The organism is Stenotrophomonas sp. YJH_SMC_69 (assembly GCF_059370495.1).
On record NZ_JCAFTS010000005.1, the window covers coordinates 1 to 115,343 of the forward strand.

A 115,343-nucleotide genomic window follows, 5' to 3' on the forward strand; every position below is an offset into this window, starting at 1 on the left:
CATCACCCTGGCCGCCGGCGAGATCGCCTCCGGCAACAGCGACCTGTCGCGCCGCACCGAGCAGCAGGCCGCCAACCTGGAAGAAACCGCCGCCTCGATGGAGGAACTGACCTCCACCGTGCGCCAGAACGCCGAGCACGCACGCCAGGCCAACCAGCTCGCCATCGGCGCGCACGGTGTCGCCTCGCAGGGCGGTGAAGTGGTCGGCCAGGTGGTCACCACCATGTCGGCCATCGAAGCCTCGTCGAAGAAGATCGCCGAGATCATCTCGGTCATCGACGGAATTGCCTTCCAGACCAACATCCTGGCACTGAATGCCGCGGTGGAAGCCGCGCGTGCCGGCGAACAGGGCCGCGGCTTCGCCGTGGTCGCCAGCGAAGTGCGCACCCTTGCCCAGCGCTCGGCCGCCGCCGCCAAGGAGATCAAGGGCCTGATCGACGACTCGGTCGGCAAGGTCAACGACGGCTCGGCGCTGGTGCACAAGGCCGGCGCGACCATGGGCGAGATCGTCGCCTCGGTGCAGCGCGTGACCGACATCATGGCCGAGATCTCTGCGGCCTCGCAGGAACAGTCGGCGGGCATCGAGCAGGTCAACCAGACCGTGGTGCAGATGGACGAAACCACCCAGCAGAATGCTGCGTTGGTGGAAGAAGCCACTGCTGCGGCACGCGCAATGGAGGACCAGGCCGGCCAGCTGGCTGACGCCGTGGCGATCTTCCGCCTCGACAACCAGGTGTCCGCCGCAGTGAAGGCCGTGGCCGCGCGCGCGGAGCCGGCCCGTATCACCACCGTGGCACGCCCGCAGCCGACCAGCACGCCCGCTCCGGTCCGCCGCAGCAGCAACGCCAGCACCTTCGCCGCCAGCGACAGCGACTGGCAGGAATTCTGAGACCCACCCGCGGCGGCTGCGGCCGCCGCCTCTGCCGATGGACACGTCCCCCGTGCAAAGTCCTACCCCCATCGTCACCGGCCCGCGCGAATTCGAGTTCGCCGACCGCGATTTCCGCCGCGTCTGCGACCTGATCTACCAGCGCGTGGGCATCGCCCTCGCGCCGGCAAAGCGCGACATGGTCTATGGCCGCCTGTCGCGCCGCCTGCGCACGCTGGGCATGCGCAGCTTCCAGCAGTACCTGGACCATCTGGAGCAGGAAGATGGTGACGAATGGCAGGCGTTCACCAACGCGCTGACCACCAACCTGACCTCGTTCTTCCGCGAACCGCATCACTTCGACAAGCTGCGCGAGGAACTCCAACAGCGCTCCAGCCGCGCCCCACTGCTGCTGTGGTCGTGCGCGGCGTCCACCGGCGAAGAGCCCTACTCGATGGCGATCACCGCCTGCGAGGCCTTCGGCACGTTGAAGCCGCCGGTACGCATCATTGCCACCGACGTCGATACCCAGGTGCTGGCCACCGCCGGCCGCGGCGTCTACAACATCGATCGCGTCGCCAGCCTCGATCCGGACCTGCGCCGCCGCTACTTCCAGCGCGGCAGCGGCCCCAACGAGGGCCAGTGCCGCGTGCTGCCGGCGCTGCGCGAACTGATCGAGTTCCGCCCATTGAACCTGCTCGCCCCGCGCTACGACGTCGGCGGCCCGTTCGACGCGCTGTTCTGCCGCAACGTGATGATCTACTTCGACAAGCCGACCCAGCGCGCCATCCTCGGTCGCCTGGTCCAGCACCTGGCCGATGACGGCCTGCTCTACACCGGCCACTCGGAGAACTACCTGCACGCCGCCGACCTGATCCAGCCCTGCGGCCGCACCCTGTACCGCCGTGCGGCAAAGGCCGGCGCATGAATGCCTCGCTGCGTACCGACGATGTGATGCGCTACCAGGATGCGCGCTTCCAGACCATCGCCGCCAAGCTGCTGCCGACCCAATACCTGGTGGTCGATGACACCACTGCGCTGACCACCACGCTGGGCTCCTGCGTGGCGGCGTGCCTGCGCGACCCGGTGCTGAAGATCGGCGGCATGAACCACTTCCTGCTGCCGGAGGGCAACGCCGGTGACGGCGCACCCGCACGCTACGGCAGCTATGCGATGGAACTGCTGATCAACGACATGCTCAAGCGGGGCGCCCACCGCAAGCGCATCGAAGCCAAGGTGTTCGGCGGCGCCAACGTGCTCAAGGGCTTCACCAGCAATCCAGTGGGCACCCGCAACGCCGAGTTCGTGCGCCAGTACCTGCAGGCCGAGCACATCCCGATCATCGCCGAGGACCTGTGCGGCATCCATCCGCGCAAGATCTGGTTCTTCGCCGACACCGGCCGCGTGGTGGTGCAGCGCCTGCCGCATGCGCATGAGGCCGAAGTGGCCGCCACCGAATCGGCGGTGCGTGCGCGCCTGTCCAAGGCGCCGGTCACCGGTGGCGTGGAGCTGTTCGAATGACCTTTACCGGCAACGCCCCCTGCCGGGTGCTGATCGTCGACGACTCTGCCGTCGTGCGCCAGATGCTCACCGAGATCCTGTCCAGCGATCCCGCCATCGACGTGGTCGGCACCGCCGCCGACCCGCTGCTGGCCCGTGAAAAGATCAAGCGACTGGCCCCGGACGTGATCACCCTGGACGTGGAAATGCCGCGCATGGACGGGCTGGCGTTCCTGGAAAACCTGATGCGCCTGCACCCGTTGCCGGTGGTGATGATCTCCTCGCTGACCGAGCGCGGCGCCGACACCACCCTGCAGGCACTGGCGCTGGGCGCCGTGGATTTCGTGTCCAAGCCGAAGTTGGACGTGGCCCGCGGCCTGCAGGGCTACGCCGACGAGATCATCGCCAAGGTCAAGATGGCGGCGCGCTCGCGGGTACGTCCGCTGGTGCGCGCTGCCGCGCCGAAGCTCATGCTGGACGCCGCGCCCGCGATACGCCCGGCCGCGCCGCAGTTCCGCACCACCGACCGGCTGATCGCGATCGGTTCCTCGGCGGGCGGCACCGAAGCGCTGCGCGTGGTGCTGGAAGGCATGCCTGCCGACGCGCCCGCCGTGGTGATGACCCAGCACCTGCCGGCCAGCTTCAGCAGTGCCTTCGCCGAACGCCTGGACCGCCACTCGGCGATGGCGGTACGTGAGGCCAGCGACGGCGAAGCGGTGCTGCCCGGCCACGCCTACCTGCCGCCGGGCGGCAAGCACCTGCGGATCATCCGCGACGGTGCGCGCTGGCGCTGCCGCGTCGACGATGGCCCGGCAGTGAACCGCCACAAGCCGGCAGTGGACGTGCTGTTCCGTTCGGTCGCGCAGAACGCCGGTGGCAACGCCATCGGCGCCATCCTCACCGGCATGGGCGATGACGGTGCACGCGGCCTGCTGGAAATGCGCCAGGCCGGCGCGCCGACGTTGGTGCAGGACGAAGCCACCAGCGTGGTCTGGGGCATGCCCGGGGCAGCGTTCAAACTCGGTGCCGCTGAGGAACAGGTACCACTGGAACGCATCGCCGAACGCCTGCTCGCCCTCGCCCGCGGCTGACAGGCCCCTGTAGAGCCGAGCCCACGCTCGGCTGCTTTTCAGGCCCGCACCGGCAAGCCGCGCGTAGGCTCGGCTCTATTGAACTCCAGCGTTGCGCCGCGAGCGTCACATGCAACCCGTTCGACACGCCCGTAACATCACCACAGCTTGAACGACACCGGCACGCGGATCTCTCCGGGCACCGGCACACCGCCTTCGCTCGCCGGCAGGTACTGCCACTTGCGAGTCGCCGCCTGCGCGGCCTCGTCCAGCTCCGGCCAGCCAGTGCTCTGCAGTACGGTGGCACTGACCTACTGCCCGTCGGCAGCCACCTGCACCATCAGGATCGCTTCGCCCTCTTTCTCATCGCGAAAGGCCTGTGATGGATAGCGCGGCGGGTTGTTGTGCTTGGTCTCCATCACGATTGATGCCGGCACGTGCGCGGGGGCGAACGTTCTCGACAACCGCTTGCTGCGTCTCCTGCTGCGCCATGGCGCTGTGGGCCATCATCACCGTGGCCAGCACCACCGCACTGCCAACGCAGCGCCAGCAGCGGGAGCGGCTCCCTCTCAATCGATCCTGCGACACCCGTGTACTCCAAGAAACGAAGCGGCAAGTCTAGCCCGGTGCATAACGAAGAGCCCCCGGCTTTCACCGGGGGTTCTTCGTTTACATCATCAACCGATCAGCAGGATCAGGCAGCGACCGTCTTGGCCGCGTCCTGGTATTCCTCGATCTGGTCGAAGTCCATGTAGCGGTAGGTCTCCGCGCCGCTGGCGGCGATCACGCCCACATCGGCCATGTACTCTTCCTTGGTCGGGATGCGGCCCAGACAGCTCGGGAAGTCGCCCGGCGAAGCCCGAAACCCCAGTGGAAAACGTGCATTCATGAGCACCATGGCTCATGGAAGATCTCCACTTTCACTGCTGTATCAGCCTTTCCCGCTTGACGGCCCTCTTCCGCTCCCTGAGCAGCATAACCACACCGGGATAGACGTACTCCTTGATCGATCTGAGGTCACGGGTACAACCGGGAAAGTGATAAGCGATGGCGTCCGCCTTCAGGCCCGACATTTCCTGTTCAAGCCAACCTTCGATGATGCTGGTTACATCCCCTACCCGATCGGCAATACCCGGTGCAATATAAGGAACAACAAACGTGCATGCCAAACGGTGATCACCTTCGTCAAGCAGCAGGTGGCCTGCGTCCTTCCACGCTGCAGCCATCGCGCGGCGCATATGCACACGGCAATCGACCGCCTCTCGACCAATGGGCTGCCACGCTTGCTTGGCCTCTATCGCAAACTGGTTCCTGCCATTTGTCAAAAGCAGATCGACTCTGCCCGGACTGATTGAACCACTCTCCACCCGGCCATGTGGCGCGCTGTCCTCCATCAAGTTGGCGCGGACACGTGCCCGCTTACTACTGCTGAACTCCTCAATGGCCATCCAACGGCCGGAACTCACCCTCCACGCAGCGCCCGCAAGGCTGCTCAACGTCGCACGTTCGTTGTACCACCAGAGCGCATCGTTCGAGTTGCGCCGGCTATACGTGGTAAGAATTTCCATCCATGACTCGACGACTGGCTTCAGCTTGGTAGCTGACCTTCCCGCTCCATGGAATCCAGCCAAACCACTTATGTCCTTCATTGTCCGCTTCCCTGTTCCGGTGATGCATCTCAGTTCAACGGGACATGATCGCCAATCGCCTTGAAAAAATCGAGAAGAGCACAGCTATCCGGGGCAGTTATCCGGAACCTTTGTATCGACGAGTTGACGACAAAGCGCAGGAAATACCGCGCCAGGCTTCAATCAAGGTATCGGCGATGAACCTACCCTTGGTCGTAATGCGATGTAGGAACGTCCTGTCAGCCATTTGAATCGCGCCAGGCTTCAGCGACTCCAATCAGTCATGGTCCGACTATCAGCTGGCGTGGATGCAGGCTCGCCAGAACGGTCCCGTCAAGCTTGATCAGCTCCAAGGTCTGATCTGTCTTCAACGTCTCAAACAGACCATCCGCTTGATGATGAATCGATAGAAATCCCTGTTCGAACAGCGTCGTTCCTGTGTCTGGGTCAAGAAAATTAACCGTAACATCACCGGCACTGTTTCGGTCACGCACGAAAACCAAGCCCTTCGAAACACTCACGTAGCCGTAGCGGGGTGCCAGCCTCCACCGCCCCGACTCATCCAGCAGACCCCAGCGACCCCGCAGTGAGAGGGCATAGACCCTTGTTCCATCCGCCAAAAACTCCGGTGAGGGATCATGCGGCGTGAAATCAGCCACCGCATTACCGCGCAGATCGAGTATGTGATACCCGGGGTCATATCCCAGTCGTTCGAATGCCGCGACCAGATTCGGACCCAATGTTTGTATCCGACGGTAGCGAGGAGGAATCAGCCAAGCACCCGTAGGATCTATTACACCCCATCCTCCATCGGCTTGGGCCAACAGCAGTTGGTCATCCAGTCCTGCCGCGGTTTGAAAAGGCGCAAGTCGGTAGTACAGGGAAGACGAGATGCTGCCGTCTTCCAGCATCATGAAACGCACCCCCGCTTCGCCGGGCCTTTGATACTCGACGATCCTGCGGTTCAACGGATGCAGGCCTGCAGCGCGTTGCAGGGAGCGCAGCGCCCCATCCAGACCTACAACGTATTCATCATCTTCCGAACTGAAAATTACATAGCCTACTCGTTCAGCGAACTTATCTGTTTTCATACAGTGGCCTGCAGGCGTGGGAAACATCCTGCCCGCGCGCGTTACAATTTCTCCGAAAGTGCCCTGTCCACAAAAAACCCCCGGCTTTCACCGGGGGTTCTTCATTTCAACGAGATGCCGGCCAGCGGCCGGCACTACCGCATCAGGCAGCGACCGTCTTGGCCACGTCCTGGTATTCCTCGATCTGGTCGAAGTTCATGTAGCGGTAGATCTCCGCGCCATTGGCGTTGATCACGCCGATGTCCGCCATGTACTCCTCCTTGGTCGGGATGCGGCCCAGGCGCGAGCAGATCGCCGCCAGTTCCGCCGAACCCAGGTACACGTTGGTGTTGCGGCCCAGGCGGTTCGGGAAGTTGCGGGTCGAGGTCGACATCGCGGTGGAGCCTTCACGGATCTGCGCCTGGTTGCCCATGCACAGCGAGCAGCCCGGCATTTCCATGCGCGCGCCGGTAGCGCCGAAGGTGCCGTACACGCCTTCCTTGGTCAGCTCCGAAGCATCCATCTTGGTCGGCGGGGCCACCCACAGGCGGGTCGGCAGGTCACGCTTGCCTTCCAGCAGCTTCGCAGCGGCGCGGAAGTGACCGATGTTGGTCATGCACGAACCGATGAACACTTCGTCGATCTTGGCGCCGGCCACTTCGGACAGGGTCTTCACGTCGTCCGGGTCGTTCGGGCAGGCCACGATCGGCTCATGGATGTCGGCCAGGTCGATCTCGATGACGGCGGCGTATTCGGCGTCGGCATCCGGCTCCAGCAGCTGCGGGTTGGCCAGCCACGCTTCCATCTTCTCGATGCGACGCTGCAGCGAACGCGGGTCCTGGTAACCCTCGGCAATCATCCACTTCAGCAGGGTGATGTTGCTGGTCAGGTACTCGATGATCGGTTCCTTGTTCAGGCGCACCGAGCAACCGGCCGCCGAACGCTCGGCCGAGGCATCGGACAGTTCGAACGCCTGCTCGACCTTCAGCTCCGGCAGGCCTTCGATTTCCAGGATGCGACCGGAGAAGATGTTCTTCTTGCCAGCCTTGGCCACGGTCAGCAGGCCCGACTTGATCGCGTACAGCGGGATCGCGTTGACCAGGTCACGCAGGGTCACGCCCGGCTGCATCTTGCCCTTGAAGCGCACCAGCACCGACTCCGGCATGTCCAGCGGCATCACGCCGGTGGCCGCGGCGAAGGCGACCAGGCCCGAACCGGCCGGGAACGAAATACCCACCGGGAAACGGGTGTGCGAGTCACCACCGGTGCCGACGGTGTCCGGCAGCAGCATGCGGTTGAGCCAGCTGTGGATCACGCCGTCGCCCGGGCGCAGCGAAACGCCGCCACGGGTGGAGATGAACTCCGGCAGGGTGTGGTGGGTCTTCACGTCCACCGGCTTCGGGTACGCGGCGGTATGGCAGAACGACTGCATCACCAGGTCGGCCGAGAAGCCCAGGCACGCCAGGTCCTTCAGCTCGTCGCGGGTCATCGGGCCGGTGGTGTCCTGCGAGCCCACCGAGGTCATCTTCGGTTCGCAGTAGGTGCCCGGGCGCATGCCCTGGCCTTCCGGCAGGCCACAGGCGCGGCCGACCATCTTCTGCGCCAGCGAGAAGCCCTTGCCGGTGTCGACCGGCTGCACCGGCAGGCGGAACAGATCGGTCGGGGCCAGGCCCAGCGCTTCGCGCGCCTTGCCGGTCAAGCCACGGCCGATGATCAGCGGAATGCGGCCACCGGCACGCACTTCGTCGAACAGCACGTCGGACTTGACCTGGAACTCGGCGATCACTTCACCGTTCTTCAGCGCCTTGCCTTCATACGGACGCAGCTCGATCACATCGCCGTGTTCCATCTTCGACACGTCCAGCTCGATCGGCAGCGCGCCGGCATCTTCCATGGTGTTGTAGAAGATCGGGGCGATCTTCGAACCCAGGCAGACGCCACCGGCGCGCTTGTTCGGGATGAACGGAATGTCGTCGCCGGTCCACCACAGCACGCTGTTGGTGGCCGACTTGCGCGAGGAACCGGTGCCAACCACATCGCCGACGTAGGCGACCAGATGGCCCTTGTCCTTCAGGTCAAGGATCTGCTGGATCGGGCCGCGCTTGCCGTCTTCTTCCGGGGTGAACGGCGCGTCGTCGCGCTTGTTCTTCAGCATCGCCAGGGCGTGCATCGGAATGTCCGGGCGGGTGGTCGCGTCCGGTGCCGGCGACAGGTCGTCGGTGTTGGTCTCGCCCGGCACCTTGAACACGGTGACGGTCAGGCTCTGCGGCACTTCCGGATTGCTGGTGAACCACTCGGCATCGGCCCAGCTCTGCAGCACGGCCTGGGCGTTGGCGTTGCCGGCCTTGGCCTTTTCCTGCACGTCATGGAACGCATCGAACACCAGCAGGGTCTTCTTCAGGCCGTTGGCGGCGATGGTGCCGACGCTGGCGTCGTCCAGCAGCTGCACGAGCGGGGCCACGTTGTAACCGCCGAGCATGGTGCCCAGCAGTTCGGTGGCGCGCTCGCGGCTGATCAGCGGGTTCTGCTCGCTGCCCAGGGCGATCGCCGCCAGGTACGAGGCCTTGACCTTGGCCGCGTCATCGACACCGGCCGGCACGCGATGGGTCAGCAGGTCGAGCAGGAACTCGGCCTCGCCCTGCGGCGGGTTCTTCAGCAGTTCGATGACATCGGCCGTCTGCTGCGCGCTCAGCGGCAGCGGCGGGATGCCAAGCGCAGCGCGCTCGGCGACGTGGTGGCGGTAGGCTTCCAACATGACAACTCCCGGGTAATGCGTAGGTTGAAATAACAAAGTGGGCTCAGGCGTGCGGCACGATCAGCTTCAGGCCCTTGAAGTAGTCGCGGTAAAACGTGTCGTTCCAGGTGATCAGGCCGTCACACTGCAGCAGTGCGTGGGCGCCGACCATGAATTCGTCCAGGCTGCGGCGGCTGCCGCCGCGCTGGCGATGACGGCGGTGCATCTCGCCGGCGCGCAGCGCCGACTTGGCTTCCATCGGGTTGAAGTGCACGCCCATTTCTTCCAGCGCTTCGAGCACCTCGGCGCCGCCGCGCAGCGATGCGCAGACCTCGGCCAGGGTCGCGCCACAGACCACCACGCGGCCACCGACCAGGCTCTGCCGGAGGATGGCTTCCACGGCATCGGCCTGCGGACCATTGCTGAGCAGCTCGACCAGCACCGGTGAATCGACGGCGATCATCACGGCTTATTCCTCGTCACGCACCGCACGTACCGCTGCGTCGGACGATTCGAAGCCGTCCAGCGCAAACTTGCCGCGCGCCCGTGAAATCGCATCGTCAACACTCTTGCGCAGGATGATGCGGCTGCCGTCCAGCTCGACCTTCAGCAGCGTGCCCTTGGTCAGGCCGAGGGCATCACGCACCGCCTTGGGCAGGGTGATCTGTCCGCGTTCTGCAACAGTGGCTTCCATCGGTAGGCCCTCCAGAGTATGCACAAATTATACATACTTCCCCGGGCATACTTCCACCCTGAACAGGACCGGCGCCCCGCCAGCCCTTGCCTCGCAAAGGATCGGCCACAAACGTGACATACGCCATACACCTTCCCCTGTAGTCTGGAACCGATGCCGCAGGCCGGAACCCGGCCCGGATGAATCCATTCAGTCTGAGGTTCATACTGGGACGACCGGGGCCGTCAGGCCCGCGGCGACCGCAAGCAGGCCCGCCCATGCGCGGGCCACTGCAAGCCATCCGCAAGAAGGAGTTACCCCGCATGAGCGATTCGTTCTCCACCCGCAGCCAGCTGAACGTCGGCGGCAAGACCTACGACTACTTCAGCCTGCCCACGCTGGGCCAGCGCTTCGATATCTCCCACCTGCCCTACTCGATGAAGATCCTGCTGGAGAACCTGCTCCGGCACGAGGACGGCGGTATCACCGTCGGCAAGGACCACATCGAAGCCGTGGCCCGCTGGAACCCGGCGGCCGAGCCGGACACCGAGATCGCCTTCATGCCGGCGCGCGTGGTCCTGCAGGACTTCACCGGCGTGCCCTGCGTGGTCGACCTGGCCGCGATGCGCGACGCGGTCGTCAAGCTGGGCGGCTCGCCGGAGCAGATCAACCCGCAGATCCCCTCCGAACTGGTCATCGACCACTCGGTGCAGGTCGATGTGTTCGGCAAGCCGGACGCGCTGGACCTCAACGGCAAGATCGAATTCCAGCGCAACCAGGAACGCTACGGCTTCCTGCGCTGGGGCCAGAAGGCCTTCGACAACTTCAAGGTGGTGCCGCCGAACACCGGCATCGTCCACCAGGTGAACCTGGAGAACCTGGCCCGCGTAGTGATGACCGCCGACAAGGACGGCAAGGCGGTCGCCTACCCCGATACCGTGTTCGGTACCGACAGCCACACCACCATGATCAACGGCATCGGCGTGCTTGGCTGGGGCGTGGGCGGCATCGAAGCCGAGGCCGCCATGCTCGGCCAACCGTCGTCGATGCTGATTCCGCAGGTGGTCGGCTTCAAGCTGACCGGCAAGCTGCCCGAGGGTGCCACCGCTACGGACCTGGTGCTGACCGTCACCCAGATGCTGCGCAAGCTGGGCGTCGTCGGCAAGTTCGTCGAGTTCTACGGTGACGGCCTGCAGCACCTGCCGCTGGCCGACCGAGCCACCATCGGCAACATGGCCCCGGAGTACGGCGCCACCTGCGGCATCTTCCCGATCGACGCCGAATCGCTGAACTACCTGCGCCTGTCCGGCCGCAGCGAAGAGCAGATCGACCTGGTCGAAGCCTATGCCAAGGCACAGGGCCTGTGGCACGAACCGGGCAGCCCGCATGCCCAGTACAGCACCACGCTGGAACTGGACATGGGCACGGTGAAGCCGTCGCTGGCCGGCCCGAAACGTCCGCAGGACCGCGTGCTGCTGGAGGACGTGCAGAAGAACTACCGCGAAGCACTGGTTGGCATGACCAGCAACCGCGACAAGCGCAGTGATGATGTTTCCTCGTTCGTCAATGAAGGCGGCGGCGCGGCGGTCGGCAACGAGCAGCTGGCCAAGGGCTTCGCCGACATCGAGATCGAAGGCCGCAAGGTGCGGCTGAAGGATGGCGCGGTGGTCATCGCCGCCATCACCTCCTGCACCAACACCTCCAACCCGGCGGTGATGATCGGTGCCGGCCTGCTGGCCCGCAATGCGGCCGCCAAGGGCCTGAACCGCCAGCCGTGGGTGAAGACCTCGCTCGGGCCGGGCTCGCGCGTGGTCACGGACTACCTGGAAAAGGCCGGCGTGCTGAAGGAGCTGGAGAAGATCGGCTTCTACGTGGTCGGCTACGGCTGCACCACCTGCATCGGCAACTCCGGCCCGCTGCCGACCGAAGTCAGCGCCGGCATCGCCACCGGCGACCTGGTGGTCACCTCGGTGCTGTCGGGCAACCGCAACTTCGAGGGTCGCGTGCACCCCGAAGTGAAGATGAACTACCTGGCCAGCCCGCCGCTGGTGGTGGCCTATGCCATCGCCGGCACCACCGACATCGACCTGACCACCCAGCCGCTGGGCACCGGCAGCGATGGCCAGCCGGTGTTCCTGCGCGACATCTGGCCGAGCAACAAGGAAATCGGCGATGTCATCGCCGCCACCATCGGCCCGGAGATGTTCAAGCAGAACTACGCCGACGTGTTCAAGGGCGACACCCGCTGGAACACCATCGCCTCGCCGGACGGCAACCTGTACGCGTGGAGCGATGCCTCCACCTACATCAAGAACCCGCCGTACTTCGATGGCATGACCATGCAGACCGGCAGCATCGATGACGTGCATGGTGCACGCGTGATGGGCCTGTTCGGCGATTCGATCACCACCGACCACATCTCCCCGGCCGGCAACATCAAGAAGGACTCACCGGCAGGCCGCTTCCTGCAGGAACGCGGCGTGCAGCCGGCCGACTTCAACAGCTACGGCAGCCGCCGCGGCAACGATGACGTGATGGTCCGCGGCACCTTCGCCAACATCCGCATCAAGAACCTGATGTTCGGTGGCGAGGAAGGCGGCAACACCCTGTACTACCCGGCCGGCGGCGGTCAGCCGGAGAAGCTGGCGATCTACGATGCGGCCATGAAGTACAAGGCCGACAAGGTGCCGCTGGTGGTGCTGGCCGGCAAGGAATACGGCACCGGTTCGTCGCGCGACTGGGCGGCCAAGGGCACCCTGCTGCTGGGGGTGAAAGCGGTCATCGCCGAAAGCTTCGAGCGCATCCACCGCTCCAACCTGGTCGGCATGGGCGTGCTGCCGCTGCAGTTCCGCAACGGCGAGAACGCGCAGAGCCTGGGCCTGGACGGCTCGGAAGTGATCGACATCACCGGCCTGCAGGACGGTGCCAGCAAGCGCGCCACGGTCACCGCGACCAAGGCCGATGGCACGAAGAAGACCTTCGAGGTCTCGGTGATGCTGCTGACCCCGAAGGAAGTCGAGTACTTCCGTCATGGCGGCCTGCTGCAGTACGTGCTGCGCCAGCTGGCAGCCAAGTAACGGAAAAGGGCCGGATCCTTGCGGGTCCGGCCCTTTCCGTCTGCGATGCCACCCCTGTAGAGCCGAGCCTGCGCTCGTCTGCTTCTGCGCCAACAGCAGCCGAGCGTGGGCTCGGCTCTACAGAGGCGCTCAGCGGCGGGGTGCGTCCGGGTCGGTGCGCAGCGCCTTCAGCAGGCCCCACATGTAGAACGCCAGGGTGAACGAGAACGGCAAGCCACACAGCACCACCGCCGTCTGCATCGCACTGAAATTGCCGGCCAGCAGCAGGCCGACGCTGGCCACGGTGATGCCGGCCGCCCAGAACACGCGCAGCCAGATCGGCGCGTCATGGCCGTCTTCCACACCATCGTCAACGCGACGGGTGCACAGGTTGGCGATCATCAGCGTGCCCGAGTCGACCGGGGTCAGGAACAGCACGAAGCCGATCACCACCGCAGCACCTGCCACGTACGGCGCGCCGGGCAGGTATTCCAGCAGCTTGAACAGCGTCATCGCCGCATCGTGCTGGGCCACCTCACCCAGGATCGCCTGGCCGTGGTTGAGCACCAGGTCGATGGCGGTGTTGCCGAAGATCGACAGCCAGGCCAGGGTGAAGCCGAGCGGGATCAGCAGCACGCCCATGATCACTTCGCGGATGGTGCGGCCGCGCGAGATGCGTGCCACGAAAAGGCCGACGAACGGCGCCCAGGCGATCCACCAGGCCCAGTAGAACAGCGTCCACGAGCCCATCCACTCACGGCCCTTCGGGTCGTTGAGGTACATGTCGAAGCTCTTGCGCACGAACGCGCCGAGATAATCACCAGTATTCTGGATCAGGCCATCGAACAGGTGCAGGGTCGGGCCGGTGACCAGCACGAACAGCAGCAGGCCACACAGCAGGCGCACGTTGAGGTTGGACAGCCAGGCAATGCCCTTTTCCACACCGGCGACCACGCCGATGGTGGCCACCACCATCATCACCAGCACGATGGCCACCAGCACCTGCGGCGTATCCGGGATGTGGAACAGGTAGACCAGGCCGGACTGCACCACCAGCGCGCCGATGCCGAGGTTGGTCACCATCGAGATCAGCGTGGCCAGGATGCCGAAACCATCGACCATGTCGCCGATGCGACCGTGGATGCGCTCACCGAAGATCGGGTACAGCGCCGAGCGCAGCGCCAGCGGCAGGTCGCGGCGGTACGCGAAGTAGCCCAGCGCCACGCCGACCAGCGCGTACAGCGCCCAGCCGTGCAGGCCCCAGTGCAGGAAGGTCAGCACCATCGCTTCGCGGCCGGCGGCCACGGTCCCGCCGGGTTGCCCGGGCGGATGCAGGAAATGGTCCAGCGGCTCGTAGGCGCCGTAGTACAGCAGCGCGATGCCGATGCCGGCCGAGAACAGCATCGAGACCCACGCAACGTAGCCGAAGGCCGGTGACTCCTCGTTGTGGCCCAGGCGGATGCGGCCATACGGCGAGAACGCCAGCCACAGCACGAAGCCCAGGCACAGCACGATCAGCAGCATGTACCACCAGCCGAACGCGGCCGACACCTCGGCCTGCGCCCATTGCAGCCAGTGCTCGCTGCCTTCGGGATAGAGAACGGTGAGCAGCCCGAGGATGCCGATCGACACCGAGGAGCTGAGAAAGACAAAACGGTTCAAGCGCAAGGGCGAACGCTTGGGATGAGCCAGGGAAGACATGGGATCGTCTCATCAGTCCGGGGGAGCACATGGGCGGGGCCGGACCGGTAAACCGGGCCCATGGCGTGGGGCGCGAGCGCATCCTAGGGTTTATTGATTGAACGTTCAATCAATAAAAAGCATAATGGCGGGCAGCCGATCCTTCGGGTCGCAATCCGTGGAGAGACAATGCCGAAGAAAGGCGTGGAACCGGTACGGCGCGAACAGCTTATCCGGGCCACTTTCCAGACCATCGACGAGATCGGCATGGCCGACGCGACCGTCGCCACCATCGCGAAGAAGGCAGGGCTGTCCAGCGGCATCGTCGCCCACTACTTCGGCGACAAGGACGGCCTGCTCAATGCTGCAATGCGGCAGATCCTGCGCGAACTGAAGGACGCCGTCGCCCGCTACCGCGCCGAGGCCAGCGATGACCCCCGCGAGCAGTTGCGTGCCATCGTCGATGGCAACTTCGACGACAGCCAGATCAACGGTACCGCAATGCGCGTCTGGCTCACGTTCTGGGCCGCCAGCATGCACCAGCCGGAACTGGCCCGGCTGCAGCGCGCCAACGACCAGCGCCTGTTCTCCAACCTGTGCCACCAGTTCAACCGCCTGCTGCCCCACCCGCAGGCCCGCCTGGCCGCCCGTGGCCTGGCCGCGATGATCGACGGCCTGTGGCTGCGTGGCAGCCTGGTCGGCGGCCAGTTCAACGCCGACAAGTCGCGGCGCATCGCCTACGGCTACATCGACTTCCAGTTGCAGGCTGCCGCGCTATAAGCGCTTCAGCACCCGCCCCCTTCCAAGGAGTACGCCCCATGACCACCCTGCCCGTCCAACAGCTCTACATCCACGGCCAGCGCGTCGATGCCACCAGCGGCAAGACCTTCAAGACCGTCAACCCGGCCACCGGTGAGGTGATCGCCGAAGTGCAGGTTGCCAGCCAGGCCGACGTCGAGCGCGCCGTGCAGAGCGCGGCCGAAGGCCAGAAGGTGTGGGCCGCGATGACGGCCATGGAGCGCTCGCGCATCCTGCGCCGCGCCGTCGAGCTCCTGCGCGAGCGCAACGACGAACTGGCCCACCTGGAAACCCTGGACACCGGCAAGGCGCTGGCCGAGACCACCACCGTGGACATCGTCACCGGCGCCGACGTGGTCGAGTACTACGCTGGCCTGGCCACCGCCATCGAAGGCATCCAGCTGCCGCTGCGCGAATCGAGCTTCTTCTACACCCGCCGCGAACCGCTGGGCGTGGTGGCCGGCATCGGCGCCTGGAACTACCCGATCCAGATCGCCATGTGGAAGTCGGCCCCGGCCCTCGCCGCCGGCAATGCGATGGTGTTCAAGCCGTCCGAAGTGACCCCGTTGACCGCGATCCGGCTGGCCGAGATCTACACCGAAGCCGGCGTGCCGGCCGGCGTGTTCAACGTCGTGCAGGGCCCGGGCCGCGAGATCGGGCAGTGGCTGACCGAGCACCCGGTGATCGAGAAGATTTCCTTCACCGGCGGCGTCGCCACCGGCAAGAAGGTCATGGCCAGCGCGGCGTCCTCGTCGCTGAAGGAAGTGACCATGGAGCTGGGCGGCAAGTCGCCGCTGGTGATCTGCGATGACGCCGACCTGGACCGCGCCGCCGACATCGCGGTGATGGCCAACTTCTTCAGCTCCGGCCAGGTCTGCACCAACGGCACCCGCGTGTTCGTGCCGCGCAGCATGCTGGCCGCGTTCGAGGCCGCCGTTGTCGAGCGCGTCAAGCGCATCCGCATCGGCGACCCGATGGCCGCCGAGACCAACTTCGGCCCGCTGACCAGCTTCCCGCACATGGAAAACGTGCTGCGCTACATCGAAAGCGGCAAGGCCGAAGGCGCCCGCCTGCTGACCGGCGGCGGCCGTGCCACCGAAGGCGCGCTGGCCAATGGCGCGTACGTGCTGCCGACCGTGTTCTCCGACTGCCGCGATGACATGACGATTGTCCGGGAAGAGATCTTCGGGCCGGTGATGAGCATCCTCGCCTACGACGACGAAGACGAAGTGGTGCGTCGTGCCAACGACACCACCTTCGGCCTCGCCGCCGGCGTGGTCAGCAAGGACGTCAGCCGCGCCCACCGCATCATCCACCGCCTGGAAGCCGGCATCTGCTGGATCAACACCTGGGGCGAATCGCCGGCCGAAATGCCGGTCGGTGGCTACAAGGAATCCGGCGTCGGCCGCGAGAACGGCATCTCGACCCTCGGCCACTACACCCGCATCAAGTCGGTGCAGGTCGAGCTGGGCGACTACGCCAGCGTGTTCTGACCGGCGCGCCGCCAGCACGCCCCATCGTCCGGCCACCGCGCCGATCCGACATCCCGCCGGGACGCCTGCATGCAGCGCGCCCCGGCCTGCAGGAGACACCCATGAGCACCCACAACGAGTACGACTACATCATCATCGGCGCCGGTTCGGCCGGCAACGTGCTGGCTACCCGCCTCACCGAAGATGCCGATGTCAGCGTGCTGCTGCTGGAAGCCGGTGGCCCGGACTACCGGCTCGACTTCCGTACCCAGATGCCGGCGGCACTGGCCTTCCCACTGCAGGGCAAGCGCTACAACTGGGCGTACAAGACCGATCCGGAGCCCTTCATGAACAACCGCCGCATGGACTGCGGCCGCGGCAAGGGCCTGGGCGGCTCGTCGCTGATCAACGGCATGTGCTACATCCGCGGCAACGCGATGGACTATGACAACTGGGCCAGCATGCCGGGCCTGGAAGACTGGACCTACCTGGACTGCCTGCCCTACTTCCGCAAGGCCGAAACCCGTGATATCGGCCCCAATGACTACCACGGTGGCGACGGCCCGCTGCGCGTTACCACGCCCAAGGCCGGCAACAACGAGCTGTTCGCTGCGATGGTCGAAGCCGGCGTGCAGGCCGGCTACCCGCGCACCGACGACCTCAACGGCTACCAGCAGGAAGGTTTCGGCCCGATGGACCGCACGGTGACCCCGAAGGGCCGTCGTTCCAGCACCGCCCGCGGCTACCTGGACCTGGCCAAGCCGCGCCCGAACCTGACCATCGTCACCCACGCGCTGACCGACCGCATCCTGTTCTCGGGCAAGCGCGCCGTGGGCGTGCAGTGGCTGCACAGCGACCAGCCGCAGCGCGCCACCGCCCGCCGCGAAGTGCTGCTGTGCGGCGGCGCCATCGCCTCGCCGCAGATCCTGCAGCGCTCGGGCGTCGGCCCGGCCGACCTGCTGCGCAGCCTGGACATCGACCTGGTGCACCACCTGCCGGGCGTCGGCGCCAACCTGCAGGACCACCTTGAGATGTACCTGCAGTACGAGTGCAAGAAGCCGGTGTCGCTGGCGCCGGCACTGAAGCTGTACAACCAGCCGGCGATCGGTGCCGAGTGGCTGTTCCTGGGCACCGGCATCGGCGCCAGCAACCAGTTCGAGGCCGGTGGCTTCATCCGCAGCGACGCCGAATTCGACTGGCCGAACCTGCAGTACCACTTCCTGCCGGTGGCGATCAATTACAACGGCTCCAACCCGATCAAGGCGCACAGCTTCCAGATGCACGTCGGTTCGATGCGCTCACCCAGCCGCGGCCGCATCCACGTGCGCTCGAAGGACCCGCGCGAACATCCGAGCATCCTGTTCAACTACATGTCGCACGACCAGGACTGGCGCGAGTTCCGTGCGGCGATCCGCATCACCCGCGAGATCTTCGCGCAGCCGGCGCTGGCCCCGTACAGCGGCCGCGAGATTTCGCCGGGAAGCGCGCTGCAGACCGACGCGCAGATCGATGCGTTCGTGCGCGAGCACGCCGAGACTGCCTATCACCCGTCGTGCTCGAACAAGATGGGCCATGCCGACGATCCGATGGCGGTGGTCGATGGCCAGGGCCGCGTACACGGGCTGGAAGGCCTGCGCATCGTCGATGCCTCGATCATGCCGCAGGTGGTGACCGGCAACCTCAACGCGCCGACCATCATGATGGCCGAGAAGCTGGCCGACGTGATCCGCGGCCGCACCCCGCTCGCCCGTAGCACCGCGCCGTACTACAAGGCCAACGGCGCACCCGTTCGCAAGCAGGGTTGACGCAGCCGGCCCGCTTGGGGCCACGGTAGTGCCGGCCGCTGGCCGGCATCCATCGTATGGTCCGTCCAGCGCAGATGCCGGCCAGCGCCCGGCACTACCCAGCAAGGAGGCTCTTCGGGGCCTCTTCGCGTTTTCCCTACGGCGGGGTATGCTGCAATGACCGGCCGTTGTCGATACGCTCAGGGCCGGACCTAATACATCACGATTCCTGGAGGGGGAATATGAGTCTGGATCGTCCCTGGCTGCAGAGCTATCCGAAAGGCGTTCCCGCCGAGATCGACGTCAACGAGTTCCATTCGGTAGCTTCGGTCTTCGACGCTTCCGTCGCGAAATTCCGCGACCGTCCCGCCTACTCCAGCTTCGGCAAGGTCCTCACCTACGGCGAGACCGACGCGCTGGTCGAACAGTTCGCGGCCTACCTGCTCGGTGAGCTCAAGCTCAAGAAGGGTGACCGCGTCGCCCTGATGATGCCCAACTGCCTGCAGTACCCGGTGGCCACCTTCGGCGTGCTGCGCGCCGGCCTGACCGTGGTCAACGTCAACCCGCTGTACACCGCCCGCGAGCTCAAGCACCAGCTGGTCGATGCCGGCGTGACCGCGCTGGTGGTGGTCGACAACTTCGGCGACACCGTCGAGCAGGTCATCGCCGATACGCCGGTCAAGCATGTGGTCACCACCGGCCTGGGCGACCTGCTCGGCGCCAAGGGCGTGATCGTCAACTTCGTGCTGAAGTACATCAAGAAGATGGTGCCCAACTACCATCTCAAGGGCGCGGTGCGCTTCCGCCAGGCGCTCAAGCTCGGCAGCCGCCACAGCCTGCCCAAGGTCGAGATCGACCACGACGACATCGCGTTCCTGCAGTACACCGGCGGCACCACCGGCGTGGCCAAGGGCGCGATGCTGACCAACCGCAACCTGATCGCCAACATGCAGCAGGCCTCGGCCTGGATCAGTGCGTCCGGCATCGAGATGGGCAAGGAGTGGATCATCACCGCCCTGCCGCTGTACCACATCTTCGCGCTGACCGCGAACGGGCTGGTCTTCATGAAGTTCGGTGGCTGCAATCACCTGATCACCAACCCGCGCGACATGAAGGGCTTCGTCAAGGAGCTCAAGTCGGTGCGTTTCACCGCCATCACCGGCGTCAACACGCTGTTCAACGGCCTGCTCAACACCCCCGGTTTCGACACGGTCGACTTCTCCTCGCTGAAGGTCACCCTGGGCGGCGGCATGGCGGTGCAGCGCGCCGTCGCCGAGCGCTGGAAGAAGGTCACCGGCGTGACCCTGGTCGAGGCCTATGGCCTGACTGAGACCTCGCCGGCAGCCTGCATCAACCCGCTTACCCTGACCGAGTACAACGGCTCGATCGGCCTGCCGATCCCCTCCACCGATGCCTGCATCAAGGATGACAACAGTGCCATCCTGCCGCTGGGCGAGGTCGGCGAGCTCTGCATCAAGGGCCCGCAGGTGATGAAGGGCTACTGGCAGCGCCCGGAGGAAACGGCCAAGGCCATCGACGCGGACGGCTGGCTGCATACCGGCGACATGGCCAAGATGGACGAACACGGCTTCTTCTACATCGTCGACCGCAAGAAGGACATGATCCTGGTGTCCGGCTTCAACGTGTACCCGAACGAAGTCGAGGACGTGATCGCGATGATGCCGGGCGTGCTGGAAGTGGCCGCGGTCGGCGTCCCGGACGACAAGTCCGGCGAGGTGGTGAAGGTGGTCATCGTGAAGAAGGACCCGAACCTGACCGCCGAAATGGTCAAGGAGCATGCCCGGGCCAACCTGACCGGCTACAAGCACCCCAAAATCGTTGAATTCCGAAAGGAGCTGCCGAAGACCAACGTCGGCAAGATCCTCCGTCGCGAACTCCGCGATACGCCCGCCCAGTAAGGGTTTGCGGCAATCTGGACAGTGCAGGGCCCGGGGCGGAAACGTCCCGGGCCCTTTCGCATGCGACGCCGCTGAGGCGGTGTAGCATCGCCGCGTGTGTGGACCGTTCGGCCCGCCGGCCACCCACCTGACACTGCGGGCCGCATGCCGAGGACCCTTCCATGAGTACCATCGAAAAGCTGCCTTCAAGCGGCTCACCGTTCGCCACCATCCGTACCGAAGACAGCGCCGACGGCGCTGCCCACTGGCTGTTCATGCACGCCGATGCCGCCACCGGGATCCGTCCCTGCTGCCGCAAGGACATGCTCGACGAAATGTGGAGCTACATGGCGGCCATCACCCGCAGCCCTGCCGAACGCCACAACGGGACATTGCGGCATTTCGTGCTGGCCTCCGATGCCGTCGCCTACAATCTGGGCGGCGACCTGGACCTGTTCACCCGCCTGATCCGCGAAGGCAACCGCGACCTCCTGCTGAATTACGCCCAGCGCTGCGTGGAGGGCGTGCACCACCTGCATACCGGGTTCGGTGGCGATGTCCGTTCGATCGCGCTGATCCAGGGTGACGCCCTCGGCGGCGGCCTGGAAATGGCCCTGGCCTGCCACACCATCGTCGCCGAGGAAGGCAGCGGACTGGGCCTGCCGGAGGTGCTGTTCGGCCTGTTCCCGGGCATGGGTGCGTACTCCTTCCTGTGCCGGCGCGTGTCCCCCCACCTGGCCGAGAAGATCATCCTCGACGGCCGGGTCTACAGTGCCGAGGAGATGCATGCCATGGGCGTGGTCGACGTGCTGGTGAAGAAGGGCGAAGGCCGGGCGGCGGTCGAGGAACTGATCCGCCAGCAGCAGCGCACGCCGCAGTCCTATCTGGCGATGAATGCCGCACGCGCCATCGCCCAGCCGGTCAGCTACGACGAACTGCTGGAGATCACCAAGGTATGGGTCGATTCCGCCCTTGCACTCGGCGACCGCTCGCTGCGCACCATGGATCGCCTGATCAAGGCCCAGACCCGTCGCGCCAGTCTCGACGCGGCCTGATTCCTCCCCTCCCCCAGGATGGGTTCAAGCCCGGCTGGCCACCGGGCTTTTTTTGGGTCCACGCCACGCCTCAGCGCGCTTCACCATCATCGGCGGCGCCGCGCATGCGGCGTTCGGCCCGCGCGTCCAGCGCGCGCCGGCCTTCCTTGATCGCCTCCTGCAGGATGCCCAGGCGCTGACGCCATTCGGTCTTGAGCTGCCAGTCGGCCATCCGCATCAGCTCGCCGGCACGGTTGGACGCGCGCATCAGGCCGAGGTTGCTGGCCACGCCCTTGATCGCGTGGGATTGTTCGCGGAACACATCCCACTGCGTAGCCTCGCCGGCCTGCTCGGCCTTGCCCATGCAGCTCGCCACGTCCTCCAGGCACTGGCGGATGAACTCACGTTCGAAGCCCTCGCCCATGCCCAGCGAAGCCAGTTCGTCCAGCACGCTGCTGTCGAGCACGCCATCCTGCAGCGGCGCCGCCGGTCGCACCACCGGTGCGGCCATGGTCTTCAGCTGGGCATTGCTGGCGATCTCGGCCAGCGTATCGAGCAGGCGCACCGCAACGACGGGCTTGGCCAGGAAGGCATGTGCGCCGGCCTGGGTACAGCGCTGGATCGCCTCGGGCGTTACATCCGCACTGAGTACCAGTACCGGCGTGCGCGGACCGCCGCCGGCCTGCATCACCCGCAGTTCCTTGAGCATGTCCAGCCCGCTCATGCCCGGCATGTGCAGATCGACGATGACCGCGTCGAACTCGCTGTCGGCCAACGCATCCAGCACCGCCTCACCGCCGTCCACGCACAGCACGCGATGGCCGGCCTTCTGCAGCAGGCGCTGCAGGACCATGCGGTTGGCCTCGTGGTCGTCGGCCACCAGGATCTGCATGCTGCGCACGCGGGCGCGATGGCGCAGGAACGGATCGGCAAAAGCGATCACGTTGCCGCCCGGGCCCGCGTCTTCGTCGCCGCTCAGGCTCGGCACCGCGCCCGGCACCTGCGGCTGCGGCGGCGCGAACGGCAGCTCGACCCAGAAGTGGCTGCCGCGCGGCGGGTATTCCAGATAGCCGATGTCACCGTCCATCGCCTCGACCAGGCCTTTGGCGATGGTCGTGCCCAGCCCCGTCCCCTCGTGGCGGCGCGCCATGCTGACATCGGCCTGCTCGAACGCGTCGAACAGCCGTGCACGCATGGCAGGTGGCACGCCGATGCCGGTGTCGAGGATGTCGAAGCGCAACCGCACCGCCCCGCTGGCATCGGCCTGCACCACGCCGACACGTATCTCGACCCGGCCATGGTCGGTGAACTTGACCGCGTTGCCGGCCAGGTTCAGCAGGATCTGCCGCAGGTGCCCGACATCGCCGCGCACGCGTGGCGGCACACCATCGGCCACCTTCACCCGGTAATCCAGCCGTTTGGCCTTGGCCTGTGGCAACAGGATCAGACCGATCGCCTGGATCACGTCGGCCACGGCGAAGTCCTCGGCCACCACGCGCAGCTTGCCGGCCTCGATGGCCGAGATGTCCAGCACTTCCTCCACCAGTGCCAGCAGGCTGCGCGAGGACGCCTGGATGGTGTTGAGGCACTCGCGCTGCTCGTCATCCAGGCGCGTGGTGGCCAGCACTTCGGTCATGCCGTTGAGACCGTTCAACGGCGTGCGGAACTCATGGCTCATGTTGGCCAGGAACCGGCTCTTGGCCTCGCTGGCGCGGCGCGCCTCGGCCATCGCTTCGGTCAGCTGCCGCAGCAATGTCGAGAAGTACAGCGGCACCGCTGCCAGGCCCAGCCAGAGGCCAATGGCCAGGCGGAAATTCTGTTGCCAGTAAGGCGTCAGCATCACGGTGCAGCCGAAGCTCACCATCGCCATGGCCACCGCCACGTACAGATAGTGGTTGCCAAAGCGCATGCCATTGCCGACCGTCACCCACATCACCACGATGTAGACCCAGGCCAGCGGCTCACCCATCTGCACCATGCCGGCAGCAATGAGGCCGTAGTCAGCCAGCATGCCCAGCACGCGGCGGGGATCGGAACGCGCCGGCCGCCACAGCAGCCAGCCGAACAGCAACAGTGACAGGCTCAGGCCGGTCAGCACGATCGCCAGCACACCGACGTACTGGGTGTGCGGCAGATCGTGGCGCGGTGCCGGCAACAGTACGTAGGCCAGGATCAGGCTGATCAGCACGATGCGGACGATCTGCTGGCCGTGCTCGCTGTCCTGGCGCTGGGACAGGCGCAGCCGCAGCTGCGACAACAGGCGTTTCACGCGCCCAGCCCCGGGCGCGCGGACGCCATCGAATGCTCGGCGCAGATCTGGTCGAGCTGTTCGCGGCCGCGCAGCAGCGCGTCCACGCATCGGGGATCGAATAGGCGGCCACGCTGGGCGTAGAGATAAGCCAGAGTGGCTTCCATGGTCCATGCTTCCTTGTACGGACGGGGCGAAATCAGGGCGTCGAAGACATCGGCGACGGCCACGATGCGCGCTTCCAGCGGAATCGCGTCGCCGACCAGCCCATCGGGATAGCCACTGCCGTCGTAGCGCTCATGATGACGCAGTGCGATCAACGCGCCAACCTGGATGAAGCGATTCTGGCTGCCGCTCAGCAGTTCATGGCCAATCCGCGGGTGCCGGCGCATGATCGCCAGTTCTTCCTCGTTGAGCTTGCCCTGCTTGAGCAGCACCGCATCGGGAATGGCGATCTTGCCCATGTCATGCAGCGGCGCAGCCATTTCGATCAGGCGCACCTCCTCTTCGGGCAGCCCGAGCTGTTCGGCGATCAGTCCGGCCACGCGCGCCATGCGCTCCAGGTAGGCGCTGGTGCCGGCATCACGGAACTCGATCGCGCGTGCCAGCCGCGACAGCGTCTCGCGCTCGCGCTCTTCGACCTCATGCATGCTCGCCAGCAGGCGCTGCTCCAGCGACAGCGCCCGCTGCTTCACGTTCTCGGTCTGCTGGCGCAGCTGCAGCAGGTTGTAGCAGCGCGCCCGCAGCTCGCGCGGGCGGATCGGCTTGACCAGAAAGTCGATGACGCCTGCTTCCAGTGCCGCTTGCCGGATCGGCTCGTCACCGACCACGGTGATCAGGATCACCGGAATGTCACGGTGCTTGGGCAGGCGACGGAAACGACGGGCGAATTCCAGCCCATCCATCTCCGGCATGCGGTAATCGAGCAGCAGCAGGTCGACCGGATGGGCTTCGCACCAGGCCAATGCGGTCAGCGGGTCTCCGAAGTCATACACGCTCAGTTCCGGCGCGATGTCTTCGATGACGTGACGCAGCATCGTCCGGGCCGAAGTCTGGTCGTCAACGATGACGATGTTCAACGCGTACTCTGCCTGGTTTCTCGACCACGCTGGATCATCAGCAGGCGAGGATACTCTGCCGCTGCGAACGCTCGCACCCTGCATCGGCCTGACTCCCGTGTCATGCGTCCCGATTCATGATCGTCATCACAATGTGAAGCGGACTCCCCACACCGTGCCCTCCCCCTGGCGCCGATCAAGCCATAACAGGCGTCAAGGTAGTGCAATTACGATACGCCGAGTGCGGGACGCGTCAATCGCGCCGTCTCGTTTCGGGACGGCGCGCACAATCGGGAGTCAAAAAGACGACTTACTGCTCCGGACGCATGTACGGGAACAGCAGTACATCGCGGATCGAGCTGCTGCCGGTCAGCAGCATCACCAGGCGATCCACGCCGATGCCGAGGCCGCCGGTCGGTGCCATGCCGTACTCCAGCGCACGGATGTAGTCGGCGTCGTAGTGCATGGCCTCGTCATCGCCACCTTCCTTCGCCGCCACCTGGGCCTGGAAGCGCTGGGCCTGGTCTTCCGGATCGTTCAGCTCGGAGAAGCCGTTGGCCAGCTCCTTGCCGTTGACGAACAGCTCGAAGCGGTCGGTGTAGCCCGGGTCATTGTCGTTGGCACGGGCCAGCGGCGAGACCTCCACCGGATGGTCAGTGATGAAGGTCGGCTGGATCAGGGTGTGCTCAACGGTGGCCTCGAAGATCTCCAGCAGCAGCTTGCCCCAGCCGTAGGACGGCTTGACGCGGATCTTCAGGCGCTCGCAATGACGCAGCAGCGCATCGCGGTCGGTGCAATCGGCGACGGAGATTTCCGGGTTGTGGTGGCGGACTGCCTCGTCCATGCGCCAGCGGCGGAATGCCGGGCCCAGGTCGATCTTCGCGCCGTCCCATTCGACCTCGGTGCCACCGTTGACCGCCTTGGCCACGTCACGGATCACGCCTTCGGTCAGGTCCATGATCTCGTTGTACGTGGCATAGGCCTCGTACAGCTCCATCATGGTGAATTCCGGGTTGTGGCGGGTGCTGACGCCTTCATTGCGGAAGTTGCGGTTGATCTCGTACACGCGCTCAAGGCCACCCACGGTCAGGCGCTTGAGGTACAGCTCCGGCGCCACGCGCAGGTACAGGTCCAGGTCCAGCGCATTGTGGTGGGTGGTGAACGGCTTGGCCGCCGCGCCGCCGGGGATGTAGTGCATCATCGGCGTCTCGACTTCCAGGAAGTCGCGGTTGTCCAGCCACGCGCGCATGGCGCGGATGATCTTCGAGCGCTTGATGAACACCGCGCGCGACTCCGGGGTCACGATCAGGTCGACGTAACGCTGGCGGTAACGCTGCTCGACGTCGGCCAGGCCATGCCACTTGTCCGGCAGCGGGCGCAGCGACTTGGTCAGCAGGCGGATCGATTCGGCCTTGACCGACAGCTCGCCGGTCTTGGTACGGGTCAGGCCGCCTTCGACGGCGATGATGTCGCCCACGTCCCAGCCCTTGAAGGCGGTATAGGCATCGCCCAGCACCGCGCCCTGCAGGAACAGCTGGATGCGGCCGGACTCGTCCTGGATCTGCGCGAAGCTGGCCTTGCCCATGATGCGCTTGGCCATCAGGCGGCCCGCCATCTTCACCTGGCGGCCGTTGCCTTCCAGGGCCTCGGCGGTCCAGGTTTCGGCATCTGCGAATTCTTCCTGCAGGCGGCCGGCGAAGTCCTTGCGACGGAAGTCGTTCGGGTACGCGATGCCCTGCCCACGCAGCGCTTTGAGTTTCTCACGGCGCTCGGCGATCAACTTGTTTTCGTCGACGGGGGGGGTATCGGTAGCTTCGCTCATGGATCTGCGGGAATCGTGTAGTGAGGGGGGATGCAGCGCCCGGCACAGCCGGTTGCCCAGCATACCAAAACCGCCCAGCCCCAGCCCTGGGCCGGGCCCGCCCCGGTAGCCGCCAACCTTGGTTGGCGCCGTGCGTGTCGACCAAGGTCGACACCTACCGGGCGGATCGGCCGGCCCTGCTCCGCCGCTACCTGTTGCCGGGGAACGCCTGGCGCAACTCATCCACCAGCACCCGCTGGTTCTCCGAATAGTCCACCGGCACCGACACCAGGTGCACCCCGCCCTCGTTGAAGGCCGCTTCCAGGGTCGGGATGAACTGCTCGATGGCCGTCACCTCGTGGCCCTTGCAGCCATAGGCCTCGGCGTACTTCACGAAATCGGGGTTGCTGAAGGTCATGCCGTAGTCGGTGAATCCGTCCACGGCCTGCTTCCAGCGGATCATGCCGTAGGCACCGTCGTTGAGGATCAGCACCACCAGGTTCAGGCCCAGCCGGCGGGCCGTCTCCAGCTCCTGGCTGTTCATCATGAAACCGCCGTCGCCGCACACCGCCAGCACCCGCCGCTGCGGATACAGGATCGAGGCCATGATCGCCGACGGCAGGCCCGCGCCCATCGTCGCCAGCGCGTTGTCCAGCAGCAGCGTGTTGGCCACCTGGGTGCGGTAGTTGCGCGCGAACCAGATCTTGTACATGCCGTTGTCCAGCGCCACGATGCCATCCGGCGGCATCACCTGGCGCACGTCGTGCACCAGCCGCTGCGGGGTGAACCCGACCTCTTCGGCCCGGTCGGCCAGGTGTTCGAGGATGGTCGCGCGCAGCGGCAGCAGCGCAGCGGCATTCGGCACCGCGCCCTCGATGCGGTCGGCCAGCTGGGTCAGCGAACGACCGATATCGCCGATCACCTCCACCTGCGGGAAATACACCTGTTCCACCGCCGCCTGCGAGTACCCGATATGGATCACCGTCGGCCCACCCGGGCGCATCACGAATGGCGGCTTCTCGGTGACCTCGTGGCCGATGGTCACGATCACGTCGGCCTGGTCGATCGCCATGTGCACGTAATCGCGCTCGGTCAGCGCCGCGGTGCCCATGTACAGGCCTGAACCACCGGCCACCGCGCCCTTGCCCATCTGCGTGGTGAAGAACGGGATGCCGGCGCGCAGCACGAACGCGGACAGCGCGTCGCTGGACTGCGGCCGCGAGGCCGCCGAAGCGATCATCAGCAGCGGCCGCTTTGCATTGCGGATGAGCTCTGCTGCCCGATCCAGCGCCTCCGGGCTGGCAATGGGACGGTCCACCGCGTGCGGCGGAATCAGCGCCACGCCCTCGACCTCATCGGCAGCAATGTCTTCGGGCAGCTCCAGCAACACCGGGCCCGGGCGCTCTTCCTGGGCGACACGGAACGCCTCGCGGACGATGGTCGGAATGGTGCGTGCCGAGACGATCTGCCGCGCCTGTTTGGTCAGCGGCTTCATCGTGCCGACGATGTCGACGATCTGGAAGCGCGCCTGCTTGCTGGCGACGATGCCCTTCTGGCCGGTGATCATGATCACCGGCCACGCACCCAGCAGCGCATAGGCGGCGCCGGTGGTGAAGTTGAGCGCGCCCGGGCCGAGCGTGGCCAGGCATACGCCCGGCTTGCCGGTCAGGCGGCCGTAAGTGGCCGCCATGAACACCGCCGCCTGTTCGTGGCGGGTGATGACCAGTTCGATGCTGGAATGGCGGAGCGACTCGACCACGTCGAGGTTTTCTTCGCCGGGAATGCCGAAAATGCGCTCGACGCCTTCGTTCTCAAGTGCGGCGACGAGCAGATCTGAACCCTTGGACATCGGATGCCGTCCTTTGTGCTGGACTGATGGTGGATCGTTGCAGGAAGGATGAGAGCCGCGCGTCAATGCTTGTCGAACCACACTGTCTGCGCGTTGACGAATTCACGGATGCCGAAGTGCGAGAGCTCGCGGCCGAAGCCACTCTTCTTCACACCGCCGATCGGCACGCGAGGGTCGGAAGCGGAGAAGCCGTTGACGAACACACCGCCGGTCTGCAGCCGGCGCGCCAGCTGCATGGCCCGCGCGCGGTCACCGGTCCACAGGTTGCCGCTGAGGCCGAACTCGCTCTGGTTGGCCAGTTCCACCGCGTGGTCGGCATCGCGGGCGCGGCTGATCGAGGCCACCGGCCCGAACGTTTCCGTGTCAAAGGCCTGCATGCCCGGCTCCACGTCCGCCAGTACGGTGGGCGCGTAGAACGCGCCCGGGCGATCGAGCTGATGGCCGCCGACGAGCAGCTTCGCGCCTGCGTCCACCGAGGCGCGCACCTGCGCGTCCAACTGTTCCAGCAGGTCCTGGCGTGCCATCGGACCAACGCGATTGCCCGCTTCACGGCCATCACCGATGGTCAGCGCCTGCACTTTCTGGCAGAACTGCGCCACGAAGCGGCCGTACACCGCGTCTTCAACGATGATGCGCTTGCCGGCAATGCAGACCTGCCCGGTGTTCTGGAAGCGCGAGGTCACCGCCGCATCGACGGCCGCATCCAGGTCAGCGTCAGCCAGCACGATGAACGGATCCGAGCCGCCCAGTTCCAGCACCACCTTCTTCAGCGCCTGCCCGGCCTGGGCAGCGATGCTGCGGCCTGCGGCCACGCTGCCGGTCAGGGTGACGGCGGCGATGCGGTCATCGGCGATCGCACGGCTGGTACCCTCGCGGCTGATGTTGGCGGCGATGAAGGTGCCTTCCGGCAGCCCGGCATCACGCCAGGCGGCATCGAGCAGCTGCGCGGTGCCGACGATGTTCTCGGCCGGCTTCAGCAGGAAGCCGTTGCCGCCCATCAGGATCGGTACCGCCGCGCGCATCACCTGCCAGTACGGGAAATTCCACGGCATGATGCCCAGCACCACGCCCAGCGGCAGGTAGGACACGTAAGCCTTGTCGTCGGGCACCTGGGTCGGCTCGTCGCGCAGGAACTGCGCACCGTGGTCGGCGTACCAGTCGCACAGCACGGCACACTTCTCGATCTCGGCCAGTGCTTCGGCCTGGACCTTGCCCATTTCGGCAGTGGCCAGCGCGGCCAGCGTCTCGCGGTCACGGCGCAGTACGCCCGCCATCGCACGCAACACCTGCGCTCGCTGTTCCAGGCTGCGGGCGCTCCAGGCGGCGAAACCGGCCTGACCGCGATCGAGGATCGCTTCCAGCTCGGCATCCGTGGCGAAGGGATGGCTGGCGATCTGCTGGCCGGTGGCCGGATCGCGGGAAATGGCGGTGGTGGGGGCAGCGGACATGCAGGTCTCCTGGTGTCTCGTCGACGGGCGGCGGCCCGTCTCCTGCACAGGAATGTGGACCCGATTGGCGGAGGCAACAAGGCGTCTGCTTATCCTGTGACCTGCACTTACCTGTCTGAATGGGGGCTCTTGCAGGGCTGCGCCCTGCACCCGCAGAGGCAACGGCAACAGCCGAAGCAGCAGCAACAGCGGGCTATCCGTGGGATGGCGAGGTGGGTCCGGTTGCGGGAGACGCCGTAAACCCGTCCTTGGGGGCTTGGCCGCGGCATCCATGCCGCGGACACTCCCGCAACCGGACCCACCCCGCCTTCGACGGTTTTCCGCGATCTGTCGGAAATGCTCTTGGGGTCAGATCCGTTTTCCATAGGAAAACGGATCTGACCCCGGAATTTCTTTCGATATCTGACAGATGTGTCGACCAAGGTCGACACCTACCAACAGCCGCGTGAACCTTTCAAAGGTGGGGCGGTGTCGGAGTGCGGGGTGTCAGCCGCATGGATGCGGCTGCCAAGCCCCCAGGGACGGGTTTACGGCGTCCCCGCACTCCGACACCGCCCCGCCAACCCACGGAATCCAGCTCTAGCTCTGGCTCTGGCTTTGGCCGTTGCATTGAGCAGGTGCAGGGCTGCAAGCCCTGCCGACCAACCTACCTACGCGGCAGGTAAGTGACCAGGGAAAGATCGTGCCGGCTCTCCGGCACCAGCGCCACGTACTGCAGGTCCAGCAGCCCGCGCGTGGGATGGTTCAGCTTCTTCGCACCCTCATCGAACCGGCGCACGTCGTGCTCCGGCCACCACTGGCGGAACTCCTCGCTATGCGCCGCGATGTCCTCCACCAGCGCCAGGAACGGCGCCTTGTCCGGCGCCTGCGCCATCGCCGCACGGAAGCCTGCCAGCAGGCCGCGGGTCATTTCTTCCCAGTTGAGGATCAGCGTGCGGTAGGGCGGGTACAGGAACATCAGCCGCAGCGTGTTGCGCTCATGCGGCGCCAGTTGGCTGTAGTCCACGAACAGATCGGCGATGGCCGGGTTCCAGGCCAGGATGTCGAAGCGGGTGTTGCGCACATAGGCCGGGATCGGCTGCATCGCCTCCACCAGCTGGCGCAAGCCGTCGGTCACGCTCTCGTCCGGTGATTCCAGCGGCACGCCGTAGCCGGACAGCGCGAACGCGTAGGCGCGTTCGTCGTCGCTCATGCGCAGCACCTGCGCCAGGCGCTCCAGCACCTCGGGCGAGGCGCGCACTTCACGGCCCTGCTCGATCCAGGTGTACCAGCTGACGCTCACCCCGATCGCCAGCGCGACTTCCTCGCGCTTCAGGCCCGGGGTACGCCGGCGCCCGGCCGGCAGGCCGAGCGTGGCAGGATCGACACGGGCGCGGCAGGCCTTGAGAAAGCCGCCGAGTTCCTTGCGTTCACTTTCGCTGCGCATCATCGCTACCGCCGTACCCGTTGTAGCGTCGAGCCATGCTCGACGCATCTGCTACTGCGCCAACAGCAGCCGAGCATGGGCTCGGCCCCACATCGGAAGCGTGATCAGCCACCCTCGGCGTTGCGCACGAGGGTGACGATATCCGCGCAGGCGCGCCGATCAGGCATCGACGCGCTTGGAGCCCACGGCCAGGCCGGCCTTCAGGCTGGCCTCGACGAACTCGTCCAGGTCGCCGTCCAGCACCTTCTGCGTGTCCGACCGTTCGATGCCGGTGCGCAGGTCCTTGATGCGGCTCTGGTCGAGCACGTAGTTGCGGATCTGGCTGCCCCAGCCGATGTCGGACTTGGTGGCTTCCACCGCGTCCTTCTCGGCATTGCGCTTCTGGATCTCCAGTTCATACAGCTTGGCGGCCAGCATCTTCATCGCGTTGTCGCGGTTCTGGTGCTGGCTGCGGCCGGTCTGGCAGGCCACGACGATGTTGGTCGGGATGTGGGTGATACGCACCGCCGACTCGGTCTTGTTCACGTGCTGGCCACCGGCACCGGACGAACGGTACACGTCAGTACGCAGGTCGGCCGGGTTGATGGTGATGTCGATGTTGTCGTCGATTTCCGGCGACACGAACACCGAGGTGAAGCTGGTGTGGCGGCGGTTGTCCGAGTCGAACGGCGACTTGCGCACCAGGCGGTGCACGCCGGTCTCGGTCTTCAGCCAGCCATAGGCATAGTCGCCTTCCACGCGCAGCGTGGCCGACTTGATGCCGGCAACGTCGCCACCGGACACTTCCATCAGTTCGGTCTTCCAGCCGCGCGACTCGCACCAGCGCAGGTACATGCGCAGCAGGATCTCGGCCCAGTCCTGGGCTTCGGTGCCGCCGGCACCGGCCTGGATGTCGACGAACGCCGCCGCATTGTCCATCTCGCCGGAGAACATGCGCTGGAACTCCAGCTTCTCCACGTGGGCCTGGTGCTTGTCCAGGTCGGCGACCACGGCCAGGGCGGTGTCCTCGTCCTGCTCGGACTCGGCCAGCTCCAGCAGCTCGGTGGCATCGTTCAGGCCATCGAGCACCGAGGCGATGCCGCCCACGGTCTTTTCCAGGCTGGAACGTTCGCGGCCCAGGTTCTGGGCGTACTCGGCGTTGTTCCAGACGTCGGGGCTTTCCAGCTCCCGCGTTACTTCTTCAAGACGCTCTTTCTTGGCGTCGTAGTCAAAGATACCCCCGAAGCGACAGCACGCGATCGGTCAGATCGGTGATGCGCTGGCGGACAGGATTCAGTTCGATCATGTCGGCGGTTATGCATTCAAAAAATGACTGGTAATGATACCGCAGGCTGCGGGTGCCCGGAATGAGGGCCTCACCCTGCCCCCAGCGCCTGCCGCAGCAGCGGCAGCTGGCGCCGGCTGCACGGCACTTTCGCCCCGTCGGCCATGTGCAGCAGGGCCTCGCCACCGTCCAGCGGCTCGATCGAGCGCAGCTGGCCCCGATGGATCAGCCAGCTGCGGTGCGGGCGCAGGAACTCGCCCGGGTCGAGCCGCTGCTCCAGCACCGCCATGGTGATCCGCAGCGGATAGTCGTGGCCGCGTACCCGCAGGTTCACATAGTTCCCCGCGGCCTGGGCATACTCCACGTCCGCCGTGGCGACCAGGAACTCCTTGCCCAGCTTGCGCACCAGGAAGTGCTGGGGGCGCTCGACCGGCTCCACCGGCGGGCCGACGTCCGGCTCGGCCAGCAGGCTCGCCTCGCCCTGCCTGCGCCGGCCGAACCAGCTGGCAAAGTGCTCCAGTGCCACGAACATCGCAAACGTGCGTACATCCTTCAGGTATTCGTAGGCAAAACGCTCCAGCCAGCCGGCATCATCCTGGTAGCGATGGCCCAGCGACCCGTAGGCCAGGTGCCGCAGCAGCACCATCCCCACCACGTGCAGCAGCGACCAGCCGACGCTGGCCAGCAGATACAGCGGCAATCGCCGCTTCCAGGTATCGGCATGCAGCGGCCAGCGCTCGCAGCCCCACCACAGCAGCGGCAGGGTCAACAGGACCAGGCCGAGGCTGCTGAACTCCCAGATCATCGGCTCCCACAGCCCGAGATCGGCGCCGCGGCGACTGGCGTCCATCACTTCCACCAGCGCATTGGTCACTGCCGAGGCCGACAGGATCGCCGCCCATACCAGCAGCCGGGTTGAAGTACGCCAGCGCGATGGTCGGCCCTGAGTCATTGCTGCATCCATGTCGTTGCGGTGCTCCAGCCTGCCTCAAGGGACAAAGGGTAGCGGCTCCATTGATCCCACCACCCCCGCCATTGGTCACTGCGTCGGTTCCAGCGGCCCCTTGCCAGTCGCCGCACGGACCGGGCGGCGTCACCTTGGCTCGACTCTCCGGCACACCACCACCATGACCCGACGCTACGACATCGACGCCCTGCGCGTGTTCGCCTTCGCCCTGCTGATCCTCTACCACACCGCCATGGCCTACGTGGACGACTGGGGCTTTCACCTCAAGAGCGTGCATACCGCCGAATGGCTGCAGTGGCCGATGCTGTTCGTCAACCGCTGGCGGATGTCGCTGCTGTTCCTGATCTCGGGTATCGCCATCGCGCTGATGCGGCCGGAAGGCAGGTTGCTGCGCTTCGCCGGCCTGCGCACCTGGCGGCTGCTGCTGCCGCTGCTGTTCGGCATGTTCGTGATCGTGCCGATCCAGCCCTATTGCGAAGGCGTGGCCAACGGCCACGTGGCACCCGGCTTCGGCCAGTTCCTGCTGCGCTACTGGCAGGTGCGACCGTGGCCGGAAGGCAGCTTCGCCGGCTGGCAGTACGGCATCACCTGGAACCACCTGTGGTACCTGGCCTATCTGTGGAACTACACGCTGGCCTTGGCCCTGTTGATGCCATTGCTGGGAACGGCGGTGGTTCGCCGCGCGATGGCGCTCTGCGCAGCATCGCCGATGCTGCTGATCGGCCTTCCGTCCGCCCTGCTGCTGGCCTGGGTGATCTGGCTGGAGCCGATCTACCCGTCCACCAATGCCCTGCTCGGCGACTGGTACCAGCACGCGAAGTACGCGACGGTGTTCCTGGCCGGCTACCTGCTGGGTCGTGAACCGGTGTTCTGGGAGCGCGTGGTCGCCCTGCGCCGCACCACGCTATGGCTGGCGCTGGCTGCCGTCGGCTGGTATCTGGGGTTGCGCATCCTCGGCCAGGTATTGCCCGCCGATTCCCCGCTGCGGCAATGGCCCGAACCGTTCTGGGACCTGCAGGGCCGGGCCAGCCAGTCGCTTTACGTATGGACCGCGCTGCTGGCCATCCTCGGCTGGGGAAAGGTCTTCCTCGATCGCCCGTTCCGCTGGCTGCCGTACTGCACCGAGGCGATCTATCCCTGGTACATGCTGCACCAGAGCCTGATCATCGTGCTGCTGTTCTGGCTCAAGCCACTTCAGTTGGGCCCGTGGATGGAACCGGCCCTGCTGCTGGCCGGTACTGTCGGCGGCTGCCTGCTGATCCATGAGTTGCTGATCCGTCGCGTGCGTTGGCTGCGGCCCCTGTTCGGCCTGCGTGCGAATCCGCCGGCGGCGCCAATGGCGCGCACCGCAGTAGTGTAGAGCCGAGCCCACGCTCGGCTGCTTCTGCCATGAGCCGAGCGCAGGCTCGGCTCTACATTGAGGCAGTCGAGCCAGCTCGACTCTACACGGGTGCCCGAGCGATCAACGCACCTCGAACTCGCCCACCAGCACGGTTTCGGCGCGATCCTTCAGCCGCATCGTCACCATCTGGTCCTTCTGCTTGGCCGTGCCCCAATGGGTGGTCAGGCGCAGCATCAGCGTCGTCGCACCGGTCACCAGCTGCTGGCGACTGCCGAAATAGTTCGCCTCGACCTTGTACTTGCCCGGCTTGGCGTTGCGCAGCGAGAACTGCTCGGGGCCATAGCCGCCGGTGAAGTCCTGCGACATCCGCCCGCCCTGGTAGGTCTGGCGGTTGCCGTAGTAGGCACGCTCGCCGTTCGGGTCGGTCACCCACAGGTCCATGTCGCTGTTGTCGGCATCCCAGGACAGCACCACGCGCAGGTCCAGCGGCATTGCCTGCAGCAGGCGCGGGTCGATGGCCGAGGTATCCAGCCGTGGCGTGCTGCGCGCCACCAGGTTGGTCAGCTCATCCAATGCGATCAGGGCGATGCCATCGAAGCGGCTGTCCCACGGCCGCACCACCACCTGGTACAGCGGCGCCAGCGCCTGCTGCGGCTTGCCGGCCGCTGCCAGCGCCAGGCCCAGGTCGCGGAAGCTCTGCGGTTCTTCCTGGCCCATCGCCAGCACCTGCTCGAACACCGGCACCGCCAGTGCCGGGGCATCAGCCTGCATCAGCCGGTAGCCGAGCACGCGCAGCAGATGCCGGTTGTCCAGATCCATCTCGGCCAGGTTCGACAGTACCCGCAGTGCCAGTTCGCGCTGGCCCTGCTCCAGCAGCAGGTCGGCCACATCGAGGAAGAACGCGCTGCTGTCGGCGTGGGCATCGCGCTCGGCCAGATAGCGGTCGTAGAGTTGCGACGGCGGGCCCTCGCGCAGGCGCCGGGCGATGGCCGAGTCCGGCTGCCAGGCCGCCAGCTGGATGCCGAGTTGGCCGTCGTTGGCAGCAGCGGGCGCAGCGACACGGCCACCAGTGACCGTGATTGAATCCAGGGCCTTGTTCGATGCAGGCGCTGAGCGACGCGCACGCGCGCTGCTGGCTTCCATGCGCTGCTCGGCGGCGGCGGCCATCGGTGCCGGGGCGGGTGGTGCCGCCGGGGCCGGCGCGGCGAGCATCGCCACCGGCGCTGATTCCATCGCGTAGTCCGCGGAGGCCACTTCGAGTGCCCCGCCCTTCGGCTGCGGCGGCACACCCTTCGGCCAGCTGCGGTTCCACCACTGCTGGCGCTCCTTCCAGCGAGCGGCCACTTCATCCAGGCGCTGGCGATCGGCTGCGGCGCGATCACTTACCTGCACTGCAAACCTGGCGTCGTACTCGGCGCGCAACGTGCCCGAAGGGCGGATCGCATAGCGCAGGTAGTCCTCCAGCGTCTCCAGCACGATCAGCGAGGTATCCGGCCCGACCAGGCCGAACTGTTGTGACAGGCGCTGCATCGCCTCGCGGTTGCCACGGCGATCGGCGGCCAGCTGCTGCAGGCGCGCCTGCGCCCACAAGCCCGCCAGCAGTTCTCCGTCGTTGCTCTTCTGCGTGGCGGGCAGCGCCTGCCATTCGCCGCCACCCACGCGCACCCGCATCGGCACACCGTCGGCCGCCAGTCGTGCATGCAGCCACAACCAGCCCTGGGCTTCACTGCGACGATCGATCACCACGTCCTGCACGCCGCGCCCTGCATCGACCTGCACATCCAGCGGCGACGACAGCAGCTCACGGGCGGCCAATTCGACATCCTTGCCCAGCGCAACGAAGCGGCCGCCATGCGCTTCGCTCCAACCACGCAGCCGCACCGCATCGGTGCGCGCGCCGGCGCTGCTGATCGCAAACAAGCGCTGATCCGGCGCCATCGCCGGCAGCTGTCCCGGCCCATAGGTCAGCAGGCCATCGCTGACCAGCAGGTATTCCTTCACGCCCGGCTGCGGCTGCCACTGCGCCAGTGCGCTGGCGCCGTCCGGACGCACGGCCTGCAGTGCTGCGCGCAGCTCGTTCCAGTTGCCGGCGCGGATGCGGAATCGACGCACCGGCTCGGCGCGATCGCGCAGCACGGTCAAGGCCACGGTGCCGTCACCCATCGCAGCGAAGTAGCGATCCAGCAGGGCGAACTCCCGTGAGCGATCGCGCTGTCCCGCCGATCCGGAGCCGTCCCACAGCAGGCCGATCTCGCTGGGCAGCGTGCGCGGCTTACTGCTGGCCGCCACCGGCAGTTGTGCCAGCAGGTAGTGCCCATCCTGCCAGTGCGCCACCTGGACCTGCGCCTGACGTGCTGCCGGCAGGTTCCACTGCAGCTGCTGCGGCAACTGCGCGCCCTTGCCCTGCCACAGCAGTTGGCCCGCGCTGATGCGGAAGGGTGCCGTACCTGCAGTGGTCGCGCCGGGTGTCTGCAGTTTCAGTTCAACCGAGGCCGCGCCGGCGGCGAACTGCAGCGGCAGCGTCCACTGCCAACCTTGGCCGGCGAAGGCCAACGGCTCGCGAATCACCAGCTCCACGCGCCGGCTGCCACCAGCCGGCAGCGGGTAGATGCGCAGCCGGAACTGGTTGCCGGCGGTCTGTTCCAGCAGGCCCGGGTCGACCCCGCGACGGGCGATCTCCTCGAACACCTGGCGGCCGCGATCCTTGGGCACCGGCACCGCGTCACGCATCTCGCCGTTGATATCCAGCGCGAAGCCGCTGATCTGCTGACCGTCGGCCAGCGGGAACTGCAGCTCGCCCTCCAGCACGCGCCGGTTCGGGTTGTGGAATTCCAGTGTGATCCGGGTCTGGGCGATGCCGGCCTGGACTTCGCCTTCGATGCGGGCGTGTCGCAGCTGCACCGCCTGCTCGGCGGCCGGGGCAATCAGCAAAGGCATGCTGGCCTGCGGCCGGGAGATCGGCGGCGACTGCGCGCCAGCGGGCCAGGCCGCGAGGGCCAGCAACAACACAGTGCAGCAACGGACGAAGACCATGAGCGGACTCCAGTGGGATCGTGAACCTTTGAACGCACCAGCAACCGTAATGGGGTTGGCGCCCCCAAAAAGGGGACGGAGGGGATTAAGTCGCAATTGGCAAACGAGGCACAAGCGACTTAATCCCCTCCGTCCCCTTTTTCTATGCGGGCAGGCAGTGCTCCACGATCAGCTGGATGGCGCTGCCGCCGCGATAGTCGTCGCAGGCGAGGCGATAGGCGAGATGCACATGGCGACCGGGCGCGTTGCCGTGCCAGCCGCCGAAATGGATGGCGTTGATCGTGCCGGGCACGCCGGGCAGGCGCAGTTCCAGCTTCAGGTGACGCTCCTTCAGCACGCGCCAGTTGGCCACTTCGAAGTGGCCGTCGAACAGCGGCTCGGGGAAGCCCTGGCCCCATGGGCCTGCCAGACGCAGCGCATCGGCATGGCGATGATCGAGTTCGTTGGCGGCCAGCTCACCGTCGCTGAGGACCTGCTGCTGCAGTGCCGCCGGGTCGAGCATTTCCAGCACCACGGCGACGAAGGCGGCCTTGAAGTCGTCGACGTGGTCACGCCGCAGGCTGAGCCCGGCCGCCATGGCGTGGCCGCCGAAGCGTTCGATCAGGCCCGGATGGCGCGCATCGACCAGCGCAAGGGCGTCACGGATGTGCAGGCCGGGAATGGAGCGCGCCGAGCCTCGCAGGGTGTCGGCGCCAGGTTCGGCCGGCGCGAAGGCGATCACCGGGCGATGCAGGCGGTCCTTCATCTTCGACGCGACCAGGCCGACCACGCCCGGATGCCAGTCGGCATCGAACAGGCAGGCCGCCACCGGTCGCTGACCGGCCATGTCCAGCACCACCCGGGTCAACGCCTGCTCGGCATCGTCGGTCATCGACTGCTGCACGGCGCGCCGTTCCGAATTGATCTGCTCCAGCGTCTGCGCGATCTCGCGCGCCTGGCGCGGGTCTTCGGTCAGCAGCAGCGCGATGCCCAGCGCCATGTCTTCCAGCCGGCCCGCGGCATTCAGGCGCGGGCCGAGCGCGAAGCCGATGTCGGTGGCTGTGAGCCGCGCGGCATCACGGCCGCTGGCTTCGATCAGCGCACGCAGGCCGACACAGCCCTGCCCCGCGCGCAGACGCCGCAGGCCCGCGCTGACCAGTGCCCGGTTGTTCGGATCCAGCGCCACCAGGTCGGCGACGGTGCCGACCGCCACCAGGTCCAGCAGCGTGGTCAGGTCCGGCCCCTTGCCATCGGCGAAGACGCCGGCCTCGCGCATGTGCCGGCGCAGCGCCATCAGCACGTAGAAGATCACGCCGACGCCGGCCAGCGACTTGCTGGGGAAGGCATCACCGTCGAGATTGGGATCGACGATGACATCGGCCGGCGGCAGCTGCGGCCCGGGTAGGTGATGGTCGGTGACCAGCACCTGCCAGCCCCGCGCCTTGGCCGCGATCACGCCCGCATGGCAGGCGATGCCGTGGTCGACCGTGACCAGCAGGTCCGGCTGCAGCTCGGCCAGCTCCTCCACCAGTGAGGGTGACAGGCCGTAGCCGTGCACCATTCGGTTCGGCACCGCGTGGAAGACATGCTGCGCGCCGAGCATGCGCAGGCCACGCACGCCGACCGCACAGGCGGTGGCGCCATCGCAATCGAAATCGCCGACCACCAGGATGCGCTTGTCATTGGCGATGGCCTCGATCAGCAGACCCACCGCATCATCGATGCCGGTCAGCAGCTCGGGGGCGTGCAGATGGCCCAGTCTCGGCTGCGCCAACTCCGGTGTACCGGCGCCCCGGTTGGCATAGAGACGCGCCAGCAGCGGCAGCGTGCCCTCCGGCCAGCTGCCGGGCGCGACCGCATCGCGGCGGCGGATCGTCGGCGTATCAGGGAATGGCTGCACAGCATCGGCGGCAAGGGACATCGGCATCGCCGGGTTGCGGAAGACATCCCCATGATAGCGCGGGGTCGGATCTCTCTGCCCGCAGGAGGCTCCCCCCCTGATCGCGAGCATTTGGAATCTGCCAGCATATCTTCCATGCTTGTCGGCCCTGAAATGGACTTCAACGCATGCATCGCACGCTGCTTCCCGCGCTGCTGGGCCTCGCCCTGGCCCCGGCCGCCCACGCCGCCACGCCCGAACCGAAGGCCGGCGTGCAGTTCCAGCACAACGACTGGTCGCTGGCCTGTGACAACACCCGCACCTGCCGCGCCGCCGGCTACAGCCCGGAAGAACCCGGCAATCTGCTCAGCCTGATGCTGGAACGCGCGGGCGGCCCGGGTACGAAGGTGCTCGCGCGGCTGCGCAATGGCGAGGATGGCGAAAGCCCGACGCCGACCGGGGCGCTGCGCCTGCGCCTGAACGGCAAGGACCTGGGCCCGGTGCACGACACCGGCGACGGGGACAACGTGTTGTTGCAGCAGGCACAGACCGATGCACTGGTCGCCGCACTGCCGCGCCAGGCACGCATCGAGATCATCGACGACAAGGGCAAGGCGTGGCCGATCTCCGACAGCGGCGCAGCGGCCGTACTGCTGAAGATGGACGAGGCCCAGGGCCGGCTGGGCACGCCCGGTGCGCTGGTGCGGCGTGGCGACAAGCCCGAAGCGAGCGTGCCTGCGGCGTTGCCGGTGCCAGTGATCGTGCGCGGCACGCTGATGGCACCGCGCGCCTCGGACGCGGCGCTGGCCAAGGCACCGGGCCTGCACAAGGCGCTGATCGCCAGCCTGCCGAAGCCGGATGAGTGCGGCCGCCTGAGCGATGGCGGGACAGATGAGATCGAGATCCAGCGACTGGACGCCCAGCATGTACTGGCAAGCACCAGTTGCTTCGTGGGTGCCTACAACATGAGCAACGCCTACTGGGTGGTGCGAGACAAATCGCCTTACCAGGCGACCTTTGTCACCAACCTGGCCGAAGATTTTGACCGCGATGACGCTACGCTGCGAGGCCGCTCCCGAGGCCGCGGTGTCGGCGATTGCATCTCCGCCAATGACTGGGTGTGGGACGGGGAGCGCTTCGTGAAGAGCAGCGATTTCACGACGGGCCAGTGTCGCAATATGCTCGGCGGGCACTGGACACTGCCGACGGTGGTCAGCGAGGTCCGTTGAGGCGCCGCTACCTGCGGTAGTGCCGGCCGCTGGTCGGCAACCCCGACAAACCCTGGGGGTCAGAGCCGTTTTCCGACGGAAAACGGATCCGACCCCGATCGGTCGATGGAAAACGGATCCGACCCCGATCGGTCGACCCCGATCAATCGTGAAGCTGGCGCGGCTTCTTCCAGAACTGCCAGCGCTGGCCGCGGTCCAGCTGGAACTGCAGGCCGTCCTCGAAATCCAGCACCAGCCGCTGCAGCTCGCCACGCTTCAGCGCGGCCAGCAGCGGCCGGATTGCATCATTGCCGAGCTGCTGCAGCGAACGCAGCTGGCGCAGGTCGACCAGTGCATCCACCGCCTGTTCGCCATCGACGGCTACGCCAGCCGCCAGGGCCAGGCCCTGCAGCAGGGCATCGCGGCTGCGCACCTGTGCGTGCGGCGTGCTGACCGACACCGGCATCACGCCACCGCCCCAGAACCACAGCGAATTGATCGGCTGTTGTCCCTGAGCGGCGCGCTGCTGGTTCCAGGAATGGTTGTGCAGCAGTACCTGCGCTTCGGTCATCAGCGCCCGCCAGCGACGGCCGCCCTCGCCCTCCGGCAGATGCGAGAACAGGTCATCGCCCAGCACCTCGTCCGGACTATTGAAGTCCGGCAGCACCAGGTCGATTGGAAGCCGCAGGTACCAGCGCGACGGGTCCGGTGCGTCAAGCACGAACCCGGCATCGGCAAACAAGGGCTGCAGCACCGGCAGCAGGGCCAGGCTGTCGGCCAGCGTCGGCCGCAGGGTTTCGCCGTAGGCCATCATCCGCGCGCCATGCATGTCCGGCACCATGCAGGCCGGATCGGCACGCAGCCAGCTGGCGCCGGCCGCATCGCCGACGTCGCGCTGGCGGGTCAACGCGGCCACCGGCCAGTGCGGCGCGGCAACCGCGAAATGGCGCGTCAGCTGCGCGCGTTCGCCAGGCGCGACCTGCACGGTCGTGGCACGGCCGAGCGCACGTGCCACATCGTCCGGCAACGCAGCCGCGGCAAAGCGGCTGCGGGCCGGCAACAGCAGGGTCGCCGTTGCCACCGTGTCAGTCCACGTAGCTGACGCTGACGATCTCGTACTCGCGCTGGCCGGCCGGGGCGTCGATCACGATCGAATCGCCTTCCAGCTTGCCGATCATCGCGCGCGCCACCGGCGAGGAAATCGCGATCAGGCCCTGCTTGATGTCCGCTTCCAGGTCACCGACGATCTGGTACTTCTTCTCTTCGTCGGTTTCCACGTCGGCCAGCGTCACGCTGGCGCCGAACACCACCTTGGAGCCGGCGTTGAGCTTGCTCACGTCGATGATCTCGGCGTGCGACAGCTCGCCTTCCAGCTGCTTGATGCGGCCTTCGATGAAGCCCTGTTCCTCGCGCGCGGCGTGGTACTCGGCGTTCTCCTTCAGGTCGCCATGCTCACGCGCTTCGGCGATGGCGGCGATCACCTTCGGGCGCTTGACCGACTTCAGGTGATCCAGTTCGTCGCGCAGCTTCTGCGCGCCCTTCATGGTGATGGGGGCTCTCATGCATTCAACTCCTTGTGCAGCTCCTGCAGCGACCAGACGGGACCGGTACCGCGGAATTCCAGTGAATCCACCAGCGCCTTGGCGCCGGCAATGGTGGTCGAGTAGGTGACGCGATGCTGCAGCGCCTCGCGACGGATCGAGAACGAGTCGTTGATCGCCGAACGACCTTCGGTCGTGTTGACGATGTAGACGATCTCGCCGTTCTTGATCGAGTCGACGATGTGCGGACGGCCTTCGACCACCTTGTTGATGATCTCGCAGTCCATGCCGTGCTGCTGCAGCCAGGCGGCGGTGCCACGGGTAGCGACCAGGCTGTAGCCACGCGCCAGCAGCGCCTTGGCCACCGGCAGCACGCGCTTCTTGTCCGGATCACGCACCGAGACGAAGGCCTTGCCAACCGGCGGGGCCTTGATGCCGCCGGCTTCCTGCGCCCGCGCGAAGGCGGCGTTGAAGGTGCGGCCCACGCCCATCACCTCACCGGTGGAGCGCATCTCCGGCCCGAGGATCGGGTCGACGCCCTGGAACTTGGCGAACGGGAAGATCGCTTCCTTCACCGAGTAGTAGTCCGGCACGATTTCCTTGGTCGCGCCCTGCTCGGCCAGCGTCTTGCCGGCCATGCAGCGGGCGGCGATCTTGGCCAGCGGCATGCCGGTGGCCTTGGACACGAACGGCACGGTGCGCGAGGCACGCGGGTTCACTTCCAGCAGGTAGATGGTGTCGGCACCCTCGTCGCTGGTCTGGATCGCGAACTGGGTGTTCATCAGGCCGACCACGTTCAGGGCCTTGGCCAGCTCCACCACCTGGCGGCGCAGCTCGGCCTGGGTTTCAGCCGACAGCGAGTACGGCGGCAGCGAGCACGAGGAATCGCCCGAGTGCACGCCGGCTTCTTCGATGTGCTCCATCACGCCACCGATCAGGACGTTGCCCTGGGCATCGGCAATGATGTCGACGTCGCACTCCACGGCGTTGTCGAGGAAGCGGTCCAGCAGCACCGGCGAATCGTTGGACACCTTCACCGCGTCGCGCACGTAGCGGGCCAGGTCGGCTTCGCCGTAGACGATTTCCATCGCACGGCCGCCCAGCACGTAGCTCGGGCGCACCACCAGCGGGTAGCCGATCTCGCGGGCCAGCAACAGGGCTTCCTGGTCGTTGCGGGCGATGCGGTTCGGCGGCTGCTTCAGGCGCAGCTTGTCGACCAGCTGCTGGAAGCGCTCGCGGTCTTCGGCCAGGTCGATCGAGTCCGGGCTGGTGCCGATCACCGGCACGCCATTGGCTTCCAGCGCGCGCGCCAGCTTCAGCGGGGTCTGGCCGCCGTACTGCACGATCACGCCCTTCGGCTGTTCCAGTTCGACGATCTCCAGCACGTCTTCCAGGGTCAGCGGTTCGAAGTACAGGCGGTCGGAGGTGTCGTAGTCGGTCGACACGGTTTCCGGGTTGCAGTTGACCATGATGGTTTCATAGCCATCCTCGCGCAGCGCCAGTGCCGCGTGCACGCAGCAGTAGTCGAACTCGATGCCCTGGCCGATGCGGTTCGGGCCACCGCCCAGGATCATGATCTTGTCGCGGTTGCTCGGCGCGGCCTCGCACTCGTCCTCGTAGGTCGAGTACAGGTAGGCGGTGCCGGTGGAGAATTCACCGGCGCAGGAGTCCACGCGCTTGTAGACCGGGCGCACCTTGTGCGCACGACGCAGCGCGCGGATGGCGGCTTCATTGGTGCCGGTCAGCTGCGCCAGGCGCGCATCGGAGAAGCCAGCACGCTTCAGCTTGCGCAGGCGTGCGGCGTCCAGCGCGTCGATGCCACCGGCCGCGACTTCGCCTTCTGCAGCGATGATTTCCTCGATCTGGTCCAGGAACCAGTGGTCGATGAACGACAGTGCGTAGATCTCTTCCACGCTCATGCCGGCGCGGAACGCATCGGCGACGAAGAACAGGCGCTCCGGGCCCGGCGCCTTCAGCTCGCGACGCAGGGTCTGCAGGTCGTCTTCGTTGGCCAGGTCCAGGCCGGTCGGGTCGAAGCCGACCTTGCCGGTTTCCAGGCCACGCAGGGCCTTCTGCACCGACTCCTGGAAGGTGCGGCCCATCGCCATCACCTCACCCACCGACTTCATCTGGGTGGTCAGGCGGGCGTCGGCGGCCGGGAACTTCTCGAAGGCGAAGCGCGGGATCTTGGTGACGACGTAATCGATGGACGGCTCGAACGAGGCCGGGGTCAGGCCGCCGGTGATCTCGTTCTTCAGTTCGTCCAGGGTGTAACCCACGGCGAGCTTGGCGGCGACCTTGGCGATCGGGAAGCCGGTGGCCTTGGAGGCCAGCGCCGAGGAACGTGACACGCGCGGATTCATCTCGATGACGACCACGCGGCCGGTCTTCGGGTTGATGCCGAATTGCACGTTCGAGCCACCGGTATCTACGCCGATCTTGCGCAGCACGGCGATGGAGGCATCGCGCAGGCGCTGGTACTCCTTGTCCGTCAGGGTCTGCGCCGGCGCCACGGTGATCGAGTCACCGGTGTGCACGCCCATCGGGTCCAGGTTTTCGATCGAGCAGACGATGATGCAGTTGTCCGCAGTGTCGCGGACCACTTCCATCTCGAACTCCTTCCAGCCCAGCACCGACTCTTCCACCAGCACCTCGGTGGTCGGCGACAGTTCCAGGCCGCGGCTGACGATCTCGACCAGCTCTTCGCGGTTGTAGGCAATGCCGCCACCGCTGCCGCCCAGGGTGAAGCTGGGGCGGATGATGGTCGGGTAGCCGACGCGGGTCTGGATCTCCAGCGCTTCGTCCAGGGTGTGGGCGACGGCGGCGGTCGGGCATTCCAGGCCGATCTCACCCATGGCCACGCGGAACAGCTCGCGGTCTTCGGCCATGCGGATCGCTTCGCGCTTGGCGCCGATCAGTTCGACGTTGTACTTCTCCAGCACGCCGTTGTCGGCCAGGTCCAGCGCGCAGTTCAGCGCGGTCTGGCCACCCATGGTCGGCAGCAGCGCATCGGGCTTTTCCTTGGCGATGATCTTCTCGACCGTCTGCCAGTTGATCGGCTCGATGTAGACGGCGTCGGCCATCTCCGGGTCGGTCATGATCGTGGCCGGGTTGCTGTTGACCAGCACCACGCGGTAACCCTCGTCACGCAGGGCCTTGCAGGCCTGGGCGCCGGAGTAGTCGAACTCGCAGGCCTGGCCGATGACGATCGGGCCAGCACCGATGATGAGGATGGTCTTGAGGTCAGTGCGCTTGGGCATTTTCTTCTCTAAGTCAGTACAGCGTGACAAGGGGGAGTGATCGCACGCTGTCGATCAGGAATCTTGATCCGCAGAGCCGCGCCGGGGGCAGCAGCGATGCGGGGTTTACGGTCCATCGCGACGCCACCGGGGGGCCGGCGGCGTACTGATCACGCCTTGGCCTGCTCCATCAGCACCACGAAGCGGTCGAACAGCGGACCGACATCGGTCGGGCCCGGCGACGCTTCCGGGTGGCCCTGGAACGAGAACGCCGGCACGTCGGTGCGGGCGACACCCTGATTGGTCCCGTCGAACAACGAGCGGTGGGTCACGCGCAGGGTCGGCGGCAGGGTCGCTTCATCGATCGCGAAGCCGTGGTTCTGCGAGGTGATCATCACCCGGCCGCTGTCCAGGTCCTGCACCGGGTGATTGGCACCGTGGTGGCCATGGCCCATCTTCATGGTCTGCGCGCCCGAGGCCAGGCCCAGCAGCTGGTGGCCCAGGCAGATGCCGAAGGTCGGGATCTTCACATCGATGAAGGTCTTGATCGCTTCGATGGCGTAGTCACACGGCTCCGGGTCACCCGGGCCGTTGGACAGGAACACGCCGTCCGGCTTCAGGGCCAGCACTTCGGCGGCCGGGGTCTGCGCCGGTACCACGGTCACTTCGCAGCCACGCTCGGCCAGCATGCGCAGGATGTTGGTCTTCACGCCGAAGTCGTAGGCCACGACCTTGAACCGGGCCGGCACGCTGACGAAAGCGTTGGCATCCAGGTCCAGCTGGCCCTCGGTCCAGGTGTAGGTCTTCTCGGTAGTGACGACCTTGGCCAGATCCATGCCCTTCAGCCCCGGGAACTTGCGGGCGGCTTCCAGTGCCTTTTCCACGTCGATGTCGCCGGCCATCAGCGCACCGTTCTGCGCGCCCTTCTCGCGCAGGATGCGGGTCAGCTTGCGGGTGTCGATGCCGGCGATGGCGACCACGCCACGCTGGATCAGCCAGTCCTGCAGCGACACCTGGCTGCGCCAGTTGCTGGGGCGGCGCGGAACGTCGCGCACGATCAGGCCGGCCGACCACACCTTGGACGCTTCGTTGTCCTGGTCGGTCATGCCGGTGTTACCGATATGCGGATAGGTCAGCGTGACCATCTGCCGGGCGTAGGACGGGTCGGTCAGCACTTCCTGGTAGCCGGTCATGGCGGTGTTGAACACCACCTCACCGACGGACAGGCCGGGCGCGCCTACGGATTCGCCCTCGAATACGGTGCCGTCTTCGAGGACGAGGATTGCGGCTTGGGTCACGGGAATCTCACTTTGGCTACCGAGGGGGCTGCCGAAGTCACGCCTGCGCTTCACGGAAATCCGGTTGCAAAAAAGCGCGGACGTACGGTCTGGGACCGGTCCGGCTTTCGTGATTCGGCGAGTGCGAATTGTAGCGCTGCCGGGGCGCTCGCGCCAGCGGTTATCGCGCTTCATGAACAGGCGATTGCGCATTCATTTCAATCCGATGGCGTATGCGGGCCGGAGGCGGGGTCGGATCCATTTCCCGAATGGGAAAGGCTCTGACCCCAGGCGCCCTCGGATGGGGTCAGAGCCCTTTCCGCAGGAAAGGGATCCGACCCCAGGAATCAGCCCGCCCTACTGCAGCAGGTCCCGCACCCGGTAGCTGCCCGGCGCCCGCCCCTGCAGCTGGCGGGCGGCGAACAGGGCGCCGCGGGCGAAGATGTCGCGGTTGGTGGCCCGATGCACCAGCTCGATGCGCTCGCCCAGACCGGTGAACTGCACCATGTGCTCGCCCACGATGTCACCGGCACGCAGGCTGGCGTAGTGCGGCTCCGCCCCGCCCCGTTGCGCGGCCGCGCCCAGGGTCAGCGCGGTGCCCGATGGCGCATCCTTCTTCTGGGTGTGGTGCGATTCGACGATGTCGCAGTCCCAGCCGGCCAGCGCCTGCGCCGCGCGCTCCACCAGCTCGTCCAGTACCGCCACGCCCAGGCTGAAGTTCGAGGCCCATACCAGCGGGATCTTCGCCGCCGCGGCCTCCAGCGCCTGGCGCTGCGTGCTGGAGATACCGGTGGTGCCCGACACCAGCCCGGCACCCCGCTCCACGCACAGCGCCAGCATCGGGTCGAAGCCCTCCGGCAGGCTGAAGTCGATCGCCACATCGAACACCGGCGCGCCGGGCAGCTCACTGGCGCCGAAGAACGGCACGCCGTCGACCACGCGCTGTGCCGGCGCACGGCCGGTCACTGCGGCCACGATCTGCAGGGTTTCAGGATGTTCGGCGGCCAGCCGCAGCAGGGCCTGGCCCATGCGCCCGGAGGCACCGTGAATGAGCAATCGCAGAGGAGTCTGGTTCATGCCTGCAGGCTAGCGGCAGCACGCCCGCTCCGGCAAGCGCCATCGCTGCTACGCTGCATGCCCTTTCATGCAATGGATGGCAGCTCCCTCATGCAGATCAGCGAACAGCTGGTGCTGATCACCGGCGCCGGCCGCGGCCTTGGCCAGCACATCGCCCGCGCGTTCGCGGCGCAGGGTGCGCGCGTCATCGTCAACTACCACCGCAGCGAAGGCCCCGCACGGGCGCTGGCCGCCGAGCTGGGCGGACAGGCGATCGCGCTGCCGGCCGACGTCACCGACCGCAGCCAGGTCGATGCAATGCTGCAGCACGCCCTGGCCCACTTCGGCCAGGGTGTCACCACGGTGGTCAACAACGCGCTCGCCGCGTTCTCGTTCAATGGTGATGCCCGCGACGGCGCCGCCGATATCGGCTGGTCGGCGTTCCAGGCGCAGTTCGAGGGCAGCGTGCGCGGCGCGCTGAACACCGTGCAGGCCGCCCTGCCCGGCATGCAGGCCCGCCGCTTCGGCCGCATCATCAACATCGGCACCAAGCTGTTCCAGAACCCGGTCGTGCCCTACCACGACTACACCGCCGCCAAGGCCGCGCTACTGTCCCTCACGCGCACGCTGGCCGGCGACCTCGGCCCGCATGGCATCACCGTGAACATGCTGTCCGGCGGCCTGCTGCGCACCACCGATGCCAGCGCTGCCACGCCGGAGGCAGTGTTCGACTACATCGCCGCCAACACGCCACTGCGCAGCGTTACCACGCCAGCAGAATTCGCCGATGCCGCGCTGTTCTTCGCCAGCCCCTGGTCGCGCGCGGTGACCGGGCAGAACCTGGTGGTCGATGGCGGGCTGGTGCGGGACTGAGCCAATGCGCATTTCCGAGGTCAGCCGCCTGACCGGCGCCAGCGCCAAGGCCATCCGCCTGTACGAGGCGCGCGGACTACTGCCGCCGGTGCCTCGGCTGAACCGCTATCGCGACTACAGCGAACAGGATGTGGCCTGGGTGCAGCTGGTCCGCCAGGCGTTGGCGCTGGGCATCACCCTGGCCGCGATCTCCCGCCTGCAGGGCCGCGACGGACGGCTCGACTGGCCCGCGGTGCTGGCCCTGCTTGAGCAACAACGCAGCCGCATCGCCAGCGAGCGGGCACGGCTGGCGCAGGTCGAGCTCGACCTGCAGCAGGTCAGCGACGAACTGCGGCAGTGGCTGCACTCCGGTAGCGGTGACTGCATCCTGGAACCCAGCGGCTGCGCCGCTGGTGGTTGACTCTGCCCCAAGGGCATAGCCCAACCTCGCGCACTTTCCATTGCCCGAGGTTGCCGTGTCCCGTTCCATCCTGATCCTGCTCGGCCATCCCGACCGCGACAGCCTGTGCGGTGCCCTCGCCCAGCGCTACGCCACCGCCGCCGAGAATGCTGGCCATCGGGTGCGCCTGATCGCACTGGGCGAACTCGAGTTCGATCCGGTGCTGCGCCATGGCTACCGCCAGATCCAGCCGCTGGAAGCCGACCTGCAGGACACTGCGGATGCGATCGAGGCCTGCGACCATCTGGTGCTGGTCTATCCCACCTGGTGGGGCGCGATGCCGGCGCTGCTGAAGGGCTTCTTCGATCGCGTGCTGCTGCCGGGGTACGCCTTCCGCTACCGGCGCGATTCAGTCTGGTGGGACCGGCTGCTGGCCGGTCGCAGCGCACGGGTGATCACCACGCTGGATACGCCGCCCTGGTATTACCGCTGGATCTACCGCGACCCGGGCATCACCCAGATCCGCGCCACTATTCTGGAATTCTGCGGCATCCGCCCGGTGCGGGTCAGCCGACTCGGTGCGGTGCGCAGCAGCTCGCCGGAGCAACGCAACCGGTGGCTGGCGTTGGCAGCGGAGCTGGGCTCACGGGCCAACTAGCTAGAGGAGCGTGCGAACCAAGGTTCGCACCCACCTGGAGCGTTCGCACCCACATGGGGCGCTCGTTGCGGGTGTCGCGTTTGCCAATTGACCGTCAGGCACTGCGCCTCAAGGCTGTGGGCCCTTGTTACGGCCCAGGCAAAGCCCATGAAATCCTCGACTGTCTTCAGCAAGTGCGCCAGGAAGACCGGCTTTGCCGGGACGTCGACGACCCGCTACCGCTTGCTGGACGCCGCGCTGCTTGTCGTGAATCACCAGCGCGCCAGCGAAAGCCGGGGCTTCTATGTGAATGCTGGACTCTACTTTCCGGAACTGCTCGCGTATCCCCTCGCGCCTGACGATCTTGAAACGGCTTTCCGGTACCGCTCCAGCATCCCCACGCCCCATGTCGACTGGCGGATCGAAGAAACGCCGGGCCTGCGCCGCACCTTCATCCAGCAGGATCTTGAAGATCTGCTGGAGGCCGGTAACCGCGACGCGTTGAAGGCCCTGCTGCTCGATGCCCTGGCCGACGTGGCGGGTTTCGCGGCAGCCCATGGGAACAGGGAATCGGTGCGGCGATTGAACCGGGACGGGAGCTTCCGGGCAATCATCCGCAGAGAAGTCTGAACCCCGAGAGCGTGCGAACCAAGGTTCGCACCCACAGGGCGAAGGCCCGCACCCACCGGCCGAAGGTTCGCGCCCACCAGGCGGCCGCAGCCGAACAGGCTCGACGCTACTTCACTTCTTGCTCGGCCCGCAGCTGTCGCAACCGCCACAGGCACCACCACCGCCCGTTGCCGGCGGCGCGATCTTCCGCCCCAGCGCCTGCAGCCAGGCGGCGCGGCCCGGCTTCAACAGGGCCAACGCCAACGCACCGCGCAGCGTGCGCACGGTGCCCGGGAACTGCTTCTTCAGCACCACCCAGGCACTGACCAGCACAGCCACCGCGATGATCAGGTACTGGATCAGCAGGCCGGTATCCATCAGCCGCCTCCCAGCGCCCTGGTCACCTGGTAGGTGATCAGTGCGGCCACATAAGCCGCTGCGAACAGGTAGAACGCGGCAAAGCCCATCTGCTTCCACGAATTGGTCTCGCGCTTGATGGTGGCCAGCGTCGAGATGCACATCGGGGCGTAGATGTACCAGACCAGCAGCGACAGCGCGGTCGCCAGCGACCAGCCATCGCTGATCAGCGGGGTCAGCGCCTGGCTGGCGGCATCGTCATCGGCGGCCGACAGCGCATACACGGTGGCCAGCGAAGACACCGCCACCTCGCGCGCGGCCAGGCCCGGGATCAGCGCGATGCAGATCTGCCAGTTGAAGCCCAGCGGCGCGAAGAACACCGCCATCGCATGGCCGATCTGGCCGGCGTAGCTGTAGTCGATGGCTGGCATCGTGGCGTCGGCCGGTGCCGCCGGGAACGACAGCAGCACCCACAGCAGGATGGTCAGCGCCAGGATGATGCCGCCGACGCGCTTGAGGAAGATCATGCCGCGCTCGTACAGCCCCACCGCCAGGTCGCGCACATGCGGCAGGCGGTACGACGGCAGCTCCAGCATCAGCGGGTGCTCGCTCTTGTCGCGACGCCACTTCTTCATGATCCACGACATCGCCAGCGCGCTGAGAATGCCCGCCGCATACAGGCCGAACAGCACCAGGCCCTGCTGGTTGAACACGCCCCACACCGTCTTCTGCGGAATGAACGCACCGATCAGCAGCGCGTACACCGGCAGGCGCGCCGAGCAGGTCATCAGCGGCGCCACCAGGATCGTGGCCAGGCGGTCACGCGGGTCCTGGATGCTGCGCGTGGACATGATGCCCGGCACCGCGCAGGCGAAGCTGGACAGCAGCGGGATGAACGAGCGACCGGACAGGCCGGCGGCCGCCATCATGCGGTCGAGCAGGAACGCCGCACGCGGCAGGTAGCCGGACTCCTCCAGCACCAGGATGAAGAAGAACAGGATCAGGATCTGCGGCAGGAACACCACCACGCCGCCGACGCCTGCGATGATGCCGTCGGTCAGCAGGCTGGCCAGCGGGCCTTCCGGCAGCACGCTGCCAACAAAGGTGCCGAGCCAGGCGAAGCCAGCCTCGATGCCGTCCATCAGCGGCGTCGCCCAGGCGTACACCGCCTGGAAGATCAGGAACATCACCACCGCCAGGCTGACCAGGCCGAACACCGGGTGCAGCAGCCAGCGGTCCAGCGCGTCGTCGATCTTCGCGGTCCGTGCCGGCATGCGCACGGCGACCGACAGGATCCCGCGCACCTTGGCGTGGTAATCGATGCCACCTTCCGGGCCCGGCACCGGCGCATCCAGGTGCGGCACCATGGCGTCCAGGCGCTCGACCAGGGCCTTGGCGCCCTGCTTGCGCACCGCCACGGTCTCCACCACCGGCACGCCCAGCTCGCGTTCCAGCGCGGCCACATCCACCTGGATGCCGCGGCGCTGGGCCGCGTCGACCATGTTCAGGGCCACCACCATCGGCTTGCCCAGCTCGCGCAGTTCCAGCGCGAAGCGCAGGTGCAGGCGCAGGTTGGTGGCGTCGATCACGCACAGCAGCACGTCCGGCGCGGCCTCGCCCGGGTAGAAGCCCCGGCACAGGTCACGGGTGATCGCCTCGTCCAGGCTGGCCGGATGCAGGCTGTAGGCGCCCGGCAGGTCAAGCACGGCGAATTCACGGCCGGACGGCGCGCGCAGGCGGCCCTCCTTGCGCTCGACGGTGACGCCGGTGTAGTTGGCGACCTTCTGCCGGCTGCCGGTCAGCTGGTTGAACAGCGCGGTCTTGCCGCTGTTGGGGTTACCGACCAGCGCGATGCGCAGGGGGGCGGTGGCGGCGATTGCGGTCATGCACGTCGTTCCTGGCTGGCGGCGTCGACCACGACCCGCTTGGCTTCACTGATCCGCAGCGCGAACCGGGTGAACCCGACCTGCACCAGCAGCGGCTCGCCGCCCACCGGGCCCTTGGCCACCAGGCGCACTTCCTCGCCATTCACGAAACCCAGCTCGCGCAGGCGACGGGCAATGGCATCGTTGGCATGCAGGTCCTGCACGGACTCGACCACGGCCGAGGTGTGCAGCGGCAGTTCGGACAGCGTCATCTAGCGTGTTCTCTGCTGGATGTAAATGGTTCTCGATTCTAACATTCCCGCGTCGCGTCATGGCCCATGACCAATGGCCCGCTATGATCCATACAGGTATGGAGTGACCCTGGAATCCCATGAACGATGCTTTGCAGATCGAGCGCCGTGGCGCCGTCCTCACCCTCTGGCTGAACCGGCCGGAGCTGCACAACGCCTTCGACGCCAGCCTGATCGCCCGGCTGACCGCCGCGCTGGAGGCCGCCGGACGCGACGAATCGATCCGGGCCGTGGTGGTGGCCGGTCACGGCGCCTCCTTCTCGGCCGGTGCCGACATGCAGTGGATGCGCGGCATGGCCGCCGCCAGCGAGGCCGACAACCGCGAGGACTCGCTGGCCCTGGCTCGACTGATGCGCACCCTGGACGAGCTGCCCAAGCCGACCCTGGCCCGGGTCCATGGCGCGGCCTTCGGTGGCGGCGTCGGCCTGGTCGCCTGCTGCGACATCGCCATCGCAAGCAGCTCGGCGCGCTTCGGCCTGACCGAAAGCCGCCTGGGCCTGCTGCCCGCGGTGATCTCGCCCTATGTGATCGAGGCCATCGGTCCGCGCCAGGCCCGTCGCTGGTTCGCCACCGGCGAGCACTTCGATGGCGAGACTGCGCTGCGCATCGGCCTGGTCCACCAGCTGGTCGAGCCCGAGCGCCTGGACGAGGCGCTGGAGCGCCAGCTGGCCCTGCTCGACAAGGCCGGCCCGATCGCCTCGTCCACCGCCAAGCAGCTGGTCCGGCAGGTCCGCGACAGCCATGACCGCGATGCGCTGGATCGGGATAATGCGGCCCTGATCGCGCGCCTGCGGGTGTCCGCCGAGGGCCAGGAAGGCCTGGGCGCCTTCCTCGACAAGCGCGCCCCTCACTGGGTCACGGAAGCCTGAACATGCTCGATCATCTTGGTTTGACCAGCGCCGACCTGGCGCGCAGCAGGACCTTCTTCCTGCAGGCACTGGCGCCGCTGCAGATCGGCGTGGTGATGGAAGTGAGCGCCGAACAGACCGGCGACCACGACCACATCGGCTTCGGCAGCGACAGCAAGCCGTTCTTCTGGCTCGGCAATGGCGGCACCGCCAGCCACGGCGTGCACGTGGCCTTCGCCTGCGCCAGCCGCGCGCAGGTGGACGCCTTCCACGCCGCCGCCCTCGCCGCCGGTGGCCGCGACAACGGCGCCCCGGGCCTGCGCCCGTGGTATCACCCGGATTACTACGCCGCCTTCGTGCTCGACCCGGACGGCAACAACATCGAGGCGGTCTGCCACCGCCCCGCCGATGGGGCAGCCGCATGAGCGATTACGTCCGCATTGTCGAGGTCGGCCCGCGTGATGGCCTGCAGAACGAAAAGCAGTTGGTGTCCACCGCCGACAAGATCGAACTGATCAACCGCCTGTCGGCCACCGGCCTGCGCAGCATCGAGGCGACCAGTTTCGTCAGCCCGAAGTGGATTCCGCAGCTGGCCGATGCCGCCGAGGTCTACGCCGGCATCCAGCGCCGGCCGGGCATCCACTACCCGGTGCTGGTGCCGAACGAACAGGGCTACGACCGCGCCCGCGCGGTGGGCGTGGAGGAAGTGGCGGTGTTCACCGCTGCGTCCGAGGCCTTCAACCGCACCAACACCAATGCCGGCATCGACGAATCGCTGGCCCGGTTCGAGCCGATACTGCGCCGCGCCGCCGCCGATGGCGTGCGCGTGCGCGGCTACGTCTCCACCGTGCTCGGCTGCCCCTACCAGGGCGAGGTGCCGCTGGCCGACGTGGTGCGGGTGGCGCGCGCGCTGCACCAGATGGGCTGTTACGAAATCTCGCTGGGCGACACCATCGGCGTCGGCACCCCACGCAAGGCACGGGCGATGCTGCAGGCGGTCGCTGCCGAGATCCCGATGGAAGCCTTGGCCGTGCACTTCCACGACACCTACGGCCAGGCCATCGCCAACATCGCCACCTGCCTGGAAGCAGGCGTGCGCGTGGTCGACAGTGCAGTCTCGGGCGCCGGTGGCTGCCCGTACGCGAAGGGGGCCAGCGGCAACGTCGCCAGCGAGGACGTGGTCTACCTGCTGCAGGGCCTGGGCCTGGACAGTGGCGTGGACCTGCCGGCACTGGCCGAGACCGGCCGCTGGCTGGCCGGCCTGCTCGGCCGCGCCACCGCCAGCCGCACCGGCCAGGCGCTCGCAGCGACCGGCTGAGCACCCCGCTGCGCCGCTCCCGCTCGGGCGGCGCAGCGCACAACGGCGACGGTCGCCGCTTCCGTTAGAATCGGCGGTTCTCGAACCTGCAGGACCGTTCAATGCAGCTGTCTTCCGTACGTGCCGTGATCACTGGCGGCGTCTCCGGCCTCGGCCTGGCCGTGGCCCAGCACCTCGTCGCCCAGGGCGGCAAGGTGGCTCTGTTCGACCTCAACGACGACAAGGGTGCAGCTGCCGTTGCCGGGCTGGGTGCCGACAAGGCCCGCTATTTCAATGTCAATGTCAGCGATGAGGCGGCCGTGGCTGCAGCCATCGACCGGGCCCACGATTTCCTCGGCGGCCTGAACGTGGCGATGAACTGCGCCGGCATCCTCGGCGCCGGTCGCGTGCTCGGCAAGGAAGGCCCGATGCCGCTGGCCGGCTTCCAGGGCACGGTGATGGTCAACCTGGTCGGCAGCTTCAACGTCGCCAAGGCCGCGGCCAACCGCATGCAGCACAACGACGCCGGCGAAGACGGCGAGCGCGGCGTGATCATCAACACCGCCAGCATCGCTGCCTATGAAGGACAGATCGGCCAGGCCGCGTATGCCGCCAGCAAGGGCGGCGTGGTGTCGATGACGCTGCCGATGGCGCGCGAACTGTCGCGCTTCGGCATCCGCGTCAATACGATTGCTCCTGGCGTGTTCTGGACGCCGATGGTCGATGGCATGCCCGAAGCCGTGCAGCAGTCGCTGGCCGCCTCGATCCCGTTCCCGTCGCGCCTGGGCAAGCCGGAAGACTTCGCCAGCCTGGTCGGCTTCATCCTCGGCAACACCTACCTCAACGGCGAGACCATCCGCCTGGACGGCGCTACCCGCCTCGCTCCGAAGTGATTCCCCCCGGGCGCCGGGACGGCGCCCTCCCCCAACGACCTAGATCACCATGAAAGCCAACGACATCAAGAAGGGCAACGTCGTCGAGTACAACAACGGCGTGTACCAGATCCGCGACATCGAGCGCAGCTCGCCGCAGGGTCGCGGCGGCAACGTCCGCTTCCGCTTCATCATGTACAGCGTGCCGGGCGGCAACAAGCTCGACGCCAGCTTCGATGCCGACGACAACCTGGTCGAGGTCGAACTGCTGCGCCGCCAGTCCACCTATTCGTACAGGGACGGCGATGCCTTCGTGTTCCTTGATGACGAGGACTACACGCCCTACACCCTGGACGCGGACGTGATCGGCGACGACGCCGGCTACATCACCGACGGCCTGACCGGCATCTACGTGCAGGTGATCGACGAGCAGCCGGTGGCGATCCAGCTGCCGGCCTCGGTAGTGCTGGAAGTGATCGAGACCCCGCCGGAACTGAAGGGCGGCACTGCCACCAAGCGCCCGAAGCCGGCCAAGCTCAACACCGGCATCGAGATCATGGTGCCGGAGTACATCGTCAACGGCGAACGCGTGCTGGTGAACACCGCCACCGGCGAATTCGCCGGCCGCGCCGACTAAGCGCCTTGCGCTGATCGGCTGCCTGTCCCTGCTTGCGGCGTGCTCGCCGCAGGCAGCGGGCAGCGCATCGGATGTAGCGATCGTGTAGAGCCGAGCGTGGACTCGGCTCTACAGAAGGCTTACGGCTGCTTCGCGCCGAAGTTGCCGCAGCCGTGGTACTGGCGGGTGCCGATGGTCAGGTTCACCTTGGCATCGAACGCCTCGCCGCTCATGTCGTCCTGGCAGGTGGTGCGCTGGAAGCTGAGCTTGACGTCGGTACCGTCGGACGCCTTGCCACTCCAACCGTCAGCACCTTCGGTGGGCGTGGCGACGTCGAAGCGACGCTCGCCATAGTCAACTTCCACCCGCAGGCCCGGCGCGTCGCCATCGACGACCGCCAACCAGCCCGGCTCGTTGCCCGTGGCGCGGAACGCGGCCGTGCCCGCGCTGCCATCGCCTTCGGTCGCTTCGACCGCATGGCACTCGCGGTCCGCCTCGCCCTTCAGGCTCAACAGGCCGTCATCGCCGCCCTTGGTCCAGAAGCTGTTGCCCTGGCCATCACCGTACCTGGCACCCGACGCCGCACGTTCGGAGGTCATGGCGAAGGTACGTTCGCCGATCACCACCGTGGCCGCATCCTCGCCATTGAAGGTCGCGCGCACGCTCAGATCACCACACTGGTACGTGGTCTCGCTGCCGGTACCGGCGCTGGTGCTGGCAGCCGGTTCGGGCGCCGCCGGCGGCGCGGCATCGGTGCCGCCCGCAGCGGGTGCCTGGGCCGGCTGGCACGCGGCCAGCACCAACCCGAGCGAGGCTGCCAACAGACTGGGAACTACACGCATGGCTCGACTCCTTGTCGACACTACAGAGACCTTCGACCCTACCACCTGCCGGTGAGCGCGGCCTGAAAGCGGCCTGACCGTACTCACGCGGCCAGTACCGCCATCGACAACAGCTGCGCACCGCTGCCGGCGGAACTGCAGGTCCAGACCCGCAGCAGGCGCAGCTTCACTTCACGCTCCCGGCCCTGCCGCGACACGGACAACCGCACGTCGCTGGACAGCAACGCCAGGCGGCCACACAGCAGCGTCTCCACCGCGTGCAGCTGCAGGCTTCGCACCTGCAGGCTGCCGGCCAGCCAATCGCCCAGCCATGGCAGATCGAGCATGCGGCCGCCGTGGCCTTCCATCATGAACAAGGCCGGCGATACCAGCGCGTTCAACGCATCGTGGTCATTTTCCAGCAGCGCAGCGCACAGGCGCTGCTCCAGCGCCATCAACTGCTGCTCATGCAGGTCTTCAACGATGTTCCGTTCCATCCACGGTTCCTCCCGGCATCGGCCGGCGCCTGCGCAGGCGCTGCGCGATCCACTGCCGCGCGCCCTGCACCACTACATAGAAGACCGGCACGAAGAACACCGCCAGCACGGTCGCACTGACCATGCCGCCGAACACACCGGTTCCAATCGCCTGCTGGGTTTCCTTCGACGCGCCCTGCGCCAGCATCAGCGGCACCACGCCCAGCGCGAATGCCAGCGAGGTCATCACGATCGGGCGCAGGCGCAGCCTGGCTGCCTCCAATGCCGCCTCGACCAGGCCGCGCCCCTGCTGCTGCAGCTGCCGCGCGAACTCGACAATGAGGATCGCGTTCTTCGCAGACAGCCCGATCACGGTGATCATGCCGACCTTGAAGAACACATCGTTGGGCATGCCACGCAACAGCACCGCGGCGACCGCACCGAGCAGGCCGAGTGGCACCACCAGCATCACCGCCAGCGGAATCGACCAGCTCTCGTACAGCGCCGCCAGCACCAGGAACACCACCAGCATCGACAACAACAGCAGCCACGGCGCCTGCGCCCCCGATTCACGCTCCTGCAGCGACTGGCTGGTCCACTGCAGGGCAAAACCGGACGGCAGCTTCCCGGCCAACCGCTCCATCTCCGCCATGGCCTGGCCGGTCGACACGCCGGAGGCCGGTGCGCCGGACAGATTCAACGCCGGGAAGCCCAGGTAGCGCTGCAGCTGCAGCGGCGCCTCGGTCCAGTGCGGGGTCACCAGTTCCGACAACGCCACCATGCCGCCCTCGCTGTTGCGCACGTACAGATTCAGCACGTCCTCCAGTTCCATGCGATGCGGCGCGTCGGCCTGCAGGATCACCTGCTGCAACCGGCCCTTGTTGGGGAAATCATTGACGTACTGCGAGCCCATCGCCGCTGACAGCGTGCTGCTGATGTGCTCGAAGCCCACGCCCATCGCCTCGGCCTTGGCGCGATCAATGTCCAGCCGCACGCTGATACCTGCCGGCAGGCCATCGGCATGCACCTCCGACAGCAGCGGACTGGCCTCGGCCAGCTTCAGCAGCTGCTGCAGGGCCGCGCGCAGCTCGGCCTGGCTCTGCCCGGTACGCGCCTGCAGGGCCAGCGAGAACCCGGACGAACGGCCCAGGCTGTCGATCGCCGGCGGCATCACGCTCATCACCTCACCCTCGGCAACCGTGGCCATCGCCTGCTGCGCGGCCTCCACCTCGCCGGCCGCGGTGGCGCCAGCACGCTCACCCCAGTCCTTCAGCATGGTGTAGGTCAGCGCCGCGCTCGGGCCGGAACCGGAGAAGCTGTAACCGAGGATCGACTGGTTGGAGCTGATGCCCGGGCGCGAGGCCACGTGCCGTTCGTAGGCTTCGACCACCGCCAGCGTGCGTTCGGCGGTGGCTTCGGCCGGCAGCTGGATCGAGGTCATGAAATAGCCCTGGTCCTCTTCCGGCAGGAACGCGCCCGGCAGCCAGTGCAGGCCCAGCAGCAGCGCCGCCACCAGCGCGGCGAACACGCCCATCACCCGGCCGCTTCGCTGCAGCACGGAGGCCACGCCACGCTGGTAGCGCCCGGTCAACGCCTCGAAGCCACGATTGAAGGCGCCGAACAGCCCGCCACGACCATGATGGCCGTGGGTGTTCGGGCGCAGCAGGGTCGCGCACAGCGCCGGTGTCAGGCTCAGTGCCAGCAGCGCCGAGAACAGGATCGACACCGCCATCGCCACGGTGAACTGGCGGTAGATCGCGCCCACCGAGCCGCTGGCCAAGGCCATCGGAATGAACACCGCGGTCAGCACCAGGGTGATGCCGATCACCGCGCCGGTCAGCTCGCGCATCGCCTTGATGGTCGCCTCGCGCGGCGGCAGGCCCTCCTCGGCCATGATCCGCTCCACGCCCTCGACCACCACGATCGCGTCGTCGACGATGATGCCGATCGCCAGCACCATGCCGAACATGGTCAGCACGTTGATCGAGAAGCCCAGCGCCAGCATCACCGCGAAGGTACCGAGCAGCGCGATCGGTGCGACCAGCGCAGGAATCAGCGTGTAGCGCCAGTTCTGCAGGAACAGGTACATCACCGCGAACACCAGCAGCATCGCCTCCAGCAGCGTCTGCACCACCTTCTGGATCGAGATCTTCACGAACGGCGCGGTGTCGAACGGGATGCTCGCCTCCACGCCGCGCGGCAACAGCGGCGCCAGTTCCGCCATGCGCTCACGGACCGCCGACGCCGTGCGCACCGCATTCGCGCCCGGCCGCAGCTGCACCCCGGCGGCGGTGGCCGGATGGCCATCCTCGCGGGTGCCCCAGGCATAGCTCTGCGCGCCCAGTTCGACGCGGGCGACATCACCCAGCACCACCCGTGAACCGTCGGCCCCGGCGCGCAGTACGATCGCCGCGAACTGTTCCGGCGTGGACAACTGGCCGTCGGCGCTGAGCGGCACGGTGATGCGCTGGCCTGGAACACCCGGCGAATCACCGATGCGCCCCGGCGAGATCTCCAGGTTCTGCTGCTCGATGGCAGTGGCCACATCGCCCATGGTCAGGCCGTAGCCGGTCAACCGGGTCGGGTCCAGCCACACGCGCATCGCCTGCTCGGCACCGAACAACTGCACGCGACCGACGCCATCGATGCGGCGCAGCTCTTCGATGATGTTGCGCGCCATGAAATCGCCCAGCGCGGCCTCGCTGACGCTGGCATCCGGCGAACGCAGGCCGACCAGCATCAGGAAGCCGGAATCGGCGGCCTCCACGAACAGGCCGTTCTGCCGCACGCTGCGCGGAAGGCGCGGCTCGATCGCCTTGATCCGGTTCTGCACGTCCACCTGGGCCAGTTCCGGATTGGTGCCGGGCTTGAAGGTGGCGGTGATCGAGGCTTCGCCGGAGGTGTCCACCGACGATTCGAAGTACAGCAGATGCTTGACGCTGGACAGCTCGCGCTCGATCAGGCCGACCACCGCATCGTTCAACGTCTGCGGGCTCGCACCCGGGTAGCTGGCATAGATGCTGACGCTGGGCGGCGCGACCGGCGGATAGCGCTCCACGGCCAGGCGCGGAATCGCCAGCGCGCCGGCCAGGATGATGAAGATCGCCAGCACCCAGGCGAACACCGGGCGATCGATGAAGAAACGTGCCATGTTGGATTTTCCTGGAGGGGCTGTCCCGGGAAAGGCTCAGCCCTTGCTGCCGGCCTGCACCGCACCGGCGCTGGCGACCGGCTTCTGCCAGTCGCGCGCATCGACCACCACGCCTTCCTGCAGGCGCTCCTGGCCCTCGACCACCACTTTCTCGCCGGCCTTCAGGCCCGCGCGCACCATCCACTGGCGATCGACGCTGCCGTCCACCTCCAGCGTGCGGATCACCGCCCTGCCGTCGGCGCCGATCACCCAGGCATAGGCCTGGCCACCGGCGCTGCGCAGCACGGCCTGCTGTGGCACGGTCAACGCGCTGGCCGGGGCACCCCGCGGCACCCTCGCGCGCACATACATGCCGGGCAGCAGCTGCCGCCGCGGGTTGTCCACCAGGATGCGCAGGATCACATCACCCGTCCGTGCATCGACATTGATACCGGAGAACAGCAGCTGGCCACGCTCGGGCAGCGGCTTGCCGGCGGCACCGATGATGGTCACCGGCAGCTTGTCGCCGCCGGCCGCACTGCGCTGCAGCGACTCCAGCTGCGCCGCCGGCTGGCGCACATCCACGTAGACCTGGTCGATCTGCTGTACCACGGCCATCGGCTCGGCATCGGCCACGCCGACCAGCGCACCTTCGGTCACCAATGCCTGATCGATACGACCGGCAATCGGTGCGCTGACCGTGGCATAGCGCAGGTCGAGCTGGCGACGGGACAGGATCGCGCGCGCTTCATTCACTGCCGCGCGTGCCTGCTCGTACTCGGCGCTGGCGTCGTCCCGATGCTGCTGGCTGACCGCCTGCGCGGCAGCCAGGGCGTGCAGGCGCTGCGACTGCACGCGACTGCGGCCCAACGCCGCCTCACTGCGCTGCAGTGCGGCCAGCGCCGAATCGACGTCGGCCCGGAACGCTGCCGGGTCAATCTGGAACAAGGCCTGGCCTGCCCTGACTTCCGCCCCCTGGTCGAACAGGCGCCTCTGCACGATGCCGCCCACCTGTGCGCGGATCTGCGCGGTGCGCACCGCCGCGACGCGGCCTGGCAGTTCGTCGTCACGTTGCACCACCTGCGGGCCGACGCTGATCACGCTGACGCGCGGCGCCGCCTCGGGGGTGGCTTCGGGAGTGGAGCAGGCCGTCATGGCCAAGGCGAGGGCCGCGATCAACGCGACCGGAGTCCTGAAGGTTCTCATTGCTGTGCACAATGCCGCGCAGGCGGCGGATAGGTTCTGAAGCGCGCAGTCTGCGTGGCGATGATGGGGTTTCGATGGAGGAACTGTGGAGATACGATGGAGGCAAGCACCTTACGGCCCCGCCCCTGCATGCATGCCTCCCCTGCCCTCGCCGCCCTCGTCCTGATCGTCGAGGATGAGGCCGAGATCGCTGACATTCTCTGCGCCTACCTGGAACGCGAAGGACTGCGCACGCTGCGCGCCGCCGATGGCCACAGCGCACTGGACCTGCACCGCAGCGCCCGGCCCGACCTGGTCCTGCTCGATGTGCAGCTGCCGCGCCTGGACGGCTGGAGCGTGCTGACCCAGCTGCGCCAGCGCGGCGAGACGCCGGTGATCATGCTGACCGCACTGGACCAGGACCTGGACAAGCTGACCGCGCTGCGGATGGGCGCTGATGACTACGTGGTCAAGCCCTTCAACCCGGCCGAGGTGGCCGCGCGCGTGCGCGCCGTACTGCGGCGCACGCTGCGCGCCGCGCGCGTGGACGCACCCACCGCGTTGCGCGTCGGCCCGCTGCTGATCGACTCGGCCACCCACGCGGTGCACGTGGAGGGCGAAGGCTACAGCCACGAAGTGCTGCTCACCCTCACCGAGTTCAAGCTGCTGCACTGCATGGCGCTGGCGCCGACGCGCATCTTCAGCCGCAGCGAGCTGATGCACGAATGCCTGCCGGAAAGCGAAGCACTGGAGCGCACCGTCGACAGCCATGTCAGCAAGCTGCGCCGCAAGCTGGATGAAGTGGGCATGGTCAACGTCCCAGCCAGCGTGCGTGGCGTCGGCTACCGGCTGATGGCCGATCGCTGATGCCCTCCCTGCGCCGCTCCGGGCTGAGCCGCCACATCATCGTTTCGATGTCGCTGATGGTGATCGGCGTCATCGTGATGATGATCCTGTCATCGTGGCTGCTGTACGCGGTGCTGGTCGAGTTCTTCCCCGGCAGTGCCGAGGAGCCGGAAAGCTGGCTGCCGACCGGCCCGGAACTGGCATGGATGGTGGGCGTGATCCTGACCGGGCTGGCGCTGGCCATCGCCGCCTCGTTCCGCCTCGCCCACCGCATCCTGTCGCCGCTGAATTCGCTGGTGGACAGCGTGCGTGCGCTCGCGGGCGGCGACCTGGGTGCACGCGCCAGCGTCGAGGAAAATTCGCCGGGCGAAGTGGCGACCCTGGTCGAGGACTTCAATGCGATGGCGCGCCGCCTGCAGCACATGGAGAGCGAGCGCGCGATGTGGCACGCGGCCATCGCCCATGAGCTGCGCACGCCGGTGACGATCCTGCGTGGCCGCCTGCAGGGGCTGGCAGAGGGTGTGTTCCAGCCAGACGAGTCGCAGTTCCGCAGCCTGCTGGCCCAGGTCGAAGGGCTGTCACGGCTGATCGAGGACCTGCGCGTGCTGAGCCTGTCCGACAACGCGCGGCTGGACGTGCGTCGCGCGCGCACCGACGTGGTGGCCGAGGTGCATTCGGTGATGACCCTGGTCGATCCACAGTTCCGCGCCGCCGGCTTCGTGCTGGAGCTGGAAACCAGCCGCGAGGAACACAACGCGCACTGCGACCCGACCCGCCTGCGCCAGGCATTGCTGGCGCTGCTGGAGAACGCGCGGCGCTATGCCAGCCCGGGCAAGGTGCGGATTGCAGTGCATGACACGCCCGGCCACGTGCAGGTGGCGATCGAAGACGAGGGTCCGGGCATCGACCCGGAACTGCACGCGGATATCTTCACCCCGTTCATGCGTGGCGACGGTTCGCGTTCGCGACAGGGCGGCGGCAGCGGGCTCGGCCTGGCGGTGGTCAAGGCCATCGCCGACGCGCACGGTGGCCGCGTCTACTGCATCCCGGGCAGCGCCGGCGGCAGCCGCTTCGTCATCGAACTGCCGCGCCAGTAGCCGGGCGGGCTGCCTGCGTACGCAGGTGTGCACCGAGTGCGGCCAGATTGGCGTCGATCGCATCCATTTCCTCGCGTTGGCGGATCGGCAGCTGCTGACGCAGCTGGCCGCGCAATGCCTGCCACGCCGGGACCGCCTGCGCACTGGCAGTGGCCACGGCCGCGGACAGCAGCGCCTGCTCGTCGCCCAGCGGCAATCCATAGCCGTCATCCTGCAGCAGCGTCCCCGGGCGCAGCCACTGCCCGCTCTGCTCCAGCAACCCGCGCAGGCTGCGCGTTTCAGCGCTGTCCGGTGCGGCCAGCAGCTGCCGCTTGAGCACATCGCGTGCGCGCAACTCGGCGCGCCGCTGCGCGGCCTGTTCCAGCAGCAGCAGGCCGGCACTGGCACGCAGGTCACCCTGCAGCAGCCACGGTGCGCGTTGCTGTGCAGACAGCTTCAACCAGCCGCGCACATCACGAGCGGGCAAGGCCAGCTGAGCCGCGGCCACTGCGAACAACTGCTGGTAGTGGTCGCGCGCCGAGGCGAAGTAGTAGCCCTGCGCCTGCGCTGCAGTGCGGTCCGCCAGTACCCTCTCGTCGAGCACATCCAGCCGCACCAGTCGCCGCTTCAGGCCGCGCGGACTCAGTTGGGCCAGGCCCGCCTCGCCAAGGCGCGGCACCCCGGCCTGCAGCAGCTTGGCGGTTTCCACCGCGCAGTTGTTGCTGACGAAGTAATAGCGCCCGTCATAGCTCCAGTGCACCTGCGCGGTGCGCTCGAGCAGGCTGGCGATTTCGCTGCGGCCCAGCTGCAGCGGCAGCGACTGCAGCCCGCGCAGCTCGACCTTGGTGTACTCGTCCACCACCTGCTGCAGGGGCAGCACGAACAGCCGCGACGGATAGCCGCCGGTCAGGCCACGCCAGTTGGATATCTGCACGTCGCCCACGAACGCGCGGAACGACAGCACGCGGTGGTACTCCAGGTCCAGGCGGCAGTCCGGCCCAGGTACGCGGCCCGGCTTGCAGACCACCAGCCGCAGCATGCTGTGGCCCCAGCGACTCATCGGCTGCGCACTGCCTTCGGCGAACAGGTAGTCCACCGCGTAGACGCGCGCCGGGTCGAGCTGCAGCAGCGATGCAGCGCCCTCCTCCGATTCGGCCTGCAGCAGGGGCAGCGTCGTGGCGCACCGCGGCCGTGGCAGCGACGGTGGTGTTCCGAAATGCGCCTGGTACCACTGCGCCAACGCGGGCCGCCGGCAGGCGAACTCGCCGTCGAGCACGAAATGCTCGGCATTCACGGCCAGGTACTCGGCCGGGTTCGCCAGTTCATAGACATCCGGGCTGCGATCACGGAAATCGTTATCGCCCCGGCCGAGGTGCCAGGGCCTGCGCTGCCAGCCCGCAAGGTCACGCCATCGCACGCTCTGCGACCAGTTCGCACCGCCACGGTCGGCGACGTGGGTCAGTTCATGCACCAGCGCACTGCGGCGCGCGCGGCGGTTGCCGGGCATGCCGTCATCCAGCAGGGTGCGGCGCAACGTAATGCGGCCGGCGAAAGCGCGCCCGTGCACCTCGGCGGGAAGGTCATCACTCCAGCGCACCTGCACCTGAGCCGGCAAAGCGCGCAGCAGGCCTTCCGGCAGCAGGGACTGCACGTCGGCCAGGGTCTGGCTGGCGAGCTGCTGCTGCGTCGGATCGAGACCGGAGGGATCGAGCTGCAGCCGATCAGCCGCGTGGACGGAAGGGATGAGCAGCCATGCCAATGCGGCGATCCACCCGCACCGCACGCTGTGCTTCCGTAGAGCCGAGCCATGCTCGGCTGCTGTTGCGATCCGGGTGCGCCGGGCATCCAGCCGGGCATGGCTCGGCTCTGCAGAACGCGATGACGCCGAGGTCATGCAGCCCGCATCAACGCGCCAGCAGCGCGCGGGCCAGTTCCAGGTCGCTCTGTTGCTGTGCGGCAGCGCTCTGCTCGCGCAGGTGGACCAGCGCGGCCTGCAGGCGGGCGCCACGGATCTGGCCGTCGCTGGCGACGAACGCAGCGGCATCGTCGCGCGCGGCTCGCACCACCTTGTCGTCGCCCGAGCTGCTGCCCGAGGAACCGGAGGAGGCACCGGTCGCCGAACCGGCCGAGGTGCCAGCGAAGCTGGAAGCGAAGCCGGCCAGCGGCAGGGACAGCAGGGCGAGCAGCAGAAGCGGACGGGTCATCGGTTCGAAGCCGGTTGTGAAGGTGCGTGGAGCGTAACGGGTACGTGAAGGATTTGCCCGGCTCAGGCGTCGAACAGCTTGCCGGGATTCAGCCGCGCTTGGGGATCGAACGCGCGTTTGACCGCCTTCATGAGCGCGATCTCGGCGGGGCCGCGGGTGCTGTCCAGGTAGCCCTTCTTGACCAGTCCGATGCCGTGCTCGGCCGAGATGCTGCCATCGAAGCGGGCCAGCACCTGCGCCAGCAGCTTGGTCACGTGCTCGCACTGCGCCACGAAGTCGGCGTCGCTGGTGTCGTCCGGCTTGAGCACGTTGATGTGCAGGTTGCCATCGCCGATATGGCCGAACCAGACCACGTCAAAGTGCGGGTAGGCCTGCCCGATCAGTGCCTGGGTCTCGGCCAGAAACGCCGGCATCGCCGAGATCCGCACCGAGACGTCATTCTTGTAAGGCTTGTAGCGCGCCAGCGATTCGGTGATGCCTTCGCGCAGGCGCCACAGCTGGGCGGCCTGGGCATCGCTGGCGCTGATCACACCGTCGCTGACCCAGCCGTTGCCCATGCAGTCCTCGAAGGCCGCCATCGCCGCGGCTTCCTGTGCCTCGTCGTTGGCCGCGAACTCGGTGACGACGTAGTACGGATGCACCTCGCCGAACGGTGCCTGCGCGCCATGCGCCAGCACGTGCTCCAGCGCCCGGTCGGTGAAGAACTCGAAGGCCTGCAGCTGCAGGCGCGCGCGGAACGCGGCGAACACCTGCATCAGCACCTCGAAGCTGGGTACTGCCAGCAGCATCACGTTGCTGGCCGGCGGCGGATCGGTGAGTTTCACTGTCGCCTCGACGATCACGCCCAGCGTGCCTTCCGAACCGATCAGCAGCTGGCGGAAGTCATAGCCGCTGGAGTTCTTGATCAGGCCCTTGTTGAGCTCCAGCAGTTCGCCGCTGGCGGTAACCACCTTCAGCCCGGCGATCCACTCGCGGGTGTTGCCGTAGCGGATCACGCGGATGCCGCCGGCATTGGTGGCGATGTTGCCGCCGATCGTGCACGACCCGCGCGCGGCGAAGTCCACCGGGTAGATCAGGCCGTGGTCCAGCGCGGCGTTGTGCACGGCCTCCAGCGGCATGCCGGCCTGCACCACCAGGGTGCGATCGACCGCGTCGTAGGCCAGCGCCTTGTTCATCCGCTCCAGGCTCAGCACCAGCTCGCCATTGGCCGCCACCGCGCCACCGGAAAGGCCGGTACGGCCGCCGGACGGCACCACGGGCACGCCCTCGCCCGCACTCCAGCGCATCACCGCCTGTACCTCTTGCACCGTGGCCGGCAGTGCGATCGCCAGCGGCGTCGGCGTCCAGCGCCGGGTCCAGTCACGCCCGTAATGCTCCAGGTCGGCCGGGTCGGTCTTCAGCTTCAGGCCGGGACAGGCCTGCTGCAGCGAGGCAATGCGGGAATCGGTCATGACGGTCCAGCGCGGTGCGTGAAGAACGGGCAAGCGTGCCAGCGGCGCGCGCCAGCGTCCAGCCCGCAGCCGTACAGATAGCTACGGATGCAACCAATTGCGCACTGCACCATGGGCGTTGCGATCTGGCATAGTGGTCAGCCCCTGTCCCACTGGCCGTGTTGCCCCATGTCGCCGAAGAAGACCTCGTTCCCCAAGCAGGATATCCGCGTGCTGTTGCTGGAGGGGGTCAGCCAGACCGCCGTGGAGGTGTTCAGCGCCGCCGGCTACAGCCAGATCGAGGCGCACACCAAGGCACTGCCCGAGGACGAACTGAAGGCGCGCATCGCCGAGGCGCACATCGTCGGCATCCGTTCGCGCACCCAGCTCAGCGCCGAGGTGCTGGCCGAGGCCAAGCGCCTGATCGCGGTGGGCTGCTTCTGCATCGGCACCAACCAGGTCGACCTGGACGCGGCCGAGCTGGCCGGCATCCCGGTGTTCAACGCGCCCTACTCCAATACCCGCAGCGTGGCCGAGCTGGTGATCGCCGAGGCGATCATGCTGACCCGTGGCATTCCGCAGAAGAACGCCGAATGCCATCGCGGCGGCTGGTCGAAGTCGGCCAGCGGCAGCCATGAGGTGCGTGGCAAGACCCTGGGCATCATCGGCTATGGCCACATCGGCACCCAGGTCGGCGTGCTGGCCGAATCGCTGGGCATGCAGGTGATCTTCCACGACGTGGAAACCAAGCTGGCGCTGGGCAATGCCCGTGCCGCGGCGAGCCTGGACGATCTGCTGGCCCGCGCCGACATCGTCACCCTGCACGTGCCGGAGACCCCGGCCACGCAGTGGATGATCGGCAGCACCGAGCTGGCGAAGATGCGCAAGGGCGCGCACCTGATCAATGCCGCGCGCGGCACCGTGGTCGACATCGATGCACTGGACGCGGCCCTGGCCAGCGGCCACGTCGGTGGTGCCGCGCTGGACGTGTTCCCGGTCGAACCGAAGGGCAATGGCGATATCTTCGAATCGCCGCTGACCCGCCACGACAACGTGATCCTGACCCCGCACGTGGGCGGCAGCACGCTGGAAGCGCAGGACAACATCGGCGTGGAGGTGGCGGCCAAGCTGGTGCGCTACAGCGACAACGGCAGCACCCTGTCGGCGGTCAATTTCCCGGAAGTGACCCTGCCCGAACACGAAGACAGCCTGCGCCTGCTGCACATCCACCAGAACGTGCCGGGCGTGCTGTCCAGGGTCAACGAGATCTTCTCGCGCCACAACGTCAACATCGACGGCCAGTTCCTGCGCACCGACCCGAAGGTGGGCTACGTGGTGATTGACATCACCGCCAGCGAGGCGCAGGCCGCCGCCGTCCGCGACGAACTGGCCGCGATTCCAGGCACGCTGCGGACGCGCATCCTGTATTGAGCAAGGCGTCGCCGGGCATGCCCCGGCGGATTGCTTCCGGCGTCGCACCATCCACGCATGGCGTGGATCTACTGGCGTTTCGCGCTATCCCGCAGTAGATCCACGCCATGCGTGGATGGAACACCTCAGAACCTTACGGCGTGGAGGTTCTTGTAAAAGTCCCAATGGATCAGAACCCTGTCTTCCATCGACAGGAACAGCGTATCGACGAAATCCAGCTCCTCGGCATGAACCAGCCAGTCCTGCAGGCGGCTGCCCAGCGAAGGTACCGCCCCATCCACCTGGACAACCGTCAACGCAGCCTCGCTTGGCAAGCCAACAGCATCTGCAATGGCGCTCAACTCCTGCGCCAGCCGCTCCCGCCCCACCCCGGGGACCTCCAGGCGCGATGGCACGCGCTCCCAGTCGATGGATGTGATGACTGGCAATGCAGCCTTGATCATCGCAAGGGCAGCATCATGCTTCGCCTCGCCACAGGCATGAGCCGCAACAAACGCGGCACAGCCGTCCGAGAGCATCAACGTGCCAGCCAGCGGCGCGCCATGCGCTGCATGGATTCATCCGACGCCGGGTCGGCCGCGACCTCGGTTACCGGCCGCCAGGCCAGGTCCAGCGATTCCTCGCTGAGCACGAATGCCTCGCCACCGAGCGCCCGGATCACGAAACGCACGTCGTAGTGCCAGTGCCCCGGCACATCCTTGCGCTCGGGAATCCAGTGCTTGTCCAGATCGAAGATGGCGGGGTCTTCCAGTACCAGGCCGCTCAGACCGGACTCCTCCTCGGCTTCCTTCAGCGCCACCCGGGCCAGGTCGCGGTCACCGTCGGCGTGGCCGCCCAGCTGCAGCCAGCGCTGCAGCTTGCGATGGTGGGTGAGCAGCAGGCGCTGGCCATCGGCGCTGACCAGCCAGCAGCTGGCGGTGAAGTGGCCGGCCAGGCGCTCGCGGCGGAACGGATCTTCCGGATCATCCAGCAATGTGCCGAATTCGGCAGCCAGGGCGTCGTGGGCGGGTTCGCGGCGCGCGTAGTCCCGGAGCAGGCCGCGCAGGCGATCGTCAAGCGCGGCAAGGGTTTCGGCGGTCTGGCTCATGAATGGGGGCGGTTCGGAAAAATACTGCTCATTATCGCCGTTCATTGTTGCGATTGCGCTTGTGCGTTGGCTTCAGCTTTGGCTAAGGTACAGCGGGCCGTTCGCACGGCCTTCACCATCAAGGCAGCCGGCAACGTATCGGCCGCCCACCCCATCCGATCACTAGGAAGTACTGCATGCTGAAAGCTCTGTTGAGGGTCAAGCCGGTCGAGCCGGCCGGGCACGTCGATGCCGGCGAACCCATCGAAGGCAGCCTGGACGGCGAAGCCACGTTGAAACGGACCCTCACGGCTAAACACCTCATCCTGCTGGGCGTGGGTGCGGTGATCGGCGCAGGCATCTTCGTGCTGACCGGCCAGGCCGCAGCCAACCACGCGGGCCCGGCGGTGATGCTGTCGTTCGTGCTGGCCGGTTTCGCCTGTGCGCTGGCAGGCCTGTGCTATGCCGAGTTCGCGGCGATGATGCCGGTCTCCGGCAGTGCCTACTCCTATTCCTACGCCACCCTCGGCGAAGGCATGGCCTGGTTCATCGGCTGGTGCCTGGTGCTGGAGTACCTGTTCGCCTCGGCCTCGGTCGCGGTGGGCTGGTCGGCCTACCTGATCAGCTTCATCACCACCACGCTGCACATGCCCTTCCCGGACATGCTCAGCGCCGCGCCCATCGCCTGGACCGGCAGCGAGTTCGTCTCCTCCGGCAAGCTGTTCAACCTGCCGGCGGTGCTGATCGTGGCGGCGGTATCCGGCCTGCTGTACGTGGGCGTGACACAGTCGGCGTTCGTCAACGCGATCATCGTGGCGATCAAGGTCACCGTCATCTGCCTGTTCATCGGCATCGGCGCGGCCCACATCGACCCGGCCAACTGGCACCCGTTCATTCCGGAAAACACCGGCGTGCCGGGTGAGTTCGGCTGGAGCGGTATCTTCCGCGCCGCCACCATCGTGTTCTTCGCGTACATCGGCTTCGATGCGGTCTCCACCGCTGCTGGCGAGACCAAGGACCCGCAACGCAACATGCCGATCGGCCTGCTCGGCTCGCTGGCCGTGTGCACGATCGTCTACATCATCGTCTGTGCGGTGCTGACCGGCATGATGCCGTACCACCTGCTGGGCACCGACAAGCCGGTGGCGACCGCGCTGGAGCCCTACCCGACCCTGTCCTGGCTGAAGACGTTCGTGGAAGTCGGCGCCATCGCCGGCCTGTCCTCGGTGGTGCTGGTGATGATGATGGGCCAGACCCGCATCGCCTACACCATCTCCCGCGACGGCCTGCTGCCGAAGTTCTTCGGCAAGGTCCACGCCCGCTTCCGCACCCCGTACGTCGCCACCATCGTGGTCGGCGTGATCGCCGCCGCGCTGGCCGGCCTGGTGCCGCTGAACGTGCTGGGCGAGCTGGTCTCGATGGGCACCCTGCTGGCCTTCGCCACGGTCTGCATCGGCGTGCTGGTGCTGCGCTATTCCAAGCCGGACCTGCACCGCCCGTTCCGCGTGCCGATGGTCTGGATCATCTGCCCGCTCGGCGCGGCCACCTGCCTGTTCCTGTTCTGGCAGGCGTTCGTGGTGCATTGGCACCTGTTCGTTGGCTGGACGCTGCTCGGCCTGCTGATTTACCTGGGCTACGGCATCCGCAACAGCAAGCTCGCCAAGTCGCCCTGATCCGCCTTCGGGCCGGCCTCGCGCCGGCCCGTCCGTTTTCCCGCGCGCCGCCCATGGCGCGCTTCGACAAGACCACCACACATGTTCAAGCAACTGTGGGCCACCAAGCATCCGCATGCCGCCCATGAAGACGCCAACGGCCTGAGCCTGCGTCGCCACCTTGGCCCCTGGGGGCTGACCGCCCTGGGCATCGGCGCGGTGATCGGCGGCGGCATCTTCGTCATCACCGGCCAGGCCGCCGCCAACCACGCCGGCCCGGCGATCATGCTGTCCTTCGTGCTGGCCGCCATCTGCTGCGCCTTCTGCGCGCTGGCCTATGCCGAATTCGCCTCGATGGTGCCGGTCTCCGGCAGCGCCTACACCTACACCTACGCCACCTTCGGCGAGCTCTCGGCCTGGTTCATCGGCTGGATGCTGGTGCTCGAGTACGGCGTCTCCGCCTCGGCGGTGGCGGTCAGCTGGACCGGTTATTTCCTCAGCCTGCTCAGCCAGTTCGACATCCATCTACCGGCGGCACTGGTCAGCGCGCCACTGGACGCGCAGCTGCGCCCCACCGGCGCGATCGCCAACCTGCCCGCCGCCGCACTGGTGCTGCTGCTGACCTGGCTGTGCTACGTCGGCATCAGCAAGTCCTCGGCGATGAACATGGCGATGGTCGTGCTCAAGACCGGCCTGATCGTGCTGGTCATCGTGGTCGGCTGGAAATACGTGGACACCAGCAACTGGACCCCGTTCATTCCGGCCAATGAAGGCCCGGGCAAGTACGGCATGGAAGGCGTGCTGCGTGGCGCGGCGATGGTGTTCTTCGCCTACATCGGTTTCGAGGCGGTATCGGTGGCGGCGCAGGAATCGAAGAACCCGCAGCGTGACATGCCGATCGGCATGATGCTGTCGCTGGTGATCTGCACCGTGTTGTATATCGCAATGGCCGCAGTGATGACTGGCCTGGTGCCGTTCCAGCTGCTGGGCACCGACGAGCCGGTGGTGACTGCCGTGGCCGCGCACCCACAGCTGGGCTGGCTGCGCTGGGTGGTCGAGGTCGGTGCGCTGGTCGGCCTGTCTTCGGTGGTGCTGGTGATGATCATCGGCCAGCCGCGCATCTTCATGATCATGGGCCGCGACGGCCTGCTGCCACCGGTGTTCACCAGGATCCACCCGAAGTACCGCACCCCGCACATCAACACCGTGATCACCGGCATCGGCATCGCGCTGCTGGCGGCGCTGTTCCCGCTGGACATCCTGGGCGAGCTGACCTCGATGGGCACGCTGATCGCGTTCGCCGCAGTCTGTGCCGGCGTGCTGATCCTGCGCCGCACCCAGCCGGACCTGCCGCGCCCGTTCCGCATGCCGATGGCGTGGCTGATCTGCGGCCTGGGCGTGCTGAGCTGCCTGGCGCTGCTGTCGGCGATGACGATGCACAACTGGATGCTGATGGGGGTGTGGACGGTCGTCGGTTTCGTGATCTATTTCTGCTACGGGTTCCGGCACAGCCGCCTGCGGGGTCAGTAAGGGGTTTTTGTATTGCAGGGCCTGCGGCCCTGCACCCGCCTTTGAAGCCGGAGCGCCGGCAAGAGCTGGGCTGAGGGTTTGGCGGGGAGGGGGGAGATTGCGGGGGACGCTGCAAGTACATCCCTGTAAGCTCGGTCGCCGCATCCATGCGGCTGACGCCCCCGCAACCTCCCCCCTCCCCGCCTCCGACAGTCTCCTGGCACGTCCGGTAGATCCACGCCATGCGTGGATGAATTGCGTCTGAGAGATGAATTCTCTCCGGTCGATGAATCCCCTGTAGAGCCGAGCCATGCTCGGCTCCGAGCAAGCCCAGCGCCGCGACCCGCTTTCCGCTTTTTCTTCTTCACTCCGTGGCTGGCCGCACGCCGGAACCTGTCCGAGGCGGGGCGGGTGGGCCGTGCAGGGGCGTTGGCGCCATGTATGGCGCCATCGAGCTTACAGGGACGTACTTGCAGCGTCCCCTGCACGGCCCACCCGCCCCGCCCCGCCCATGAACCGCTCTACACGACCCGCCACGAGGGGCTCAGCCGTTGGCCGAATCCAGTAAAATCGCCGGCATGAACGCCCCCACCTTCCCGTACGACACCGCGCGCCTGAGCGAACTGGCCCAGCTGCTGATCGACAACGTCCGCGAACTGGCGCACGCCGGCTGGACCCCGGCCACCAGCAGCAATTTCTCCCACCGCCTGGATGACCGCCACGCCGCGATCACCGTGTCCGGCAAGGACAAGGGCCGGCTGATCGAGGACGACATCATGGTGGTGGACTTCGACGGCCTGGCCGTCGGTCGCCCGCTGCGCCCCTCCGCCGAGACCCTGCTGCACACCCAGCTGTACCGTCGTTTCCCGGACGTCGGCTGCGTACTGCACACCCATTCGCCGGTGCAGACGGTCGCCTCGCGCCTGTACGCGCCGCAGGGTCATATCCGCCTGGAAGGCTATGAGCTGCTGAAGGCCTTCGCCGGCAACAGCACCCATGAAATGGCCATCGACGTGCCGGTGTTCGCCAACACCCAGGACATGAACGTGCTCTCGGCGCAGGTCGACGACCTGCTCGACCGGCAGAACCTGTGGGGTTATCTGATCGACGGCCACGGCCTGTATGCCTGGGGCCGTGACATGGCCGAGGCGCGCCGCCATCTGGAAGCCTTCGAATTCCTGTTCCACTGCGAGCTCGAGCTGCGCAAGCTGCGCGGCTGAGCCTGCGCGCAGGTGCAGATGCCGATCCCGAATCTGCGCCTCGCCCCCACCCTGCTACCCTGTCTTCCCCCCGAGACGTTCAAGCTGCCGCCATGAGCCGACTGCGCATCTACGACGACACCCGCCCCGAATCGCCGCTGCTGGACACCCAGGACGGCGCGGTCATCGCTGCCGAGCTGCAGAAGATCGGCGTCACCTTCGAGCGCTGGCAGGCCACCGCGCCAGTCGCGCCGGGCGCCAGCCAGGAGGAAGTATTCGCCGCCTACCGTGCGGACATCGACCGCCTGGTCGCCGAGCGCGGCTTCAAGAGCGTGGACGTGGCCTCGATCGCCCCGGACAACCCGAACCGCGCCGAGCTGCGCAAGAAGTTCCTCGACGAGCACTTCCACAAGGAAGACGAGGTGCGCTTCTTCGTCGCAGGCTCGGGCCTGTTCACCCTGCACGTGGGTGACAAGGTCTATGAGATCGAGTGCGTGAAGGACGACCTGATCGCCGTGCCCGATGGCACCACCCACTGGTTCGACATGGGCGATGAACCGAGCTTCGTGGCGATCCGCTTCTTCACCGAGCCGGACGGCTGGGTGGGTCATTTCACCGGCACCGACATCGCGCAGAAGTTCCCCCGTTACGTACCTACCCAGGCGTCCTGATCCATGCAGCCCCGCGTCATCCTGACCGACATCGAAGGCACCACCAGCAGCATCTCGTTCGTCAAGAACGTGCTGTTCCCCTATGCCCGCAAGGCCTTGCCCGCGTTCGTCGCCGAACATGGCCAGCAGCCGGAGGTCCGCCGCTGGCTGGACGCGGTGGCTACCGAGATCGGCGGCGCCTGCCAGGACAGCCTGGTGGCCGAGACGCTGCAGGGCTGGATTGACCAGGACCGCAAGCACACCGCACTGAAGGCGCTGCAGGGCCTGATCTGGGATGAGGGCTACCGTCGCGGCGACTACACCGCGCACTTCTACCCGGAAGTGGCACCGGTGCTGAAGGGCTGGCATGCCTCCGGCCTGCCGCTGTACGTGTACTCCTCCGGCTCGGTGCCGGCGCAGAAGCTGTTCTTCGGCTTCAGCGATGCCGGTGACCTCAGCCCGCTGGTGTCGGGCTGGTTCGATACCGAGATGGGTGGCAAGCGTGAGGCCGACAGCTACCGCCGCATCGTGCAGGCCATCGGCGTGCCGGCCGGCGAGATCCTGTTCCTGTCCGATGTGGTCGAAGAACTGGATGCTGCCCGCGAAGCCGGCCTGCAGACCCGGCTGATCGACCGCCTGGATGACTACCCGATGCCGCGTACCGGCCAGTCCGCCAACGGCCACGAGCGGGTCGAGAACTTCCAGCAGATCCAGCTGTAAGCAGGAAAAAGGGGACGGAGGGGATTAAGTCGTTTGTGGCCCATGTGTGCCACAAACGACTTAATCCCCTCCGTCCCCTTTTTTGCTCAACGGTCGTTGAGGGTCTTCACCCTCAGCGCCTCGCGCAGGGTAACCAGATCCACCGGGCCGCGCACCGCGATATCGCGGGTTTCGCCCGGCAACAGGTCCAGCAGGTTGTCTTCGACCTGCACGTCCAGCGCGCCGAAGTCGATCCACGCCGCGCGCACGTACGCCGCGCTTTCCAGCCGCAGTCGATAGTGGTCGCCTTCGATGGACAAGGTGGCCTTGAGCTTCTGCCGCGGCAATACCTGGTCCTTGGCTTCGACGAATCCGACCACCTGCCGTGCGCTCACCGCCCCGTTCTGCAGCAGCTCAAACACCGCCACCGTGCGCTTCGGATCGGCACCGGCCAGCAACTCGGCATCGCGAAAATCACCGATCGAGGTGACGCCCTCCGCCGTCAACGTCACCGCGTCCTCGCGACGACGCAGCACCTTGCCGTCCATGTCGATCACCCGCAGCCGCCAACGTGCATCCAGCGCCGCACCGTCATTGATCAGGCGTACCCGCGTGCTGTCCTCATCGCGCAGCGCGGCTACCGTGACCGGCGCGAAGAAGCGCCGCGCGGCGAAGTGCAGCGCCTTCCAGCGGCCGAAGTAATCCACGCTGGACCACGAGGCGCCCGGCCAGACATCGTTGAGCTGCCAGTACAGCGAACCCATCGTGTATGGCCGGGAGGCGCGATGATGCAGCGCCGCCAGTGCAATGCCATCGGCCTGCATGACCTGGCTGAGGTAGACGAAGTCCTCGAAGTCCTTCGGCGTGCCATAGCCCTGTTCGATGTAGTGCAACAGGCGGCTGTTGCCCTCGCCGGCCATGAATTTCTGGTGCGCGCGGATCACCGGGCTGTCGATGCGCTGTTCGGCGCGGGTGGCGATCTGGTCCACCGTCGCCACCGACGGCCACGCCTGCAGCCCGTACTCGGACATGAAGCGCGGCGTCTCACGCAGGTAGGCCTGCACCGGCAGCGCCGGATTGCCCCAGGCCTGCCAGTAGTGCTTGTCGCCGCGGGTCGAATCGTTGGCCTTCTCGTCCAGATCGTTGCTGGGCGAACTGGACCAGTACGGTACGCCCAGTCCTTCCTCGCCCACCACCTGGCGCAGGTCGTTGCCGAACAGGTCGACATAGCCCTGCCAGACCTTCGCCGCAAATGCCGGGTCGGCCGCCTTCAGGTCGCGGCCGTGACCCCAGTCCTTCCAGGCGGTTTCTTCCTCGTTGTTGCCACACCACAGCACGATGCTGGGGTGATGGCGCAGCCGGCGCACGTTGTCGCGCGCCTCGGCCACCACGCTGGCACGGAAGGCCGGATCATAGCCCGGCTGCATGCCGCCGCCGAACATGAAGTCCTGCCAGACCAGCAGGCCCAGCTCATCGGCGATGTCGAAGAACGCGTCGTCCTCGTAGTAGCCACCGCCCCAGTTGCGCAGCATGTTCATGTTGGCGTCGCGCGCGGCGGTCAGCACCTGGCGCAGGCGTGCTGCGTCGACGCGGGCGGGGAAGGCATCGAACGGAATGACGTTGGCGCCCTTGGCGAAGATCGGCACGCCGTTGATGACGAAGGCGAAGCCCTGCCCGCCCTTGCCGTCCTCTTCGCGGCGCAGTTCGACCGTGCGCAGGCCGATGCGCTGCTCGCGCACCAGCGTTGCGTCGGCACCGCCATCCAGGCGCGCCTGCACGGTATAGCGATCCTGCGCACCATGGCCGACCGGCCACCACCGCTTCGGTTCCGCCAGTTCAATCGGTAGTTCAACACTGTTCTGCCCGGGCTTCAGCAGTACGGTGCGCTGCTGCTGGGCCACGCTGCGACCCTGCGGATCGAGGACTTCCACATTGACGACCGCAGAACCGGTGGCGCTGCCCTGCTCCACCTGCAGCAGCACCGCCAGCTTCGCCTGCTCCGCGCTCAATGCATCGGTGCGCACGGCAAGACTGGTCAGGCGGTGCGTATCCCAGGCCTGCAGGTCGACCCCGCGCCAGACCCCGGCGGTGACATAACGCGGGCCCCAGTCCCAGCCGAAGTGGTAGGCCGGCTTGCGCGCGAAGTTGCCGACCATCGCGTCCTTCGGCTCGTCCCCATAGGGCGAAGGATAGTTGCCAGCGATCCTGTGTGGCATCGCCTGTACGCCCGGAAGCAGCGTGCGGATCGGTGAGCGGAACACGATCTGCAGTTCATTGCCCCTGGCGCGCAGATGCCCTTCCACGCGCGCGCGCCAGGTCCGGTGCGCGTTGTCCGCGCGCAGCAGCGGCTTGCCGTTGAGGCTGACTTCGGCATAAGTGTCCAGCCCGTCGAAGCGCAGTTCGGCATGGGGCTTGGCCAGCATCGCCGCGTCCACGTCGAAGCGCGCGCGGTACTCCCAGGCCGCCAGGCCGATCCATTGCAGCTCCCCTTCGGGCGCACCCACGTACGGGTCGCGGATCAGCGCATGCGCCAGCAGGTCGGTGTGCACGCTGCCCGGCACCGTTGCCGCACGCCATTGCTGCAGGCCTGGGTGGGCGGCGCCCTGCGCGTCGCCGGGCAGCATGCGGAACTCCCACTGTGCCTGCAGAGGCGCTGCAATTGCCGGGAAGGCCGACGTTGCGACCAGCAGCAGGAGCAGACGGACAACGAGGGAAAGACGATGCACGCGGAGCTCCTGTTTTTCCGCCGGGCGTGGCCCGGCGCTACTGATTCCGATTCATCATGCGTATGGCGACACGCGCCTCAACGCACCACGTTCAACACTTCGTAGCACGCGCCCATGGTGTGGTAATCCACCTTGCCGGCCGGGCTCTTCTCGTCGCTGTACTTGCGGTTGTCGGCATCGAGGATGCGGAACCAGGCGCCGAACTGATGGTCGACGAAGTGTTCCCACGAATACGCCCAGATGCGTTCGTACCACTGCCAGTAGCGGTCATCGCCGGTGCGCTTGGCCATCAGTGCGGCGGTCGCCAGCGTTTCGGCCTGCACCCAGAAGTACTTGTCGTCGTCGCAGACGAAGCTGTCGCCACCGATCGGCGCGCCATCCATGCCCGGCTGCCGGCGCGATTCCGGTGCGAAGCCGTAGTACAGGCCACCTCGCGCTTCGTCCCAGCTGCGCGCCACGGCCACGTCGAACAGGTGCCGCGCGGTCGGCACCAGCCAGTCGGCCTGCACGTGGCGATCGAGGATCAGCAGCAGCTTGGCCCACTCGGTCTGGTGCCCCGGTTGGAAGCCCCACGGGCGGAACAGGTGCTTGGGGTCGTCCAGGTTGTAGTCCCAGTCGATCTCCCAGTTCTCATCGTAGTGTTCCCAGACCAGCCCGCCGGCCTTGGCCGCCTGGCGGCGGGTCATGTTGTCGGCCAGCTGCAGCGCGCGCTCCACATAGCGCTGCTCGCCACTGGCCTCGAACGCGGCCAGCATCGCCTCGCACATGTGCATGTTGGCGTTCTGTCCACGGTAGCCGGTGAAGTTCCACTGGCCGTCCGCTTCATCCTTGTAGAGCCCGTGCTGCGGCTCCCAGAAGCGCGCTTCCAGCAGCTGCCAGGTCTCGTCCATCCACGCGCGCGCCTGCTCGATACCTGCCTTCAGCGCGCAGCTGTAGGCCAGCAGCACGAAGGCCACGCCGTAGCAGTGGTTCATGTCGTCCTCGACCTTGCCATCACGCAGGGTCCAGGCGTAGCCGCCGGTGGCGGGGTTGCGGTGCACCTCGCGCAGGTAGCGCACGCCGTGCTCGACCGCGTCGCGGTACTCGGCATTGCCGAACTCGCGGTAGGCCATCGCGTAGTTGAAGACGAAACGGGTGCTGCTCACCAGGTGGCGATGGCTGGCATCGTAGATGCTGCCGTCATCACGGAAGTAGTGGAAAAAGCCACCATTGGGATCGATGCAGCGCGGGTGGTAGAACGCCATGGTGTCGGCGATGTGCGCGCGCAGGAACGCGGGCGAACGGAAATCGGGCGAGGTGCTCATGCGGTAATGTCCTGTGCCTGCAGCAGCTGCTGCACTTCATCGAGCGAGGGCATCGCGGCGAACGCGCCCTTGCGGGTAACAGCCAGCGCGCCGACCGCAGCGCCGAAGCGCAGCGTGGCGGTGATCGCCTCGGGGTCCTGGCAGAAGGCGGTAAAACCGGCACCGGCCCCGCCGCGCTCCAGCAGGCCGACCAGCACGCCGCCGACGAAGGCATCACCGGCCGCCGTGGTGTCGACCGTGGCCACGCGGAAGCTGGTGACCGTGCCGTGGTTGTCGCGGGTGTACCAGTGCAGCGTGGCTGCACCATCGGTGACGATCACCCAGCGCGCCCGCGCGGCCAGCAGGCGCCGCAGCACCGCCGCCTCGCCATCGGCGCCCAGCGGCGCGGCCAGGTAGTCCAGCTCCTCGCGCGACAGCTTGACCAGGTCGGCGCGTTCCAGCGCCTGCCACAGGCGCGGCGCCGGGTCCTCGTTCGCCGGCCACAGGGCAGGACGCAGGTTGAGGTCCAGGCTGACCACCGCACCAGCAGCGCGGGCACGGTCCATGCCGGCAAAGGTCGCCTCGGCGATGGCCGGCTCGGTCAGGCTGTTGGAACAGACGTGGAAGCATTGCGCGCTGTCGAGGCACGCCGCCTGGAAGTCGCTGTCACGGAACAGCAGGTCAGCCGCCGGCGGGCGGTAGAAACTGAAGCTGCGCTCGCCATTGGCATCCAGGGCCACGAAGGCCAGTGCCGTCTTGGCCGCGTCGGTGCGCACGATGTAATCGGTACCCACGCCGTGCTCGACCAGGCTGTCGGCCAGGAAGTCGCCGAACATGTCACGGCCCAGCATGCCGACGAACTGGGTCTTCGCACCCAGCCGCGCAGCCGCCACCGCGACGTTGGCCGGCGCCCCACCGGCGTACTGCAGGAACGCACGCGGGGTGTCGGCCGAGGCCGGCGGCTGTGCTAGTAGATCGATCAAAATTTCGCCGAAGCAAACGATGGCACCCATTCCGGACTCAGCCTCCCTGCGTTGCGGAGGCCGGCGTACGCGCACCGACCAGTCCGTAGAAAATGATGTAGCCGTAGCACAGCAGCGGCAGGATGAAGCTGGCCTGCACGCCGATGTGGTCGGCCAGCACGCCCTGCAGGTACGGCACCACGGCACCGCCGACGATGGCCATGATCAGCAGGCTGGACCCCTTGTTGGTCAGCGGGCCGAGGCGCTCGATGCTCAGCGCGAAGATGGTCGGGAACATGATCGAGTTGAACAGGCCGATGGCCACCACCGAGTACAGCGCGACGTTGCCGGAGCTCAGCATGGTGGTGACCAGCAGCGCCACGTTGACCAGCGCGAAGATCGCCAGCAGACGGCTGGGCGAGAAGCGCGCCAGCAGCGCCGAACCGGCGAAGCGGCCAATCATCGCCATCGTCCAGTAGGCCGACACGTAATGCGTGGCCTGCTGCTCGCTGAAGCCACCGATGTTCGGCATCGACAGGTAGTTGACCAGGAAGCTGCCAATCGACACTTCGGCGCCGACGTAGAAGAAGATGCCCAGCACGCCCAGCAGCAGGTGGCGCTTGCGCAGCGCATCCAGGTAGCTGTGGTGGTGGCCCTGGTCGGCCTGCTCGGTGGCGTCGCTCAGCGCCGGAAGGCGGAACAGGAACACGAACAGCGCCAGCAGCACCAGCGCCACGGCCAGGCCCACGTACGGACCCTGCACCGCCTGCGCCTCGGCGGCACGGTAGGCCAGCTGCTCGGCGGCCGGCAGCGCCGCGATGTCGTCAGCGCTCTTGACCGTGTTGGACAGGATCAGCATGCCGCCGAAGATCGGGGCGATGGCCGTGCCCAGCGAGTTCAGCGCCTGCGCCAGGGTCAGGCGGCTGGAGCTGGTCTGCTCCGGGCCCAGCAGCGCGACGTAGGGGTTGGCGGCCACCTGCAGCACGGTAATGCCGGTGGCCAGCACGAACAGTGCGCCGAGGAAGGCGCCATAGACGCGCAGTTCGGCCGCCGGCCAGAAGCCCAGCGCGCCGATGCCGGCGATCACCAGGCCGGCGACGATGCCCTTCTTGTAGCCCAGCGCCGCCACCAGCCGCCCCGCCGGCAGCGACATCAGGAAATAGGTGCCGAAGAAGGTGAACTGCACCAGCATCGCCTTGGCGTAGTTCAGCTCGAACACCGCCTTCAGGTGCGGGATCAGGATGTCATTGAGGCAGGTCAGGAAGCCCCACATGAAGAAGATCGTGGTGACGACAGCCAACGCCTTGCCGTTGGTGACGGCGGGTGCGTTGCCCGAGGAACCCGATGGACGGGGCGTTGCGGAGATCGGCATGCGGTACGCGCCTCGATGCGCGGAAGGTCGTTGTTGCGTGGAAGGGGTGTATGAAAGGAATCAGTTCGGTCGCGCAGCACTGCTTTCGCGGATGCGCAGCTGCACCGGCGCGACCGTGCGCCGTGGCGGCGCATCCGGTTCGTCCAGCCGTTGCAGCAGCAGCGCGGCCGCTTGCCGGCCACGCTCGCGCGGGTCGGCAGTGAGCGTGGTCAACGGTGGCACCGCCACCGCAGCCTCGGAAATGTCGTCGAAACCAGTAACGGCAAAGTCGCCACCGGGACGGATGCCACGCGAGTTCAAGCCCAGCATCAGGCCCAGCGCGACGGTGTCGTTGTAGCAGACCGCCGCACTCGGACGATGGCCATCGGCAAACAGTTCATCGGTGCGCGCTGCTGCTTCCAGGCGGTTCGGCGCCGACTCGATCATCCAACCCGGCGGCAGCGACAGCCCGGCCTCGGCCAGCGCCTGCTGGAAACCGGCGCGGCGCTGGTGGCAGGAACTGGATGCGGCGTGGCCGCCGAAGAAGGCGATCTGGCGATGGCCGCGCTCGATCAGGTGGCGCGTGGCCAGATAGGCGCCGTGCTGGTTGTCCAGGGTCAGGAAGTCCCAGTCAGCCCCGGCCAGTTCGCGGTTGAACAGCAGCACGTTGGCATTGGCGCCCAGCGCCTGCCGCAACTGCGCGGTGTCGCTGCCCTCGGCCGGCGACAGGATCAGGCCGGCCGGGGTGTGCTCCATCAGCGTGGACAGCACGGCCTGCTGGCGCTCTGGCGATTCCCCGGTGCTGCCCAGCAACGTCACGTAACCGCGCCCGCCCAGCGCCTCGTCCACGCCTGACGCGAATTCGGCGAAGAACGGGTTGGACAGGTCGTTGATCACCAGCGCGATGCTCGACGAGGTGCGCCGGCGCAGGTTGGCCGCCGCGCGGTTGTAGACATAGCGCTGGCGGCGCAGCTCGGCCTCGACCTTGGCGCGGGTATCGACATTGACCAGCGGGCTGCCGCGCAGCACCAGCGACACGGTTGCCCGTGACACGCCGATCGCACGCGCGATGTCGGTCACCGTCACCGCCTTACCGGCGCGCTTGCTGGGACTGCTGCCGTTGTCGTTCATCGTCTTCCCGGACTCCGCTGGAAGCTCAAGCCTAATGGATCAGGGCCGTGTCGTGCCGTGCCGTTCGCTGGGTCACCGCGAACGGCACAGTCCGGCTCAGCGCAGCTGGCTGCCCGGTGCCGCGCACCAGGATACCGGCAGATCCTTCACCGCCGTGCCCCAGCCCTGCTCCGGCACCTTCGCATCCAGCGCAAAGCGCACGCGCGGGCCCTGCTGCAGGCGGTTCCAGTCCAGCCACACCGGTGCATGCGCCTGGCCATCGACCTGCACGCCCTGCACATACTGCAGGCGGCGGCCATCGGCGCCCGGCGCGTCGATGCGCAGGGTGCGGCCATTGCCCATGTCCACTTCCACCTTGCTGAAGCGCGGGGTGTGCAGCAGGAACTGGCCGCTGCCCGGCACCGCCGGGTACACGCCGATGGCACTGAACAGGTACCAGGCCGACATCGTGCCGAGGTCATCGTTGCCGGTCACACCGTTGGGGGCATTGGTGAACAGCTGCTGCGCCGCACGCACCACGGCCGCGGTCTTCCACGGCTGGCCGATCAGCGTGTACAGCCACGGCGAGTGCAGGTCCGGCTCGTTGTTCGGGTTGTAGCGGAACTGGTTGTAGTAGCTGTACGGCCCGACCACCCACGCCTTGCGGGCGGCATTGAGCGGATCGGCCTGCAGCGCGTCCATCGCGAAGAACGCATCGAGGCGGCGGCCCGCCTGCTCGCGGCCGTCCATCGCTTCGACCAGGCCCGGCACGTCCTGCTGCGCCAGCCACTGGTACTGCCACGCCGTGCCCTCGTGGAAACCGTGGTGCGAACGCGGGCTGTAATGGCCGTCGGACGGGGTGTACCACTGGCCGTCCTCGGTACGCGGGCGCGGGAACCCGGTGAAGCCGGTCTCGGCGTCGCGCACCTGCGGGTCCCACACCTTGCGCCAGTTGCGGCCGCGCTCGCGCAGCGTCGCCGCATCCTGGGCATGGCCCAGGCCGTCGGCCATCTGCGAGAGCGCGCAGTCGGCCAGCGCGTACTCCAGCGTGGCCGAACCACCGTGGTGCGGATCGACGTCCATGCCCTTGGACGGGAACGCGCGGTCATAGGCCACGTAGCCCTTGTCCAGGTAGGTCGGGTTGCCGGAGCGGCCGGCCATGCGCGAGTTCAGCGGCGGCGTGCCGAAGGCATTGCGGCGCAGCGCATCCCACGCCTGCGATTCACGGCCCTTGAGTGCACCGAACCGCCACAGGTCGACCATGAACGGGGTGACCGGATCGCCGGTCATGATGTTGGTTTCGAAGTTGGCATAGCCCCAGCGCGGCAGCCAACCGCCCTGCTCATCGATCGCCAGCAGGGTGCGGCCGATGTCGCGCGCCACGTCCGGGCGGGTCAGTGCCAGCCACTGGTTCTGCGCGCGGTAGGTATCCCACAGCGAGAAGTACTCGTAATAGGTCCAGCCATCGGCACGGTGGATGCCATCGTCATAGCCGCGGTAGCGGCCATCGGCATCGTTGCCGGTCATCGGCTGCAGCAGCGCGTGGTAGACCGCGCTGTAGAACACGGTGCGGTCATCGGCGGTGCCGCCCTGCACGCGTACACGGCCCAGCTGCTCACGCCAGGCCTGCTGCGACAGCGCGCGCATGCGGTCGAAACCGAGCAGCGACCCACCCTGCATGCCCTCGGCACGCAGGTTGGTGCGCGCGCCTTCGGCATCCACGTGCGAGATCGCGCTGACCGCCGTCACCGACTGGCCCTTGGCCAGGTCGAAGCTGAGCCAGGCACCGTTCGGCTTCTGCTCGCCTTCCATGCTGTGGCGCGCGCCCGGCAGGCCGCCGCCCTCACCCCAGGTGCCATGCGCCTTGAACGGACGGTCGAACTCGATGCGGAACCAGGTGGTGTACTGATGGCCGCCGCAGAAACTCTTGGTAACCAGCTTGCCCTCGACCACGCGGTCGCCGACCACATCGACCACGCTGCCGATCACCGAATGGCGCTCGTTGGCCTGGCCGACATTGACCAGCACGTGGCCATCGCCACTGCGCTGGCTGAAGGTGTAGCGCTCGGCCGCGGCACGGGTACGCGCGGTCGCCTCGGCATCGATGCCGCCGTAGCTGGTCAGCCGCACCTTGTAGTAGCCGGCCTGGCCGACCTCGCCATCGTGGGTGTAGGACGCAGCGTAGGCCTTGTGGTCGAACTGCCTGGCGTTGCCGGTATCGAAATCGCCGCCCGGACCGATCGAGCCTGTGACCGGCAGCACCGACACCTGGCCGCCCTGTTCCCAGCAGCCGGCACCGGAGATGAAGGAGTGGCCGAAGCCACGGATCTTCTCGTCGTCATAGCGCCAACCCGAATAGTGGCTGCCGATCGGGCTGACCTGGATCAGGCCGAACGGTGCCGACGCACCCGGGAACGTGTTGCCGTCGTCCTTGCTGCCGATGAAGGTGTTGACCTCACGCTCCAGCGCTGCCGGCGCGGCCTGCAGCAGCATCGGCGCCGCCGACAGCGCAAGCAGGCAGGCCAGGCGCACCAGCGGGCGCGAGGATGATGGGACGGCGGGAGCGGACGGCACTGGACGCATGTCGGGTTCCTGTAGTCGATGACGCAGAGACAGACGGCCCGGGCCTTCCGGCACCGTTCCGCTGAGCTCTGCCTGGACCGGCAGAAGGCTCCCCCTGGAATGACGCCCGACCCACGTGACCGTGGATTTAGATCGATTCAAGTAGAGCATGCAGGTTCAGCCGAATGCATTCTGCGGCGCAGCATGAGGGGGTATTCGGCAGGGCTGCGCCCTGCACCCGCGCGTACTGCCGGCTGCTGGCCGGCAACCTCAGAAGCAACAGCCGAAGCAACAGCAAAAGCCGGCGCGTGGAATGGCGGGGTGGGTCCGGTTGCGGGGGACGCCGTAAACCCATCCCTGGGGGCTTGGCCGCGGCATCCACGCCGCGGACACCCCCGCAACCGGACCCACCCCGCCTTCGACAGATTTCCGCGATCTGTGGATGGATCCACGCCATGCGTGGATGAATCTCTGTCAGATATCGAAATCAATCCGGGGTCAGATCCGTTTTCCAACGGGAAACGGATCTGACCCCATGACCCCATGTCGCTCCAGGATCAATCCAACCGTCACCGGGAAACTGTCAATGGCGCCATCGAGCCCCCATGGAAGGGTTTACGGCGTGTCCTGCCAGTCCACACCGCACCGCCAAACCCAGACAACCCAGAGCCGCTTTGGCTTTGGCTCTTGCCGGCCAGCGGCCGGCACTACCCGCAGGTGCAGGGCGCAGCCCTGCCGCCCCCCTCCCTGCGCACGAAAACGATTTCACTGATTTCAGCAAACCGTCATCCCTACGCCACGCCAGTACCATATTGCGGAGCAGCATGCGCCCAAGGGCGACCCATGCTAAAAATCGCCCGCCCATCGCTTAGATCGATCCAAGACGACGCTGCGATGGCCGGGAGTTGGGGGAGCAGCAACAGGACGTACACCAGGCCACGCGTGCGGTGCTACTGCCACTGCATGGCGACAGCGACAAATTCACTTCAAATTAGATCGATTCAAGTTGTCCGTGCCACGTCACCGGATCAATCCAGGAGAGAGGGAGAGATGGGAATGAAGCATTCAATACGTACGCACGGCCAGGACGCATTGTCGCTGGCCATCGCGCTGGCCCTGGCTGCCGCCGTCATTCCGGCAGGCGCCGCCGCGCAGCAGGCCACGACCACCAGCTCGCAGGACGCCACGACTCTGGACAGCGTCCAGGTCACCGGCTACCGCTATGCCATTGAAAAGAGCCTTGAGCAGAAGCGCGATGCCAACGCCGTGGTCGAAGTGATCACCGCCGAAGACGTCGGCAAGTTCCCCGACAAGAACGTGGCCGACGCACTGCAGCGCGTGCCCGGCGTGGTCATCACCCGCAGCGGTGGCGAAGGCAAGAGCGTCAGCGTGCGCGGCCTTGCACCGGACCTGACCCTGACCCAGTTGAACGGCAACTTCGTCGCCTCCTCGGAAACCAACAACGAAGCCACCCGTTCCTTCAACTACACCCTGCTGCCGTCGAACATGCTGTCCAGCGCCGAGCTGTTCAAGTCGCCGGAAGCACGCATCGACGAAGGCGGCATCGGCGGCACGGTCATCCTGCATACCCGCCGTCCGCTCGACATGGAATCCAACTCCGGCTACGTGAACCTGGAGGGCACCACCTCCGACACCAGCCACGACGTCGATCCGCAGGTGTCGGCGCTGTATTCCTGGCACAGCAAGGACGAGCGCTTCGGCGTGCTGGTCGGCGTGACCCAGCAGAAACGCACTACCCGCACCATGGAGGCCAGCACCGAGGACTACCAGTGGTACGGCAACGGCACCACCGCCCGCGATGCCAACGGCAACCTGCTGGAGCAGGATGGCATCCACTACTGGTGGGGCGAGTCCGGTTTCAACAACCAGACCGGCAAGAACTACAGTGAGTTCTTCATGCCGACCTCGGTGAACTTCGCGGTGAAGGAAGAGAAGCGCGAACGCAAGGGCGGGCAGCTGACCTTCCAGTTCAAGCCGGTCGACAACGTCACGATGACGGCCAACTACTTCCGCTTCGAGCTGCAGGGTGACTACACCCAGAACATGCTGAAGGTGCCGGAGTGGAACCTGGCCCGCTACAACCAGGACGGCAACTGGGCCGGCGGCCGCCTGCTCAATGGCCTGGACTTCGATCCGAGCGGCAGCATCGTCACCGGCGCGCAGTACCAGAAGCTGGCCGGTAAGACCTACTACTGCAGCGAGGATGAAGCGGCTGCCGCCGGCCTCAAGCCCGGTGGCTGGGGCCCGGACGACTGCACCATCCCCACCCCGCAGCTCACCGGCGGCTACAGCAAGGAAAAGGCACTGTCGCAGACCGCGGACCTGACCATTGACTGGGACATCAGCCCCCTCTGGAAAGCCTCGTTCACCGGCGGCCGCACCTGGTCCGAAGGTGGTCCGTCGATGAACTTCCGCATGTCGGCCAAGCCGCGCCGCAAGGTGGGCAACCAGTGGCAGTCCGGCAACCAGTACACCGCGTGGGACCTCACCGGCACGCCGTCGGTGCAGTTCTCTCCCGACCTGCAGCAGCAGCTGATGGCCGGCGTCGCCGAAGTCGATACCGGTTCCACCGACTCGTCGTGGATGCAGACCGAAGTCAAGCAGAACTACTTCCAGGCAGACGTCACCAAGCTGTTCGAGGCCGGCTGGCTGGACTCGATCCAGTTCGGTGCCAAGTACCGCGACGGCAAGGTCCACCGCAACACCGGCAACACCTACTGGGTGTGCCCGGGCCTGGACCCGTCCGACTATGACAACAACCGTTACCAGGCCGGTTGCGATCCGACCGCTGGCAACGCGCAGCCGGGCTTCTTCCTGTCCAACCCGATCAGCAACATCACCGGCGCCTTCAACGCCAATGTGTTCCCGGGCATCAACTACCCGGCCTACATCGATTACCTGAACAAGACCTACGGCGGCTCGCACAACCGCACCGAAGAAGACTTCGTCTACGACGTCAACGAGAAGATCTACTCCGGCTACTTCCAGGCCAACTTCCGCACCGAGCGCGTGCGCGGCAACGTCGGCGTGCGCGTGGTGCGCACCAAGCAGTTCGCCCAGTCCAGCGACTCGGTCGAGCGCTTCAACGACTACTTCGTCGACAACGCCAGCGGCGCGCCGATGAGCTGCGATGATCCGGCCGCCGATCCGAACCTGCGCTGCCAGGGTGGCTTCGTCCGCCTGCCCGACGCCCAGGTGCGCGACAAGGTGTACGCCCTGTCGTCGCTGGAGAAGACCTATACCGACGTGCTGCCGAGCTTCAACATTGCCTGGGACATCACCGACAACCTGGTGCTGCGCGGTGCGGCGTCGAAGGTGGTCGCGCGCCCGAGCTACACCAGCATCGCCTATCCCGGTGGCCTGCGTTACATCAGCGAGGAGTACGCCAACGATCGCCGTGTCACCGGCGGCACCGACACGCCCGGCTGGTACGGCTCGGGCAGCAACAAGGCGCTGGAGCCGTTCAAGGCGGTCCAGTTCGACCTGGGCCTGGAGTGGTACTTCCAGCCGGGCGCGGTCGCAGGTGTTTCGCTGTTCCGCAAGAACGTGGACAACTTCACCGTGCCGGTGGTGCGCGACCAGCAGATGAACGTCGGCGGGCAGTCGGTCACCGTGCAGAAGTACGAGACCCAGGCCAACGGCCGCGATGGCGTTTCGCAGGGCGTGGAGCTGTATGGCCAGTACACCTTCGACTTCGGTCTGGGCGTGCAGGCCAACTACACCTACAACGACACCAACCTGGCCTCGATCGTGCTGGACGGCGAGGAAATCGGCTCATCGCCGCTGGTCGGCAGCGCCAAGAACCAGGCCAACGTCACCGTGTTCTACGAGAACGACAAGTTCCTGGCGCGTGCCTCGTACAACCGTCGCGGTGAAGTGGTCGGCGGGCTGAACAATGGCATGACCACCTACACCAAGCCGTACAGCCAGCTTGACCTGAACGTGGCCTACAACCTGACCCCGGACTGGACGGTGACGGCTGCCGTGCTGAACGCCACCAAGTCCGAGCTGCGCAGCTACATCGGCAACGACAGCCAGGCCCGCCTGCTGTCCAACCTGTACGCCGGTCGCCAGTTGTACTTCGGCGTGAACTGGAAGTTCTAAGCCCGCACCGGGTTGGCCGGGCACGTCCCGGCGCAACCCATGCCCTGCCCTGGCGGGGACGTTCCTCCACGGCAGCCGCGCTGGTACAGGTGGCTGCCGTTTTTTTTGTCCGCGCCTTGTTCGTCGTTCAGCCCGACGCTTGACCCTGCCATCGTTGGAAGGTGCACACTGGTCCCATCCCAAGAGCAGCGAAGGAGCTACAGATGGAATTCCATGTCGACGGCATGACCTGCGGCGGCTGCGCGCGCAGCGTGACCCGTGCGATCCAGCAGATCGATCCCAACGCCAGCGTGGTGGCCGATCCGCCGACCGGGCTGGTCAAGGTGCAGACCACCGCGTCGCAGGAACAGGTGTTCGCCGCGGTGAACGATGCCGGCTTCCCGCCTCGCACTGCCTGATTCCCTGAACTGCATCCAGAACCAAGCCCGCCCCGTGCACTGTCACAGGGCGGGCTTTTCAGTGCACGCGATATCGATTCAATGCTTCTGTGCGCGTCGCCGCACCGCGCCGGTCTTGGCGGCGACGACCGGCACCGGGGCATCATGGTCTTCGCCCAACCGCTCCAGGATCGGGCATTCCGGGCGCTCGTCACCCGCGCAGCAGCTGATCAGCGACTTCAACGTGTCGGCCATCTGCCGCATGTGCTCGATGCGTTGCTCCAGGTCGGCAATGTGCTGTTCGGCCAGGTGCTTGACGTCGGCGCTGTGCCGCGAGGTGTCGTTCCACAGGCCCAGCAGATCGGTGATCTCGGCAACCTGGAAGCCGAGATCGCGCGCGCGGCGGATGAAGCGCAGGCGGTGGATGTCCGCCTGCGAGTACGCCCGGTAGCCCGACTCGGTGCGATCAGCCGCAGGAATGAGGCCGATCTGTTCGTAGTAGCGGATCATTTTCGCCGACACGCTGGAGGCCTTGGCGGCTTCACCGATATTCATGCGGTTCTCCCTCAATGGATTGCGGCGGGGGCGTCCGCCATCGGCGGCTGGAAGCGGCGCAGGCGCAGCGCGTTGCCCAGCACGAACACGCTGGACAGTGCCATCGCACCGGCCGCGAACACCGGCGAGAGCAGCACGCCCCAGGTCGGATACAGCACGCCGGCCGCCACCGGAATCAATGCGGTGTTGTAAGCGAAGGCCCAGAACAGGTTCTGGCGGATGTTGCCCAGCGTCGCCTTCGATAGTGCAATGGCATTCGGCACGCCCTGCAGGTTGCCCGACATCAGCACGACATCGGCCGACTCGACCGCGATATCGGTGCCGGTGCCGATGGCCAGGCCGACATCGGCCTCGGCCAGCGCCGGCGCATCGTTGATGCCGTCGCCGACGAAGGCGACATGGCCATGTGTGGCCTTCAAGCGGCGCACCGCCTCGACCTTGCCTTCCGGCAGCACCTCGGCCACCACGTCGTCGATGCCGAGCTGGCGCGCGATCGCCTGCGCGGTACCAGCGTTGTCACCGGTGATCATCGCCACCTTAAGGCCAAGCTGATGCAGTGCCGCGATTGCGGCCGGCGTGCTCGGCTTGATCGGATCGGATACCGCGATGATTGCGGCCAGGCGGCCGTCGATGGCGGCATACAGCGGCGACTTGCCCTGGATGCCCAGCTCTGCCGCCAGCGTCGCAAACAAAGTGATGTCCACGCCCAGGTCGCGCATGAAGCGATCGGCACCGACCTCCACGCGTGCACCCTCGACACTGGCCCGCACGCCCATGCCGGTGACCGATTCGAAGTCGACCATGCCCGGCAACGCGATGCCCTGGCCGGTCGCGGCATCAACAATCGCGCGGGCGATGGGATGCTCCGAGCGCGACTCCGTTGCGGCAACTGCCGCCAGCACCGTGTTGTGATCGAAGCCGGCAGCAATCTCCAGATCGGTCAGGCGCGGGCGCCCTTCGGTCAGCGTGCCGGTCTTGTCCACCGCCATCACCTGTGCATCCTTCAACAACTGGAGCGCTTCACCCTTGCGGAACAGCACACCCATCTCGGCGCCACGGCCGGTACCGACCATGATCGAGGTCGGCGTGGCCAGTCCCATCGCGCATGGGCAAGCAATGATCAGCACCGCCACCGCATTGACCAGCGCGAAGCTCAGCGCTGGCGAGGGCCCGAAGATCAGCCAGACTGCGAAGGTCGCCAGCGCGGCCAGCATCACCGCCGGCACGAACCACAGGGTGACCTTGTCGACCACCGCCTGGATCGGCAGCTTCGAGCCCTGCGCCTGTTCGACCATGCGGATGATCTGCGCCAGCATGGTCTGCGCGCCCACCGCCGTGGCACGTACCGTCAGTGCGCCCTTCTGGTTGACCGTACCGCCCACCACGCTGCTGCCCGGCTGCTTCTCGACCGGGATCGGCTCGCCGCTGATCATCGACTCGTCGATGTAGCTGCGGCCCTCGACCACCTCGCCGTCGACCGGCACGCGCTCGCCCGGGCGCACTTCCACCACGTCGCCGCTCAGCACTTCATTGACCGGGACATCCACCGTCCGGCCGTCACGGACCACGTGGGCAACCTTCGCCTGCAGATTGACCAGTCGCTTGATCGCCTCGGAGGTGCGGCCCTTGGCCCGGGCCTCAAGGAAGCGGCCGAGCAGGATCAGCGCAACGATCACCGCCGCTGCTTCGTAGTAGACGTTCACCGTGCCCGCCGGCAACAGCGTCGGCAGGAACGTGGCCACCACCGAGTAGCCAAACGCTGCGGCAGTGCCCACCGCCACCAGCGAATTCATGTCCGGCGCCAGCCGCAGCAGCGCGGGGATGCCCTTCTGGTAGAAGCGGCGGCCCGGGATGGCGAGCACCAGCGCGGTCAGCACGAACTGCAGGTACCAGCTGGCCTGCATGCCGATGGTGGACATCACCCATTCGTGCATGCCGGGGATCAGGTGCGACCCCATCTCCAGCACGAACACCGGCAGCGCCAGCGCGGACGCCACGATCAGGTCGCGCTTCAGTTCGGCGCGCTCGGCATCCTTCTTTTCCGCGGCCTCGTCATCGGACTGCACGCCGGCTTCAATCACGCGTGCGTCATAGCCGGCCTTGTCGATCGCGGCGACCAGCGCTGCAACTTCCGCCACGCCACGCACCGTGGCGCGCTCCGTGGCCAGGTTCACGCTGGCCTGGCTGACGCCGGGCACGGCCAACAGCGCACGTTCGACTCGGCCCACGCAGGACGCACACGTCATGCCCTCGACCGACAGCTCGGTGGTGGCAGCGGGCACGTCGTACCCCACCCGCTCCACCGCCTGGATCAACGCGGCCCGATCGACCGGACCGGACGGGCGGATATCCGCGCGCTCGGTGGCCAGATTGACCGAAACACTGCCCACGCCTTCGACCCTGGACAGCGCCGCCTCGACCCGGCCGACACAGCTGGCACAGGTCATGCCCTCGATGGGCAGGCTGATGGTGGCAGGGCTTGCGGGGGCTGCAGTGGCGCGGGGCGTGCTCATGATCGGATTCCCGGGGCTCCTTCTGGATGCGGACAGGCTAAACCTTGCCATCGTGGGAAGGTCAAATCCAGCCTGTCCGCAGTTCCTGAATGGGCACCCGGGTGTCCATATCCACGCATGGCGTGGACCTACCGGCGGAGGCAGGTCACCTCAGAAGGTGAACACATACTCCAACGCGAACTCGCGGCCGACCGCGCCCAGCAGGCGGGTCGGAGCGAAGTCGTAATCCAGCTTGTACGGGTCCTTGTGGTTCCAGCTGGCGGCGTTGAAGGCGTTGTTGACGTACACGTTTACCTTCGCGTGTTCGGTCACCTGGTAGCCCACGTTGAAGTTCCAGGTGATGAACGGCCCCACTCGACCGTAGTAGCGCGCCGTCTGCTGCCCGGCGTTGGGGTTCGGGTTCACCGAACCATCCGGCAGCCGTGCCGGCTCCAGGCAGTTCAGCGACGGGCTGTCACTGGGCACGTAGCCATCGGCGAACGGCAGGCAGCCACCAGGGTTGTCCAGGCGGTCGGTACCCCAGTGGTAGCGCACGCCCGGCACCGAACCGATGCGGTCGGCATAGACATTGGCGTTCCAGTTGCCGCGCTGCCAGGCCAGGCTCGCGCGCAGCTTGCTGCGCAGGTCACGATCGCGGCGTTCCGGATTCGGGTCGGCGGCGTAGCGTTGCTCCTTGGTCGAGATCTGGTTGGTGTAGTTCACGCCCAGCTGGAAGCTGCCCCACCGCGCGGTTTCCAGGCGATAGCGCGCGGTCAGGTCGATGCCGCGCACCTCGCGGCTGGCCAGGTTGAACGGGCCGCGCTCGATCGATACCAGGCGACCGTTGCTGTCACGGTTCACGCGGGCCAGGATGCCGGCGCAGTACTCGCCACCGGCCGGGTTGGCCCATGGCGTACCGTCCATGTTCTTGCCGGTCAGGCAGCCGGCCTCGCTGGCCAGCACCTCATCGGCGCCGACGTCGACGATCATGTCTTCCAGCTTGATCGCCCAGTAGTCGGCACTGACCGACAGGTTCGTCAGCACGTCCCAGACGAAGCCGACCGTCCACGAATCGCCGGTCTCCGAGCGCAGCAGCGGCGTCCCACGCCGGTTCACGTCGAACGTGTACCAGACGTCGGTGTTGCCCACGCCACAGTTGTTGACCAGGTACGCGCCGCTCTGGATGCAGCGCAGGCGGTCATAGGTCTGCACTTCCGAACTGCTCGGCTGGCCCAGCAGGTAATGCATGTCCGGCGCATGGAAGCTGGTGGCGTACGAGCCACGCACCAGCAGCGATTCGACCGGGCGCCATTCCAGGCCGACGTTCCAGGTGGTTTCCTTCTGGCTGCCGATGTCCAGCGCTTCGCTGCTGTCATCGGCCTTGTAGTTGCCATAGCGGTCGTAGCGCGCGGCCGCAGTGGCGGTCACGCTGTCCAGCAGCGGGATCTTGAACTCGACGCCGGCCGAGTAGCGGGTACGCTCGCCGCCGCCGCGATCGACATTCTGCAGGTCGAAGTCGATGCCAGCGCGCGGGTCCGGACTGAGGTGATAGCCCTGCTGCGCGACTTCAGCCACCGCCGCAAACGAAATCGGGCCGGCCCAGCCCTGGAACAGCTCGCCGGTGATATCCGCCGACGCCTGGTTGACCCATGACGCCGCGCGGTTCTTCGCCACGGTCCCCATCTGCCAGTACTGGTCCGGCGTCAGCGGGTTCCACCAGCGCGATTCGTTCAACGCATAGATCGCCTCGCCATCGGCGGTGGTGCCCAGGCGCGGGCCAAGGAAGTAGTCATACGACTTCTGCTTGTCGACCACGTTCTGCCGTTCTTCCACGCGGTAATAGGAACGCCCCACCGTGGCACTCCAGTCAAAACGGTCGGCCAGGCGCCCGCGCAGGCCCGCGCTCCAGTCCCAGGACAGTTCGCGGTTGGTGTTGCGCAGCGTATCCAGGCCCCCGACTTCGTTCGGGGTGAACTGGCGCACGCCCAGGATCGGCCGGTTGCGGTTGGCATCCCAGTAATAGCCGTTGTCATCGTCGATCAGCGACACGCCGGGCGGATTGGTGCCCCAGATCGCTTCGGAGCGATACACCGCCAGGTTGGTCCAGGCCTGCAGGTCATTGCTGAAATCGAAGGTGGCGTACAGGTTTCCGGACACGTTCTCGGCGCCGCCGGTAAGCAGCCAGTTGGCGTAGTCGGCGCTCATGCCGCACAGGCGGCCGGTGTTGGTGATGCGGTTGGCGGCGTAGTTGTAGACCAATCGATCGGCGGTGTAGTACTCGCCGTCGAATTTTTCGCAGGTGCCGGTGGGCGGCGCCAGGCGCTGGCCCGTGGTCGGATCGATCAGCGCCAGACCGGCGGTGGGACGGAAGCCGACCTTGCGTTGTTCCATGTTCCAGGACGGGTACGGCGCATCGTCGGCATCGTCCATCTGCGGGCGATCACGCCCGAACAGCGGGTCGCGCTTGGTGTACTGCAGCGCGTAGGTCACGCTCCAGTTGTCGCCGGTCTTGCCACCGGCCCAGGACAGATCCCAGGTATCACGTCCGCCTTCGCTGGAAGTGCCGCCGCGCACGCGCACTTCGTCGCCGTCGTAGTTGGTTTTGAGGATGACGTTGACCACGCCGGCGATCGCATCCGAACCGTAGATGGCCGAGGCGCCACCGGTCAGCACTTCAATGCGCTCCACCGCCGCGGCCGGAATGTTGCCGTAGTTGGAGAAGTTGGTTTCGCCACCGTAGGGCAGCGGGTAATCCGCTACACGACGGCCATTGACCAGCAGCAGCGAGCGGTTCGGGCCCATCCCGCGCAGGTTCAGGCCGCTGGCATTGGGCGTATGCGAGCCCCATTGCGATGCGGCTTCAACGGTGCCTGTGGCCTCGGTGAGGGTCTTCAGCGCGTCGTACACGCTGACAAAGCCTTCCTTCTGGATCTGCGCGGCGGTGATCACGTTGACCGGCGCCGGGCCCTCGACGCTGGCGCGCTTGATGCGCGAGCCGGTGACGGTGACCGCGTCCAGATCCTTGGTGGACGAACTGGCAGCTTCCTGCGCGCTGGCCGCCAGCGGCAACAGGGCCAGGATCAGGGCCTGGGACAGCAGGTGGCGACGCTTGTGGACGATCTGAGCCATGGGTGGTTGCTCTTCGAAGATGTGGACGCACGGGCGGACGGTGGCGCGGCACTACGACGGATCCAGGCGCTTGGATCGGTTCACGACCGATAAGGCACCTCCCCTGTGGATCGATCCAAACTAAAGCACAGCTGAACCACGCCCGGCATGCGGCAACGCAGCAACAGCCGGCGGATTGCCGCTATCGGCTGCCGGTGTCCAGAACAATCAAAGAGTTGCGAAACATCGCTGAGAGAACGGCGCACGAAGTAGTGACACGATCACGACAACCGCGCGCGGAACGGTTTTGTCCGTCGCGTGACAGCGCCGGGGTCAGAGCCCTTCTGCGAAGGGATCCGACCCTGGGCAGCGATCAGCCGTCCAGCGCCTGCCGCAGCGCGGCCACGGTAGCGGCGGCGGTCTGGCTCCAGTCCGGGTCCAGACCGCGCAGCGCCGGGTTCTGGAACTGCATCGCCGAGCGGCGCAGGCCTTTTGCGGAGGCGTGCAGTTCGGTACAGCCGGTCTGCCGCGCGACGGTTGCGATGTTGCCCGCGGCCAATCCGGCGCCAGCCATCACCGTGATGCGCCCCGCCGCCTGGGTGACCAGGCCCGCCAGCACATCGGCACCGGCCTCGGCGCTGGCCTGCCCGCCCGAGGTCAGCACGCGCTGGCAGCCCAGCCCGATCACCTGCTCCAGCGCCGCCGGCAGATCGCGGGCGGCGTCGAAGGCGCGATGGAAGGTCACCTGCAACGGCCCGGCGGCCTGCACCAGTTCCCGGCACAGCGCCAGGTCGATGCCGCCCTGCACGTCCAGCGCGCCGATCACCACGCCATCGCAACCCAGCGCGCGGCACTGCGCGATGTCACGCAGCATCAGTTCGGTTTCCAGCGCGTCGTAGTGGAAGTCGCCCGGGCGTGGCCGCACCAGCACGAACAGCGGAATCGACAGGCGCTCGCGGGCCATCGCGATGCTGGCGAACGACGGCGTGGTGCCGCCCTCGGCCAGGTTGTCGAACAGTTCGATGCGGTCGGCGCCGCCAGCCTGCGCGGCCAGCGCCGAGGCCAGCGAGTTGCTGGCGATCTCCAGGGTCAGCCGCGTACTCACGCCTGGGTGCTCGTGTAGATCGACGGCGAGTCACGCAGGTCATCCTGGCGCTGCGCATCGCACACCGCATAGACGAAGCCACGATGCAGCGCGTAGGCACCGACCTCGCCCTGCTTGTTCATGGCCAGGAAGCACACCTGCAACGTTCTGCTCGCTTCCGGGCGCTTGCGCACCACGCGGTCGATGGCTTCACGGCAGGCCTGCGCCGGTGAACGCCCCTGGCGCATCAGCTCGACCACCAGGAACGAAGCCGCGTTGCGGATCATCTCTTCACCCACCCCCGAAGCAGTGGCCGCGCCGACGTCGTTGTCGACGTACAGGCCGGCGCCGATGATCGGACTGTCGCCAACGCGACCGTGCAGTTTCCACGCCATGCCGCTGGTGGTGCAGGCACCGGCCAGCTGGCCCTTGGCGTCCAGTGCCAGCATGCCGATGGTGTCGTGGTTGTCGCTGTTGCCGGGAATGCCACGGCGCTCGGCATTGATCTGCGGCTGGTACTTCTCGGTCTTCAGCCACTCGCGCCAGGCCGCTTCGGCCTGCGGCGTCAGCAGATGCTTGCGCTCGAACCCCTGCTGCACCGCGAACTGCTGCGCGCCCTCGCCGACCAGCAGCACATGCGGGCTGTTCTCCATCACTTTGCGGGCCACCGACACCGGATGCAGGATGTCCACCAGCGCGGCCACTGCACCACAACGGCCATCGCCGTCCATGATGCTCGCATCCAGGCTCAGCACGCCGTCGCGATCCGGATTGCCGCAATGGCCAACGGTAGGGTTGCACAGCTCGCTCTCGGCCCAGCGTGCGCCCGCCTCCACCGCATCCAGCGCGCTGCCACCCTGCGCCAGCACCTTCCATGCGGCCTGGTTGGCCGGTACGCCGAAGTCCCAGGTGGAGACCACCCGGGCCCCACCCTGCGTGCGCGCCTGCACGCCCGGCAATGCCGCCATGCCTGCGGCCAGTGCACCGGCCTGCAGGAACTGCCTGCGATCCACCATTTTCCCCTCCCAGTCTGCAATGCACGGCCGGCCCGATGCCAACCCTGCCGATCAGTCGTGCGTGGGCTGCCGTGCGGCGTGCCAGACCGCTGCGCCGAGCACGCCCAGCTGGCCATGCTCCACGCGCCACACCGGCACCTGGCGCAGCACCTCGGTCAGCACGCCCTTGTTGAGGAAGCGCTCACGGAAGCGGCCATCGGCCAGGAAATCCTGCACATGCGCGGAAATGCCACCGGCCAGGTACACCGAGCGCGCGCCGACGGCGATCGCCGCGTCGCCGGCCAGGCTGCCCAGCCACGCACAGAAGACCTGCAACGTTTCCACCGCCAGTGCATCCTCACCGCCACGCGCGGCGCCGATCAGCGCCTCCGTACTGTTCCACACCGGGGTGACGCCGCGCAGTTCGCACAGGCACGGATACAGGTTCATCAGGCCGCTGCCGGACAGCACGCGCTCGTTGTCCACGTGCGGCCAACGCTGCAGCAGGCGGCCCAGCACCTGCAGTTCCAGCGCGTTGCCGGCGCCCAGCGCGGCATGACCGATCTCGCTGGCCAGCACCGGACGCTCGCCATCAGCGAAACGCAGCGCGGCGCCCAGCCCGGTACCCGCGCCCAGTACCAGCGCCGGGAAGGCCTGCGCCGGATCGGCGTCGCCGTTCAGTGGCACCAGGGTTTCCGGCTGCAGGTAGGGGATGGCCAGCGCCACCGCTTCGAAATCATTGATCAGCTGCAGTTCGTGCAGCCCGGACTGCGCGCGGGTGGCCGACAGCGAGACCGTCCACGGCAGGTTCGAGTTGATCAGCACATCGCCATCCAGCAGGCCAGCGATGGCGACCACCGCGGTCTGCACCGGGTGGCCGAGGCCGGCGGTGAAATCGGCCAGGATTGCGGCCAGGCTGGAATGCTCGGCACAGGCATAGGTACGGTGGCTGCCCAGCAGCGGCGTCTGGCCGGGTCGGGTTTCCGCCAGCGCGAGCCGGGCAAAGGTGCCGCCGACATCGGCGACGACCAGACGGCGCGGAAGACCGCCGCGGGCGGAGTCGGAGGAAACCGTTGACGCTGCTGCGATGGTCACGCTGGCCTGCTTGGATCGATTGAATCGCCCCGATTCTCAGGCATCGGGGCGGCTTTGCCTAGCGCGCCGGTGGTTCAGGTGAACCTACATGCCTTCCTCTTCGGCCACCTGCACCCCATCCACCAGCACGCGCAGGCGCTGCGGGCGGAAGCCGGCGAACAACAGCGGCCGGGTGCGCTCGACCAGCACTTCGTGGCCGGCGATGTGGCGCAGCCACGACTGTACCAGCGAGAACGAGAAGTGGGTGCCCGGATGCAGCGGGTGCTGCACCCAGACCTTCTCGGTGGCGCTCTGCAGCAGCATCGCGCCGGTGAACCAGTGGCGGCTGAGGGTCACCGGTGTGGTGCCGGCCATGAAGCGGATATCCATGCGGGGTCCTTTCGCTGGAGCGCTGGTGCGCGGGGGTCAGGGCTGGGCAGTCTGCAGGCTGTAGCTGGTGGTGGCGGTGAACACTGCGCCATCAGGCTGGGTGGAGCGTACCTCGACCTTATGGCTGCCCACTGCAAGATCGGTCGGCAGCGCGCCGCGCCACAGGTGCGGCGACGCAGTGGCCTCGGGCGAACGGTCGTAGCCGCGCAGGCTGCTGGCCAGATCATCGGCCACGTTCTCCACCATCAGGCGCGGGTCGGGCTGGCTGACCTGCTTCATCGGCTGCCAGGCGCCGCCATCGACACGGTACTCGACCACGCTCCGATCCTCGCCCATGTAGACGTTGGCGTAGACACCCCACGCCGGGTAGGCCCCCTGGCGCAGCACCTTCGGCGCGTGCAGGCCGATCTGCTCGCTGGCCGGCCTGCCGGCCACGCGGTACTGCAGGCGATAGCTGCCGTTGCCGGCCACGTCGAGCAATGCATAGCCCTTCGGCGTGCCGTCGCTCATGGTGCTGTCCGGCACGCCAGCGGCATTCTTCACGCCCGACCAGAACGCACCGCAGTTGGCACCGACGTTGTATTCGTGCAGCGGCTTGTCGCCGTTCCAGCCCTCGGCCTTGCCGTGGTAGACGTGCTGCTGGGTGTGGCTGTGGCCGCTGAGCACCAGTACGTTGCGGAAGTCCTTCAGCAGGTCGAACAGGCGCTGGCGGTCAGCATGGCGGAAGGTCTCGCGCCCCGGCGCCGCGTCGAACAGCGGGATGTGCAGGCCCAGCACCAGCAGGCGGTCCTTGTGCAGGCCCTTCAGGTAGCTGGCGAGGAAGGCGAACTGGTCTTCGCGCAGGCCGCCGACGTACTTCGGCCTGGCCTTGGGGTCGTACACCACGTCGTCCAGGAACACGAAACTGGCGCCGCCCTCTTCCACCGCGTAGGTGTCCGGGCCGTAGATGTTGCGCCAGCTGTCCAGTGAGTGTTCGTCGCTGGCCGCATCGAAGTCGAGGTCATGGTTGCCCGGCACGTGGAACCACGGCACGCCGAGTTCGGTGGTGACCTTGTTGATCGCCGGGTACAGGGTCAGGTCGTCGTTGACGATGTCGCCCAGGGTGGTGCCCATGCGTGCCCTGGTCTGGCCGACCAGTGGCGCCACGATCGACTGCTGGTAGTAGCCGATGTCCTTCAGGCTGGCGGTCTGCGAATCGGTGAATACCAGCATCTGGAAACCACGACGGCTGTCATGCCGATCCGACTGCAGGGCGAAGTCCCAGTTGCGGGTGACGTCGCTGGTCGCGGCGATGCCGCCGTACTTCAGCGCCGGCGAGCCGTTCGGGCGGTAGTGGCGCCAGAACGAAGGCAGGCCTTCCGCCGCCTTCGGGAAGGCGTAGGCATCGGGCTTGATCACGAATACGGTCTGGCCGTCGCGCACCGGCAGGCTGTAGCTGCCGTCAGCGGCAGTCTTGACGATGGTCTCGCCGTTGGAAACCTGCACCCCGGCCAGGCCCGGATCGGTCGCACCGCGGCCGGGCTTGCCGTCACGCTCCAGATAGACCTTGCCGCTGACCACGGTGTCCGCGGCCCAGGCCGGCGAGGTCAGCAACAGGCAGCACAGCCAGGCGGCAGGCAGTTTCATGGGCGGTCCGGGAAAGAAGAAGACCACCTATTGTAGAGCCGAGCCATGCTCGGCTGCATTGCAGAGGTGGGTGCGGACCGTTGGTCCGTACGCCTTCCTCAACGATGGCGTTTTTCCAGCACCGCGCGCGCATCATCCAGCGACAGCCCGCGCGCGCGCAGCAGCACCAGCAGGTGGTACAGCAGGTCCGACGCCTCGCCCAGCAATGCCTCATCATCCTGCGCCACGGCGGCCAATGCGGTCTCCACGCCCTCCTCACCCACCTTCTGCGCGATGCGGCGGATGCCGCCTTCAAACAGGCTGGTGGTGTAGCTGCCGGGAGGGCGCTGCGCGTCACGCATGGCCACCAGCTGGCCCAGCCCACCCAGGAAATCCTTCGGCGCCTGGTCGAAACAGCTCTCGGCACCGGTGTGGCAGGTCGGCCCGGCCGGGCGCGCCATCACCAGCAGCGTATCGGCGTCGCAGTCGACACGGATCGACTGCACCACCAGCACGTTGCCGGACTGCTCGCCCTTGGTCCACAACCGCTGCTTGCTGCGGCTGAAAAAGGTCATGTGGCCGATGGCCAGCGTAGCCGCCAGCGATTCGGCGCTGACATAGCCCAGCATCAGCACCTGCAGGGTATCGGCATCCTGCACCACGGCCGGCAGCAGGCCGTCGCCCTTGCCCCAGTCCAGCGCCTGCAGCGCATCCAGCGATGGCCTCACTTCAATAGACATCCCGCACCTCGATCTGCTGTCCGCGCAGGTAGCGCTTCAATTCTGGAATGGCGATGGCGCCGCTGTGGAACACACTGGCCGCCAACGCACCGTCGACGTCGGCCTGGTCGAAGGCGTCGGCGAAGTGCTCCATCGCTCCGGCACCACCGGAGGCAATCAGCGGCACCTGGCACAGCGCCCGCGCCTGCTGCAGCTGCACGACATCGTAGCCACGGCGCACACCGTCGCTGTCCATGCAGTTCAGCACGATCTCACCGGCTCCACGCCGTTGCGCTTCGACGATCCAGTCGAGCGTGCGCAGCGGCACCGCCTGGGTCTTGTCCGGATCGCCGCTGAAACGACGCACCCGCCATTGCCCGTCGGCCTCGCGCACCGAATCGACCCCCACCACAACGCACTGCACGCCGAACTCGTCCGCCAGCTCGGTGATCAGCTCCGGCCGGCCCAGCGCCGGCGAATTGATCGACACCTTGTCGGCACCGGCGAACAGCGCGCGGCGCGCGGTTTCCACGCTGTCGATGCCACCGGCCACACAGAACGGAATGTCGATCAGGCGCGCGATGCGCTCGATCCAGGCGACGTCAACCGACCGTGCCTCGGGACTGGCGCCGATGTCATAGAACACCAGCTCGTCCGCGCCCTGGTCGCGATAGCGCTGTGCCAACTCGGCGATGTCGCCCATGTCGACGTGATCGCGGAAGCGCACGCCCTTGACCACGCGGCCATCGCGCACGTCCAGGCACGGAATGATGCGGCGGCTCAACATGCCAACGCCTCGCTCAGGTCCATGCGCTGCTCCAGCAGTGCCTTGCCGAGGATGGCACCTCCGCAGCCGGCGGCACGCGCCTCGGCCACATCGGCCACGTCACGGATGCCACCGGACGCCTGCACCGCCACACCCGGCAACAGCGCCGACAGGTGCTGGTAGAGGCTGATGTTGGGCCCGGCCAGCATGCCGTCGCGGGCGATGTCGGTGCACAGCAGATGGCGCATGCCGGCGCGCGCGTAGCGCCGGGCCAGGTCATCCAGGGTCACCCCGGCGTTCTCGGTCCATCCGTGCACCGGCAGCTGCCACTGCCCCTGTGCGTCCTGGCGCGCGTCCAGCGCAATCGTGATGCGATCGGCGCCGAATTCCTCCAGCCAGCCGACCACTTCATCGTGACGACGCACCGCCAGCGAACCCACCACCACGCGGCCGGCGCCAGCGTCGAGGATGCGCGCCACATCGTCGCGGCCGCGCACGCCACCGCCGGTCTGCACCTGCAGCGGGGTCTGCGCACGAATGGATGCCAACAGCGGCGCCAGCGTGTAGCCACCGGCCCGTGCGGCATCCAGGTCGACCAGATGCATCCACTGCGCGCCCTGCGCGGCGAAGGCCTGCGCGCGCGGCAGAGGGTCATCCCCATAGGAGGTTTCCTGCGCGTAGTCGCCCTGGCGCAGCCGCACCACGCGGCCGTCGCGGATATCCAGCGCGGGGTAGACGATGAAACTCATGCAGCAGTGCCCTCGAGGAAGTTGCGCAGCATCAGCGAGCCGGTCTCGCCGGAGCGCTCGGGATGGAACTGTGCGCCGTAGTAGCGCCCCTGCTCCACCACGGCGGTGAACAGGCCACCGTGGTCGCAGGCAGCGACGGTGTGGGTATTGAGCGGCGCCGCATAGCTGTGCACGAAGTAGGCGCTGGCGCGTTCCGGCACGCCCTGCAGCAACAGCGATTCGCGCAGCGGCAGCAGGCGGTTCCAGCCCATGTGCGGCACGCGGATGCCACAGGCCGGCACCAGCTTGCGTACCACGCCCGGAATCAGTCCCAGTGTCTCTACGCCCGCTTCCTCGGAGCGTTCGAACAGCAGCTGCATGCCAAGGCAGATGCCCATCAACGGCACCTCCAGTCGCTGCAGCGGTTCCACCAGGCCCTGAGCGTGCAGGCGCTGCATGCCGGGACCGGCGGCGCCGACGCCGGGCAGGATCACCCGCCGCGCACCAACCAGGCCGTCCGCATCGCGCACCAGCCGCACCGTCGCGCCCAGGCGCTCCAGTGCGTAGCGCACCGAGCCCAGGTTGGCGCCACCGGCATCGATCAGCGCAACATCGCTCACAACGCCCCCTTGGTACTCGGCAGTGCCGTGCCCTGCCGGGCCAGCGCCGGACGCAGCGCGCGCGCCAGCGCCTTGAAGCAGGCCTCCACCTTGTGGTGATCATTGTCGCCGCGCACCTGCAGGTTGAGGTTCAAACCGCTGGCATCGCACAGCGAACGGAAGAAGTGCGGCACCAGCTCGGTCGGCATATCGCCCACGCGCTCGCGCTTGAACTCGCCCTCGAACACGAAATAGGGACGGCCGCTGAAGTCCAGCGCAGCGCTGGCCAGGGTCTCGTCCATGGGCAGGGTGAAGCCGTAACGGCCAATGCCGCGCTTGTCGCCCAACGCCTCGCGCAGGGCCTGGCCCAGGGCCAGCCCGGTGTCCTCGATGGTGTGGTGCTCGTCGATGTGCAGGTCACCCTCGGCCTGGATGTCCAGCGCGAAGCCGCCGTGCTTGCCGATCTGCTCCAGCATGTGGTCGAAGAACGGCAGGCCGGTGGCAATGCGTGCATCGCCCGCGCGGTCCAGGTCCAGCTCAACGCGGATCTTCGTTTCTTTGGTGTTGCGCTGGACAACGGCGGTGCGCGGCGCGTCGGCCAGCGCATGGGCGATGCCCGGCCAGTCCCACTCCCCACCAAACTGCGCGGTGCGCAGCTGGAAACCACGGATGTTGAGGTTGGCGGCAAACTGCAGGTCGGTGATCCGGTCACCGACCATGCCCGAGCGTGCCCAGTCGATGCTGCGGTCCTGCAGGTAGGCGGTCATCAGGCCGATGCCCGGCTTGCGGGTCGGCGCATTGTCCTGCGGCCAGCTGGAATCGATCAGCACGTCACGGAAGGTGATGCCCTGGCTCTCGAAGATCTGCAGCATCAGGTCGTTGGGGCCATCGAAGCTGGCGCGCGGGTAGCTGTCGCTGCCGAGGCCGTCCTGGTTGGTGACGATCACGAACTGGTAGCCGGCATCACGCAGCTTCAGCAGCGCCGGGATCACCTGCGGCACGAAGCGCAGCTTTTCGTAGGCGTCGATCTGGAAGTCGGACGGCTCCTCGATGAGGGTACCGTCGCGGTCAATGAACAGGATCGGGGTCATGCTGCGGCCCTCCGCGCCGACAGGGCCGCAAGCACGCGGTCATTCTCTTCGGGGCTGCCGATGCTGATGCGCAGCGCATCACCCAGCTGCGGCGCAGCGCGCTGGTCGCGCACCACCACGCCTGCAGCCAGCAGCGTATCGAACGCGGACTGGGGATCGGCGAAACGGACCAGCAGGTAGTTGCCGGCCGAGGCATACACCCGGCACACGCCGGGCAGGCCGGCCAGGGCTGCACGCAGGCGCTCGCGCTCGGCGATCACCGTGGTCACGCGCTCGGCGGTGCGCGCCAGCGCGGCCGGCTGCAGTGCCTGCACGGCCAGTTCCGCGCACGGCGTCGGCACCGGGTACGGCGCCTGGCAGCGACGCAGCAGGGCAATCAGCTCCGGGGCAGCGATCAGCGTGCCAACGCGGGCGGCCGCGAGCGCGTGCGCCTTCGACAGCGTGCGCAGCACCGCCAGATTGGCGTGCGCGGCCAGCAACGTGGTCGCCGACGGCCGTTGTGCATACTCGACATAGGCCTCGTCCACCACGACCAGCGCCTGCCCGCGCAGCGCAACCGCCACGCGCTCGACCTCATCCAGGGCGATGTCACTGCCGGCCGGGTTCGACGGCGCACACAGGAACACCAGCTTGGCACCCTGCGCCTTGGCCGCGTCGATCACCGCATCCAGATCGGTGCGCAGTCCATCCTCGCTGTCCACCAGCGGCACTTCAATCAAGGCGGCACCCTGCAGGCGTGCGCAGACGGCGTACATGCCAAACACCGGCGGCGTGACCAGCACGCCATCGCGACCCGGCACGCACAGCGCGCGCACCAGCAGATCAATGGCTTCGTCGCTGCCGCGACCGATCAGCAGCTGCTGTGGCGTCACGCCGTACAGCGCCGCCAGTCCCTCGCGCAGCGCGAGCGGCTGCGGCTCCGGATAGCGCCGGCTGCTGCCTGCGGGATCGGCCGCATTGGCCCAGGCCGACTCATTGGCATTCAACCAGACCTCGCCCTGCACCGCCGCGCTGCGTGCCGAGCTGTAGCCGGCGAAGGCCTGCAGGTCCGGGCGCACCAGTGCCAGCACCTCATCGATCGCCGCGCTCATGCCGCCACCTCCATGCGCAACGCAACGGCACGCTCGTGCGCATCCAGGCCTTCGGCACGGGCGATGATGCGCGCGCAGCCGCCGATCGCGGCCAGGCCGGCGGCGCTGGCGCTCTGCACGCTGATCAGGTTCTGGAAGCTGGCAACGCTCACGCCGCTGTAGGCACGCGCGGCACCGGCGGTGGGCAATACGTGGTTGGTGCCGCTGCAGTAGTCACCCAGTGCTTCGGGGGTGTAATCGCCCAGGAACACCGAGCCGGCCGCCTGCACCTTGTCCAGCCATGCGCGCGGATCACGCAGGGCCAGGATCAGGTGCTCTGGTGCATAGCGGTTGCTGATCGCGAACGCCTCGTCCAACGCATCGACCTGCACCAGCCGCGATGCCGACAGTGCCTGGCGCGCGATCTGCTGGCGCGGCAGCAGGGCCACCTGGCGCTCAACCTCGGCTTCGACCGCCGCCAGCATCACGGCGTCGTCGGTCAGCAGCAGCACCTGCGAATCCGGACCGTGCTCGGCCTGCGACAGCAGGTCGGCGGCGACGAACGCCGGATTGGCGCCAGCATCGGCAATCACCAGCACCTCCGAAGGACCGGCAGGCATGTCGATGGCGGCGGCGCCGTCCTGTGCGACCTGCTGCTTGGCTTCGGTAACGAAGCTGTTGCCCGGCCCGAACAGCTTGTCGCAGGCCGGAATGCTGGCCGTGCCATAGGCCATCGCCGCGATCGCCTGCGCGCCGCCCAGCTTGAACACGCGCTGCACGCCGGTCAGGCGGGCGGCTACCAGCACTGCCGGATCGGCACTGCCGTCGGCGCGCGGCGGGGTGCACAGCACCACCTGCGGGCAACCGGCCAGCTGCGCCGGAACGCCCAGCATCAACGCGGTGGACGGCAACGGCGCGCTGCCAGCCGGTACGTACAGGCCCACCCGGCCGATCGGGCGCAGCATGCGTTCGCAGACCACGCCCGGCGCGGTTTCAACTGCATAGCCTTTGCCCATGCCAGCGGCGTGGAAGCGCGCAATGCGTTCGGCGGCGTCCACCATCGCCTGTCGCAGTTCGGCGGGCACGGCGGCTTCGGCAGCGGCGAATTCGGCTTCGGAAACTTCAAACGAGGCCAGCTCGACGCCATCGAAACGCGCCGTAATCGCACGCAGCGCATCGTCGCCCTGTGCACGCACCTGCGCGATCAGGGCCGCTACGGCATCGCGGGTCTGCTGGGCCACGGCCTGCACCGGGCGGGTCAATGCCGCGCTGCGCGCGGCCTCATCAAGTCGGGACCAGATCAGACGGTTCATGCCAGCGATCGCTCCACGCTCAGTACCATCAGGCCCTGCGCGCCCGCGCGCTCGAGTTCTTCCATGCGCTGCCAGCTCAGCGGGCCGGGGCACATGGTCTGCAGGCGCAGCGCGCCACCATCGGCCGGCAGCCGCACCAGCGGCTCGGCATCGGCCAGCAGCTGCGCCAGCGCGTCGACGCGATCTTCGCTGGCACGGAACATCAGCAGCTTGCGGTCCTGGCGCTGCACCACGCCGTCGAGGCGGCGCAGCAGCATCGCGCGCAGCGATGCACGTGCGTCATCCGGCACGCGCATCGCACCAGCCAGCACCGCCTCGCTGTCGAGCAGGTTGTGTACCGGGGTCAACTGGTTGGCACGCAGCGTGGCGCCGCTGGAGACCAGATCGCAGATCAGGTCGGCGGTACCCAGGCGCGGGGCGATTTCCACCGACCCGGACAGCTCGACCACCTGCGCGTCCACGCCCTGCTCCGCCAGCCACTGCTTGAGGATGGCCGGGTAGCTGGTGGCGATGCGGGTGCCGGCCAGCTGCGCCGGACCCTGCCACTGCCATTCCTCGGGCACCGCCAGCATCAGCCGGCACTGGCCGAAGCCCAGCCCGCGCAGCGCCTGGTAGGCGTCCGGCAGGCCGATCTGGCGACGCGCTGCGGCCTGCTCGTCCAGTTCATTGCGACCGACGATGCCGAGGTCGCAGACGCCATCGGCGATCAGGCCGGGGATGTCGTCGTCGCGCACCAGCAACAGGTCCACCGGCAGCGATTCGCCGTAGCAGAACAGCTTGTCGCGGCTTTCGCGCCAGCTCAGACCACAGGCGCTGAGCAGGTTGCGGGCGGGCTCGGCCAGCCGGCCACTCTTCTGGATGGCGATACGCAGCCGGTCTCGTGCCGGCGCTGCCTGGGTTGCACTCATGGGGGAGGTCTCGAAGTTCGGAACGGGGCGCGGATCAGCGCGAAGCAAGGCGGTCGATGGCGGCGGCATAGCCTCGATGGCCATGCTCGAGCGTGCGTGCCACCCGTCCGGTGGTGGTCACGCTGACGCCGGTGCGCTCGTGGATCTCGCGGTACGGCACGCCCTGCTGCAGCAGCGGCACCACCTTCCAGCGGTCGGCCATGGCCTCCAGCTCGGCCGGGGTGCACAGGTCGCGCAGGAATGCCTCGACCTGCTCCGGCTCGCGCAGCGCGGCAAAGGCCCGGGCCAGGGCTTCCAGGTCGGCCTTCGGGTCTTTGGCGGCAATCTCGGGGCGGGCTTTCACGGGGTCGGGTCCATGCATCAATGTAATAGCGCGTTAGTACATTAGCGCATTCTTGCGCAGTGCGTCAAATCGGAGCCTCATGGGGTCAGGTCCGTTTTCCAAAGGAAAACGGATCTGACCCCTGGACCGGATGCCGGAAATGCAGAACGCCCACCAAAGGGCGGGCGTTCTGCTTTCAAATCAACAACCTGGCTCGACTCAGGGCAGGCAACGCACCTCCGCCTGCAGCGTCCCGCGCCGCGGGCACTTCCCGAACAGGCTGCCCTGCCGGCTCGGCAGGGACTGGATGTTCTGCAACGCCCCTGCACCCGCCGGGCACGTCCGCGAGGCCAGGGCCCGCAGGTCGCCCTCAAGCTGCGCGCGGTCGATCACGTGACAGCGATCAACCTGCAGCCGGTACTGCGCCGGGCCCAGCCGATCACTGCGCAGCACCGGGTCACTCTGGCAGCCCGCCAACAGGAGCACGGTGAGTACCCCTGCGACGGCCGGCTTCACACCATCGCCCTGGACTGCTCCAGCTCCACCAGCAGGGTGCTGGCCAGCTCGTCGCGCGACACTTCGAACTGCTGTTCACGCAGCAGGTCCTTCACCGCCACCACGCCGCGCGCGAGCTCGTCTTCACCGGCCAGCACCACGAAGCGGATGCCGGCCTTGGCCGCGTACTGGAACTGCTTGCCGATCTTCTTCGGCTCCATCTGCACTTCGGTATTGATGCCACCGGCGCGCAGGCGGCGCGCGATGTCCAGCGACTGCGGCATGCCCTGCTCGTCCATCAGCGCCACCAGCGCCTGCACGCTGCTGGCTTCGATGCCGTCGATCAGGCCCGCCTCGCGCAGCTGCCAGAACAGGCGCGACAGGCCGATGGAGATACCCACGCCCGGCAGCTTCGACTTGCTGTAGTGGCTGGCCAGGTCTTCGTAACGGCCGCCCGAACAGATCGAGCCGATCTGCGGGTGGTCGGTCAGCGTGGTCTCGTAGACGGTGCCGGTGTAATAGTCCAGGCCGCGCGCAATGGAGAAGTTCAGGCAGTATGCGGTTTCCGGCACGCCCAGCGCCTGTACCAGCTGCAGCACTTCGCGCAGTTCGGCGACGCCTGTACGCAGGATCTCCGAAGAACCGGCGTCGGCTTCCAGCGTGGCCAGCTGCGCCAGCGCATCGGCATGGCCCTGCGAACGCACAGCGACGAAGGCCAGGATCTTCTCGACCTGTTCTGCCGGGATGTTGAAGCCCTCGCCCACCAGCGTCTCGCGAACGTAATCGGCGCCACGCTTGTCCAGCTTGTCCACTTCGCGCAGCACCGCCAGCTGGCGCTCGCCTTCAGCCACGCCCAGGCTCTCGAAGAAGCCGCGCATCAGCTTGCGGTTGTTCAGCTGGATGCTGAAGTCACCGATGCGCAGTTCCGAGAACACCGCATGGATGACCGCCAGCACTTCAGCGTCGTACCGCACGCTCAGGCTGTCCTTGCCGATCACGTCGATGTCGCACTGGTAGAACTCGCGGAAACGACCGCGCTGGGCACGCTCGCCGCGGTACACGCGCTGCATCTGGTAACGGCGGAACGGGAAGGTCAGTTCGTGTTCGTGCTCGGCCACGTAGCGTGCCAGCGGCACGGTCAGGTCGAAGCGCAGCGCCATTTCCGGCAGCGAACGGTCGCCCGACTCGGCCGCGTTGGCCAGCGCGCCGGTGGACTGCACGAAATACACCTGGCGCTCGGTCTCACCACCGGACTTGGTCAGCAGCACGTCGGACAGCTCGAACACCGGCGTCTCCACCGGCAGGAACCCGAAGCGCTCGTAGTTGCGGCGGATGACGTCCAGCATGCGCTGGAACGCAATCTGCTCGCGCGGCAGCAGCTCAAGGGTGCCGGGCGGGGTACGGGGCTTGATCACGGGCGGAACTCCTGCTGGAACGGGACGTGGGAGGGGGCAACATTCTAGCGCCCCCGCCTCCGGCAGGGTCGAACGGCCGCTTGAAGTATCATAAGGCCCTCCCCGCCCGCGATACGCCCCCCCCCCGCAACATGTCACGGCCTTCCGGCGCTCCGCCCGCCACCAACGATCCCGCCTCGCCGTCCTGCACCACGCTGGACTGCCTGCACTGCTCGGTTCGGCACCTTGCGGTGTGCTCGGCGCTGTCGCCAGACGAAGTGCAGGCGCTGGAACAGGTCACCGTCTCGCAGCAGGTCAGCATGGGCAGCACGCTGGCACGCACCGGCGAAGAGCGCGACCATGTCTATACATTGACCGCCGGCGCACTGCGCCTGGTGCGCACCCTGGCCGACGGCCGGCGCCAGATCAACGGTTTCGTGCTGCCCGGCGACTATCTGGGCCTGAGCGGCAGCGACCACCATCGCTACGACATCGAGGCCATCGCCGACAGCCGCGTGTGCCGTGTCGCGCTGCCACAGATGAAGGCCCTGCGCAGCCGCTTCCCGCACCTGGAGCGCAAGCTGCTGCAGCGCGCCTGCCAGGAACTGGATGCCGCACAGGATGCTGCGCTGGCGCTGGCACGCCTGCAGCCGGCCGAGAAGCTGGCCGATTTCCTGCTGCGCCTGGCCGCGCGTGAGGCCAAGCTGGGGGGCGACGGCCTGCGCGTGTCGCTGCCGATGGGCCGCGGCGATATCGCCGACCATCTGGGCCTGACCATGGAAACGGTCAGCCGCACCTTCACCAAGCTGCGCCAGCAGGGGCTGATCGCCCTGCCCCACCTGAACGTGGTGGAGATCCTCGACGAGGATGGGCTGCGCACGCTGGCCGGTGAAGGGTTGATCTGACCGTATCGCGGTTGGTTGGGTTGCCGGCCAGCGGCCGGCACTACCGGAAGGATGCAACACGGGTAGTGCCCGCCGCTGGCCGGCACCCGCCTCCATCTGCGATCAACGCAGCAACACCTCGCGCAACGCCGCGTAATCTGCCGCCAATGGTTCGGCGTGCGCCGGTCGCTGCAGCAACGCATCCAGCGCAGGCGGCACCGCCACCGTTTCGCCGATCAGCGGCTCGACCACAGCCTCGAACTTGGCTGGATGCGCCGTAGCCACCACCGCCCAGTCGCCCTTGGCACCGCGCGCGCGCAGATCCTGCAGCACCTTCACCGCCGTCGCCGTGTGCGGGCAGAACAGCTCGCCGCGGCTGGCATGCGCTGCGGCAATCGTCGCGCGGATGGTCACGTCATCCACCGCGAACGCGCGGAAAGCTGCACGCAGCTCTGCGTCGTCGCCGTGGTAGAGCCAGCGCAGTCGCTCGAAGTTGCTCGGCGCACCCACGTCCATTGCATTGGCCACCGTCGCCACACTGGCCTGCGGCTGGTAGTCGCCACCATTGAAGTACGCCGGCAGCACGGCATTGGCATTGGTGGCCAGCACGATCTGGCCGATCGGCACGCCCAGCGCGCGCGCCAGCACGGCCGCCATCGCGTTGCCCAGATTGCCGGTCGGCACCACCAGGTTGAGCCGGCGACGATGCGCGGCGTAGTGGGTCAACGCTGCATGCGCGTAGTAGCTCATCTGTGGCAGCAGTCGGCCCAGGCTGATGCTGTTGGCCGAGCTCACCGGCACCTGCGCCTGCAGTTCGCGGTCGGCCAGCGCCTGCTTGACCATCGCCTGGCAATCGTCGAATGCGCCCGTCACGCGCAGGGCCTGGATGTTGTCGCCGAAACAACCGAGCTGATGCGCCTGGCGCGGAGACACGCGGCCCTCCGGATACAGCACCACCACGCGCACGCCCGGCTGGCGATGGAAGGCCGCAGCAACGGCGGCACCCGTATCGCCGGACGTGGCGACGACGATCGTCAGATCGCGATCCTTGCCGACCTGCAGCCGCGACAGCGTACCGGCCAGGAAGCGCGCGCCGATATCCTTGAATGCCGCCGTCGGCCCATGGAACAGCTCCAGCACGTGGTCACCCTCGCCGAGTGCACGCAGCGGCACCGGGAAGTCGAACGCTTCGCGGCAGATCGCCGGAAGCGCAGTCTCGAGTGCATCGCCCGCAAACAACGGTGCCAGCAGATCGGCGGCGGTATCGGCCAGGGTCGCCCCGGCCTGCAGCTCGCGCGCGGCCGGCAGACGCGCGGGAACATACAGCCCGCCATCGGGCGCCAATCCGGCGGCGATCGCGGCGCTGAGGCCAACGGCGGGAGACTGGCCGCGGGTCGAAACAAATTGCATGGGATCGGTTTCCAGAGAAGGGGAAGGATTCAGCACAGCCGGGCTCCCGGCGCATCCAGCGGCGATACCCAGGCGTCACTGTCGAAGCCGGCCGCAGCGAACGCTGCCTGCACCGGCGCCACGGCGGCACGGGCCTGGTCAGCATCCTCGAACCAGGCGAACACACTGGGTCCGGCACCGGAGATGCCCGCGCCCATTGCATGGGCCGACAGCGCTGCATCACGGGCGGCCTCGAAGCCGGCAATCAATCCGGCCCGTCGCGGTTCGACCAGCACATCGCGCAGCCCCGCGCGTACCAGCGTCGCATCACTGCGATGGCAACCACTGAGCACCAGCGCGAGGTTCGCGCTCTGGGCCACGAACTCGCCCAGCGCATAGCTGCCCTGCAGGGCCTGGCGGGCACGGCGCGTTTCCAGCACCGCGTGCGGATGCACCAGCAGGCTGTGCCAGCTGGCAGGCACCGGGACCGGCAACAGGCGATCGGCCGTACACAGCGCCAGACCACCCAGCAGCAGCGGGCCGACGTTGTCACCGTGACGGCCACCACTGGCCACCGCCTCACCGTCCAGCGCATAGGGGTACAGCGCCTCGCGCGGCAACGGGGCCTGCAGCAGCGCATTGGCGGCGACCAGCGCCGCGACACTCGACGCTGCCGAACCGCCCATGCCGGAACCGAACGGTATGCCCTTGTCGATCTCGACCGCGAAACCGAAATCCAGGCCCAGGCCTTCGCGCAGCGACATCAGCGCAGCCCCGGCGGTGTTGCCGGCGGCGTCCAGTGGCAGCGCGACGGCACTGCCACGGATCGCATCGATCCGCACCACCGGCTCGTCGATGCGGCGCACGCTCACGGTATCGCCGATACCGGCAATGGCATGGCCGAGAATGTCAAAGCCCACTGCCACGTTGGCCACCGAGGCAGGCGCGAACGCACGTGCGATCACAGCCGCGCTCCTTCACCGGCGGCGACCCGCAGCAGGTCCGCGAACACACCCGCTGCCGTCACCTCCGGACCCGCACCCGGCCCCTGCACCACCAACGGGTTGTCGCAGTAGCGACGGGTGCGGAACTGCACCACGTTGTCGGTCAGCCGCAGGTTGGCGAAGGCATGATCGCCCGGCAGTTCCTGCAGCCCCACCGAGGCGCCGTCGGCACCCAGCTGTGCCACATAGCGCAGCACCGCACCACGCGCCCGCGCATCCTGCAGGCGTTGCAGCAGGCTGGCGTCGGACTCGCCCAGCCGCGCCATGAAGTCATCCACGCTGCCCTCGCGCAGCAGCGCCGGCACCAGGCTTTCCACTTCCACCTGCTCAAGACTGAGCGCGTGGCCGGCTTCGCGGGCCAGGATCACCAGCTTGCGCGCCACGTCCACGCCCGAAAGATCGTCACGCGGGTCCGGCTCGGTGTAGCCCATCGACCGCGCCTGCGCGACCAGCTGCGAGAACGGCTGGCTGCCATCGAAGCGGTTGAACAGCCAGGCCAGCGTGCCGGAGAAGATGCCTTCGATGGCCAGCACCTCGTCACCGGTATCGACCAGGTCACGCAGCGTGGTGATCACCGGCAGGCCCGCGCCCACCGTGGCCTCGTAGCGGAAACGCGCACCACTGGCCACCGCCGCGGCGCGGATGCGCTGGTAGCGCGGCAGCGGCCCGGCGCCGGCCTGTTTGTTCGGGGTGACCACGTGGATGCCGGCTGCCAACCAGCCCTCATAGCGCTCGGCCACCTCGGCACTGCCACTGCAGTCGATCACCACCGCATGCGGCAGGTGCGCGGCCAGCAGGTGTTCGGTGAAGCGATCCAGATCGCTGGCCTCACCCGCCTGCTGAAGGGCTTCGCGCCAGTCGGCATGCAGCCCATCCGCATCCAGCCGCATGCGCGAACGCGAGGCCAGTGCGCGCAGGCGCAGGTCGACATTGGCCTTGGCCAG

At 67.2% G+C, this 115,343-nt stretch carries 95 protein-coding genes (1 of these 95 running past the window's edge); 32 read left to right on the forward strand and 63 right to left on the reverse strand.

Annotated elements, in window-relative coordinates; translation table 11 throughout:
• The 4 genes from AC5P8F_RS10030 to AC5P8F_RS10045 all read left to right on the forward strand — a co-directional run.
• The coding region (locus AC5P8F_RS10030; RefSeq protein WP_495228025.1) for a methyl-accepting chemotaxis protein at window positions 1-889 on the forward strand (889 nt) is incomplete at its 5' end.
• Window positions 890-926: 37 nt separating this feature from the next.
• Window positions 927-1,796: a CheR family methyltransferase gene (locus AC5P8F_RS10035; protein WP_049407415.1), complete on the forward strand. Its 870-nt coding sequence runs from the start codon at window positions 927-929 to the stop codon at window positions 1,794-1,796.
• The gene (gene cheD / locus AC5P8F_RS10040; protein ID WP_014037083.1) at window positions 1,793-2,389 is read left to right on the forward strand and encodes a chemoreceptor glutamine deamidase CheD; all 597 of its coding nucleotides are present in this window, start codon (window positions 1,793-1,795) and stop codon (window positions 2,387-2,389) included. Before AC5P8F_RS10035 ends, cheD begins: the two co-directional genes overlap by 4 nt.
• Complete coding sequence (locus tag AC5P8F_RS10045) at window positions 2,386-3,459, forward strand: protein-glutamate methylesterase/protein-glutamine glutaminase (RefSeq protein ID WP_014647016.1); 1,074 nt, start codon at window positions 2,386-2,388, stop codon at window positions 3,457-3,459. The genes cheD and AC5P8F_RS10045 overlap by 4 nt, the downstream gene beginning before the upstream one ends.
• A gap of 137 nt (window positions 3,460-3,596) precedes the next feature.
• On the opposite strand, the gene AC5P8F_RS10050 is transcribed toward AC5P8F_RS10045, so the two are convergent.
• The 7 genes from AC5P8F_RS10050 to AC5P8F_RS10080 all read right to left on the reverse strand — a co-directional run bounded on the left by AC5P8F_RS10050 (window position 3,597) and on the right by AC5P8F_RS10080 (window position 9,564).
• Window positions 3,597-3,734 carry a TonB family protein gene (locus AC5P8F_RS10050; protein ID WP_172601402.1) on the reverse strand — a complete coding sequence of 46 codons (138 nt, stop codon included), beginning with the start codon at window positions 3,732-3,734 and terminating at the stop codon, window positions 3,597-3,599.
• Window positions 3,735-4,132: 398 nt separating this feature from the next.
• Complete coding sequence (locus AC5P8F_RS10055) at window positions 4,133-4,327, reverse strand: hypothetical protein (RefSeq protein WP_126412087.1); 195 nt, start codon at window positions 4,325-4,327, stop codon at window positions 4,133-4,135.
• Between the two features lie 31 nt (window positions 4,328-4,358).
• Window positions 4,359-5,006 carry a hypothetical protein gene (locus AC5P8F_RS10060; protein WP_262087539.1) on the reverse strand — a complete coding sequence of 216 codons (648 nt, stop codon included), beginning with the start codon at window positions 5,004-5,006 and terminating at the stop codon, window positions 4,359-4,361.
• A 341-nt stretch (window positions 5,007-5,347) separates the two neighbouring features.
• The gene (locus tag AC5P8F_RS10065) at window positions 5,348-6,157 is read right to left on the reverse strand and encodes a WG repeat-containing protein (RefSeq protein ID WP_495228027.1); all 810 of its coding nucleotides are present in this window, start codon (window positions 6,155-6,157) and stop codon (window positions 5,348-5,350) included.
• A gap of 142 nt (window positions 6,158-6,299) precedes the next feature.
• Complete coding sequence (gene acnB, locus AC5P8F_RS10070; protein WP_346601854.1) at window positions 6,300-8,891, reverse strand: bifunctional aconitate hydratase 2/2-methylisocitrate dehydratase; 2,592 nt, start codon at window positions 8,889-8,891, stop codon at window positions 6,300-6,302.
• A 43-nt stretch (window positions 8,892-8,934) separates the two neighbouring features.
• Complete coding sequence (locus AC5P8F_RS10075) at window positions 8,935-9,333, reverse strand: type II toxin-antitoxin system VapC family toxin (RefSeq protein ID WP_005416402.1); 399 nt, start codon at window positions 9,331-9,333, stop codon at window positions 8,935-8,937.
• 6 nt (window positions 9,334-9,339) lie between these two features.
• Window positions 9,340-9,564, reverse strand: a complete 225-nt coding sequence (locus AC5P8F_RS10080; protein ID WP_005409505.1) for an AbrB/MazE/SpoVT family DNA-binding domain-containing protein — start codon at window positions 9,562-9,564, stop codon at window positions 9,340-9,342.
• Window positions 9,565-9,866: 302 nt separating this feature from the next.
• Here AC5P8F_RS10080 and acnA point away from each other — a divergent pair, with 302 nt between their 5' ends.
• Window positions 9,867-12,620, forward strand: coding sequence for an aconitate hydratase AcnA (acnA, locus tag AC5P8F_RS10085; RefSeq protein ID WP_069118468.1), 2,754 nt, complete (start codon window positions 9,867-9,869; stop codon window positions 12,618-12,620).
• A 129-nt stretch (window positions 12,621-12,749) separates the two neighbouring features.
• Here acnA and AC5P8F_RS10090 read toward each other — a convergent pair whose 3' ends face one another.
• Entirely contained in the window at window positions 12,750-14,300 is a 1,551-nt protein-coding gene (locus AC5P8F_RS10090) for a BCCT family transporter (RefSeq protein ID WP_014647012.1), read from the reverse strand.
• Between the two features lie 168 nt (window positions 14,301-14,468).
• Here AC5P8F_RS10090 and betI point away from each other — a divergent pair, with 168 nt between their 5' ends.
• From betI to AC5P8F_RS10115, 5 genes are all read left to right on the forward strand, one after another.
• Window positions 14,469-15,059, forward strand: a complete 591-nt coding sequence (gene betI, locus AC5P8F_RS10095) for a transcriptional regulator BetI (protein ID WP_014647011.1) — start codon at window positions 14,469-14,471, stop codon at window positions 15,057-15,059.
• Between the two features lie 38 nt (window positions 15,060-15,097).
• Window positions 15,098-16,570: a betaine-aldehyde dehydrogenase gene (betB, locus tag AC5P8F_RS10100; RefSeq protein WP_014647010.1), complete on the forward strand. Its 1,473-nt coding sequence runs from the start codon at window positions 15,098-15,100 to the stop codon at window positions 16,568-16,570.
• Between the two features lie 101 nt (window positions 16,571-16,671).
• The gene (betA, locus tag AC5P8F_RS10105) at window positions 16,672-18,354 is read left to right on the forward strand and encodes a choline dehydrogenase (protein WP_014647009.1); all 1,683 of its coding nucleotides are present in this window, start codon (window positions 16,672-16,674) and stop codon (window positions 18,352-18,354) included.
• Window positions 18,355-18,575: 221 nt separating this feature from the next.
• Window positions 18,576-20,252, forward strand: coding sequence for a long-chain fatty acid--CoA ligase (locus tag AC5P8F_RS10110; RefSeq protein WP_014647008.1), 1,677 nt, complete (start codon window positions 18,576-18,578; stop codon window positions 20,250-20,252).
• A 161-nt stretch (window positions 20,253-20,413) separates the two neighbouring features.
• Window positions 20,414-21,286: a crotonase/enoyl-CoA hydratase family protein gene (locus tag AC5P8F_RS10115; protein ID WP_014647007.1), complete on the forward strand. Its 873-nt coding sequence runs from the start codon at window positions 20,414-20,416 to the stop codon at window positions 21,284-21,286.
• 70 nt (window positions 21,287-21,356) lie between these two features.
• Here the strand turns inward: AC5P8F_RS10115 and AC5P8F_RS10120 are convergent, their stop codons facing one another.
• The 8 genes from AC5P8F_RS10120 to AC5P8F_RS10155 form a co-directional block, all read right to left on the reverse strand.
• Window positions 21,357-23,534 carry a response regulator gene (locus AC5P8F_RS10120; protein ID WP_111206960.1) on the reverse strand — a complete coding sequence of 726 codons (2,178 nt, stop codon included), beginning with the start codon at window positions 23,532-23,534 and terminating at the stop codon, window positions 21,357-21,359.
• The gene (gene rpfG / locus AC5P8F_RS10125; RefSeq protein ID WP_032959453.1) at window positions 23,531-24,676 is read right to left on the reverse strand and encodes a cyclic di-GMP phosphodiesterase response regulator RpfG; all 1,146 of its coding nucleotides are present in this window, start codon (window positions 24,674-24,676) and stop codon (window positions 23,531-23,533) included. The genes AC5P8F_RS10120 and rpfG overlap by 4 nt, the downstream gene beginning before the upstream one ends.
• A 205-nt stretch (window positions 24,677-24,881) precedes the next feature.
• A complete protein-coding gene (lysS, locus tag AC5P8F_RS10130; RefSeq protein WP_495228031.1) occupies window positions 24,882-26,393 on the reverse strand; it encodes a lysine--tRNA ligase in 1,512 nt (503 codons plus the stop codon).
• A gap of 187 nt (window positions 26,394-26,580) precedes the next feature.
• Window positions 26,581-28,221, reverse strand: a complete 1,641-nt coding sequence (locus AC5P8F_RS10135) for an acetolactate synthase large subunit (protein ID WP_111206961.1) — start codon at window positions 28,219-28,221, stop codon at window positions 26,581-26,583.
• Window positions 28,222-28,283: 62 nt separating this feature from the next.
• Complete coding sequence (locus AC5P8F_RS10140) at window positions 28,284-29,669, reverse strand: NAD-dependent succinate-semialdehyde dehydrogenase (RefSeq protein ID WP_111206962.1); 1,386 nt, start codon at window positions 29,667-29,669, stop codon at window positions 28,284-28,286.
• A 646-nt stretch (window positions 29,670-30,315) separates the two neighbouring features.
• Complete coding sequence (locus AC5P8F_RS10145; RefSeq protein ID WP_021204557.1) at window positions 30,316-31,098, reverse strand: helix-turn-helix transcriptional regulator; 783 nt, start codon at window positions 31,096-31,098, stop codon at window positions 30,316-30,318.
• A gap of 156 nt (window positions 31,099-31,254) precedes the next feature.
• Window positions 31,255-32,380 (reverse strand): peptide chain release factor 2 gene (prfB, locus tag AC5P8F_RS10150; protein WP_014037064.1). Its coding sequence is split into 2 segments (ribosomal slippage): window positions 31,255-32,304 and window positions 32,306-32,380, totalling 1,125 coding nucleotides; the frame shifts between segments, so codons are not numbered across the junction.
• Window positions 32,381-32,450: 70 nt separating this feature from the next.
• Entirely contained in the window at window positions 32,451-33,311 is an 861-nt protein-coding gene (locus tag AC5P8F_RS10155) for a LytTR family DNA-binding domain-containing protein (RefSeq protein ID WP_032959458.1), read from the reverse strand.
• 175 nt (window positions 33,312-33,486) lie between these two features.
• Here AC5P8F_RS10155 and AC5P8F_RS10160 point away from each other — a divergent pair, with 175 nt between their 5' ends.
• Window positions 33,487-34,686 (forward strand): acyltransferase family protein, encoded by a 1,200-nt coding sequence (locus AC5P8F_RS10160; protein ID WP_049418897.1) that lies wholly within the window; start codon window positions 33,487-33,489, stop codon window positions 34,684-34,686.
• A gap of 102 nt (window positions 34,687-34,788) precedes the next feature.
• Here AC5P8F_RS10160 and AC5P8F_RS10165 read toward each other — a convergent pair whose 3' ends face one another.
• Window positions 34,789-37,701, reverse strand: coding sequence for a DUF2135 domain-containing protein (locus AC5P8F_RS10165; RefSeq protein WP_495228033.1), 2,913 nt, complete (start codon window positions 37,699-37,701; stop codon window positions 34,789-34,791).
• A gap of 142 nt (window positions 37,702-37,843) precedes the next feature.
• Window positions 37,844-39,601 carry a single-stranded-DNA-specific exonuclease RecJ gene (gene recJ, locus AC5P8F_RS10170; RefSeq protein WP_445978992.1) on the reverse strand — a complete coding sequence of 586 codons (1,758 nt, stop codon included), beginning with the start codon at window positions 39,599-39,601 and terminating at the stop codon, window positions 37,844-37,846.
• A gap of 146 nt (window positions 39,602-39,747) precedes the next feature.
• On the opposite strand from recJ, the gene AC5P8F_RS10175 reads away from it, so the two are divergent.
• Complete coding sequence (locus tag AC5P8F_RS10175) at window positions 39,748-40,788, forward strand: DUF1176 domain-containing protein (protein ID WP_495228037.1); 1,041 nt, start codon at window positions 39,748-39,750, stop codon at window positions 40,786-40,788.
• Between the two features lie 142 nt (window positions 40,789-40,930).
• Here the strand turns inward: AC5P8F_RS10175 and AC5P8F_RS10180 are convergent, their stop codons facing one another.
• From AC5P8F_RS10180 to dapB, 5 genes are all read right to left on the reverse strand, one after another.
• On the reverse strand, window positions 40,931-41,848 hold the full coding sequence (locus AC5P8F_RS10180; RefSeq protein ID WP_014646995.1) for a Regulatory protein, RpfE type: 918 nt from the start codon (window positions 41,846-41,848) through the stop codon (window positions 40,931-40,933).
• A 4-nt stretch (window positions 41,849-41,852) separates the two neighbouring features.
• Window positions 41,853-42,317 (reverse strand): transcription elongation factor GreA, encoded by a 465-nt coding sequence (gene greA / locus AC5P8F_RS10185; RefSeq protein ID WP_181453298.1) that lies wholly within the window; start codon window positions 42,315-42,317, stop codon window positions 41,853-41,855.
• Window positions 42,318-42,325: 8 nt separating this feature from the next.
• A complete protein-coding gene (gene carB / locus AC5P8F_RS10190) occupies window positions 42,326-45,568 on the reverse strand; it encodes a carbamoyl-phosphate synthase large subunit (RefSeq protein ID WP_169411793.1) in 3,243 nt (1,080 codons plus the stop codon).
• A 149-nt stretch (window positions 45,569-45,717) separates the two neighbouring features.
• Window positions 45,718-46,845 (reverse strand): glutamine-hydrolyzing carbamoyl-phosphate synthase small subunit, encoded by a 1,128-nt coding sequence (gene carA, locus AC5P8F_RS10195; RefSeq protein ID WP_014646993.1) that lies wholly within the window; start codon window positions 46,843-46,845, stop codon window positions 45,718-45,720.
• A gap of 336 nt (window positions 46,846-47,181) precedes the next feature.
• Complete coding sequence (dapB, locus tag AC5P8F_RS10200; RefSeq protein ID WP_169411792.1) at window positions 47,182-47,901, reverse strand: 4-hydroxy-tetrahydrodipicolinate reductase; 720 nt, start codon at window positions 47,899-47,901, stop codon at window positions 47,182-47,184.
• Window positions 47,902-47,991: 90 nt separating this feature from the next.
• Here dapB and AC5P8F_RS10205 point away from each other — a divergent pair, with 90 nt between their 5' ends.
• The 4 genes from AC5P8F_RS10205 to AC5P8F_RS10220 all read left to right on the forward strand — a co-directional run bounded on the left by AC5P8F_RS10205 (window position 47,992) and on the right by AC5P8F_RS10220 (window position 50,399).
• Entirely contained in the window at window positions 47,992-48,753 is a 762-nt protein-coding gene (locus AC5P8F_RS10205; protein WP_495228040.1) for a 3-oxoacyl-ACP reductase, read from the forward strand.
• A gap of 4 nt (window positions 48,754-48,757) precedes the next feature.
• Window positions 48,758-49,153, forward strand: coding sequence for a MerR family transcriptional regulator (locus AC5P8F_RS10210; protein ID WP_197606725.1), 396 nt, complete (start codon window positions 48,758-48,760; stop codon window positions 49,151-49,153).
• Between the two features lie 55 nt (window positions 49,154-49,208).
• Entirely contained in the window at window positions 49,209-49,790 is a 582-nt protein-coding gene (locus tag AC5P8F_RS10215) for an NAD(P)H-dependent oxidoreductase (protein ID WP_049408776.1), read from the forward strand.
• A 147-nt stretch (window positions 49,791-49,937) separates the two neighbouring features.
• Complete coding sequence (locus AC5P8F_RS10220; protein ID WP_032959471.1) at window positions 49,938-50,399, forward strand: DUF4304 domain-containing protein; 462 nt, start codon at window positions 49,938-49,940, stop codon at window positions 50,397-50,399.
• 111 nt (window positions 50,400-50,510) lie between these two features.
• On the opposite strand, the gene AC5P8F_RS10225 is transcribed toward AC5P8F_RS10220, so the two are convergent.
• From AC5P8F_RS10225 to AC5P8F_RS10235, 3 genes are read right to left on the reverse strand one after another with little or no spacing between them, the layout of a single operon-like run.
• Complete coding sequence (locus tag AC5P8F_RS10225) at window positions 50,511-50,756, reverse strand: DUF6587 family protein (protein ID WP_049440085.1); 246 nt, start codon at window positions 50,754-50,756, stop codon at window positions 50,511-50,513.
• Complete coding sequence (gene feoB / locus AC5P8F_RS10230) at window positions 50,756-52,621, reverse strand: ferrous iron transporter B (protein ID WP_032959475.1); 1,866 nt, start codon at window positions 52,619-52,621, stop codon at window positions 50,756-50,758. Before feoB ends, AC5P8F_RS10225 begins: the two co-directional genes overlap by 1 nt.
• The gene (locus tag AC5P8F_RS10235) at window positions 52,618-52,872 is read right to left on the reverse strand and encodes a FeoA family protein (protein WP_005416370.1); all 255 of its coding nucleotides are present in this window, start codon (window positions 52,870-52,872) and stop codon (window positions 52,618-52,620) included. Before AC5P8F_RS10235 ends, feoB begins: the two co-directional genes overlap by 4 nt.
• A 119-nt stretch (window positions 52,873-52,991) precedes the next feature.
• On the opposite strand from AC5P8F_RS10235, the gene AC5P8F_RS10240 reads away from it, so the two are divergent.
• The 5 genes from AC5P8F_RS10240 to yeiP all read left to right on the forward strand — a co-directional run bounded on the left by AC5P8F_RS10240 (window position 52,992) and on the right by yeiP (window position 56,565).
• The gene (locus tag AC5P8F_RS10240; protein WP_495228043.1) at window positions 52,992-53,780 is read left to right on the forward strand and encodes an enoyl-CoA hydratase/isomerase family protein; all 789 of its coding nucleotides are present in this window, start codon (window positions 52,992-52,994) and stop codon (window positions 53,778-53,780) included.
• Between the two features lie 2 nt (window positions 53,781-53,782).
• A complete protein-coding gene (locus tag AC5P8F_RS10245; RefSeq protein ID WP_262094263.1) occupies window positions 53,783-54,184 on the forward strand; it encodes a VOC family protein in 402 nt (133 codons plus the stop codon).
• The gene (locus tag AC5P8F_RS10250; RefSeq protein WP_262094264.1) at window positions 54,181-55,077 is read left to right on the forward strand and encodes a hydroxymethylglutaryl-CoA lyase; all 897 of its coding nucleotides are present in this window, start codon (window positions 54,181-54,183) and stop codon (window positions 55,075-55,077) included. Before AC5P8F_RS10245 ends, AC5P8F_RS10250 begins: the two co-directional genes overlap by 4 nt.
• Window positions 55,078-55,178: 101 nt before the next feature.
• Window positions 55,179-55,949 carry an SDR family oxidoreductase gene (locus tag AC5P8F_RS10255; protein ID WP_049440081.1) on the forward strand — a complete coding sequence of 257 codons (771 nt, stop codon included), beginning with the start codon at window positions 55,179-55,181 and terminating at the stop codon, window positions 55,947-55,949.
• 49 nt (window positions 55,950-55,998) lie between these two features.
• A complete protein-coding gene (yeiP, locus tag AC5P8F_RS10260) occupies window positions 55,999-56,565 on the forward strand; it encodes an elongation factor P-like protein YeiP (RefSeq protein WP_049440079.1) in 567 nt (188 codons plus the stop codon).
• A gap of 119 nt (window positions 56,566-56,684) precedes the next feature.
• Here yeiP and AC5P8F_RS10265 read toward each other — a convergent pair whose 3' ends face one another.
• The 4 genes from AC5P8F_RS10265 to AC5P8F_RS10280 form a co-directional block, all read right to left on the reverse strand.
• Entirely contained in the window at window positions 56,685-57,386 is a 702-nt protein-coding gene (locus AC5P8F_RS10265; protein WP_049440077.1) for a COG3650 family protein, read from the reverse strand.
• 83 nt (window positions 57,387-57,469) lie between these two features.
• Window positions 57,470-57,862 carry a nuclear transport factor 2 family protein gene (locus AC5P8F_RS10270; RefSeq protein WP_046429967.1) on the reverse strand — a complete coding sequence of 131 codons (393 nt, stop codon included), beginning with the start codon at window positions 57,860-57,862 and terminating at the stop codon, window positions 57,470-57,472.
• The gene (locus AC5P8F_RS10275) at window positions 57,843-60,992 is read right to left on the reverse strand and encodes a multidrug efflux RND transporter permease subunit (protein ID WP_049440075.1); all 3,150 of its coding nucleotides are present in this window, start codon (window positions 60,990-60,992) and stop codon (window positions 57,843-57,845) included. The genes AC5P8F_RS10270 and AC5P8F_RS10275 overlap by 20 nt, the downstream gene beginning before the upstream one ends.
• A gap of 36 nt (window positions 60,993-61,028) precedes the next feature.
• The gene (locus AC5P8F_RS10280; RefSeq protein ID WP_495228050.1) at window positions 61,029-62,177 is read right to left on the reverse strand and encodes an efflux RND transporter periplasmic adaptor subunit; all 1,149 of its coding nucleotides are present in this window, start codon (window positions 62,175-62,177) and stop codon (window positions 61,029-61,031) included.
• Window positions 62,178-62,306: 129 nt separating this feature from the next.
• Between AC5P8F_RS10280 and AC5P8F_RS10285 the strand changes: the two genes are divergently transcribed.
• On the forward strand, window positions 62,307-63,023 hold the full coding sequence (locus AC5P8F_RS10285; protein ID WP_014646978.1) for a response regulator: 717 nt from the start codon (window positions 62,307-62,309) through the stop codon (window positions 63,021-63,023).
• Complete coding sequence (locus tag AC5P8F_RS10290) at window positions 63,023-64,099, forward strand: ATP-binding protein (RefSeq protein WP_014646977.1); 1,077 nt, start codon at window positions 63,023-63,025, stop codon at window positions 64,097-64,099. Before AC5P8F_RS10285 ends, AC5P8F_RS10290 begins: the two co-directional genes overlap by 1 nt.
• Here the strand turns inward: AC5P8F_RS10290 and AC5P8F_RS10295 are convergent.
• The 3 genes from AC5P8F_RS10295 to AC5P8F_RS10305 all read right to left on the reverse strand — a co-directional run bounded on the left by AC5P8F_RS10295 (window position 64,077) and on the right by AC5P8F_RS10305 (window position 67,733).
• Window positions 64,077-65,972 carry a DUF7844 domain-containing protein gene (locus AC5P8F_RS10295; RefSeq protein WP_486679303.1) on the reverse strand — a complete coding sequence of 632 codons (1,896 nt, stop codon included), beginning with the start codon at window positions 65,970-65,972 and terminating at the stop codon, window positions 64,077-64,079. The two genes, AC5P8F_RS10290 and AC5P8F_RS10295, sit on opposite strands and share 23 nt — an antisense overlap.
• A 10-nt stretch (window positions 65,973-65,982) precedes the next feature.
• Window positions 65,983-66,282, reverse strand: coding sequence for a DUF2388 domain-containing protein (locus AC5P8F_RS10300; protein ID WP_014646975.1), 300 nt, complete (start codon window positions 66,280-66,282; stop codon window positions 65,983-65,985).
• Between the two features lie 62 nt (window positions 66,283-66,344).
• A complete protein-coding gene (locus AC5P8F_RS10305) occupies window positions 66,345-67,733 on the reverse strand; it encodes an FAD-binding oxidoreductase (RefSeq protein ID WP_329768625.1) in 1,389 nt (462 codons plus the stop codon).
• A 168-nt stretch (window positions 67,734-67,901) separates the two neighbouring features.
• Between AC5P8F_RS10305 and serA the strand changes: the two genes are divergently transcribed.
• Window positions 67,902-69,143, forward strand: coding sequence for a phosphoglycerate dehydrogenase (gene serA / locus AC5P8F_RS10310; RefSeq protein ID WP_005416356.1), 1,242 nt, complete (start codon window positions 67,902-67,904; stop codon window positions 69,141-69,143).
• 125 nt (window positions 69,144-69,268) lie between these two features.
• On the opposite strand, the gene AC5P8F_RS10315 is transcribed toward serA, so the two are convergent.
• Both AC5P8F_RS10315 and AC5P8F_RS10320 read right to left on the reverse strand, forming a co-directional pair.
• Window positions 69,269-69,661: a hypothetical protein gene (locus AC5P8F_RS10315; protein ID WP_053495366.1), complete on the reverse strand. Its 393-nt coding sequence runs from the start codon at window positions 69,659-69,661 to the stop codon at window positions 69,269-69,271.
• On the reverse strand, window positions 69,661-70,275 hold the full coding sequence (locus AC5P8F_RS10320) for an NUDIX hydrolase (protein WP_197606707.1): 615 nt from the start codon (window positions 70,273-70,275) through the stop codon (window positions 69,661-69,663). Before AC5P8F_RS10320 ends, AC5P8F_RS10315 begins: the two co-directional genes overlap by 1 nt.
• Window positions 70,276-70,406: 131 nt before the next feature.
• On the opposite strand from AC5P8F_RS10320, the gene AC5P8F_RS10325 reads away from it, so the two are divergent.
• The 5 genes from AC5P8F_RS10325 to mtnC all read left to right on the forward strand — a co-directional run bounded on the left by AC5P8F_RS10325 (window position 70,407) and on the right by mtnC (window position 75,939).
• The gene (locus AC5P8F_RS10325; RefSeq protein WP_014646972.1) at window positions 70,407-71,882 is read left to right on the forward strand and encodes an amino acid permease; all 1,476 of its coding nucleotides are present in this window, start codon (window positions 70,407-70,409) and stop codon (window positions 71,880-71,882) included.
• Between the two features lie 81 nt (window positions 71,883-71,963).
• Window positions 71,964-73,391 (forward strand): amino acid permease, encoded by a 1,428-nt coding sequence (locus AC5P8F_RS10330; protein ID WP_046429981.1) that lies wholly within the window; start codon window positions 71,964-71,966, stop codon window positions 73,389-73,391.
• Window positions 73,392-73,948: 557 nt separating this feature from the next.
• On the forward strand, window positions 73,949-74,590 hold the full coding sequence (locus AC5P8F_RS10335) for a methylthioribulose 1-phosphate dehydratase (protein ID WP_495228054.1): 642 nt from the start codon (window positions 73,949-73,951) through the stop codon (window positions 74,588-74,590).
• Between the two features lie 92 nt (window positions 74,591-74,682).
• Window positions 74,683-75,240 (forward strand): 1,2-dihydroxy-3-keto-5-methylthiopentene dioxygenase, encoded by a 558-nt coding sequence (locus tag AC5P8F_RS10340; protein ID WP_005409451.1) that lies wholly within the window; start codon window positions 74,683-74,685, stop codon window positions 75,238-75,240.
• 3 nt (window positions 75,241-75,243) lie between these two features.
• On the forward strand, window positions 75,244-75,939 hold the full coding sequence (gene mtnC, locus AC5P8F_RS10345; RefSeq protein ID WP_014646969.1) for an acireductone synthase: 696 nt from the start codon (window positions 75,244-75,246) through the stop codon (window positions 75,937-75,939).
• 86 nt (window positions 75,940-76,025) lie between these two features.
• Here the strand turns inward: mtnC and AC5P8F_RS10350 are convergent, their stop codons facing one another.
• The 6 genes from AC5P8F_RS10350 to AC5P8F_RS10375 all read right to left on the reverse strand — a co-directional run bounded on the left by AC5P8F_RS10350 (window position 76,026) and on the right by AC5P8F_RS10375 (window position 85,933).
• The gene (locus tag AC5P8F_RS10350; protein WP_495228055.1) at window positions 76,026-78,644 is read right to left on the reverse strand and encodes a beta-mannosidase; all 2,619 of its coding nucleotides are present in this window, start codon (window positions 78,642-78,644) and stop codon (window positions 76,026-76,028) included.
• 77 nt (window positions 78,645-78,721) lie between these two features.
• Window positions 78,722-79,948, reverse strand: coding sequence for an AGE family epimerase/isomerase (locus AC5P8F_RS10355; protein ID WP_329768647.1), 1,227 nt, complete (start codon window positions 79,946-79,948; stop codon window positions 78,722-78,724).
• A complete protein-coding gene (locus AC5P8F_RS10360; protein ID WP_046430385.1) occupies window positions 79,945-80,940 on the reverse strand; it encodes a carbohydrate kinase family protein in 996 nt (331 codons plus the stop codon). Before AC5P8F_RS10360 ends, AC5P8F_RS10355 begins: the two co-directional genes overlap by 4 nt.
• 7 nt (window positions 80,941-80,947) lie before the next feature.
• On the reverse strand, window positions 80,948-82,261 hold the full coding sequence (gene fucP / locus AC5P8F_RS10365) for an L-fucose:H+ symporter permease (RefSeq protein WP_032957977.1): 1,314 nt from the start codon (window positions 82,259-82,261) through the stop codon (window positions 80,948-80,950).
• 60 nt (window positions 82,262-82,321) lie between these two features.
• Complete coding sequence (locus AC5P8F_RS10370) at window positions 82,322-83,371, reverse strand: LacI family DNA-binding transcriptional regulator (RefSeq protein ID WP_014646964.1); 1,050 nt, start codon at window positions 83,369-83,371, stop codon at window positions 82,322-82,324.
• A gap of 96 nt (window positions 83,372-83,467) precedes the next feature.
• Entirely contained in the window at window positions 83,468-85,933 is a 2,466-nt protein-coding gene (locus AC5P8F_RS10375) for a GH92 family glycosyl hydrolase (protein WP_329858202.1), read from the reverse strand.
• A 1,029-nt stretch (window positions 85,934-86,962) separates the two neighbouring features.
• Between AC5P8F_RS10375 and AC5P8F_RS10380 the strand changes: the two genes are divergently transcribed.
• Window positions 86,963-90,037 carry a TonB-dependent receptor gene (locus tag AC5P8F_RS10380; RefSeq protein WP_495228058.1) on the forward strand — a complete coding sequence of 1,025 codons (3,075 nt, stop codon included), beginning with the start codon at window positions 86,963-86,965 and terminating at the stop codon, window positions 90,035-90,037.
• Between the two features lie 203 nt (window positions 90,038-90,240).
• Window positions 90,241-90,435, forward strand: a complete 195-nt coding sequence (locus tag AC5P8F_RS10385; RefSeq protein WP_008267227.1) for a heavy-metal-associated domain-containing protein — start codon at window positions 90,241-90,243, stop codon at window positions 90,433-90,435.
• Between the two features lie 78 nt (window positions 90,436-90,513).
• On the opposite strand, the gene cueR is transcribed toward AC5P8F_RS10385, so the two are convergent.
• The 19 genes from cueR to hisS form a co-directional block, all read right to left on the reverse strand.
• On the reverse strand, window positions 90,514-90,969 hold the full coding sequence (gene cueR / locus AC5P8F_RS10390) for a Cu(I)-responsive transcriptional regulator (RefSeq protein WP_049440847.1): 456 nt from the start codon (window positions 90,967-90,969) through the stop codon (window positions 90,514-90,516).
• A gap of 11 nt (window positions 90,970-90,980) precedes the next feature.
• Window positions 90,981-93,482 (reverse strand): heavy metal translocating P-type ATPase, encoded by a 2,502-nt coding sequence (locus AC5P8F_RS10395; RefSeq protein WP_495228060.1) that lies wholly within the window; start codon window positions 93,480-93,482, stop codon window positions 90,981-90,983.
• Between the two features lie 150 nt (window positions 93,483-93,632).
• On the reverse strand, window positions 93,633-96,590 hold the full coding sequence (locus AC5P8F_RS10400; RefSeq protein ID WP_075076819.1) for a TonB-dependent receptor plug domain-containing protein: 2,958 nt from the start codon (window positions 96,588-96,590) through the stop codon (window positions 93,633-93,635).
• Between the two features lie 352 nt (window positions 96,591-96,942).
• Window positions 96,943-97,674: a copper homeostasis protein CutC gene (locus tag AC5P8F_RS10405; RefSeq protein WP_445979005.1), complete on the reverse strand. Its 732-nt coding sequence runs from the start codon at window positions 97,672-97,674 to the stop codon at window positions 96,943-96,945.
• The gene (locus AC5P8F_RS10410) at window positions 97,671-98,669 is read right to left on the reverse strand and encodes a glycosylasparaginase (protein WP_041863371.1); all 999 of its coding nucleotides are present in this window, start codon (window positions 98,667-98,669) and stop codon (window positions 97,671-97,673) included. The genes AC5P8F_RS10405 and AC5P8F_RS10410 overlap by 4 nt, the downstream gene beginning before the upstream one ends.
• 51 nt (window positions 98,670-98,720) lie before the next feature.
• Window positions 98,721-99,743 carry a glucokinase gene (locus tag AC5P8F_RS10415; protein ID WP_014646956.1) on the reverse strand — a complete coding sequence of 341 codons (1,023 nt, stop codon included), beginning with the start codon at window positions 99,741-99,743 and terminating at the stop codon, window positions 98,721-98,723.
• Window positions 99,744-99,827: 84 nt separating this feature from the next.
• Window positions 99,828-100,112, reverse strand: a complete 285-nt coding sequence (locus AC5P8F_RS10420) for a hypothetical protein (RefSeq protein WP_046430369.1) — start codon at window positions 100,110-100,112, stop codon at window positions 99,828-99,830.
• Between the two features lie 36 nt (window positions 100,113-100,148).
• Window positions 100,149-101,738, reverse strand: coding sequence for a calcineurin-like phosphoesterase family protein (locus AC5P8F_RS10425; protein ID WP_329768651.1), 1,590 nt, complete (start codon window positions 101,736-101,738; stop codon window positions 100,149-100,151).
• A gap of 98 nt (window positions 101,739-101,836) precedes the next feature.
• Window positions 101,837-102,457: a bifunctional phosphoribosyl-AMP cyclohydrolase/phosphoribosyl-ATP diphosphatase HisIE gene (gene hisIE / locus AC5P8F_RS10430; RefSeq protein ID WP_014646954.1), complete on the reverse strand. Its 621-nt coding sequence runs from the start codon at window positions 102,455-102,457 to the stop codon at window positions 101,837-101,839.
• The gene (gene hisF, locus AC5P8F_RS10435) at window positions 102,447-103,223 is read right to left on the reverse strand and encodes an imidazole glycerol phosphate synthase subunit HisF (protein WP_495228064.1); all 777 of its coding nucleotides are present in this window, start codon (window positions 103,221-103,223) and stop codon (window positions 102,447-102,449) included. Before hisF ends, hisIE begins: the two co-directional genes overlap by 11 nt.
• A complete protein-coding gene (hisA, locus tag AC5P8F_RS10440; RefSeq protein WP_495228067.1) occupies window positions 103,217-103,951 on the reverse strand; it encodes a 1-(5-phosphoribosyl)-5-[(5-phosphoribosylamino)methylideneamino]imidazole-4-carboxamide isomerase in 735 nt (244 codons plus the stop codon). Before hisA ends, hisF begins: the two co-directional genes overlap by 7 nt.
• Window positions 103,948-104,550, reverse strand: coding sequence for an imidazole glycerol phosphate synthase subunit HisH (hisH, locus tag AC5P8F_RS10445; protein WP_032957991.1), 603 nt, complete (start codon window positions 104,548-104,550; stop codon window positions 103,948-103,950). The genes hisA and hisH overlap by 4 nt, the downstream gene beginning before the upstream one ends.
• Window positions 104,547-105,620, reverse strand: coding sequence for a bifunctional histidinol-phosphatase/imidazoleglycerol-phosphate dehydratase HisB (gene hisB / locus AC5P8F_RS10450; RefSeq protein ID WP_014646950.1), 1,074 nt, complete (start codon window positions 105,618-105,620; stop codon window positions 104,547-104,549). Before hisB ends, hisH begins: the two co-directional genes overlap by 4 nt.
• On the reverse strand, window positions 105,617-106,711 hold the full coding sequence (gene hisC / locus AC5P8F_RS10455; RefSeq protein ID WP_069118396.1) for a histidinol-phosphate transaminase: 1,095 nt from the start codon (window positions 106,709-106,711) through the stop codon (window positions 105,617-105,619). The genes hisB and hisC overlap by 4 nt, the downstream gene beginning before the upstream one ends.
• Entirely contained in the window at window positions 106,708-108,003 is a 1,296-nt protein-coding gene (hisD, locus tag AC5P8F_RS10460; protein ID WP_032957995.1) for a histidinol dehydrogenase, read from the reverse strand. Before hisD ends, hisC begins: the two co-directional genes overlap by 4 nt.
• The gene (gene hisG / locus AC5P8F_RS10465; RefSeq protein ID WP_032957997.1) at window positions 108,000-108,911 is read right to left on the reverse strand and encodes an ATP phosphoribosyltransferase; all 912 of its coding nucleotides are present in this window, start codon (window positions 108,909-108,911) and stop codon (window positions 108,000-108,002) included. Before hisG ends, hisD begins: the two co-directional genes overlap by 4 nt.
• Window positions 108,912-108,945: 34 nt before the next feature.
• Window positions 108,946-109,254, reverse strand: coding sequence for a YerC/YecD family TrpR-related protein (locus AC5P8F_RS10470; RefSeq protein ID WP_005416326.1), 309 nt, complete (start codon window positions 109,252-109,254; stop codon window positions 108,946-108,948).
• Window positions 109,255-109,452: 198 nt separating this feature from the next.
• Window positions 109,453-109,719: a hypothetical protein gene (locus AC5P8F_RS10475; RefSeq protein WP_495228071.1), complete on the reverse strand. Its 267-nt coding sequence runs from the start codon at window positions 109,717-109,719 to the stop codon at window positions 109,453-109,455.
• 26 nt (window positions 109,720-109,745) lie between these two features.
• The gene (hisS, locus tag AC5P8F_RS10480; protein WP_032958002.1) at window positions 109,746-111,143 is read right to left on the reverse strand and encodes a histidine--tRNA ligase; all 1,398 of its coding nucleotides are present in this window, start codon (window positions 111,141-111,143) and stop codon (window positions 109,746-109,748) included.
• A 131-nt stretch (window positions 111,144-111,274) separates the two neighbouring features.
• Between hisS and AC5P8F_RS10485 the strand changes: the two genes are divergently transcribed.
• A complete protein-coding gene (locus AC5P8F_RS10485) occupies window positions 111,275-112,027 on the forward strand; it encodes a Crp/Fnr family transcriptional regulator (protein ID WP_010482595.1) in 753 nt (250 codons plus the stop codon).
• Between the two features lie 102 nt (window positions 112,028-112,129).
• Here AC5P8F_RS10485 and thrC read toward each other — a convergent pair whose 3' ends face one another.
• The 3 genes in view from thrC to thrA are tightly spaced (at most 29 nt apart) and all read right to left on the reverse strand, a layout consistent with a single transcriptional unit that may run on beyond the window.
• Window positions 112,130-113,416, reverse strand: a complete 1,287-nt coding sequence (gene thrC, locus AC5P8F_RS10490) for a threonine synthase (RefSeq protein ID WP_478406466.1) — start codon at window positions 113,414-113,416, stop codon at window positions 112,130-112,132.
• 29 nt (window positions 113,417-113,445) lie between these two features.
• Window positions 113,446-114,360, reverse strand: a complete 915-nt coding sequence (locus AC5P8F_RS10495) for a homoserine kinase (RefSeq protein WP_014646943.1) — start codon at window positions 114,358-114,360, stop codon at window positions 113,446-113,448.
• On the reverse strand, window positions 114,357-115,343 hold the 3' end of the coding sequence (gene thrA / locus AC5P8F_RS10500) for a bifunctional aspartate kinase/homoserine dehydrogenase I (protein WP_346601862.1). It continues 1,518 nt past the right edge of the window; the window shows 987 of its 2,505 coding nt (coding positions 1,519-2,505); its start codon lies beyond the right edge, outside the window; the stop codon is at window positions 114,357-114,359. The genes AC5P8F_RS10495 and thrA overlap by 4 nt, the downstream gene beginning before the upstream one ends.

Bases quoted from the DNA above. Each gene is read 5' to 3' on its own strand.
- AC5P8F_RS10245 (WP_262094263.1), top strand. From the start codon at position 53,783: ATGCTCGATCATCTTGGTTTGACCAGCGCCGACCTGGCGCGCAGCAGG.
- AC5P8F_RS10370 (WP_014646964.1), bottom strand. From the start codon at position 83,371: ATGAACGACAACGGCAGCAGTCCCAGCAAGCGCGCCGGTAAGGCGGTG.
- AC5P8F_RS10225 (WP_049440085.1), bottom strand. From the start codon at position 50,756: ATGGATACCGGCCTGCTGATCCAGTACCTGATCATCGCGGTGGCTGTG.
- feoB (WP_032959475.1), bottom strand. From the start codon at position 52,621: ATGACCGCAATCGCCGCCACCGCCCCCCTGCGCATCGCGCTGGTCGGT.
- AC5P8F_RS10270 (WP_046429967.1), bottom strand. From the start codon at position 57,862: ATGGAACGGAACATCGTTGAAGACCTGCATGAGCAGCAGTTGATGGCG.
- AC5P8F_RS10075 (WP_005416402.1), bottom strand. From the start codon at position 9,333: ATGATCGCCGTCGATTCACCGGTGCTGGTCGAGCTGCTCAGCAATGGT.
- AC5P8F_RS10290 (WP_014646977.1), top strand. From the start codon at position 63,023: ATGCCCTCCCTGCGCCGCTCCGGGCTGAGCCGCCACATCATCGTTTCG.
- AC5P8F_RS10160 (WP_049418897.1), top strand. From the start codon at position 33,487: ATGACCCGACGCTACGACATCGACGCCCTGCGCGTGTTCGCCTTCGCC.
- AC5P8F_RS10065 (WP_495228027.1), bottom strand. From the start codon at position 6,157: ATGAAAACAGATAAGTTCGCTGAACGAGTAGGCTATGTAATTTTCAGT.
- AC5P8F_RS10175 (WP_495228037.1), top strand. From the start codon at position 39,748: ATGCATCGCACGCTGCTTCCCGCGCTGCTGGGCCTCGCCCTGGCCCCG.
- hisIE (WP_014646954.1), bottom strand. From the start codon at position 102,457: ATGTCTATTGAAGTGAGGCCATCGCTGGATGCGCTGCAGGCGCTGGAC.
- AC5P8F_RS10375 (WP_329858202.1), bottom strand. From the start codon at position 85,933: ATGCGTCCAGTGCCGTCCGCTCCCGCCGTCCCATCATCCTCGCGCCCG.
- mtnC (WP_014646969.1), top strand. From the start codon at position 75,244: ATGCAGCCCCGCGTCATCCTGACCGACATCGAAGGCACCACCAGCAGC.
- AC5P8F_RS10485 (WP_010482595.1), top strand. From the start codon at position 111,275: ATGTCACGGCCTTCCGGCGCTCCGCCCGCCACCAACGATCCCGCCTCG.
- AC5P8F_RS10255 (WP_049440081.1), top strand. From the start codon at position 55,179: ATGCAGCTGTCTTCCGTACGTGCCGTGATCACTGGCGGCGTCTCCGGC.
- yeiP (WP_049440079.1), top strand. From the start codon at position 55,999: ATGAAAGCCAACGACATCAAGAAGGGCAACGTCGTCGAGTACAACAAC.
- AC5P8F_RS10330 (WP_046429981.1), top strand. From the start codon at position 71,964: ATGTTCAAGCAACTGTGGGCCACCAAGCATCCGCATGCCGCCCATGAA.
- AC5P8F_RS10295 (WP_486679303.1), bottom strand. From the start codon at position 65,972: ATGACCTCGGCGTCATCGCGTTCTGCAGAGCCGAGCCATGCCCGGCTG.
- AC5P8F_RS10110 (WP_014647008.1), top strand. From the start codon at position 18,576: ATGAGTCTGGATCGTCCCTGGCTGCAGAGCTATCCGAAAGGCGTTCCC.
- AC5P8F_RS10340 (WP_005409451.1), top strand. From the start codon at position 74,683: ATGAGCCGACTGCGCATCTACGACGACACCCGCCCCGAATCGCCGCTG.
- AC5P8F_RS10140 (WP_111206962.1), bottom strand. From the start codon at position 29,669: ATGTCCGCTGCCCCCACCACCGCCATTTCCCGCGATCCGGCCACCGGC.
- AC5P8F_RS10090 (WP_014647012.1), bottom strand. From the start codon at position 14,300: ATGTCTTCCCTGGCTCATCCCAAGCGTTCGCCCTTGCGCTTGAACCGT.
- AC5P8F_RS10285 (WP_014646978.1), top strand. From the start codon at position 62,307: ATGCATGCCTCCCCTGCCCTCGCCGCCCTCGTCCTGATCGTCGAGGAT.
- betB (WP_014647010.1), top strand. From the start codon at position 15,098: ATGACCACCCTGCCCGTCCAACAGCTCTACATCCACGGCCAGCGCGTC.
- AC5P8F_RS10220 (WP_032959471.1), top strand. From the start codon at position 49,938: ATGAAATCCTCGACTGTCTTCAGCAAGTGCGCCAGGAAGACCGGCTTT.
- hisG (WP_032957997.1), bottom strand. From the start codon at position 108,911: ATGAGTGCAACCCAGGCAGCGCCGGCACGAGACCGGCTGCGTATCGCC.
- cueR (WP_049440847.1), bottom strand. From the start codon at position 90,969: ATGAATATCGGTGAAGCCGCCAAGGCCTCCAGCGTGTCGGCGAAAATG.
- recJ (WP_445978992.1), bottom strand. From the start codon at position 39,601: ATGTCCCTTGCCGCCGATGCTGTGCAGCCATTCCCTGATACGCCGACG.
- AC5P8F_RS10335 (WP_495228054.1), top strand. From the start codon at position 73,949: ATGAACGCCCCCACCTTCCCGTACGACACCGCGCGCCTGAGCGAACTG.
- dapB (WP_169411792.1), bottom strand. From the start codon at position 47,901: ATGAACCAGACTCCTCTGCGATTGCTCATTCACGGTGCCTCCGGGCGC.
- AC5P8F_RS10265 (WP_049440077.1), bottom strand. From the start codon at position 57,386: ATGCGTGTAGTTCCCAGTCTGTTGGCAGCCTCGCTCGGGTTGGTGCTG.
- AC5P8F_RS10205 (WP_495228040.1), top strand. From the start codon at position 47,992: ATGCAGATCAGCGAACAGCTGGTGCTGATCACCGGCGCCGGCCGCGGC.
- AC5P8F_RS10145 (WP_021204557.1), bottom strand. From the start codon at position 31,098: ATGATGCGCAGCGAAAGTGAACGCAAGGAACTCGGCGGCTTTCTCAAG.
- betI (WP_014647011.1), top strand. From the start codon at position 14,469: ATGCCGAAGAAAGGCGTGGAACCGGTACGGCGCGAACAGCTTATCCGG.
- AC5P8F_RS10080 (WP_005409505.1), bottom strand. From the start codon at position 9,564: ATGGAAGCCACTGTTGCAGAACGCGGACAGATCACCCTGCCCAAGGCG.
- thrC (WP_478406466.1), bottom strand. From the start codon at position 113,416: ATGCAATTTGTTTCGACCCGCGGCCAGTCTCCCGCCGTTGGCCTCAGC.
- AC5P8F_RS10380 (WP_495228058.1), top strand. From the start codon at position 86,963: ATGGGAATGAAGCATTCAATACGTACGCACGGCCAGGACGCATTGTCG.
- AC5P8F_RS10115 (WP_014647007.1), top strand. From the start codon at position 20,414: ATGAGTACCATCGAAAAGCTGCCTTCAAGCGGCTCACCGTTCGCCACC.
- fucP (WP_032957977.1), bottom strand. From the start codon at position 82,261: ATGCCGATCTCCGCAACGCCCCGTCCATCGGGTTCCTCGGGCAACGCA.
- cheD (WP_014037083.1), top strand. From the start codon at position 1,793: ATGAATGCCTCGCTGCGTACCGACGATGTGATGCGCTACCAGGATGCG.
- AC5P8F_RS10135 (WP_111206961.1), bottom strand. From the start codon at position 28,221: ATGTCCAAGGGTTCAGATCTGCTCGTCGCCGCACTTGAGAACGAAGGC.
- serA (WP_005416356.1), top strand. From the start codon at position 67,902: ATGTCGCCGAAGAAGACCTCGTTCCCCAAGCAGGATATCCGCGTGCTG.
- AC5P8F_RS10235 (WP_005416370.1), bottom strand. From the start codon at position 52,872: ATGACGCTGTCCGAACTGCCGCTGCACACCTCGGCCGTGGTCGAGTCC.
- AC5P8F_RS10060 (WP_262087539.1), bottom strand. From the start codon at position 5,006: ATGGAAATTCTTACCACGTATAGCCGGCGCAACTCGAACGATGCGCTC.
- AC5P8F_RS10155 (WP_032959458.1), bottom strand. From the start codon at position 33,311: ATGACTCAGGGCCGACCATCGCGCTGGCGTACTTCAACCCGGCTGCTG.
- rpfG (WP_032959453.1), bottom strand. From the start codon at position 24,676: ATGCAGGGTGCGAGCGTTCGCAGCGGCAGAGTATCCTCGCCTGCTGAT.
- AC5P8F_RS10395 (WP_495228060.1), bottom strand. From the start codon at position 93,482: ATGAGCACGCCCCGCGCCACTGCAGCCCCCGCAAGCCCTGCCACCATC.
- AC5P8F_RS10280 (WP_495228050.1), bottom strand. From the start codon at position 62,177: ATGAGAACCTTCAGGACTCCGGTCGCGTTGATCGCGGCCCTCGCCTTG.
- AC5P8F_RS10410 (WP_041863371.1), bottom strand. From the start codon at position 98,669: ATGGTGGATCGCAGGCAGTTCCTGCAGGCCGGTGCACTGGCCGCAGGC.
- AC5P8F_RS10300 (WP_014646975.1), bottom strand. From the start codon at position 66,282: ATGACCCGTCCGCTTCTGCTGCTCGCCCTGCTGTCCCTGCCGCTGGCC.
- AC5P8F_RS10035 (WP_049407415.1), top strand. From the start codon at position 927: ATGGACACGTCCCCCGTGCAAAGTCCTACCCCCATCGTCACCGGCCCG.
- AC5P8F_RS10325 (WP_014646972.1), top strand. From the start codon at position 70,407: ATGCTGAAAGCTCTGTTGAGGGTCAAGCCGGTCGAGCCGGCCGGGCAC.
- AC5P8F_RS10210 (WP_197606725.1), top strand. From the start codon at position 48,758: ATGCGCATTTCCGAGGTCAGCCGCCTGACCGGCGCCAGCGCCAAGGCC.
- AC5P8F_RS10055 (WP_126412087.1), bottom strand. From the start codon at position 4,327: ATGAATGCACGTTTTCCACTGGGGTTTCGGGCTTCGCCGGGCGACTTC.
- hisB (WP_014646950.1), bottom strand. From the start codon at position 105,620: ATGACCCCGATCCTGTTCATTGACCGCGACGGTACCCTCATCGAGGAG.
- lysS (WP_495228031.1), bottom strand. From the start codon at position 26,393: ATGAGCGAAGCTACCGATACCCCCCCCGTCGACGAAAACAAGTTGATC.
- AC5P8F_RS10250 (WP_262094264.1), top strand. From the start codon at position 54,181: ATGAGCGATTACGTCCGCATTGTCGAGGTCGGCCCGCGTGATGGCCTG.
- hisF (WP_495228064.1), bottom strand. From the start codon at position 103,223: ATGTTGAGCCGCCGCATCATTCCGTGCCTGGACGTGCGCGATGGCCGC.
- hisA (WP_495228067.1), bottom strand. From the start codon at position 103,951: ATGAGTTTCATCGTCTACCCCGCGCTGGATATCCGCGACGGCCGCGTG.
- AC5P8F_RS10320 (WP_197606707.1), bottom strand. From the start codon at position 70,275: ATGAACGGCGATAATGAGCAGTATTTTTCCGAACCGCCCCCATTCATG.
- AC5P8F_RS10360 (WP_046430385.1), bottom strand. From the start codon at position 80,940: ATGGGTGCCATCGTTTGCTTCGGCGAAATTTTGATCGATCTACTAGCA.
- AC5P8F_RS10425 (WP_329768651.1), bottom strand. From the start codon at position 101,738: ATGAAACTGCCTGCCGCCTGGCTGTGCTGCCTGTTGCTGACCTCGCCG.
- AC5P8F_RS10420 (WP_046430369.1), bottom strand. From the start codon at position 100,112: ATGGATATCCGCTTCATGGCCGGCACCACACCGGTGACCCTCAGCCGC.
- acnA (WP_069118468.1), top strand. From the start codon at position 9,867: ATGAGCGATTCGTTCTCCACCCGCAGCCAGCTGAACGTCGGCGGCAAG.
- AC5P8F_RS10355 (WP_329768647.1), bottom strand. From the start codon at position 79,948: ATGAGCACCTCGCCCGATTTCCGTTCGCCCGCGTTCCTGCGCGCGCAC.
- hisD (WP_032957995.1), bottom strand. From the start codon at position 108,003: ATGAACCGTCTGATCTGGTCCCGACTTGATGAGGCCGCGCGCAGCGCG.
- AC5P8F_RS10385 (WP_008267227.1), top strand. From the start codon at position 90,241: ATGGAATTCCATGTCGACGGCATGACCTGCGGCGGCTGCGCGCGCAGC.
- AC5P8F_RS10315 (WP_053495366.1), bottom strand. From the start codon at position 69,661: ATGCTCTCGGACGGCTGTGCCGCGTTTGTTGCGGCTCATGCCTGTGGC.
- hisC (WP_069118396.1), bottom strand. From the start codon at position 106,711: ATGAGCGCGGCGATCGATGAGGTGCTGGCACTGGTGCGCCCGGACCTG.
- AC5P8F_RS10165 (WP_495228033.1), bottom strand. From the start codon at position 37,701: ATGGTCTTCGTCCGTTGCTGCACTGTGTTGTTGCTGGCCCTCGCGGCC.
- AC5P8F_RS10400 (WP_075076819.1), bottom strand. From the start codon at position 96,590: ATGGCTCAGATCGTCCACAAGCGTCGCCACCTGCTGTCCCAGGCCCTG.
- AC5P8F_RS10045 (WP_014647016.1), top strand. From the start codon at position 2,386: ATGACCTTTACCGGCAACGCCCCCTGCCGGGTGCTGATCGTCGACGAC.
- AC5P8F_RS10305 (WP_329768625.1), bottom strand. From the start codon at position 67,733: ATGACCGATTCCCGCATTGCCTCGCTGCAGCAGGCCTGTCCCGGCCTG.
- carB (WP_169411793.1), bottom strand. From the start codon at position 45,568: ATGCCCAAGCGCACTGACCTCAAGACCATCCTCATCATCGGTGCTGGC.
- betA (WP_014647009.1), top strand. From the start codon at position 16,672: ATGAGCACCCACAACGAGTACGACTACATCATCATCGGCGCCGGTTCG.
- AC5P8F_RS10240 (WP_495228043.1), top strand. From the start codon at position 52,992: ATGAACGATGCTTTGCAGATCGAGCGCCGTGGCGCCGTCCTCACCCTC.
- acnB (WP_346601854.1), bottom strand. From the start codon at position 8,891: ATGTTGGAAGCCTACCGCCACCACGTCGCCGAGCGCGCTGCGCTTGGC.
- AC5P8F_RS10275 (WP_049440075.1), bottom strand. From the start codon at position 60,992: ATGGCACGTTTCTTCATCGATCGCCCGGTGTTCGCCTGGGTGCTGGCG.